The sequence below is a fragment of the Glaciibacter kafniensis genome, from assembly GCF_039538945.1.
GTDB classification, from domain to species: Bacteria; Actinomycetota; Actinomycetes; order Actinomycetales; family Microbacteriaceae; genus Cryobacterium; species Cryobacterium kafniensis.
The window spans coordinates 732,210-847,552 of sequence record NZ_BAABCN010000002.1; the positions used below are offsets into that span (position 1 = coordinate 732,210).

General features: G+C 64.4%; 103 protein-coding genes and 1 tRNA gene (1 of these 104 only partly in view). 77 read left to right on the plus strand and 27 right to left on the minus strand.

The window, feature by feature from the left end:
• Nucleotides 1-165 precede the first annotated feature (165 nt).
• Entirely contained in the window at nucleotides 166-693 is a 528-nt protein-coding gene (locus ABD791_RS03915; RefSeq protein ID WP_345062472.1) for a SixA phosphatase family protein, read from the minus strand.
• A 128-nt stretch (nucleotides 694-821) separates the two neighbouring features.
• Here ABD791_RS03915 and pyrR point away from each other — a divergent pair, with 128 nt between their 5' ends.
• The 30 genes from pyrR to ABD791_RS04065 all read left to right on the plus strand — a co-directional run bounded on the left by pyrR (nucleotide 822) and on the right by ABD791_RS04065 (nucleotide 37,333).
• Nucleotides 822-1,448: a bifunctional pyr operon transcriptional regulator/uracil phosphoribosyltransferase PyrR gene (gene pyrR, locus ABD791_RS03920; RefSeq protein WP_345062474.1), complete on the plus strand. Its 627-nt coding sequence runs from the start codon at nucleotides 822-824 to the stop codon at nucleotides 1,446-1,448.
• A complete protein-coding gene (locus ABD791_RS03925) occupies nucleotides 1,445-2,395 on the plus strand; it encodes an aspartate carbamoyltransferase catalytic subunit (protein ID WP_345062476.1) in 951 nt (316 codons plus the stop codon). The genes pyrR and ABD791_RS03925 overlap by 4 nt, the downstream gene beginning before the upstream one ends.
• Entirely contained in the window at nucleotides 2,396-3,748 is a 1,353-nt protein-coding gene (locus tag ABD791_RS03930; RefSeq protein WP_345062477.1) for a dihydroorotase, read from the plus strand.
• Nucleotides 3,741-4,352, plus strand: coding sequence for a PH-like domain-containing protein (locus ABD791_RS03935; RefSeq protein ID WP_345062479.1), 612 nt, complete (start codon nucleotides 3,741-3,743; stop codon nucleotides 4,350-4,352). Before ABD791_RS03930 ends, ABD791_RS03935 begins: the two co-directional genes overlap by 8 nt.
• Nucleotide 4,353: 1 nt before the next feature.
• Nucleotides 4,354-5,541, plus strand: coding sequence for a glutamine-hydrolyzing carbamoyl-phosphate synthase small subunit (gene carA, locus ABD791_RS03940; RefSeq protein WP_345062481.1), 1,188 nt, complete (start codon nucleotides 4,354-4,356; stop codon nucleotides 5,539-5,541).
• The gene (carB, locus tag ABD791_RS03945; protein ID WP_345062483.1) at nucleotides 5,541-8,828 is read left to right on the plus strand and encodes a carbamoyl-phosphate synthase large subunit; all 3,288 of its coding nucleotides are present in this window, start codon (nucleotides 5,541-5,543) and stop codon (nucleotides 8,826-8,828) included. The genes carA and carB overlap by 1 nt, the downstream gene beginning before the upstream one ends.
• 26 nt (nucleotides 8,829-8,854) lie before the next feature.
• Nucleotides 8,855-9,724 carry an orotidine-5'-phosphate decarboxylase gene (pyrF, locus tag ABD791_RS03950; protein ID WP_345064481.1) on the plus strand — a complete coding sequence of 290 codons (870 nt, stop codon included), beginning with the start codon at nucleotides 8,855-8,857 and terminating at the stop codon, nucleotides 9,722-9,724.
• On the plus strand, nucleotides 9,717-10,694 hold the full coding sequence (gmk, locus tag ABD791_RS03955; RefSeq protein ID WP_345062485.1) for a guanylate kinase: 978 nt from the start codon (nucleotides 9,717-9,719) through the stop codon (nucleotides 10,692-10,694). Before pyrF ends, gmk begins: the two co-directional genes overlap by 8 nt.
• Nucleotides 10,695-10,786: 92 nt before the next feature.
• On the plus strand, nucleotides 10,787-11,044 hold the full coding sequence (rpoZ, locus tag ABD791_RS03960) for a DNA-directed RNA polymerase subunit omega (RefSeq protein ID WP_345062487.1): 258 nt from the start codon (nucleotides 10,787-10,789) through the stop codon (nucleotides 11,042-11,044).
• Between the two features lie 39 nt (nucleotides 11,045-11,083).
• Nucleotides 11,084-12,325: a bifunctional phosphopantothenoylcysteine decarboxylase/phosphopantothenate--cysteine ligase CoaBC gene (gene coaBC / locus ABD791_RS03965; RefSeq protein ID WP_345062489.1), complete on the plus strand. Its 1,242-nt coding sequence runs from the start codon at nucleotides 11,084-11,086 to the stop codon at nucleotides 12,323-12,325.
• Between the two features lie 108 nt (nucleotides 12,326-12,433).
• Nucleotides 12,434-13,627 carry a methionine adenosyltransferase gene (gene metK, locus ABD791_RS03970; RefSeq protein ID WP_345062491.1) on the plus strand — a complete coding sequence of 398 codons (1,194 nt, stop codon included), beginning with the start codon at nucleotides 12,434-12,436 and terminating at the stop codon, nucleotides 13,625-13,627.
• Between the two features lie 19 nt (nucleotides 13,628-13,646).
• Nucleotides 13,647-15,776 (plus strand): primosomal protein N' family DNA-binding protein, encoded by a 2,130-nt coding sequence (locus ABD791_RS03975; RefSeq protein WP_345062493.1) that lies wholly within the window; start codon nucleotides 13,647-13,649, stop codon nucleotides 15,774-15,776.
• A 446-nt stretch (nucleotides 15,777-16,222) separates the two neighbouring features.
• Nucleotides 16,223-17,155, plus strand: coding sequence for a methionyl-tRNA formyltransferase (gene fmt, locus ABD791_RS03980; RefSeq protein WP_345062494.1), 933 nt, complete (start codon nucleotides 16,223-16,225; stop codon nucleotides 17,153-17,155).
• Nucleotides 17,152-18,636, plus strand: a complete 1,485-nt coding sequence (locus ABD791_RS03985; RefSeq protein WP_345062496.1) for an RsmB/NOP family class I SAM-dependent RNA methyltransferase — start codon at nucleotides 17,152-17,154, stop codon at nucleotides 18,634-18,636. The genes fmt and ABD791_RS03985 overlap by 4 nt, the downstream gene beginning before the upstream one ends.
• 9 nt (nucleotides 18,637-18,645) lie before the next feature.
• Nucleotides 18,646-19,311, plus strand: a complete 666-nt coding sequence (gene rpe, locus ABD791_RS03990) for a ribulose-phosphate 3-epimerase (RefSeq protein WP_345062498.1) — start codon at nucleotides 18,646-18,648, stop codon at nucleotides 19,309-19,311.
• A gap of 12 nt (nucleotides 19,312-19,323) precedes the next feature.
• Nucleotides 19,324-19,587 (plus strand): phosphoribosyl-ATP diphosphatase, encoded by a 264-nt coding sequence (locus tag ABD791_RS03995; RefSeq protein ID WP_345062500.1) that lies wholly within the window; start codon nucleotides 19,324-19,326, stop codon nucleotides 19,585-19,587.
• Between the two features lie 94 nt (nucleotides 19,588-19,681).
• Nucleotides 19,682-20,521: an ATP phosphoribosyltransferase gene (gene hisG / locus ABD791_RS04000; protein ID WP_345062502.1), complete on the plus strand. Its 840-nt coding sequence runs from the start codon at nucleotides 19,682-19,684 to the stop codon at nucleotides 20,519-20,521.
• Nucleotides 20,522-20,590: 69 nt separating this feature from the next.
• The gene (gene hisF, locus ABD791_RS04005) at nucleotides 20,591-21,352 is read left to right on the plus strand and encodes an imidazole glycerol phosphate synthase subunit HisF (RefSeq protein ID WP_345062504.1); all 762 of its coding nucleotides are present in this window, start codon (nucleotides 20,591-20,593) and stop codon (nucleotides 21,350-21,352) included.
• Nucleotides 21,352-21,780: a phosphoribosyl-AMP cyclohydrolase gene (gene hisI / locus ABD791_RS04010; RefSeq protein WP_345062506.1), complete on the plus strand. Its 429-nt coding sequence runs from the start codon at nucleotides 21,352-21,354 to the stop codon at nucleotides 21,778-21,780. The genes hisF and hisI overlap by 1 nt, the downstream gene beginning before the upstream one ends.
• Nucleotides 21,781-21,793: 13 nt before the next feature.
• Entirely contained in the window at nucleotides 21,794-23,326 is a 1,533-nt protein-coding gene (locus ABD791_RS04015) for an anthranilate synthase component I (protein ID WP_345062508.1), read from the plus strand.
• On the plus strand, nucleotides 23,326-24,060 hold the full coding sequence (locus tag ABD791_RS04020; RefSeq protein ID WP_345062510.1) for a Trp biosynthesis-associated membrane protein: 735 nt from the start codon (nucleotides 23,326-23,328) through the stop codon (nucleotides 24,058-24,060). The genes ABD791_RS04015 and ABD791_RS04020 overlap by 1 nt, the downstream gene beginning before the upstream one ends.
• Nucleotides 24,061-24,094: 34 nt before the next feature.
• A complete protein-coding gene (locus ABD791_RS04025; RefSeq protein WP_345062512.1) occupies nucleotides 24,095-24,319 on the plus strand; it encodes a DUF6704 family protein in 225 nt (74 codons plus the stop codon).
• Nucleotides 24,320-24,335: 16 nt separating this feature from the next.
• Nucleotides 24,336-25,106 carry an indole-3-glycerol phosphate synthase TrpC gene (gene trpC, locus ABD791_RS04030; protein ID WP_345064484.1) on the plus strand — a complete coding sequence of 257 codons (771 nt, stop codon included), beginning with the start codon at nucleotides 24,336-24,338 and terminating at the stop codon, nucleotides 25,104-25,106.
• 1 nt (nucleotide 25,107) lies between these two features.
• On the plus strand, nucleotides 25,108-26,319 hold the full coding sequence (trpB, locus tag ABD791_RS04035; RefSeq protein ID WP_345062514.1) for a tryptophan synthase subunit beta: 1,212 nt from the start codon (nucleotides 25,108-25,110) through the stop codon (nucleotides 26,317-26,319).
• A gap of 77 nt (nucleotides 26,320-26,396) precedes the next feature.
• Nucleotides 26,397-27,161: a tryptophan synthase subunit alpha gene (gene trpA / locus ABD791_RS04040; RefSeq protein ID WP_345064487.1), complete on the plus strand. Its 765-nt coding sequence runs from the start codon at nucleotides 26,397-26,399 to the stop codon at nucleotides 27,159-27,161.
• A 127-nt stretch (nucleotides 27,162-27,288) separates the two neighbouring features.
• Nucleotides 27,289-28,257, plus strand: a complete 969-nt coding sequence (lgt, locus tag ABD791_RS04045; RefSeq protein WP_345062516.1) for a prolipoprotein diacylglyceryl transferase — start codon at nucleotides 27,289-27,291, stop codon at nucleotides 28,255-28,257.
• Between the two features lie 123 nt (nucleotides 28,258-28,380).
• Nucleotides 28,381-32,958, plus strand: a complete 4,578-nt coding sequence (gene gltB, locus ABD791_RS04050) for a glutamate synthase large subunit (RefSeq protein WP_345062518.1) — start codon at nucleotides 28,381-28,383, stop codon at nucleotides 32,956-32,958.
• Nucleotides 32,951-34,408, plus strand: coding sequence for a glutamate synthase subunit beta (locus ABD791_RS04055; protein WP_345062520.1), 1,458 nt, complete (start codon nucleotides 32,951-32,953; stop codon nucleotides 34,406-34,408). The genes gltB and ABD791_RS04055 overlap by 8 nt, the downstream gene beginning before the upstream one ends.
• A gap of 61 nt (nucleotides 34,409-34,469) precedes the next feature.
• Nucleotides 34,470-35,912 (plus strand): pyruvate kinase, encoded by a 1,443-nt coding sequence (pyk, locus tag ABD791_RS04060; RefSeq protein WP_345062522.1) that lies wholly within the window; start codon nucleotides 34,470-34,472, stop codon nucleotides 35,910-35,912.
• Between the two features lie 215 nt (nucleotides 35,913-36,127).
• Nucleotides 36,128-37,333, plus strand: coding sequence for a low temperature requirement protein A (locus ABD791_RS04065; RefSeq protein WP_345062524.1), 1,206 nt, complete (start codon nucleotides 36,128-36,130; stop codon nucleotides 37,331-37,333).
• 30 nt (nucleotides 37,334-37,363) lie between these two features.
• On the opposite strand, the gene ABD791_RS04070 is transcribed toward ABD791_RS04065, so the two are convergent.
• On the minus strand, nucleotides 37,364-38,230 hold the full coding sequence (locus ABD791_RS04070; RefSeq protein ID WP_345062526.1) for an EamA family transporter: 867 nt from the start codon (nucleotides 38,228-38,230) through the stop codon (nucleotides 37,364-37,366).
• Between the two features lie 266 nt (nucleotides 38,231-38,496).
• Between ABD791_RS04070 and ABD791_RS04075 the strand changes: the two genes are divergently transcribed.
• Entirely contained in the window at nucleotides 38,497-39,234 is a 738-nt protein-coding gene (locus ABD791_RS04075; RefSeq protein WP_345062527.1) for an avidin-fold protein, read from the plus strand.
• Between the two features lie 22 nt (nucleotides 39,235-39,256).
• Here ABD791_RS04075 and ABD791_RS04080 read toward each other — a convergent pair whose 3' ends face one another.
• Nucleotides 39,257-39,844 (minus strand): Lrp/AsnC family transcriptional regulator, encoded by a 588-nt coding sequence (locus ABD791_RS04080; protein ID WP_345062528.1) that lies wholly within the window; start codon nucleotides 39,842-39,844, stop codon nucleotides 39,257-39,259.
• Nucleotides 39,845-40,048: 204 nt separating this feature from the next.
• On the opposite strand from ABD791_RS04080, the gene ABD791_RS04085 reads away from it, so the two are divergent.
• The 5 genes from ABD791_RS04085 to ABD791_RS04105 are packed head-to-tail and all read left to right on the plus strand — an operon-like array spanning nucleotide 40,049 to nucleotide 45,258.
• The gene (locus ABD791_RS04085) at nucleotides 40,049-41,623 is read left to right on the plus strand and encodes an ABC transporter substrate-binding protein (RefSeq protein ID WP_345062529.1); all 1,575 of its coding nucleotides are present in this window, start codon (nucleotides 40,049-40,051) and stop codon (nucleotides 41,621-41,623) included.
• Nucleotides 41,624-41,637: 14 nt separating this feature from the next.
• On the plus strand, nucleotides 41,638-42,699 hold the full coding sequence (locus ABD791_RS04090) for an ABC transporter permease (protein ID WP_345062530.1): 1,062 nt from the start codon (nucleotides 41,638-41,640) through the stop codon (nucleotides 42,697-42,699).
• Complete coding sequence (locus tag ABD791_RS04095) at nucleotides 42,696-43,544, plus strand: ABC transporter permease (RefSeq protein WP_345062531.1); 849 nt, start codon at nucleotides 42,696-42,698, stop codon at nucleotides 43,542-43,544. Before ABD791_RS04090 ends, ABD791_RS04095 begins: the two co-directional genes overlap by 4 nt.
• 2 nt (nucleotides 43,545-43,546) lie before the next feature.
• Nucleotides 43,547-44,419 (plus strand): ABC transporter ATP-binding protein, encoded by an 873-nt coding sequence (locus tag ABD791_RS04100; RefSeq protein ID WP_345062533.1) that lies wholly within the window; start codon nucleotides 43,547-43,549, stop codon nucleotides 44,417-44,419.
• Nucleotides 44,416-45,258, plus strand: coding sequence for an ABC transporter ATP-binding protein (locus ABD791_RS04105; protein WP_345062534.1), 843 nt, complete (start codon nucleotides 44,416-44,418; stop codon nucleotides 45,256-45,258). The genes ABD791_RS04100 and ABD791_RS04105 overlap by 4 nt, the downstream gene beginning before the upstream one ends.
• A 193-nt stretch (nucleotides 45,259-45,451) precedes the next feature.
• Here ABD791_RS04105 and ABD791_RS04110 read toward each other — a convergent pair.
• A tRNA-Leu gene (locus ABD791_RS04110) sits at nucleotides 45,452-45,537 on the minus strand.
• A 38-nt stretch (nucleotides 45,538-45,575) separates the two neighbouring features.
• Between ABD791_RS04110 and ABD791_RS04115 the strand changes: the two genes are divergently transcribed.
• Complete coding sequence (locus ABD791_RS04115) at nucleotides 45,576-46,181, plus strand: ANTAR domain-containing response regulator (RefSeq protein ID WP_345062536.1); 606 nt, start codon at nucleotides 45,576-45,578, stop codon at nucleotides 46,179-46,181.
• A gap of 87 nt (nucleotides 46,182-46,268) precedes the next feature.
• Here the strand turns inward: ABD791_RS04115 and ABD791_RS04120 are convergent, their stop codons facing one another.
• Nucleotides 46,269-46,697, minus strand: coding sequence for a hotdog fold thioesterase (locus ABD791_RS04120; RefSeq protein ID WP_345062538.1), 429 nt, complete (start codon nucleotides 46,695-46,697; stop codon nucleotides 46,269-46,271).
• A gap of 56 nt (nucleotides 46,698-46,753) precedes the next feature.
• On the opposite strand from ABD791_RS04120, the gene polA reads away from it, so the two are divergent.
• The 6 genes from polA (at nucleotide 46,754) to ABD791_RS21230 (ending at nucleotide 55,486) form a co-directional block, all read left to right on the plus strand.
• Nucleotides 46,754-49,435: a DNA polymerase I gene (gene polA / locus ABD791_RS04125; protein WP_345062540.1), complete on the plus strand. Its 2,682-nt coding sequence runs from the start codon at nucleotides 46,754-46,756 to the stop codon at nucleotides 49,433-49,435.
• Between the two features lie 145 nt (nucleotides 49,436-49,580).
• Nucleotides 49,581-51,257: a DUF885 domain-containing protein gene (locus ABD791_RS04130; protein WP_345062542.1), complete on the plus strand. Its 1,677-nt coding sequence runs from the start codon at nucleotides 49,581-49,583 to the stop codon at nucleotides 51,255-51,257.
• 11 nt (nucleotides 51,258-51,268) lie between these two features.
• On the plus strand, nucleotides 51,269-51,982 hold the full coding sequence (locus ABD791_RS04135) for a DUF4166 domain-containing protein (protein ID WP_345062544.1): 714 nt from the start codon (nucleotides 51,269-51,271) through the stop codon (nucleotides 51,980-51,982).
• Nucleotides 51,979-52,977, plus strand: coding sequence for an epimerase (locus tag ABD791_RS04140; RefSeq protein WP_345062546.1), 999 nt, complete (start codon nucleotides 51,979-51,981; stop codon nucleotides 52,975-52,977). Before ABD791_RS04135 ends, ABD791_RS04140 begins: the two co-directional genes overlap by 4 nt.
• 119 nt (nucleotides 52,978-53,096) lie before the next feature.
• A complete protein-coding gene (gene rpsA / locus ABD791_RS04145; protein ID WP_345062548.1) occupies nucleotides 53,097-54,554 on the plus strand; it encodes a 30S ribosomal protein S1 in 1,458 nt (485 codons plus the stop codon).
• Between the two features lie 731 nt (nucleotides 54,555-55,285).
• Nucleotides 55,286-55,486: a pentapeptide repeat-containing protein gene (locus ABD791_RS21230; RefSeq protein WP_425562216.1), complete on the plus strand. Its 201-nt coding sequence runs from the start codon at nucleotides 55,286-55,288 to the stop codon at nucleotides 55,484-55,486.
• A gap of 94 nt (nucleotides 55,487-55,580) precedes the next feature.
• On the opposite strand, the gene ABD791_RS04155 is transcribed toward ABD791_RS21230, so the two are convergent.
• Both ABD791_RS04155 and ABD791_RS04160 read right to left on the minus strand, forming a co-directional pair.
• Nucleotides 55,581-56,402 carry an alpha/beta fold hydrolase gene (locus ABD791_RS04155; protein WP_345062550.1) on the minus strand — a complete coding sequence of 274 codons (822 nt, stop codon included), beginning with the start codon at nucleotides 56,400-56,402 and terminating at the stop codon, nucleotides 55,581-55,583.
• A gap of 38 nt (nucleotides 56,403-56,440) precedes the next feature.
• Nucleotides 56,441-57,154: an alpha/beta fold hydrolase gene (locus tag ABD791_RS04160; RefSeq protein WP_345062552.1), complete on the minus strand. Its 714-nt coding sequence runs from the start codon at nucleotides 57,152-57,154 to the stop codon at nucleotides 56,441-56,443.
• Nucleotides 57,155-57,294: 140 nt separating this feature from the next.
• Between ABD791_RS04160 and ABD791_RS04165 the strand changes: the two genes are divergently transcribed.
• The 6 genes from ABD791_RS04165 to ABD791_RS04190 all read left to right on the plus strand — a co-directional run bounded on the left by ABD791_RS04165 (nucleotide 57,295) and on the right by ABD791_RS04190 (nucleotide 63,887).
• Nucleotides 57,295-58,173, plus strand: coding sequence for a helix-turn-helix domain-containing protein (locus ABD791_RS04165; protein WP_345062554.1), 879 nt, complete (start codon nucleotides 57,295-57,297; stop codon nucleotides 58,171-58,173).
• Between the two features lie 29 nt (nucleotides 58,174-58,202).
• Nucleotides 58,203-59,417, plus strand: coding sequence for a low temperature requirement protein A (locus tag ABD791_RS04170; protein ID WP_345062556.1), 1,215 nt, complete (start codon nucleotides 58,203-58,205; stop codon nucleotides 59,415-59,417).
• A 9-nt stretch (nucleotides 59,418-59,426) separates the two neighbouring features.
• Nucleotides 59,427-60,188 carry a class I SAM-dependent methyltransferase gene (locus ABD791_RS04175; protein ID WP_345062558.1) on the plus strand — a complete coding sequence of 254 codons (762 nt, stop codon included), beginning with the start codon at nucleotides 59,427-59,429 and terminating at the stop codon, nucleotides 60,186-60,188.
• Between the two features lie 10 nt (nucleotides 60,189-60,198).
• Nucleotides 60,199-60,822 (plus strand): dephospho-CoA kinase, encoded by a 624-nt coding sequence (gene coaE / locus ABD791_RS04180; protein WP_345062560.1) that lies wholly within the window; start codon nucleotides 60,199-60,201, stop codon nucleotides 60,820-60,822.
• A gap of 120 nt (nucleotides 60,823-60,942) precedes the next feature.
• Complete coding sequence (gene cls / locus ABD791_RS04185) at nucleotides 60,943-62,415, plus strand: cardiolipin synthase (protein WP_345062562.1); 1,473 nt, start codon at nucleotides 60,943-60,945, stop codon at nucleotides 62,413-62,415.
• Nucleotides 62,416-62,426: 11 nt separating this feature from the next.
• Nucleotides 62,427-63,887 (plus strand): ATP-binding protein, encoded by a 1,461-nt coding sequence (locus ABD791_RS04190; protein WP_345062564.1) that lies wholly within the window; start codon nucleotides 62,427-62,429, stop codon nucleotides 63,885-63,887.
• Nucleotides 63,888-63,944: 57 nt separating this feature from the next.
• On the opposite strand, the gene ABD791_RS04195 is transcribed toward ABD791_RS04190, so the two are convergent.
• Nucleotides 63,945-64,925: an aldo/keto reductase gene (locus ABD791_RS04195; protein WP_345062566.1), complete on the minus strand. Its 981-nt coding sequence runs from the start codon at nucleotides 64,923-64,925 to the stop codon at nucleotides 63,945-63,947.
• A 158-nt stretch (nucleotides 64,926-65,083) separates the two neighbouring features.
• Here ABD791_RS04195 and ABD791_RS04200 point away from each other — a divergent pair, with 158 nt between their 5' ends.
• The 12 genes from ABD791_RS04200 (at nucleotide 65,084) to ABD791_RS04255 (ending at nucleotide 80,173) form a co-directional block, all read left to right on the plus strand.
• The gene (locus ABD791_RS04200; RefSeq protein WP_345062568.1) at nucleotides 65,084-65,989 is read left to right on the plus strand and encodes a helix-turn-helix domain-containing protein; all 906 of its coding nucleotides are present in this window, start codon (nucleotides 65,084-65,086) and stop codon (nucleotides 65,987-65,989) included.
• Between the two features lie 63 nt (nucleotides 65,990-66,052).
• On the plus strand, nucleotides 66,053-68,119 hold the full coding sequence (uvrB, locus tag ABD791_RS04205) for an excinuclease ABC subunit UvrB (protein WP_345062570.1): 2,067 nt from the start codon (nucleotides 66,053-66,055) through the stop codon (nucleotides 68,117-68,119).
• A gap of 581 nt (nucleotides 68,120-68,700) precedes the next feature.
• Nucleotides 68,701-71,565, plus strand: a complete 2,865-nt coding sequence (gene uvrA, locus ABD791_RS04210; protein WP_345062572.1) for an excinuclease ABC subunit UvrA — start codon at nucleotides 68,701-68,703, stop codon at nucleotides 71,563-71,565.
• Nucleotides 71,566-71,580: 15 nt separating this feature from the next.
• Entirely contained in the window at nucleotides 71,581-73,467 is a 1,887-nt protein-coding gene (gene uvrC / locus ABD791_RS04215; RefSeq protein WP_345062574.1) for an excinuclease ABC subunit UvrC, read from the plus strand.
• Between the two features lie 62 nt (nucleotides 73,468-73,529).
• Nucleotides 73,530-74,405 (plus strand): RNase adapter RapZ, encoded by an 876-nt coding sequence (rapZ, locus tag ABD791_RS04220; RefSeq protein WP_345062575.1) that lies wholly within the window; start codon nucleotides 73,530-73,532, stop codon nucleotides 74,403-74,405.
• A 54-nt stretch (nucleotides 74,406-74,459) separates the two neighbouring features.
• A complete protein-coding gene (gene whiA / locus ABD791_RS04225; RefSeq protein WP_345064490.1) occupies nucleotides 74,460-75,440 on the plus strand; it encodes a DNA-binding protein WhiA in 981 nt (326 codons plus the stop codon).
• A gap of 148 nt (nucleotides 75,441-75,588) precedes the next feature.
• Entirely contained in the window at nucleotides 75,589-76,215 is a 627-nt protein-coding gene (locus ABD791_RS04230) for a superoxide dismutase (RefSeq protein WP_345062577.1), read from the plus strand.
• 97 nt (nucleotides 76,216-76,312) lie between these two features.
• Nucleotides 76,313-77,320, plus strand: coding sequence for a type I glyceraldehyde-3-phosphate dehydrogenase (gap, locus tag ABD791_RS04235; RefSeq protein ID WP_345062579.1), 1,008 nt, complete (start codon nucleotides 76,313-76,315; stop codon nucleotides 77,318-77,320).
• Between the two features lie 10 nt (nucleotides 77,321-77,330).
• Complete coding sequence (locus ABD791_RS04240) at nucleotides 77,331-78,545, plus strand: phosphoglycerate kinase (RefSeq protein WP_345062580.1); 1,215 nt, start codon at nucleotides 77,331-77,333, stop codon at nucleotides 78,543-78,545.
• Nucleotides 78,536-79,336 (plus strand): triose-phosphate isomerase, encoded by an 801-nt coding sequence (tpiA, locus tag ABD791_RS04245; RefSeq protein WP_345062582.1) that lies wholly within the window; start codon nucleotides 78,536-78,538, stop codon nucleotides 79,334-79,336. Before ABD791_RS04240 ends, tpiA begins: the two co-directional genes overlap by 10 nt.
• A gap of 178 nt (nucleotides 79,337-79,514) precedes the next feature.
• Nucleotides 79,515-79,766 carry a preprotein translocase subunit SecG gene (gene secG, locus ABD791_RS04250; protein WP_345062583.1) on the plus strand — a complete coding sequence of 84 codons (252 nt, stop codon included), beginning with the start codon at nucleotides 79,515-79,517 and terminating at the stop codon, nucleotides 79,764-79,766.
• Nucleotides 79,767-79,804: 38 nt separating this feature from the next.
• The gene (locus ABD791_RS04255) at nucleotides 79,805-80,173 is read left to right on the plus strand and encodes an RNA polymerase-binding protein RbpA (protein ID WP_345062584.1); all 369 of its coding nucleotides are present in this window, start codon (nucleotides 79,805-79,807) and stop codon (nucleotides 80,171-80,173) included.
• 83 nt (nucleotides 80,174-80,256) lie between these two features.
• On the opposite strand, the gene pgl is transcribed toward ABD791_RS04255, so the two are convergent.
• From pgl to tkt, 6 genes are read right to left on the minus strand one after another with little or no spacing between them, the layout of a single operon-like run.
• Nucleotides 80,257-81,027 carry a 6-phosphogluconolactonase gene (gene pgl, locus ABD791_RS04260; RefSeq protein ID WP_345064492.1) on the minus strand — a complete coding sequence of 257 codons (771 nt, stop codon included), beginning with the start codon at nucleotides 81,025-81,027 and terminating at the stop codon, nucleotides 80,257-80,259.
• Nucleotides 81,028-81,029: 2 nt separating this feature from the next.
• Entirely contained in the window at nucleotides 81,030-81,992 is a 963-nt protein-coding gene (locus ABD791_RS04265) for a glucose-6-phosphate dehydrogenase assembly protein OpcA (protein ID WP_345062586.1), read from the minus strand.
• Nucleotides 81,989-83,530, minus strand: a complete 1,542-nt coding sequence (gene zwf / locus ABD791_RS04270; protein ID WP_345062588.1) for a glucose-6-phosphate dehydrogenase — start codon at nucleotides 83,528-83,530, stop codon at nucleotides 81,989-81,991. The genes ABD791_RS04265 and zwf overlap by 4 nt, the downstream gene beginning before the upstream one ends.
• A gap of 40 nt (nucleotides 83,531-83,570) precedes the next feature.
• A complete protein-coding gene (locus ABD791_RS04275) occupies nucleotides 83,571-85,178 on the minus strand; it encodes a glucose-6-phosphate isomerase (RefSeq protein ID WP_345062590.1) in 1,608 nt (535 codons plus the stop codon).
• Nucleotides 85,179-85,180: 2 nt separating this feature from the next.
• Nucleotides 85,181-86,302, minus strand: coding sequence for a transaldolase (gene tal / locus ABD791_RS04280; RefSeq protein ID WP_345062592.1), 1,122 nt, complete (start codon nucleotides 86,300-86,302; stop codon nucleotides 85,181-85,183).
• 56 nt (nucleotides 86,303-86,358) lie between these two features.
• Entirely contained in the window at nucleotides 86,359-88,452 is a 2,094-nt protein-coding gene (gene tkt, locus ABD791_RS04285) for a transketolase (RefSeq protein WP_345062594.1), read from the minus strand.
• Nucleotides 88,453-88,727: 275 nt separating this feature from the next.
• Here tkt and ABD791_RS04290 point away from each other — a divergent pair, with 275 nt between their 5' ends.
• On the plus strand, nucleotides 88,728-89,648 hold the full coding sequence (locus ABD791_RS04290) for a heme o synthase (RefSeq protein WP_345062596.1): 921 nt from the start codon (nucleotides 88,728-88,730) through the stop codon (nucleotides 89,646-89,648).
• Between the two features lie 72 nt (nucleotides 89,649-89,720).
• Here the strand turns inward: ABD791_RS04290 and ABD791_RS04295 are convergent, their stop codons facing one another.
• Complete coding sequence (locus ABD791_RS04295) at nucleotides 89,721-90,347, minus strand: hypothetical protein (protein ID WP_345062598.1); 627 nt, start codon at nucleotides 90,345-90,347, stop codon at nucleotides 89,721-89,723.
• Between the two features lie 114 nt (nucleotides 90,348-90,461).
• The gene (locus tag ABD791_RS04300) at nucleotides 90,462-91,475 is read right to left on the minus strand and encodes a COX15/CtaA family protein (RefSeq protein WP_345062600.1); all 1,014 of its coding nucleotides are present in this window, start codon (nucleotides 91,473-91,475) and stop codon (nucleotides 90,462-90,464) included.
• A 274-nt stretch (nucleotides 91,476-91,749) separates the two neighbouring features.
• Between ABD791_RS04300 and sufB the strand changes: the two genes are divergently transcribed.
• The 7 genes from sufB to abc-f all read left to right on the plus strand — a co-directional run bounded on the left by sufB (nucleotide 91,750) and on the right by abc-f (nucleotide 98,500).
• On the plus strand, nucleotides 91,750-93,168 hold the full coding sequence (gene sufB / locus ABD791_RS04305; RefSeq protein WP_345062602.1) for a Fe-S cluster assembly protein SufB: 1,419 nt from the start codon (nucleotides 91,750-91,752) through the stop codon (nucleotides 93,166-93,168).
• Nucleotides 93,169-93,210: 42 nt separating this feature from the next.
• Nucleotides 93,211-94,410, plus strand: a complete 1,200-nt coding sequence (sufD, locus tag ABD791_RS04310; protein WP_345062604.1) for a Fe-S cluster assembly protein SufD — start codon at nucleotides 93,211-93,213, stop codon at nucleotides 94,408-94,410.
• 2 nt (nucleotides 94,411-94,412) lie between these two features.
• A complete protein-coding gene (locus ABD791_RS04315) occupies nucleotides 94,413-94,739 on the plus strand; it encodes a non-heme iron oxygenase ferredoxin subunit (protein ID WP_345062606.1) in 327 nt (108 codons plus the stop codon).
• Nucleotides 94,740-94,823: 84 nt separating this feature from the next.
• Nucleotides 94,824-95,588: a Fe-S cluster assembly ATPase SufC gene (gene sufC / locus ABD791_RS04320; RefSeq protein WP_345062608.1), complete on the plus strand. Its 765-nt coding sequence runs from the start codon at nucleotides 94,824-94,826 to the stop codon at nucleotides 95,586-95,588.
• Nucleotides 95,589-95,592: 4 nt separating this feature from the next.
• A complete protein-coding gene (locus ABD791_RS04325; protein WP_345062610.1) occupies nucleotides 95,593-95,922 on the plus strand; it encodes a metal-sulfur cluster assembly factor in 330 nt (109 codons plus the stop codon).
• A gap of 243 nt (nucleotides 95,923-96,165) precedes the next feature.
• Nucleotides 96,166-96,795 carry a TetR/AcrR family transcriptional regulator gene (locus ABD791_RS04330; protein WP_345062612.1) on the plus strand — a complete coding sequence of 210 codons (630 nt, stop codon included), beginning with the start codon at nucleotides 96,166-96,168 and terminating at the stop codon, nucleotides 96,793-96,795.
• Nucleotides 96,796-96,901: 106 nt separating this feature from the next.
• Nucleotides 96,902-98,500 (plus strand): ribosomal protection-like ABC-F family protein, encoded by a 1,599-nt coding sequence (gene abc-f, locus ABD791_RS04335; protein ID WP_345062614.1) that lies wholly within the window; start codon nucleotides 96,902-96,904, stop codon nucleotides 98,498-98,500.
• An 88-nt stretch (nucleotides 98,501-98,588) separates the two neighbouring features.
• Here abc-f and ABD791_RS04340 read toward each other — a convergent pair whose 3' ends face one another.
• Genes ABD791_RS04340 through ABD791_RS04350 form a run of 3 tightly spaced genes read right to left on the minus strand, consistent with a single transcriptional unit; the run spans nucleotide 98,589 to nucleotide 100,323 of the window.
• Nucleotides 98,589-99,434: an SURF1 family cytochrome oxidase biogenesis protein gene (locus ABD791_RS04340; RefSeq protein WP_345062616.1), complete on the minus strand. Its 846-nt coding sequence runs from the start codon at nucleotides 99,432-99,434 to the stop codon at nucleotides 98,589-98,591.
• Nucleotides 99,431-99,943: a hypothetical protein gene (locus ABD791_RS21235; protein WP_425562217.1), complete on the minus strand. Its 513-nt coding sequence runs from the start codon at nucleotides 99,941-99,943 to the stop codon at nucleotides 99,431-99,433. Before ABD791_RS21235 ends, ABD791_RS04340 begins: the two co-directional genes overlap by 4 nt.
• Nucleotides 99,940-100,323, minus strand: coding sequence for a DUF3099 domain-containing protein (locus ABD791_RS04350; protein WP_345062618.1), 384 nt, complete (start codon nucleotides 100,321-100,323; stop codon nucleotides 99,940-99,942). Before ABD791_RS04350 ends, ABD791_RS21235 begins: the two co-directional genes overlap by 4 nt.
• A 138-nt stretch (nucleotides 100,324-100,461) precedes the next feature.
• Between ABD791_RS04350 and fabG the strand changes: the two genes are divergently transcribed.
• Complete coding sequence (gene fabG / locus ABD791_RS04355; protein WP_345062620.1) at nucleotides 100,462-101,172, plus strand: 3-oxoacyl-ACP reductase FabG; 711 nt, start codon at nucleotides 100,462-100,464, stop codon at nucleotides 101,170-101,172.
• Between the two features lie 154 nt (nucleotides 101,173-101,326).
• Here the strand turns inward: fabG and serB are convergent, their stop codons facing one another.
• Both serB and ABD791_RS04365 read right to left on the minus strand, forming a co-directional pair.
• Entirely contained in the window at nucleotides 101,327-101,974 is a 648-nt protein-coding gene (gene serB / locus ABD791_RS04360) for a phosphoserine phosphatase SerB (protein ID WP_345062622.1), read from the minus strand.
• On the minus strand, nucleotides 101,971-103,215 hold the full coding sequence (locus ABD791_RS04365) for a glucose-1-phosphate adenylyltransferase (RefSeq protein ID WP_345062624.1): 1,245 nt from the start codon (nucleotides 103,213-103,215) through the stop codon (nucleotides 101,971-101,973). The genes serB and ABD791_RS04365 overlap by 4 nt, the downstream gene beginning before the upstream one ends.
• An 80-nt stretch (nucleotides 103,216-103,295) precedes the next feature.
• Between ABD791_RS04365 and glgA the strand changes: the two genes are divergently transcribed.
• From glgA to ABD791_RS04385, 4 genes are all read left to right on the plus strand, one after another.
• A complete protein-coding gene (glgA, locus tag ABD791_RS04370; protein ID WP_345062626.1) occupies nucleotides 103,296-104,477 on the plus strand; it encodes a glycogen synthase in 1,182 nt (393 codons plus the stop codon).
• Between the two features lie 95 nt (nucleotides 104,478-104,572).
• On the plus strand, nucleotides 104,573-105,355 hold the full coding sequence (locus ABD791_RS04375) for an ABC transporter ATP-binding protein (protein WP_345062628.1): 783 nt from the start codon (nucleotides 104,573-104,575) through the stop codon (nucleotides 105,353-105,355).
• 210 nt (nucleotides 105,356-105,565) lie between these two features.
• Nucleotides 105,566-105,817 carry a type B 50S ribosomal protein L31 gene (locus tag ABD791_RS04380; protein ID WP_179578121.1) on the plus strand — a complete coding sequence of 84 codons (252 nt, stop codon included), beginning with the start codon at nucleotides 105,566-105,568 and terminating at the stop codon, nucleotides 105,815-105,817.
• Between the two features lie 550 nt (nucleotides 105,818-106,367).
• A complete protein-coding gene (locus ABD791_RS04385; protein WP_345062632.1) occupies nucleotides 106,368-106,541 on the plus strand; it encodes a hypothetical protein in 174 nt (57 codons plus the stop codon).
• A 300-nt stretch (nucleotides 106,542-106,841) separates the two neighbouring features.
• On the opposite strand, the gene ABD791_RS04390 is transcribed toward ABD791_RS04385, so the two are convergent.
• Both ABD791_RS04390 and treS read right to left on the minus strand, forming a co-directional pair.
• Complete coding sequence (locus ABD791_RS04390; RefSeq protein WP_345062633.1) at nucleotides 106,842-107,528, minus strand: exonuclease domain-containing protein; 687 nt, start codon at nucleotides 107,526-107,528, stop codon at nucleotides 106,842-106,844.
• Nucleotides 107,529-107,706: 178 nt separating this feature from the next.
• On the minus strand, nucleotides 107,707-109,404 hold the full coding sequence (gene treS / locus ABD791_RS04395) for a maltose alpha-D-glucosyltransferase (RefSeq protein WP_345062635.1): 1,698 nt from the start codon (nucleotides 109,402-109,404) through the stop codon (nucleotides 107,707-107,709).
• 120 nt (nucleotides 109,405-109,524) lie between these two features.
• Here treS and ABD791_RS04400 point away from each other — a divergent pair, with 120 nt between their 5' ends.
• Together ABD791_RS04400 and ABD791_RS04405 are read left to right on the plus strand one after the other, a co-directional pair.
• Entirely contained in the window at nucleotides 109,525-110,424 is a 900-nt protein-coding gene (locus tag ABD791_RS04400) for an alpha/beta fold hydrolase (RefSeq protein WP_345062637.1), read from the plus strand.
• Nucleotides 110,421-111,521, plus strand: a complete 1,101-nt coding sequence (locus ABD791_RS04405; protein ID WP_345062639.1) for a glycosyltransferase family 4 protein — start codon at nucleotides 110,421-110,423, stop codon at nucleotides 111,519-111,521. Before ABD791_RS04400 ends, ABD791_RS04405 begins: the two co-directional genes overlap by 4 nt.
• 4 nt (nucleotides 111,522-111,525) lie before the next feature.
• Here ABD791_RS04405 and ABD791_RS04410 read toward each other — a convergent pair whose 3' ends face one another.
• The 4 genes from ABD791_RS04410 to ABD791_RS04425 all read right to left on the minus strand — a co-directional run bounded on the left by ABD791_RS04410 (nucleotide 111,526) and on the right by ABD791_RS04425 (nucleotide 114,597).
• The gene (locus ABD791_RS04410; protein WP_345062641.1) at nucleotides 111,526-111,912 is read right to left on the minus strand and encodes a GntR family transcriptional regulator; all 387 of its coding nucleotides are present in this window, start codon (nucleotides 111,910-111,912) and stop codon (nucleotides 111,526-111,528) included.
• A gap of 2 nt (nucleotides 111,913-111,914) precedes the next feature.
• Nucleotides 111,915-112,979, minus strand: a complete 1,065-nt coding sequence (locus tag ABD791_RS04415) for a hypothetical protein (RefSeq protein WP_345062643.1) — start codon at nucleotides 112,977-112,979, stop codon at nucleotides 111,915-111,917.
• A 104-nt stretch (nucleotides 112,980-113,083) separates the two neighbouring features.
• Nucleotides 113,084-113,683 carry a histidine phosphatase family protein gene (locus ABD791_RS04420; RefSeq protein ID WP_345062645.1) on the minus strand — a complete coding sequence of 200 codons (600 nt, stop codon included), beginning with the start codon at nucleotides 113,681-113,683 and terminating at the stop codon, nucleotides 113,084-113,086.
• 50 nt (nucleotides 113,684-113,733) lie between these two features.
• On the minus strand, nucleotides 113,734-114,597 hold the full coding sequence (locus tag ABD791_RS04425) for a Sir2 family NAD-dependent protein deacetylase (protein ID WP_345062647.1): 864 nt from the start codon (nucleotides 114,595-114,597) through the stop codon (nucleotides 113,734-113,736).
• A 153-nt stretch (nucleotides 114,598-114,750) separates the two neighbouring features.
• On the opposite strand from ABD791_RS04425, the gene ABD791_RS04430 reads away from it, so the two are divergent.
• Nucleotides 114,751-115,343, plus strand: the 5' portion of a protein-coding gene (locus tag ABD791_RS04430; RefSeq protein ID WP_345062649.1) for a TrmH family RNA methyltransferase. The gene runs 211 nt beyond the window's last position; the window shows 593 of its 804 coding nt (coding positions 1-593); it begins with the start codon at nucleotides 114,751-114,753; its stop codon lies beyond the right edge, outside the window.

The window sequence follows — 115,343 nt, forward strand, 5'->3', positions numbered from 1 at the left end:
CGGGCTGGCGGGCGGGGACAAACGGCAACGGGCCGTGAGGCAGTTTCGGCAATATATTTCCGGAAATGGGGAAATCGGTTCCGTTGAGTGGGGCGTCAGCCTCACATCGGCACGAATCGGCAGGATCCTGCCGGTCTACGTTGGTTCAGGACGGTTCGGCTGTGCTCAGCGAGCGCGCGGCACGACGAACTGCATGACGCGGGCATCCTGGCCGTCTAGCTCTGCCCACGGCTTCAGTGGTTCGAGCACCGTGAATGCACTCGTCGGATAGCGCGAGGTGGCTTCGTCGAGTGCGTCGTCATCGGAGTCTGCGGAGGCGAGATGGTCGACGAGTTCCTGAACGCCGGGCATGTGGGCGATGACCAGCACGCAGCCCGCGGAATCTGGCGCATGGTTGATCACGGCAAGCATGCGGAGCGGGGACGCCGCATAGAGCGCGTCGTGCAACTCGGCCTCTGGCGCATCGTCGCCCAACTCGGAGAGCACCCCTGCACAGGTCTGCTGAGTGCGTGTCGCCGAGGAGCAGAGGATGACGTCGGGCACGAGGTCATGTTTGCGAAGCCAGGTGCCGGCCAGGGCTGCTTCGCCGTGCCCGCGGGGGAGAAGGGGGCGGTCGAAATCGGCAACGCCGGCCGGCCAGTCGGACTTCGCGTGCCGCATGATGATCAGTCGCTTCGGGGAGTGCTCGCTCATGGCGATAGCCTAGGCCGACACGGCTCGGCTGTGCTCCGGCCACCGCAACGACCACCGGCTTCGCCCTGATATGCTGAACAGGTTGACAACCTTTAAGAGCCGTCCTGTGAGACGGGGAAGGGAGTCGGTTGATGGCGCGTACCGTGCTGCAGCAGGCTGATATTGCCCGAGCGTTGACTCGGATCTCCCATGAGATCCTGGAGTCCAATCGTGGCCCAGACAATCTCGTGATTCTCGGCATCCCGACCCGCGGCGTTCTTCTCGCTCAGCGGATCGCCGAAACCATCGCCCGGATCGAACCGAGCGCCACCGACGTGCAAGTCGGCTCGCTCGACGTCACGATGTACCGTGACGACCTCGCGCACTCGCTGACCCGCACCCCGGCGCCCACCTCGGTTCCCGGCAGCATCGACGGCAAGACCGTCGTGCTGGTCGACGACGTGCTCTTCTCCGGCCGCACCATCCGGGCCGCCCTCGACGCCCTGGGCGATCACGGTCGCCCGCGCGCCGTGCGCCTCGCCGTGCTCGTCGACCGCGGTCACCGTGAACTCCCGATCCGCGCAGACTTCGTCGGCAAGAACCTGCCGAGTTCCACCGACGAGCGCATTAACGTGCACCTGGCGGAGGTCGACGGCGACGAGTTCGTGAGCATCGAATCCACGCGCGGCGAATCACCCACCGTAAAATCACACACCGTCGAATCACACACCGCCGAGTCCGCCTCGGCCACCACGAAGGGGCGTGACGACGCATGAGGCACCTGCTCTCCACCAAGGGCATCGACCGTGCCGAAGCGATCGGCCTGCTCGACATCGCAGAAGACATGGCGGATGTCGCCAACCGCGAAGTCAAGAAGCTCCCGACCCTGCGCGGCAAGACCGTCGTCAACCTCTTCTTCGAAGACTCGACGCGCACCCGCATCTCATTCGAGGCAGCAGCCAAACGACTCTCGGCCGACGTGATCAACTTCAGCGCCAAGGGTTCGAGCGTCTCCAAAGGTGAAAGCCTCAAGGACACGGCGCAGACTCTCGCCGCGATGGGTGCAGACGGCGTCGTCATCCGTCACCAGGCCTCCGGCGCACCCCAGGTGCTGGCAGAGAGCGGCTGGATCGACGCGGGAATCATCAATGCCGGCGACGGCACCCACGAACACCCGACCCAGGCATTTCTCGACGCATTCACCATCCGTCGCCGCCTGCACGGAGCGGCATCCCGCGGCAAAGACCTCGACGGCGTGAGCGTCACCATCGTCGGTGACATCTTGCACTCCCGGGTCGCCCGCTCGAATCTCTGGCTGCTCACGACCCTCGGCGCCGAGGTCACCTTCGTCGCGCCGCCCACGCTCGTGCCGGCCGATCACTCGTCTTGGCCGGCCACCGTCGGTTTCGACCTCGACGCCGCCGTCGACGCCGGACCAGACGTGATCATGATGTTGCGCATTCAAGCTGAACGGATGAACGCCGCGTTTTTCCCGAACAGCCGGGAGTATTCCCGCAGCTGGGGTCTGGACGACGCGCGTTTCTCGCGGCTGCGTGCGGATAGCATTGTCATGCACCCCGGTCCAATGAATCGCGGCTTGGAAATCTCGTCGAAAGCGGCGGATTCCGCCCAGTCGAGTGTGCTTGAGCAGGTAACCAATGGTGTGTCGGTTCGGATGGCGGCACTGTACTTGCTGCTTTCCGGCGATCGGGAGGATTCATAGATGTCGACTGAGCAAAGCGAACGCTACCTGATTCGTGGGGCGCGCCTGCCCGACGGCACCAGGTCTGACCTGGTGCTCGGCGACACGCGCATCCTCGAGATGGGCACCGCCCTCTCCGCTGCCGGCGCCACAGTCATCGATGCCGACGGTCTCGTGGCACTGCCCGGCCTCGTCGACCTGCACACGCACCTGCGCGAACCCGGCTACGAGCAGAGCGAAACCGTGCTCACCGGCAGCCAGGCTGCAGCGGTTGGCGGCTTCACGAGCGTCTTCGCCATGGCCAACACCTCCCCGGTGCAAGACACCGCTGGGGTGGTCGAGCAGGTTCTCGCCCTCGGCGAGCGGGCCGGCTACGTCACCGTGCAACCCATCGGCGCCGTCACCGTGGGACTCGCCGGCAAGAACCTCGCCGAGATCGGTGCCATGGCCGCCAGCCGCGCCCAGGTGCGGGTCTTCTCCGATGACGGCTTCTGCGTCTCAGACCCGCTGCTCATGCGCCGCGCGCTCGAATACGTCAAGGCATTCGGCGGTGTCATCGCCCAGCATGCCCAGGAACCCCGCCTCACCGAGGGCGCCCAGATGAACGAGGGCGTCGTCTCGGCCGAACTCGGCCTGACCGGCTGGCCGGCCGTCGCCGAAGAGTCGATCATCGCCAGGGATGTCTTGCTCGCCGAGCACGTCGGCTCGCGTCTGCACGTCTGCCACGTCTCGACCGCCGGTTCCGTCGACGTGATCCGCTGGGCCAAGGCCCGCGGCATCCAGGTCACCGCCGAGGTCACCCCGCACCACCTGCTGCTGACCGAAGAACTGATCACCGGCTACGACGCCCGCTACAAGGTCAACCCGCCGCTGCGTCGCAGGGAAGACACCGAAGCATTGCGAGCGGCCCTGGCCGACGGCACCATCGACATCGTGGCCACCGATCACGCCCCGCACCCGGTCGAGTCGAAGGACTGCGAATGGGATGCCGCGGCCAACGGCATGGTCGGCCTCGAGTCGGCGCTGTCAGTGGTGCACGCCTCTGTGGTGGCCAACGGGCTGCTCGGCTGGGCTGACGTGGCCCGAGTACTCTCGGCCACGCCAGCCCGTATCGGTGGCCTCTCCAGTCAGGGGCAGGCGCTCGAAGTCGGTGCCCCTGCCGAGCTGACGCTCTACGACCCCGCTGCCAGCCGCGTCTTCGGCACCTCAGACCTCGCCGGCAAGGGCGTCAACTCGCCCTACCTGCAGATGACCCTGCCTGGGCAGGTGCGCGCGACGTTCCACCGCGGCTGTGCCACGGTGCTGGATGGCGCGCTGCGCGAGGCCGCAGAGATCTCGGCCCTCGCCGGAGGAATGGAGTTCAGCCGTGGATAGGGTTCTCCCCACCGTCATCGTCGTCATTGTGCTCCTCGGAGTACTGCTGCTCATGCTGCGAAGCTGGCGACGACGAACCCGCCGTGACGCCGGCCTCGCCGCCGGATACCCGGCACCCGCCGAGAGTGCGCCGCTCGAGTCGGCCGGGGTTCTTTATGTCGCCACGACCCCGCGTGACGCACCACTCGAACGCCTGGCCATTCCCGGCCTCGCTTTCCGTGCTCGCGCGACACTGACGGTGACGGATGCCGGTGCGATCGTCGCTCCGAACGGCGAAAACTCGGTGTTCATCCCGGTTTCAGCGATCGAGCGTGTGACCGAAGCCACCTGGGCTATCGACCGCGCCGTCGAAACCGGCGGGCTCCTGCTGATCGGCTGGATGTTGAACACGGCGCCCGCTGCATCCACATCTGCTGCATCCACATCTGCTGCAGCGGCATCCGCTTCATTTGCACCCGCCGCGACATCCGCTTCCGCGACCACCAGCGTCGACAGCTACTTCCGCATCACCGACCCGGCAGACCGGGTTCGGATTGTTGCCGCCCTTCGTTCCATCGCTCCCGAGGCCACCGGCCCGGATCTCTCCACCGAAAGTGAGGCGTAGCGTGAGCTACTCAGCCAGCAACCGAACCATTACTGACCGCGCGGCTCCGGCCGTGCTCGTGCTGGAAGACGGCAAGCGATTCGTCGGAAAGGCGTACGGCGCACTCGGCCAGACCCTCGGCGAGCTCGTCTTCGCCACCGGCATGACCGGCTACCAGGAGACGCTGACCGACCCGTCATACGCCGGCCAGATCGTCTTGATGACGGCGCCGCACATCGGCAACACGGGCGCCAACGACGAAGACATGGAATCGCGCCGCATCTGGGTCTCCGGTTTCGTTGTGCGTGAGCCCGCCCGCGTCGTCTCGAACTTCCGGTCCCAGCGCAGCCTGGACTCCGACCTCGAGACCGGGGGAGTCGTCGGCATCAGCGGCATCGACACCCGCGCGATCACGCGTCACATTCGCTCGGCAGGTTCGATGCGCTCCGGCATTTTCTCGGGTGCCGACTTCGACCTTTCCGAAGGCGAGCAGCTTGAACTCGTGCGCAACGCGGCGAACATGGCCGGCCGCAACCTCTCCGACGAGGTGTCGACCGTCGACCCGTTCTCGCTGCCCGCCCAGGGCGAGCGCATCGGTACCGTCGCCGTGCTCGACCTCGGTGTGAAAACCTCGACGCTCAATTTTCTCGCCGAGCGCGGCTTCGAAGTGCTCGTGCTTCCGCAGACCGTCACCGCTGAGCACGTCCTGTCGCTCAAGCCCGACGCGCTGTTCTTCTCGAACGGTCCAGGCGACCCCGCCGCCTCCGACGCCCACGTCGCACTGCTGCAGGAATGCCTCCGCGCCGGCCTGCCCTACTTCGGCATCTGCTTCGGCAACCAGCTGCTCGGCCGGGCCCTCGGTTTCCGCACCTACAAGCTGCCGTTCGGGCACCGCGGCATCAACCAGCCGGTGCTCGACAAGTCGACCGGCCGCGTCGAGATCACCTCGCAGAACCACGGCTTCGCCGTTGACATGCCCATCGAGGGCGTGCACGAGTCGCGCACGGGCTTCGGCAATGTCGAAGTGAGCCACTACAGCCTCAACGACAACGTGGTCGAAGGCATCCGCTGCCTCGACATCCCCGCGTTCAGCGTGCAGTACCACCCCGAGTCTGCGGCCGGCCCGCACGACGCCAACTACCTTTTTGATCGATTCAGGGAGATGGTGCTTGCCCAGACGGCAACCACCGGAGCAGGAGACGCCAAGTAATGCCCAAGCGCGACGATATCAACAGCGTCCTTGTCATCGGCTCCGGCCCGATCGTCATCGGTCAGGCCTGTGAGTTCGACTACTCAGGCACCCAGGCGTGCCGTGTGCTGCGCGAAGAGGGGGTGCGCGTCATCCTCGTCAACTCCAACCCGGCCACGATCATGACCGACCCCGACTTCGCCGACGCCACCTACATTGAGCCGATCACCGCGGAGATCCTCGAGACGATCATCGCCAAGGAGCGTCCAGACGCAATCCTGCCGACCCTCGGCGGCCAGACGGCGCTGAACGCCGCCATGGAACTGCACTCGCTCGGAATTCTCGAGAAGTACAACGTCGAGCTCATCGGCGCCAAGTTCGAGGCCATTCAAAAGGGCGAAGACCGTCAGATCTTCAAGGAGCTCGTGCTCGCGGCCGGCGCCGATGTGGCCCGCTCGCACATCGCGCACACCGTCGAAGAAGCGGTCGGTTTCGCCGACGACCTCGGTTACCCGCTCGTCGTGCGCCCGTCGTTCACCATGGGCGGTCTCGGGTCCGGCTTCGCCTACAACGAAGCAGAACTGCGTCGCATCGTCGGCGACGGCCTGCACCAGAGCCCGACCACCGAGGTGCTGCTCGAAGAGTCGATCCTCGGTTGGAAAGAGTACGAACTCGAAATGATGCGCGACACAGCGGATAACACCGTTGTCGTCTGCTCGATCGAAAACGTCGACCCGGTCGGCGTGCACACGGGCGACTCGATCACCGTGGCCCCCGCGTTGACTCTGACCGACCGTGAGTACCAGAAGCTGCGCGACATCTCGATCGACATCATCCGTGCGGTGGGCGTCGACACCGGTGGCTGCAACATCCAGTTCGCGATCGACCCGTCGAACGGTCGCATCATCGTCATCGAAATGAACCCGCGCGTCTCGCGTTCCTCGGCACTGGCCAGCAAGGCAACCGGCTTTCCGATCGCCAAGATCGCTGCGAAGCTCGCCCTCGGCTACCGTCTCGACGAGATCCCCAACGACATCACCAAGGTCACGCCGGCCAGCTTCGAGCCCACGCTCGACTACGTGGTCGTCAAGGTTCCGCGCTTCGCGTTCGAGAAGTTCCCGGCCGCCGACGCCCGCCTGACCACCACCATGAAGTCGGTCGGTGAGGCCATGGCCATCGGCCGCAACTACGCCTCCGCCCTGCAGAAGGCACTGCGTTCACTCGAGAAGCGCGGCTCCTCGTTCCACTGGGGAACCGAAGACCGCACGCTCGACGAGCTGCTGATCGCCGCCGAAATCCCCACCGACGGCCGCATCGTCACGGTGCAGCAGGCGTTCCGCAAGGGCGCCACCATCGAGCAGCTTTTCGAAGCCACCAAGATCGACCCGTGGTTCCTCGACCAGATCGTGCTGATCAACGAGGTCGCCGACGCCGTCGCCGCCTCGGCGACGCTCGACACCGACATCCTGCGCCTGGCCAAGGACCACGGTTTCTCCGACGCTCAGATCGGCGAACTCCGCGGCTTCGGCGAAGCGGATGTGCGCAAGGTGCGTCACATCCTCGGCGTGCGCCCGGTCTTCAAGACCGTCGACACCTGTGCCGGCGAGTTCCCCGCCGAGACGCCGTACCACTACTCGAGCTACGACCAGGAGACCGAGGTCACCCCGAGCGATCGCAAGAAGGTCGTCATCCTTGGTTCCGGTCCGAACCGCATCGGTCAGGGCGTCGAGTTCGACTACTCCTGCGTGCACGCCTCGTTCGCCCTCTCCGATGCCGGCTACGAGACGATCATGATCAACTGCAACCCGGAGACCGTCTCCACCGACTACGACACGAGCGACCGTCTCTACTTCGAGCCGCTCACGCTCGAAGACGTGCTGGAGATCATCCACGCCGAAAGCCAGAGCGGCGAGCTCGTCGGCGTCGTTGTGCAGCTCGGCGGCCAGACCGCACTCGGCCTGGCCAAGGGTCTCAAGGCCGCCGGCATCCCGATTCTCGGCACCACGCCCGAAGCAATCGACCTGGCCGAAGAGCGCGGAGAGTTCTCGCGTATCCTCGACGAGGCCGGCCTGCTGGCCCCGCGCAACGGCACGGCCACCGACTACACCGGTGCCGTCGTCGTGGCAGAGGAGATCGGTTACCCCGTACTCGTGCGCCCCAGCTACGTGCTCGGCGGACGCGGGATGGAGATCATCTACGACAGCCCCTCGCTGGCTGACTACTTCACCCGCATGGCCGGTCAGGGCATCATCGGTCCGTCGCACCCGCTGCTGGTCGACCGCTTTCTCGACGACGCCATCGAAATCGATGTCGACGCCATCTACGACGGTCACGAGCTGTACATCGGCGGCGTGATGGAGCACATCGAAGAAGCCGGCATTCACTCAGGTGACTCCAGCTGCACCCTTCCCCCGGTCACCCTCGGCCGCGCCGAGATCGACCGCGTGCGCGACGCCACTCTCGCCATCGCCCAGGGCATCGGTGTGCGCGGTCTGCTCAACGTGCAGTTCGCCATCGGCGCCGGCGTGCTCTACGTGCTCGAAGCCAACCCGCGTGCCTCGCGTACCGTGCCGTTCGTCGCCAAGGCGCTCGGTATCACGCTGGCGAAGGCCGCCTCGCTCATCATGGTCGGCCGCACCATCGCCGAGCTCAAGGCCGAGGGCAAGCTGCCCCTCATCGACGGCTCCCGCGTGCCGCTCGACGCCCCCGTCGCCGTCAAGGAGGCCGTGCTGCCGTTCAAGCGGTTCCGCACCCCGGCCGGCGACGTCGTCGACTCCGTGCTCGGCCCGGAGATGCGTTCCACCGGTGAGGTCATGGGCATCGACCGCGACTTCCCGCGTGCGTTCGCGAAGAGCCAGATGGCGGCCTACGGCGGAATGCCGCTGGAGGGCACCGTGTTCGTCTCGGTGTCCGACCGCGACAAGCGCGCCATCATCCTGCCGGTGCTGCGTTTGAAGCAGCTCGGCTACGAGATCATGGCGACGGAGGGCACCGCTCTCGTCTTGAAGCGCAACGGCATCGACGCGCAGGTGGTGCGCAAGTTCAGCGAGAAGCAGGTCGACGGCGAATTGTCGATCGTCGACCTCATCCGTCGCGAAGAAGTCGACGTCGTCATCAACACGCCCGGTGGTCGCACCGCTCGGGCCGACGGCTACGAGATCCGCGCCGCCGCTGTCGCCGGTGACCTTCCGCTGTTCACGACGATCGCCGAACTCGCCGCCGCCGTGGCCTCGATCGACGCCATCCGTGAGGGCTTCGAGGTCACGTCGCTGCAGGAGTACGCGATCACCCGCGAGGCCGCCCTGTGACCGACGCCGTATCGAGTGTCCCGGTGATGAACGAAGTGACCTCGTTCGGCGACCGTCTGTCGCAGACGTTCGCGCGCTTCGGTCAGCTCTGTGTCGGCATCGACCCGCATTCCTGGTTGCTGGCGGACTGGAACCTGCCGGACACCGCTGATGGTGCCGAATCGTTCGGGCGCACGGTTGTTGCCGCTGCGGCCGGACAGGCCGGCATCGTCAAGCCACAGGTCGCGTTCTACGAACGCTTCGGTTCGGCGGGTTTCATCGCCCTCGAACGCGTGCTGGCCGATGCCAGGGCAGCCGGACTTCTCGTGATCGGCGACGCCAAACGCGGCGACCTCGGCACCAGTGTCGAGGCCTACGCCGAGGCCTGGCTGACTCCCGGGTCACCGCTTGAGGTCGATGCGCTCACCGTCAGCGGGTACATGGGCGTTGGCTCGCTCGATTCAGCGATCGCCATTGCCCGGCGTGCCGGCAAGGGACTGTTTCTGCTCGGCGCCACCTCCAATCCAGAGGGTGCCGCGCTTCAGCGTGCAACCGTGGGGGAGGGCGCGTACGCCGGCGCCACCGTCGCCCGTGCCATTCTCGATGACATCGCCGAACGCAATGCGCAGAGCGACTCCGGTGCGCTCGGCTCGCTGGGCGTTGTGCTCGGCGCCACCGTCGACCTCGCCGGATTCGGCATCGACGTTCACGCTGCACCCACCAGCGCGCTCACCCCCGTGCTCGCACCGGGGTTCGGACATCAGGGCGCACAACTCGCCGCGGTGAACACGATTTTCGGCGGGTATGCGCCAGGCGTTATCCTGAGTGAATCGCGCAGCATCCTCTCCGCCGGACCCGACCGGATCACGAAGGCGATCCAGCACAAAGTAGAAGAAGCAGGTTCTGCCCGTGGCTGACAAGCACTCCACCCCACCCGACGTCGACCGGGTCGCCGCGTCACGCGCCGCTGTGGCGGCACGCCGCGCTCGGGCCGCAGTGAAAGCTGCGGTCGCCGCACGCGAACGCACCCCACTCGAGGTGTTGGCTGCGGCCACCGCCGAACCGAACGGCGTCGAAGGGCGCCTGCGCGTGACTGAGCTGCTCACCAGCATCCCCGCCATCGGTGTCACCAAGATGCAGCGGATCATGCAACAGCAGGGCATCTCGCCGTCGAAGCGACTCGGCGGCCTGGGCTCGCACCAGCGTGTCAGGCTGCACGACTTTCTCGCCGGTCTCGAGTCATCGCGCCGTTCGACAACGGCGCAGCGCTCCGCGTCGAAGTCGGCTTCGGCAACGGATGCGAAGGAGGCTGCCGCCGAATCGGGCTTGATCGTTCTGGCCGGCCCGACCGCGGTCGGTAAGGGAACGGTGGCCGGGTACATCCGCGAGAACTATCCCGATGTGCTCTTGTCGGTCTCCGCGACCACGCGCACCCCTCGCCCCGGCGAGGTCGAAGGAGTGAGCTACTTCTTCGTCGACGACGCCGAGTTCGACCGGATGGTCGAAGCGGGCGAGTTGCTGGAGTGGGCGACGGTTCACAACGCCTTCCGCTATGGCACCCCGCGCAAACCCGTCGAAGAGGCCATCGCCGCCGGCAACAGTGTGCTCCTGGAGATTGATTTGCAGGGCGCTCGGTCGGTTCGATCGGCAATGCCGGAGGCGAAACTCGTCTTTCTGCTTCCTCCCAGCTGGGAAGAACTTGTGCGTCGACTGATCGGTCGCGGCACCGAGGATTCCGCGGAACAGACCCGTCGACTCGACACTGCGCGGCGTGAATTGGCTGCTCAGAACGAGTTCGATTACCGTGTCGTGAACCACACCGTGGCCGACGCAGCTCGCGAGGTCGTAGACTTGATGCAGATTCCTACGGATTCCGCGCGCCCTTAAGCGCGTCGGCGTTTGTATCCGCGTCGCACTCGACGCCTGATCCACCTGAAATTGCGCATCTGCGCGACCTGCTCTGAAGGAGTGAGACACCAATGGCCACCAAGCCCGCTGGCATCATTGACCCGCCCATCGACGACCTGCTCTCCAAGGTTGACTCGAAGTACGCCCTGGTGATCTTCGCCTCGAAGCGTGCTCGTCAGATCAACGACTACTACGCAGACCTTCACGAAGGCAGCCTGTTCGACAACGTCGGCCCGCTCGTCGACTCGACGGTCGACGACAAGCCGTTGTCTGTCGCACTGCGCGAGATCAACGAGGACAAGCTCACCTCGAAGCCGATCGTCGAGTAGTCGCTTTCGACTGCTAGTTTCACCACCGAGGCGCGCATAATGTCGTCAGCTCCCAGGATTGTCGTCGGTATCACCGGCGGCATCGCTGCGTATAAGGCTGTCAACGTTGTGCGCGCCTTTGTGCTGCGCGGATTCGACGTGCACGTCGTCGCCACCGAGGCGGCACTCCGCTTCGTCGGCACGCCGACCCTCGAGGCGATTTCGCGTAACCCGGTCTACACCGGGCTGTACGACGGCGTGTCAGAGGTGCGCCACGTGGCAATCGGCCAGTCGGCTGACTTGATCGTGATCGCACCCGCCACCGCCAACTCCATCGCCAAGCTCGCCGCCGGCCTCGCCGACGACCTGCTCGGCAACACGATTCTTGCCAGCACCGCCCCGCTCGTGATCGCGCCGGCCATGCACACCGAGATGTGGAACAACGCCGCCACCGTCGCGAATGTGGCGACGCTGCGCTCCCGTGGCGTGACCATCATCGGCCCGGGCGTCGGTGCGCTGACCGGCACGGATGTCGGCCCCGGCCGGATGGAAGAGCCAGAGACGATCGTCGAGGTGGCGCTGGCCACCCTCGCGCACGCCTCCGGACACCGATTTCTCGCTGAGCTGTCGGCATCCGCTGATCTGGTGGGCACCCGTATCGTGATCAGCGCCGGCGGAACCCGCGAGCCGCTTGACCCGGTGCGCTACCTCGGCAACCGCTCGAGCGGCAAACAGGGAGTCGCGTTGGCGCAGGCTGCCGCTTCCCGCGGCGCACAGGTGACCTTGATCGCCGCGCACCTAGAAGTCGACGCGCCAGCCAACATCGATGTCGTGCGGGTGTCGAGCGCCCTCGACCTTGATGCAGCGATGCGCGAGCAAGCCCCGACCGCCGATGTCGTGATCATGGCCGCCGCCGTGGCCGATTACCGCCCGGTGACGGTGGCACCGGGAAAGATCAAGAAGGAGGTTGCCGGGGACACGCTCACCCTCGACCTCGTCAAGAACCCCGACATTCTCGCAGCGCTCTCTGCCGCGAAGGCCCCCGGCCAGATCGTGATCGGATTCGCCGCCGAGACCGAGCCGGACACCGATGCCCTCGTGGCGCTCGGTCGCGCGAAGATCGCCCGCAAGGGTTGCGATTACCTGGTTGTGAACAGGGTCGGTTGGACCGAAGGCTTTGCGTCAGATGACAACGTCGTGATCGTGCTCGATGCGACCGGAGCTATAGTGAATGAGGCTTCCGGAAGCAAGATTTCGGTGGCCAATCGCATCCTCGACGTCATCGCCCACAGCCCCGTCTAGCAGCAGTTCACTGTAGGCACGGCCCGGCCTGACGGCGGCTGCGACTCTCTATTTTCACTTTCAGCTTCACCGTGAGCTGCACCATTGGCTTCTACCGAGACGGACCAGATGAGCGATCTTCGCCTCTTCACCTCAGAATCAGTCACCGAAGGACACCCCGACAAGATCTGTGACCAGATCTCCGACAGCATCCTCGACGCACTCCTGACCGAAGACCCGCAGAGCCGGGTCGCTGTCGAGACCCTCGTCACCACCGGGCTCGTGCATGTCGCCGGCGAAGTGACCACAGAAGCGTATGTCGAGATTCCGTCGATCGTGCGCAAATGCATCACCGACATCGGCTACAACTCCAGCGATGTCTGGTTCGACGGCCGTTCCTGCGGCGTCTCGATTTCGATCGGCGGCCAGTCTCCCGACATCGCCCAGGGCGTCGACAACGCATTCGAGTCACGCGTCGAGTCGAGCACCGATGACTTCGACAAGCAGGGTGCCGGCGATCAGGGCATCATGTTCGGTTACGCGACCCGCGAGACCCCCGAGCTGATGCCGATCCCGATCTGGATCGCCCACCGTCTCGCCGAGCGTCTCGCGGCCGTGCGCAAGACCGGCCAGCTCGACTATCTGCGCCCGGACGGCAAGACGCAGGTCACGATCGGTTACGACGGAATCATTCCGCGCACCGTCGAGACCGTTGTCGTGTCGACACAGCACGCGCCGTCAGTGTCGAACGAGCAGCTGCGCGCCGAGGTCAACGAGCTCGTGATCCGCCCGGTTCTCGAACGGATCGACCTCGACGCCTCCGGGCTCACCACCCTGATCAACCCGACGGGCCGATTCGAAATCGGCGGCCCACAGGGGGATGCCGGTCTGACCGGCCGCAAGATCATCATCGACACCTACGGCGGCGCGAGCCGGCACGGCGGCGGTGCGTTCAGCGGCAAGGACCCGTCGAAGGTAGACCGCTCTGCCGCCTACGCGATGCGCTGGGTGGCGAAGAACGCCGTGGCTGCCGGCTTGGCCGACCGCCTCGAGGTTCAGATCGCCTACGCGATCGGCAAGGCCGCGCCCGTCGGTTTCTATGTCGAGACCTTCGGTACCGGTGTGATGAGCGACACAGAGATCACGCGCGCCCTGCAGGAGGTGTTCGATCTGCGTCCGGCGGCGATCATCCACGATCTCGACCTGCTGCGCCCGATCTACGCGCAGACGGCGGCCTATGGCCACTTCGGCCGGGAGCTACCCGATTTCACGTGGGAGCGCCTCGACCGCGTCGACGATCTGCAGAGCGCAGCCGGCCTCTAGCCATGACGGGCCTGTAGTCATGACCGGGTCCGGCCTCGTTGCGCGGGTGCTCGTCGATTCGCCGCTCCCGCAGCTCGACCATCTCTTTGACTATCGCATTCCAGAGGAGCTCGCCGATCAGGCGATCCCAGGGGTGCGGGTCACGGTGCCGTGGCGTTCGGCCGGCCGCACGATCGACGGCTATCTGATCGAGGTGTTCGACCCGACCGCGGCGACTGACGGGAACGAGGAGTTCCACGGAACTCTGAGCCCGATTGAGTCGGTCGTCTCGACGGTTTCGGTGCTGACACCCCCGATCTACCGCTTGGCGCGCCGTTTGGCCGACCGTGCGGCCGGAAACGCCAACGACATCATCCGTCTCGCCGTTCCCGGGCGGCAGGTGCGCGTTGAGAAGGCCTGGGTGGCGGCGCGCGTGCAGGCGGAAGGTGCAACGGCAGAGTCGGCGACCGATGCTGCGCGAGTGCCGGCCTCCACAGCGGCCGTCTCCGTTGGTGCGGCTGTCTCTGCTGGTGCGGCTGTCGCTGCTGGTGGCGCTGTCTCTGCCGGCGACCCTATCGACGATGTCCCAACAACTGAGCTGCCCGCACACTGGCGCTTCGTCGACTATCCGGCAGGTTCACTCGACACCGCCCTGGCCGAACGAGGCCGCCGCGCCGTCTCGGCGGTGCCGCGCCTCGTGCGCCTGGCTGACGGTCGCACCGTCGGACACTGGGCGCTCACCCTCGCCGAACTGGCTGTGCACACCCACGCGCTCGGTCGCACCGCGATCCTCGTGGTGCCTGACTTTCGCGACCAGGATCAGGTGCAGGCCGCCCTCGACCAGCTGGCGCCGTCGGGATCGGTCAGCCGCGTCGACGCCCGGCAGAGCAATCCCGACCGCTATCGCGCCTTCTTGGCCTGCCTCGGCGACGCGCCACGCATCATCCTGGGCAACCGGTCTGCGGTGTATGCCCCGGCCGACGATCTCGGACTCATCGCGCTCTGGGACGACGGCGACCCGCTGCACGGCGAGCCCCTCAGTCCCTATGTGCATGCCCGCGATGCGGCATTGGTGCGTCAGGAGCAGTCCGGCTCCGCCCTCGTCTTTCTCAGCCACGCCCGCAGCGTCGAGGTGCAGCGGCTCGTCGGCCTCGGTTGGCTCGGCGAAGTGCACCCCACCAAGAACATTCACCCGCGCGTGATCCCGACCGACTACCAGGGCGAACCCGACCCGCAAGCGCGGGCGGCCCGCATCCCGACCGCTGCCTGGCAGGCGGCGAAAGCGGCAATCGCGACGGGGCCGGTGCTCGTGCAGGTGTCGACACCGGGATACGCGCCGATGCTGGCCTGCCAGAGCTGCAAGAAGGCGGCACGCTGCACCCACTGTCAGGGGCCGCTCGCCTTGGCGTCGGCTCAGGCCACGCCGGCGTGCCGCTGGTGCGGAGCATTGGCCGCCGAGTGGCGTTGTGTGCACTGCGAAGGCCACACCCTGCGCGTCATGTCGGTCGGCTCCGGCCGCACCGCCGAGGAGCTCGGGCGCGCGTTCCCCGGGTCGCGCGTCATTCTGGCCGACGGCGAACATCTGGTGCAGCACCTCGGCGCTGAGCCAGCCCTCGTCATCGCGACGCGCGGCGCCGAACCCCTGCCGAGTGGCGGCTATCACGCCATCCTGCTGCTCGACGGCGAACGGATGCTGGCCCGCGAGTCGCTGCGCGTCGGTGAAGATCTGCTGCGGTCCTGGTCGAACACCGCTGCCCTCGCTGCTCCCGGTGCGTCAGTCGTACTGGTCGGTGTCGGGGGAGAAATCGCCCGCGCGCTCAACATCTGGCGTGCCGACGCCTTCGCCCAATCAGAACTCGACGACCGTCGCCTGCTGCGCTTTCCGCCGGCCGTGCGGGTGGCCTCGGTCACCGGCACCACCGACGACGTCAACCGCGCGCTCGTCGAGGTGGAGTCGGTGGCCGGTGTCGACGTGCTCGGACCGGTCACCACCGAGGCGCCGCTGGTGCGCGCCATTGTGCGCTTCGCCTACGCGGGCGGCGACGAGGTGGCGCGGGTGCTGAAGGCGCACATCGTGCAGAACGCCACGAAGCGTCGTGCTCCGAAGGGCGGGTCGTTTCGTCCGGCCCCGACCCTGAAGGTTCGGTTCGACGATCCGGAACTGATCTAGCGCGCCGCACCACCGCGCCTCGACCGGTGACCCACACCGTTCCGGTCCGACGCCTGCCGCCTGCCGCCTGTCGCGCCCCCATTCGACGGAGATTGTTCCGAAATCAGCCCAAATTGGGCTGAAAGAGGTCGTTTGGTTCAAAATCTCCGTCGAATGGGAGAGACAACCGCCGCTTTTGACCGCGCTCGAGAACGGATCGCACTGCGGCAGTTTCGCGACGGGCTTTGCTCGGCGCTCCACCGTCAATTTCGCGGCATCCTGCCGGGTGCCGGAGAATAGAAAGATGCGCCGCTTCGACGAGTGGCGCAGAGAGCAAAATGGCGCGCGATGCGTCGCCCAAGAACATTCTGGCCCGCAGCACTCAGGCCAAAGAACAGTCAGGACTGTGACGTAGTGATGACATTCCGCAAGATCACGAAGGCCATCGACGTTCCGGAGCTGATTCGATGAGACTCGTCTTCGCCGGAACCCCCGCCGTCGCGATCCCCAGCCTCGACGCACTCGCAGACTCCGGGCATGAGATCGCGGCCGTCATCACGCGAGCGGATGCCCCGCTCGGCCGCAAACGCGTGCTCACCCCCTCACCGGTCGCCGAGGCCGCTGCCGCGCGCGGCATCCCCGTCATCAAAGCCAACCGTCTCGACGAGACGGCGACCGCCGAGATCGCCGCTCTGCAGCCCGACCTCGGCGTCATCGTCGCGTACGGGGGACTGGTGAGGGAGCCCCTGCTCTCCACGCCCCGGCTCGGCTGGATCAACCTGCACTTCTCGCTGCTCCCGCGTTGGCGCGGCGCCTCACCCGTGCAACGCGCCGTGATCGCCGGCGACGCCGACACCGGTGCGGCCGTCTTTCAGCTGGTCGCCGAGCTCGACGCCGGCGCCGTGTTCGGCAGCTTCAGCACGCCGATTCCCCCGGATGCGACGAGCGGCAGCCTGCTCGACGCCCTCAGCCACAGCGGAGCAGAACTGCTGCTGCGCGTGGTCGATGAACTCGCGGCGGGCACGGCCACGTCCATCGAACAGAGCGGCGACGTCACCCTCGCGCCGAAGCTCGTCATCGACGACGCCCGCATCGACTGGAACGCCGGCGCCACCGAGGTCTACAACCGCCTCCGCGGAGTCACTCCGGAACCCGGAGCGTTCACCGTCATCGGCGACGCGCGCTTTAAACTTCTCGAAGTCTCACCCGTCGACGAACAGCTGACCCTCGAGCTCCCGAACCTTCCCGCGGGCACTATCCGCGCACACGACAAGAAAGTGCTGATTGGCACCGCGACGGAGCCGCTCGAGCTCCTGCGCGTTCAACCGGCTGGAAAGAACCCCATGAATGCAATCGACTGGTGGCGTGGCGTAGCAACGACAGAGGTGGTCGCCTCATGAGCGGCGAACGCGGCGAACGCAGCGACCGCAGCGACCGCGGCCAGCGCCCCTCGCGTCCCACTCGCGCGGAGCGCAACCCGCGCCCGCCGCGCTCGAATCAGTCAGACGTCGACTACGTGCAGCCCGCCCGTCGGGTGGCCTACGAGGTCATTGCCGCCGTGCGCGCCGACGACGCCTACGCGAACCTGCTGCTGCCCACGAAGATCCAGCGCGCAGCGCTGAACACCGCGGATGCCGCCCTTGCGACCGAACTCACCTACGGCACCCTGCGCATGCAGGGCTACTACGACCGAGTGATTGCGATCGCAGCCAATCGTGCGGTCACGGCCATCGACCCGGCCATTCTCGACGTGCTGCGCCTCGGCGCCCACCAACTGCTGGCCACCCGCATCGCCACCCACGCAGCGGTCAACGAATCGGTGTCGCTGGCCAAGCAGGTCGGCTCCCGCTCGGCAACGGGCTTCACCAATGGCGTCATGCGCGCCATCTCTCGGGTCAGCGCCGACGAGTGGCGCGAGCAGGTCGTTGCCGAGGCGACGAGTCCCGATGACAAGCTGGCCGCGCTCTACTCGCACCCGGTGTGGGTCGTGCGTGCCTTCCGTCAGTCGCTGCTGGCCGAAGGTCGTCAGGACGAGCTCGAAGAGCTCCTCGCCGCAGACAACGAAGCGGCCAAGGTCAACATGGTCGCCCTTCCCGGTCTCACCGAGCCGGGCCTGCGCGCTTCGCTCGGCGAGCTCGACGCGTTCTCGCCGACCGGTTTCGTGCTCGGCGGGGGAGACCCGTTCCACCTGATGAAGGAGCACGACGGCACCATTCGGGTGCAAGATGAAGGCTCGCAGCTTGCCGCGCTCACCCTGACCCGCGCGCGTCCGGTGAAGAAAGACGAGCGCTGGCTTGACCTCTGCGCCGGCCCCGGCGGAAAGGCGGCCTTGCTCGCCGCCGAAGCGCTGGCCGGCGGCGCCTTCCTCGTCGCCAATGAGGTGGTTCCGGCCCGCGCCGCGTTGGTGCGCAACGCCCTCGCCCCGGTTCCTCTTGATGTGCCGGTGTGGGAGACCGACGGCACGACCATCGCCGAACGACACGCCGACACCTTCGACCGCATCCTGCTCGACGCCCCGTGCACCGGCCTCGGCGCCCTGCGTCGCCGGCCGGAGGCACGCTGGCGCAAGCAGCCCAAGGATGTCGCCGAGCTGTCGGGTCTGCAATCGAACCTCATCGACGCGGCCCTGTCTGCCCTCGCTCCCGGCGGCATCCTGGCCTACGTCACCTGCTCGCCGCACATTGCGGAGACCCGCGGAATCGTGACCACAGCGCTCAAGAAATGGGGCGACTCCGTGAAGCAGCTCGACACCGCCTCCGTCGTGCAGTCGTTGTCTGAGACCGAGCTGGACCTCGCCGGTGACCCGACGGTGGTGCAGCTCTGGCCGCACCGCCACGGCACCGACGCCATGTTCATCACCCTGATCGAACGTACGAAGTAGGCTCGCAGAATGTCGACACGAATCAACCCCAGCATCCTGGCCGCCGACTTCGCGAACTTCGAACGGGAGCTCGGGCGCATCAGCACCGCAGACCTGGCGCACGTCGACGTGATGGACAACCATTTCGTTCCCAACCTCACCTTCGGCCTGCCCATGGTCGAACGGCTGCAGCAGGTGTCGCCCATTCCCCTCGACGTTCACCTGATGATCGACGATCCTGACCGCTGGGCACCCGGCTACGCGGAGACCGGCGCATTCTCGGTGACTTTCCACGCCGAAGCGGCGGCTGACCCCGTTGCGCTGGCTCGCACCCTGCGCTCGATCGGCGCCCGCGCCGGCCTCGCAGTGAAGCCAGGCACCGACGTCGCCGACTACCTTCCGATCCTCGCCGAGTTCGACCAGATTCTCGTGATGACCGTCGAACCCGGCTTCGGCGGGCAGAGCTTCGACCAGTCGACGATGCCGAAACTGCAGCTGCTCTCTGAAGCGGTGAAGAAGTCGGGTCTCGACATCTGGCTGCAGGTCGACGGCGGAATCACCGCAGAGACGATCCAGATCGCAGCAGCAGCGGGCGCCGACACCTTCGTCGCCGGCTCCAGCGTTTTTCGGGGTGAGCCGGCCGAGCAGATCGCCCTGCTCCGTGCCGCGGCGAACGAACACCGCCACGCGCACTAGTAACCTGTAGACGTGAAGAATTTTGACGCACTTTTCGCCGAGCTGAGCGAAAAAGCACTGACCAGGCCGGAAGGCTCTGGAACAGTCCGTGAGCTCGACGCCGGCGTACACGCGATTGGCAAGAAGATCGTCGAGGAAGCCGCCGAAGTCTGGATGGCCGCCGAGTACCAGAGCGACACCGAGACGGCCGAGGAGATCTCGCAGCTGCTCTACCACCTGCAGGTTCTCATGCTCGCCAAGGGATTGACCCCGACGGACATCTACCGACATCTGTGATCAGCGTGGCCTCTGCCACCTGCGAGCTGTGTCGACCGGCAGCGCAACGCGCTGTCGAACATCCGTCAATCCCTGATCCACACGAGAGTCAATCATGCTGAGAATTGCCGTTCCCAATAAGGGTTCCCTGTCAGAAACCGCCGCCCAGATGCTGTTCGAGGCCGGCTACACCGGTCGCCGCGACCCGCGCGACCTGGTCGTCGCCGACCCGGCCAACGACGTCGAGTTCTTCTACCTCCGCCCGCGCGACATCGCCACCTATGTCGGAAGCGGCGCCCTCGACGTGGGAATCACCGGTCGCGACCTGCTGCTGGACTCCCACTCGCCCGCGAAAGAAATCGCGAACCTCAACTTCGGCGACTCGACCTTCAGATTCGCCGGCCCGGCCGGTCGATTTGAGACCCTCGCCGATCTGGCCGGTCTCCGTGTCGCCACCAGCTACCCGGGACTCGTTGAACGCTTTCTTGCCACCCACGACGTGAAGGTGCAGCTCGTCACGCTCGACGGCGCCGTCGAATCGGCCGTTCAGCTCGGTGTCGCGGATGCCGTCGCCGACGTCGTGTCGACCGGGTCGACACTGCGCAAGGCCGGCCTTGAAATCTTCGGCCCGGTCATTCTCGAATCGACAGCCGTTCTGATCGATTCCGGCAACGAGAAGCCGGGCATTGCCACGCTGCTCCGCCGCCTGCAGGGTGTTCTCGTCGCACGCCAGTACGTGCTGATGGACTACGACATCCCCGTCGCGCAGCTGGACGCCGCCTGCCAATTGGCTCCCGGCATCGAATCGCCCACCGTCTCGTCGCTGCACGATCCCGAGTGGGTCGCCGTGCGGGTGATGATTCCGCGCAAGGAGATGAACTCGGTGATGGACGACCTCTACGAGCTCGGTGCCCGCGCCATCCTCGTCACGACAATTCACAACGCGCGTCTCTAAACTTGTGATGATGACGGCTCTGAACATGAGTGATCTGATGCGCTGCACTACGGCAAAGGAGTACCGGTCATGACTCTTGCGGTGCGCGTGATTCCCTGCCTCGACGTCGCGAACGGTCGTGTCGTCAAGGGTGTCAATTTTGAGAACCTGCGCGACGCGGGCGATCCGGTCGAACTGGCCAGACGCTACTACGAGCAGGGTGCAGACGAGTTGACGTTTCTCGACGTCACCGCCACCGTCGACAACCGGGCGACGACGTATGACGTGGTGCGCGCGACCGCAGAACAGGTGTTCATCCCGTTGACCGTCGGTGGCGGCATCCGCAGCGTCGAAGACGTGGCCAAGCTTCAGGGCAATGGCGCAGACAAGATCGGTCTGAACAGCGCGGCAATTGCGCGCCCTGCCCTGATCGGTGAGATTGCCGACCGCTACGGTTCGCAGGTGCTCGTGCTCTCGCTCGACGTCAAGCGCAGCAATCGCACCGAATCTGGCTTCGTCGTGACCACCCACGGTGGCCGCACGGAGACCGACCTCGACGCCCTCGCCTGGGCGACGACCGCGATCGAACTCGGTGCGGGGGAGTTGCTGGTCAACTCGATCGACGCCGACGGCACCAAGGCCGGGTTCGACACCGAGCTGATCGCTCTGATGCACGCACTCAGCACGGTTCCGGTGATCGCCTCCGGCGGCGCCGGAAGGGTGTCCGACTTTCCGCCGGCCATTCGTGCCGGTGCCGATGCGGTACTCGCCGCCTCGGTCTTTCACAGCGGTGAACTCACCATCGGCGACGTCAAACGCGAGCTGGCCGGCGCGGGAATGCTGGTGCGCTGATGACGACCGACACTTTCAACACGGCCGACAACACGGCCGGCAGACCACGTGGCCTGGACGCTGCGCTGAACGCAGCGGTGTTCAACTCCGACGGGCTGCTTCCTGCCGTCATCCAGCAGCACGACACCCAGGAGGTGCTCATGCTCGGTTGGATGGACCGCGAGGCGATGCGCCGCACCCTCACGGAAGGCCGCGTCACCTTTTGGTCGCGTAGCCGCCAGGAGTATTGGCGCAAGGGGGACACCTCAGGCCACGCGCAGTATGTGCACTCCGCCGCGTTGGACTGTGACAATGACACCCTTCTGGTGCAGGTCGACCAGGTCGGTGTGGCCTGCCACACCGGCACGCGCACCTGCTTCACCGATCGCGACCTCGACGTGACCACCGGCCGCCGACCCGACGCCGCCCCACTGACCTCGCACGAGTAAAGGATCTCTCCGCATGATCGCCGCGACAGCCGGAACCACGAGTCACGAGCAGTTCACCGAGCTGGTCGCCGAGCACCGGGTGATCCCGGTGATCCGCGAGCTCTTCGCCGACGGAGAGACCCCGGTCGGGATCTACCGCAAGCTCGCCGCCGGTGCCCCCGGCAGCTTCTTGCTTGAATCGGCGGAGCAGGGCGGCATCTGGTCGCGCTTCTCGTTCGTCGGGGTTTCCTCATTCGGCGTGCTCACGCAGAACGGCGACACCTCCGAATGGCTCGACTACGGGATCCCCGCCGAACGTGCACTCGGTGACGCGATTGAGCTCGGACCGCTGGCGGCACTGGCCCGCCTCTATGAGGCATGGCAGACGCCGCGGCTGCCCGAACATCCGCCGCTCACCGGTGGTCTCGTCGGATTCATCGGCTGGGAAGCCATCCGTCAGATTGAACACCTGCCCGACCAGCCACCGGCCGATTACGACGTGCCAGGGCAGGCATTCAGTTTCGTGGCAGACCTCGTTGTGCTCGACCACAAATTCGGCACAGTGCAGCTGATCGCCAACGTTCTGAACGACGGCGTTGACGCGGCGGATGTGCTCTGGGGCGACGCGCAGGCACGTCTCGACAGCTTGCAGTCGCGTTTGGCCGCTCCGTCTGAGGCCTGGGTGTCAACGATCGACCTGTCGACCCTGCCCCAACCGACCAACCGCACTGAACGTGCTGATTTTCTCGCCTCGGTTGACACGGCGAAACAGCACATCGTCGACGGCGACATTTTTCAGGTCGTGATTTCGCAGCGCTTCGACCAGGAGTGCACCGCGCATCCGATCGATGTCTACCGGGTGCTGCGCAGCCTCAATCCGAGCCCGTACATGTACCTTCTCAGCCTGGAATCACCCGCCGGTGAACCGTACTGGATCGTCGGTTCCTCGCCGGAGGCGCTCGTCAAGGTGCAGAACAACCGGGTGTTCACTCACCCCATCGCCGGTTCCAAGCCGCGCGGCACGACTCCAGAAGCCGATGCCGATTTCGAAGTCGAGCTGACGGGCGACGCCAAGGAAAAGGCCGAACACCTGATGCTCGTCGACCTGGCCCGCAACGACCTGCTCAAGGTCTGCGCGGCGGGGTCGGTCGAGGTCACCGAGTTCATGCGCGTCGAACGCTTCAGCCACATCATGCATCTGGTGTCGTCGGTGGAGGGCAACCTGCTCCCCGACAAGAGCGCCATCGACGTCTTTCGGGCGACGTTCCCGGCCGGCACACTCTCCGGGGCGCCGAAGCCTCGGGCCCTGGAGATCATCGACGCCCTCGAGCCGGCCCAACGTGGCGTCTATGGGGGAGTCGTCGGATACTTCGGCTTCGCCGGCGACGCCGACCTGGCCATCGCGATCCGCACCGCCACGATCATGAACGGCGTCGCACGCGTGCAGGCCGGGGGTGGGCTGGTCGCCGACTCCGACCCGGCCTCCGAGTATCAGGAATCACAGAACAAAGCGGCCGCACCCCTTCGAGCGGTCGCCGTGGCGAACCAGATGGCGCGGGTCTTCTAATGGCGGGCACACGGGCATCCGCCGGACGCATCAAACTCCTGGTCGTTGTCGCAGTTCTGCTCGGCAGCGGTCTCGCTCTTCTGGCGTGGACCCAGACCTGGATCTCCACCACCATTTTCAGTCATTCCGGCGGTGCCCAGCAGCTGGAGATCGACGGTGCAACAGCCGCGCCGGCGCTGACCGCCTTGGCCCTGGCCGGACTCGCCCTCGGCGGAGCACTCACCATCGCCGGTCCGATCATTCGCCACATTCTGGGCGCGCTCGAGGTGCTCCTCGGAGTGTCGGTGGGCATTGCTGCGTATGGGGCGGTGAGCGATCCGACGACCGCGAGCTCTGCGGCAGTGACGGCGGCCACCGGAGTGGCCGGAAAGAACGCGGGCGATGGCGTCGTGTCCACCAGCCTGACGATCTGGCCCTACCTCGCCCTGGTCGCTGCGGTCATCATGGTCGCTGCCGGCATCGCAGTGCTGGTCACCTCGTCGCGCTGGCCTGGACCGACAAGTCGCTTCCAGACGGCTCGTTTGGAGCCGGTCGCCGGCTCCGACGGCATGGGCGACGCACGCGCTGACGAAGCGACGACCGGTGACGCCGCAGGCAGCACCGCGGGTGCCGAGAGCACCCCAGGGTCAGCCTCCGGCGCCCGCCCCGACACGAAAATCGATCCGAGCACCAGCTCCGGCGACTCGGTCGGCGACTGGGATGACCTGAGTCGTGGCGAAGACCCAACCCGCTAGACTTGGCAAGAACACCAACACTTCAAGGAGCAGTATGAGCATCGAGTCCATCGACCCCGGTCACGGCCATTCGCCGGCAGCATGGACCGCCGTCATCATCATGCTCGTGGCCTTCACCATTGGAACCGTCGCGTTCTTCTTTGAGGCTGCGTGGCTTGTGTGGGCGTCGGCTGGTCTCCTCGTCGTCGGCTTGATCGTCGGCTACGTCATGTCCAAGGTCGGCTACGGCGTCGCAGACTCTGCCCCGGCGAACCACTAGTCTCGTGGCGACCGACCTGCTGACCGACCTTCTGGCCGGCTCACTCGCCGACGCCGAAGCACGTGAGGCGGTGAGTTCGCTTGCTGTCGTCGAGCGGGCCGCTTTGGCCCGTGTTCCCGCGCTCGACGCGTTGGCTGCTCTCGCTCCGGCCGAGCGGGTGAAGATCATTGCCGAAGTGAAGCGGGCAAGCCCGTCGCGCGGCGCCCTGGCCGCCATCGTCGATCCCGCCGCCCTCGCCCTGAGCTATCAGACGGGCGGAGCCAGCGCGATCAGTGTGCTCACAGAAGCACGCAAGTTCAAGGGTTCGCTCGACGACCTTGAACAGGTGAAGGCAGCAGTGCGCATCCCCGTGCTGCGCAAGGACTTCATCGGCAACGCCTATCAGGTCTTCGAGGCACGCGCCGCCGGCGCCGACCTCGTCTTGTTGATCGTTGCGGCGCTCGATCAGAGCACGCTTCTGTCACTGCACGGTCTCATCAACGAGCTCGGGATGACCGCGCTCGTTGAGGCTCACAGCGCCGACGAGGTCAGTCGCGCGCTGGACATCGATGCTCGGCTCGTCGGCATCAATGCCCGCGACCTCGCGACCTTCGAGCTCGACACGGAACTCTTCGGTCGTCTCTCCGGGTCCATCCCTTCCGGGGTGGTGCGGGTCGCTGAATCTGCAGTCAAGACTGCAGCGGATGTCGCCCACTATCGGGCGGCCGGGGCCGACGTCGTGCTGGTCGGCGAAGCACTGGTGACCAGCGATCCCCTCCGTACCCTCTCCGAGTTTTTGGCGGTTTAACATGTCCCTACGTACTGAATCCGGCCCGTACTTCGGGGAGTTCGGCGGGCAGTGGGTGCCGGAATCCCTCGTCGCCGCGCTCGACGAGCTCACCGCCGAATACGAGCTGGCCAAGCAAGACCCCGCCTTCGCCGCCGAGCTGATGGAACTGCACAAGACCTACACCGGTCGCCCGTCGATCATCACGGAGGTGCCGCGGTTCGCCGCACACGCCGGTGGGGCACGCATCATCCTCAAGCGCGAAGACCTCAACCACACCGGTTCGCACAAAATCAACAACGTGCTCGGTCAAGCCCTGCTCACCAAGCGCATCGGCAAGACCCGGGTCATCGCCGAGACCGGGGCCGGACAGCACGGAGTCGCCACCGCGACGGCCGCTGCACTGTTCGGACTCGACTGCGTCGTCTACATGGGCGAGGTCGACACCGAGCGTCAGGCCCTCAACGTGGCACGGATGCGTCTGCTCGGCGCCGAAGTGATCCCCGTCACGGCAGGCTCCCGCACCCTCAAAGATGCGATCAACGAAGCGATGCGCGACTGGGTCACCAACGTGGAGACCACCAACTACATCTTCGGCACCGTCGCCGGCCCGCACCCCTTTCCCGCGATGGTGCGTGACTTTCAGAAGATCATCGGTGAAGAGGCGCGCCAACAGGTGCTCGACCTGACCGGCCGCCTTCCCGACGCCGTCACCGCCTGTGTCGGCGGCGGCTCGAACGCCATGGGCATCTTTCACGCCTTCCTCGACGATTCAGAGGTCGCCCTCTACGGGTTCGAGGCAGCCGGCGAAGGCGCGGAGACGCCGCGTCACGCGGCAACCATCACCAAGGGAAGCCCCGGTGTGCTTCACGGCGCGCGCAGCCTGATGCTGCAAGACGCCGACGGTCAGACGCTCGAATCGCATTCGATCTCCGCCGGTCTCGACTACCCGGGCGTTGGCCCTGAGCACGCCTGGTTGGCCAGCATCGGCCGGGCCACGTACCTTCCGGTCACCGACGATGAGGCGATGAGCGCGCTGCGCCTGCTGAGTCGTACAGAGGGCATTATTCCCGCCATCGAATCAGCGCATGCCCTCGCCGGCACGCTTGACCTCGGCAAGCGCCTCGGTGCGGATGCCACCATCCTGGTGAACTTGAGCGGGCGTGGCGACAAAGACATGGAGACCGCGGGTCGATACTTCGATCTGCTCGACGAAGGTGCGGAACAGTCGTGACCGAGAACAAGCAGAGCGCCGGTTCGACCAGCACCGGGGTCACCAGCACCGGGGTCACCAGCACCGTCGAGCGAGCCATCGCAGCGCGGCGTGAGGCGGGCTCCGGCGCGCTGATCGGTTACCTGCCCGTTGGCTTCCCGAGCCTCGGGGAGAGCATCGACGCTGCCGTCGCCCTCGTCGAGAACGGCGTCGACGTCATCGAACTCGGCGTGCCATACTCTGACCCCGTCATGGACGGCCCGGTCATCCAGGTCGCCACCCAGCGTGCGCTGGCCGACGGCTTCCGCCTGCACCACGCGTTCGAAGCGGTGTCGGCGATCACCGCGCAGGTGTCAGCACCGATTCTCTTGATGACCTACTGGAACCCCGTTCTGCAGTACGGCGTCGACCGGTTCGCCGACGACCTGGCCGCTGCAGGGGGAGCCGGGCTGATCACGCCCGACTTGATTCCCGACGAAGCGGCTGCCTGGATCGCTGCCAGTGAGCGCACCGGTCTTGACCGCGTCTTCCTGGCCGCACCCTCGTCATCCGATGCCCGCCTCAAGCAGGCCGTTGAGGCGAGCCGTGGTTTTGTCTACGCGGTATCGACAATGGGCATCACCGGTGCACGCGCCGACGTTGACGCCGCTGCACGCATCCTCGTCGATCGGCTGCGTCTGGCCGGCTCCACGAGCGCCTGCGTCGGTATTGGAGTGTCGACTCCCGACCAGGTGCGCGAGATCTTGGGCTACGCCGACGGCGCCATCGTCGGCTCAGCCCTGGTGAAGGCACTCACCGATGGGGGAATCGACGCGCTCGGCACCCTCGCGGCCCAGCTCTCCGCCGGTACCCGCGCGCTCTGACCCAGCGCACTGACCCTGCGCGCACGCCGTCACGGCCACTAGAACCGAAAAATTAAGATAAGTTGACCGAGGCGCTCGACTGAGTGCCGGCAGTGACTCGCGTCACGATGTGAAAGGTAGTACCGAGGTGTCTTTTCCCCTGAGCATCCCCAGCCCCGACTGGAGCTATTTCGACCTCGGACCGTTCAGGATTCACGCCTACGCGTTGTGCATTCTCGCCGGCATCATCGTCGCCACGGTGATGACCTCACGTCGCCTGACCAAACGCGGCGCCGAGCCGGGCATTGTGCTCGACATCATTCTCTGGGCTGTGCCGCTCGGAATTGTGGGCGCCCGTTTCTACCACGTCTTCACCCACCCCGGTGATTACTTCTACGCCGGCGCCGATCTCTGGCGCGTTCTGTTCATCTGGGAGGGTGGCAACGCCATCTTCGGAGCCCTGATCGGTGGCGCCGTCGGCGCCTTCATCGGCTGCAGGCTGACCGGTGTGAGGTTCTGGTCGTTCGCCGACGCTCTCGCGCCCGGCATGCTCGTCGCCCAGGCGATGGGTCGCCTCGGCAACTGGTTCAACCACGAGCTCTTCGGCCAGCCGACCACCCTGCCCTGGGGCCTGGAGATCGAGTCGACGAACCCCGCGTTCCCCATCGGCCTTCCGGCCGGCACACTGTTCACGCCCACCTTCCTTTACGAAATTATCTGGAATCTTCTCGGCGTGGCAGTGATTCTCTATCTGGAGCGCAAGTTCACCCTGCGTTGGGGCAAGGCGTTCGGCGTCTACCTCATCTGGTATGGACTGGGTCGCACCTATTTTGAGTCGATTCGCCTCGACCCGAGCGAGATTTTCTTCGGAATCCGCACCAACGTGTGGGCTGCGCTGCTGGCGATTCTCATCGGCTTGCTCATCATCATCATTCAGCAGCGCGAACACACCGGGGTCGAAATCAGCCCCTACGTGCCGGGTCGTGAATGGAGCGCCCCTGATGCTGATGTAGAATCTGACGACACCGAGTCCGAAGTAGATGGCGGAGGCAATGACGCCTCCGGTTCCACCGGGTCGGCGGAGAACGCAGCCACAAGCACCAGCGTCTCGAACTGAGAGCTCTCAATACCTCCACACCCTGACCACGGCCCGTTACCCGGCCGTTCTGGAGGTCATCTCTCTTCCCCCTAGCGGGCCAGCGTCGTCCCTCGCTATCACTTTGCATGTGAGGACGGTTTCATGGCAGTCAAGCCTCCCTTCTCGCGGTTCAGCCTCACGCCTGAACCGCAGGGACTCTACGATCCAGCTGAAGAGCGGGATGCCTGCGGGCTCGCGATGGTCGCCACGTTGCGTGGCACCGCCGGGCACGACATCATCACGCTGGCTCTCGATGCCTTGCGCAACCTGGAGCACCGCGGTGCGGTCGGTTCGGATGCGGGCACCGGCGACGGCGCAGGTATCGTCACCCAGATTCCCGACGCGTTTCTTCGCGAGGTTGTCGAGTTCACGCTTCCCGCACCGGGACGCTACGCCGTCGGCAACGTCTTCTTGCCGACCGACCCGACGGCGCGCAGCGCCATCAAACGGTCGATCGCCACGATCGCCGGCGACGAGAACCTGACGGTTCTCGGCTGGCGTGAGGTTCCGGTTCGTCCGAACGAGGTCGGAAACCTGGCGCGGGCCGCGATGCCGGCCATCCAGCAGCTGTACGTGCAGAGCGCACTGCTCACCGAAGACGGCTCGCTCGTCGGCGGGATTGCGCTCGACCGACAGGCGTTGCGCCTGCGCAAGCGCGCCGAACGTGAACTCGAGGTCTACTTCGCCTCGCTGTCGTGTCGCACCATGGTCTACAAGGGCATGGTCACGACACTGCAGCTTGAGCCGTTCTACCCTGACCTCTCCGACGAGCGGTTTGCGTCGAAGCTGGCGCTCGTGCACTCGCGCTACTCCACCAACACCTTCCCGTCGTGGCCGCTCGCCCAGCCATTTCGGATGATCGCCCACAACGGTGAGATCAACACGGTGCAGGGCAACCGCAACTGGATGCGTGCCCGCCAGTCGCAGCTCGAATCCGAGCTGCTCGGCGATCTCGCCCCGCTGCTGCCCATCGTCACCCCTGGCGCCAGCGACTCGGCCTCCTTCGATGAGGTCGTCGAACTGCTCAGCCTCTCCGGTCGCTCGCTGCCGCACGCGGTGATGATGATGGTGCCGGAGGCCTGGGAGAACCAGCCAGACCTTGAGGCCGAGCGTCGCGCGTTCTACGAGTACCACTCGATGCTGATGGAGCCGTGGGACGGCCCCGCTGCCATCGTCTTCACCGACGGATCGCTGGTCGGTGCGACCCTCGACCGCAACGGCCTGCGTCCAGGGCGCTACCTGATCACCGATGACGGCCTCGTCGTGCTTGCCAGCGAAATCGGCGTTCTCGACATCGACCCGAGCCGTGTCGTGCGCAAGGGACGCCTGCGTCCGGGCAAGATGTTCCTCGTCGACACTGTTGCCGGTCGTCTGATCGAAGACGAAGAGATCAAGGCCGAGCTCTCGGCCAGCGAGCCGTGGGGCGAATGGTTGGATGCCGGCCGCATCAACCTGAAGGACCTGCCGGAACGCGAGCACATCGTGCACCCGCCGGCATCCGTCGTTCGACGTCAGCGCACCTTCGGTTACACCGAAGAAGAGGTGCACCGGCTGCTTGCCCCGATGGCCCGCACGGGTGCAGAGCCTCTCGGCGCCATGGGCACCGACACGCCGATCGCCGTGCTCGCCGAGCGCCCCCGTCTGCTGTTCGACTACTTCACCCAGCAGTTCGCGCAGGTCACGAACCCGCCGCTCGACTCAATCCGTGAAGAGGTCGTCACCTCGCTCAAGCTCGCGCTCGGCCCGGAGCGCAACCTGCTCTCCGCCGGTGCAGAGCACGCCCGTCAGGTGGTGCTTGACTTCCCGGTGATCGACAACGATGAGCTTGCGAAGATCCAGCACATCGACCCGCGCCCTGGCAGCCGCCTGACCTCCACCATCCGCGGTCTCTACCGTTTCGATGAGGGTGCAGACGCGCTGGAGAACCGCATCACCGCGATCTGTGCCGAGGTCGATGAGGCCATCGACGCCGGAGCGCACTTTCTCGTTCTCTCCGACCGTGACTCCAACAAGGACCTCGCTCCTGTTCCGTCACTGCTGCTCATTTCTGCAGTGCACCACCACCTGATTCGCACCGAGAACCGCATGAAGGTCGGAATTGTCGTCGAAGCCGGCGATGTGCGCGAAGTGCACCATGTTGCGCTGCTGATCGGCTACGGCGCCTCAGCGGTCAACCCGTATCTCGCGATGGAAACCTGCGAGAACCTCGTGCGGAGCGGCGCTATCACGACCGTGACGCCGGAGAAAGCCGTCGCGAACGTCATCAAGGCGCTCGGCAAGGGTGTTCTCAAGATCATGTCGAAGATGGGCATCTCCACGGTGTCGTCGTACGCCGGCGCGCAGGCATTTGAGGCCATCGGCCTCGACCAGGAGTTCGTGGCCCGCTACTTCACCGGTACCACCAGCAAGCTCGGCGGTGTCGGCATCGATGTGATCGCGGCCGAGAACCTCGACCGCCACACGTCCGCCTACCCGGAGGACAACGCGGTGCTCGCCCACGAACGGCTGAACACCGGCGGCGAGTACCAGTGGCGTCGCGGGGGACCGCCCCACCTGTTCAACCCGGACACCATCTTCCGGCTGCAGCACTCGACGCGCACGCGCCGCTACGATATCTTCCGCGAGTACACGAAGCTCGTTGACGACCAGGCGGCCGAACTGATGACGCTGCGCGGACTGTTCGGGCTGAACCCCGGCGCCCGCAAGCCGGTTCCGCTCGACGATGTCGAGTCCGTCGCTTCGATTGTCAAGCGATTCTCGACCGGCGCGATGAGCTACGGCTCCATCTCGCAGGAGGCTCACGAGACGCTCGCCATCGCGATGAACCGTCTCGGCGGCAAGTCGAACACCGGTGAGGGTGGCGAAGACCTTGAGCGTCTGCTCGACCCGGAGCGCCGCAGTGCGGTCAAGCAGGTCGCCTCAGGTCGATTTGGCGTCACAAGCATGTACCTGACCCACGCCGACGACATCCAGATCAAACTCGCCCAGGGTGCCAAGCCCGGCGAGGGCGGTCAGCTGCCGCCGACCAAGGTGTACCCCTGGGTGGCTCGCACCCGGCACGCGACGGCCGGTGTCGGCCTGATTTCGCCGCCCCCACACCATGACATCTACTCGATCGAAGACCTCAAGCAGCTCATCTTCGACCTCAAGCGCGCCAACCCCAAGGCGCGCATCCACACCAAGCTGGTCAGCCAGTCGGGGATCGGCGCTGTCGCGGCGGGTGTCGCCAAGGCGCTCTCCGACGTGATCCTGGTGTCGGGACACGACGGTGGAACCGGGGCCAGCCCGGTCAACTCGCTCAAGCACGCCGGTACTCCGTGGGAGCTCGGCCTGGCCGAGACGCAGCAGACCCTGATGCTGAACGGCATGCGTGACCGCGTTGTCGTGCAGGTCGATGGCCAGCTGAAGACCGGTCGCGACGTCATCATCGGCGCCCTGCTCGGCGCCGAAGAGTTCGGTTTCGCCACGGCGCCGCTGATCGTCGAAGGCTGCATCATGATGCGGGTCTGTCACCTCGACACCTGCCCGGTCGGCGTCGCCACCCAGAACCCCGAGTTGCGCAAGCGCTTCTCCGGTCAGGCCGATCACGTGGTGAACTTCTTCGAGTTCATCGCCCAGGAGGTGCGCGAGTACCTCGCCGAACTCGGGTTCACGAGCCTGGAACAGGCCATCGGTCACCGCGAGATGCTGAATATGAACGGCGCGATCGACCACTGGAAGGCGTCGGGTCTTGACCTGTCGCCCATCCTGATCGGTCCAGACTTTTCAGACTCTGAGCCGCGTCAGTTCTCGCGTCCGCAGGACCACGAGCTCGAGGCTCACTTCGACAATGAGCTGATCCGCCAGAGCGCCAGCGTGCTCGAACACGGCGGCCAGATCAACATTGCGCTGCCGATCCGCAACACGGAGCGCGCAGTGGGCACCATGCTCGGCCACGAGGTCACCCTCCGTCACGGCGAGAACGGTCTCCCGGCCGACTCGATCAGCGTCACCCTGACCGGCAGCGCCGGCCAGTCGTTCGGTGCGTTCCTGCCGAGCGGCATCACGCTGCACCTCGAGGGTGACTCGAACGACTACGTCGGCAAGGGGCTTTCCGGTGGCTCGATCACCGTGCGCCCCGACCGCAACAGTGTCTTCCCGGCCGAACGCAACGTCATCGCCGGAAACGTCATCGGCTACGGCGCCACGCAGGGCAGCATGTTCATCCGCGGCATCGTCGGTGAACGCTTTCTGGTGCGCAACTCCGGGGCGACGGCCGTCGTCGAAGGCGTCGGAGATCACGCGCTTGAGTACATGACCGGTGGTCTCGCCCTGATCCTCGGCGGAACCGGCCGCAACCTCGGCGCCGGCATGTCAGGTGGCACCGCGTATGTCTACGGGCTGCGGGCCGAGAACGTCAACCGTCAGTCGCTCGACTCCGGTGAGCTCGAATTGCAGGAACTCGGTAGCGCTGATCGTGAGATCGTGCGCGACCTGCTCGAACGACACCGCGACCAGACAGAATCCGCGCTTGCCGCGCGCCTGCTGGCCGACCTCGACACAACCATGTCGACCTTCGTCAAGGTGCTGCCGCGTGACTACGCCGCCGTGCTGTCGACGCGCCAGCAGGCGCTCGACGAAGGCCTCGACCCCGATGGCGACATCGTCTGGAACCGCATCTTGGAGGTAACCAATGGCTGATCCGAAGGGATTCCTGAAGACGACGGAGCGTGAGCTTCCCGCCCGTCGCCCCGTGTCCGTGCGCTTGATGGACTGGAAAGAGGTCTACGAGCAGGGCGACGCCGCTGTTCTGAAGCGTCAAGCCGGCCGGTGCATGGACTGCGGCGTTCCGTTCTGCCACCAGGGCTGCCCGCTCGGCAACCTGATTCCCGAGTGGAACGACCTCACTTGGCGTGATGAGGGAGCCCAGGCGATTGAGCGTCTGCACGCCACGAACAACTTTCCTGAGTTCACCGGGCGGCTCTGCCCGGCTCCGTGTGAGTCGTCGTGCGTGCTCGGCATCAACCAGCCGGCCGTCACGATCAAGCAGGTCGAGGTGTCGATCATCGATCAGGCGTTCGCCAACGGATGGGTCACCCCCCAGCCGCCCGGACGTCTGAGCGGCAAGACGGTCGCCGTCGTCGGTTCCGGCCCGGCCGGTCTCGCGGCGGCCCAGCAGCTGACGCGGGCCGGTCACACGGTCGCCGTGTTCGAACGCGACGACCGGATCGGCGGACTGCTGCGCTACGGCATCCCCGATTTCAAGATGGAGAAGAAGCACCTCGAGTCGCGTCTCGCCCAGATGTCCGCCGAAGGAACCCGGTTCCGTGCCGGAGTGAACATCGGCGTCGACATCACCTGGGACGACCTGCGGGCCCGCTATGACGCAGTGGTCGTCGCCACCGGCGCACTGGTTCCGCGCGACCTGCCGATTCCCGGCCGTGACCTGGCCGGTGTGCACTTCGCGATGGAGTACCTCGTTCAGCAGAACAAGGTCGGCGCCGGCGACACCGTCAACGCGCAGATCACCGCTGAAGGCAAGCACGTCGTGGTTCTCGGCGGTGGCGACACCGGAGCCGACTGCATCGGAACTGCGCACCGTCAGCTCGCCGCATCCGTCACCAACCTCGCGATCGGAACCCAGCCGGGCCACGAGCGTCCCAGCCACCAGCCGTGGCCGATGGCGCCCACCCTGTTCGAGGTGCAGAGCGCGCATGAGGAGGGCGGAACTCGTCAGTTCCTCGCATCGACCGTGGAGTTCTTGGCCAATGAGGTCGGAGAAGTGCGCGCGATCCGTGTCGCAGAAACTGAATACCTCGATGGCCGTCGCGTGCCGAAGGCGGGCACAGAACGTGAGATTCCCGCGGATCTGGTGCTTCTCGCACTCGGCTTCACCGGGCCAGAATCCGATGAGCTGAGCGCTCAGCTGCAGATTCCGTTCGACCAGCGGGGTAATGTCGAACGTGCCGGTGATTATCAAACCAGCCGCGAAGGCGTTTTCGTGGCCGGCGATGCCGGACGTGGCCAGTCACTGATCGTCTGGGCCATTGCTGAAGGCCGCGCCGCAGCGGCAGCCGTCGACGAGTACCTCGTCGGCAGCACTCGACTTCCGTCCCCGGTCAAGCCGACCGACCGACCGATTTCGGTCTAACACACTTTCACTACCCGCAAAAAATGCGCCGATAGGGCGCGGAAACCGGAGATTTACCAGAATGAGACGCGCGAAAATCGTTGCCACCCTCGGGCCGGCAGCATCGAGCTACGAGCAGATTCGGGCGATCATTGATGCCGGCGTCGACGTATGCCGCATGAACCTCAGCCACGGCACCTATGCCGTGCACGAGGGTGTCTATGCCAACGTGCGCAAGGCAGCAAACGACTCCGGTCGCGCCATCGCCGTGATGGTCGACCTGCAGGGTCCGAAGATTCGCCTGGGCAAGTTCGAAGGCGGACCTTACGACCTCGCCGTCGACGACATCTTCAAGATCACCACCGAAGACATCCTGGGCAACCAGCAGATCTGCGGCACCACGTTCAAGGGCCTGCCCCAGGACGTGAACCCCGGTGACTTCCTGCTGATCGATGACGGCAAGGTCAAGGTTCAGGTCGTTGAAACGGATGGCGTCGTCGTCACCACCAAGGTGATCGTCGCCGGCCCGGTCTCGAACAACAAGGGCATCAATCTGCCCGGCGTTGCCGTCAACGTTCCCGCTTTGTCTGAGAAGGACGAAGACGACCTGCGTTGGGGCATGCGCCTCGGCGCCGACCTGATCGCACTGTCGTTCGTGCGTGATGCCGCTGACATCAAGCGTGTTCACGAGATCATGGACGAAGAAGGCCGTCGTGTGCCGGTCATCGCCAAGATCGAGAAGCCGCAGGCCGTCGACAACCTCGAAGAGATCATCGACGCTTTCGACGCCATCATGGTCGCCCGTGGCGACCTGGGTGTCGAGCTTCCGCTCGAAGCAGTGCCGATCGTTCAGAAGCGTGCCGTCGAGATCGCTCGCCGCATGGCGAAGCCGGTCATCGTGGCCACGCAGATGCTCGAATCAATGATTCACAGCCCGGTGCCGACGCGCGCCGAGACCTCCGACGTGGCGAACGCCGTGCTCGATGGTGCCGACGCCGTCATGCTGAGCGGTGAGACGAGCGTGGGCGAGTACCCGGTCGTCACCGTGCAGACCATGGCGCGCATTGTGGACTCGACTGAGATCCACGGCCTGGAGCGCATCCTGCCGCTGACCGTCAAGCCGCGCACGCAGGGTGGCGCGATCACTCTCGCCGCGAGCGACGTGGCTCACTTCGTCGACGCGAAGTACGTCTGTATCTTCACCGAGTCTGGCGACTCCGCTCGTCGGATGGCGCGCATCCGCTCGCAGATCCCGATGATCGCCTTCACGCCGGAACCCGGCATCCGCCGTCGCCTGGCGCTGACCTGGGGCGTGCAGACGTACCTGGTCGACCGCGTCACGCACACCGACGCGATGTTCGCGCAGGTTGACTCTGTGCTGCTCGGCGAAGGACTGGCCGAGGTCGGCGACAAGGTTGTGGTGATCTCCGGATCCCCTCCCGGAATCGTCGGCTCGACCAACGACATCCGGGTCTACCGGGTCGGCGACGCTCACAACGAGGTCGCACCCGCCTACAAGAAGTAGGCAGAGCACGTTCGAAGCCCCGCCGCGCGTCGTCACAGACGCGCAGGCGGGGCTTTTCTCGTGGGGCCGACCCGCCGAGCTTGACACTTGCGGTCGAGACACCCTGGTGCGCCGGGGAATCTCGACCGGAACGGTCAAACTCGGCGCGGAACGACGGTTCGATGCCGTCAGCGCGGCATGCAGCGCGACGGGAGAGCACGGGCTACGCTGGCGCCGTGGCCACAGCAGAGGAGCCCAACGCACACTCGACACACTCGGATGCCGGTGGTCCGGAACCCGGCACGCGAGCGAACACGCCTCGCCGGGCGAATTGGCTTGAACTGTTCTTCGATCTGGTGATGGTGGCCTTTGTCGGCCAGCTTGCCCTCGGGGTGCACGGCGATCCCCATCCTGCCCAGTTTCTGACCTTTGCCGTGTTGTTCTTTCCGGCCTGGTGGGCGTGGGTCAACGTGATGCTCACGCTCAATCTGTTCGGCGAGCGGGTGACCGGCAGAATTTGGCTGATGGTCAGCGTTGCCATGTTCGCGGTGGGCATGATGGCGGCGGCAAGCATCGATGGGCTCGGCGAGCGTGCGTGGGCGTATGCCCTCGGAAACGCGATCCTCCGGCTGGTGCTCTTCATCGCCTGGTGGTCACAGGGGCGTCGAAACGGCGTCCCGTGGTATCGCCCGGTGCTCTACTGCGGGGTGACGGCCGTGTTGTGGACGGTGTCGGCATTCGTGCCGCCGCCGGGGCGCTACGTGCTCTGGGCGGTCGCCATTGGCATCGAGGTGCTGCTGCTCGCGTTTCTCGGCAGGGAGTCGTCGTGGTTGCGCCAGGCGTTGAACATCGAGCACGTCACCGAGCGGGTGGGACTCTTCGTCGTGATCGTCTTCGGAGAATCGGTGCTCGCGGTCTTCGCCGAGTGGAGTGCCAGTTGGAGCATCGCCTCCGGGCTCACCGCGATTCTCGCGTTTGCCGCCATCGCCTTGCTGGCGTGGTCATTTTTCACCTACAGCACCGATATCGCCGAGCGCGGCTGGCGACGCCTGCACGCCTCCGGAAACCTCGGTGCCCTCCGCGACACTGTGATGTATCTGCCGTTCTTTTTGGTCAGCTCGATCGTGTTGTTGGCTGCGGGCCTCGGCACGGCCGTCGCCGACCCGACAGAACCGTTGTCGCCGGGGGCATCCGTCGCCGTTGCCGGCGGTATTGCCGTCTTCTACGGCACGAATGCGCTGATCCTCCTGCGCTACCGCGAACGGCTGCGTGCGGTGTTGCGCTGGGCCGTTGTCGGCGTGATGCTGCCGCTGGCGTTGCTGCTGTTTGCGCCGTTCGTGACGGCCGCAGGGCTGGTGGCGGGAGCGCTCATCGTGATCGGCGTGATGGTGCTGCAGGCGGAGTGGCATCGTCGGAGCGCTCTCGTGCCCCTCGCGCAGTGAGCGGGCAGCAAAGCCCCGTTCCGGCGCGGTCTATCCCGGTGGGCGCGGGGTAGAACGCGCGCCGGCGGGGATAGACCGCGCCTGGAGCGGCCGCGGCGGCGCCATGCCGGCAAGCCAGATGACAACGCCGCCGGAGACCACCACGAGCAGGATGCCGACGATCACCGATGCGGTGAGCACCTGACCGAGCACCACGGCACCGATCACCGCGCCCATCACCGGGTCGATCGAGAACAGGGTACCGACCAGGCGCGGCGAGGTGAGCCGCACAGCGATGAAATCGAGGCTGAAGGCCAACGCCACACCGATCAGGCCCGACGCGGCGAGAATCAGCCAGGCGTGACCGTCGGCACGGGGGAGAGCCTCAACCGAGAACGGAGCCAAGACGACGGCCCCGACGGCGACGGAGAGGGTGAGCCCATCGAGGCCGGCAGAGCTTTCACCGACGCGGCCGGCGAGAACCGTGTAGCCGCCGAAAGCGACAGCAGCACCCAGACCGAAAGCGAGACCGATCCAGGTCATGCCACCGGTCGGATTGCTGACAAGCGCCACCCCGATCAGCGTCACGACGGGCAACAGTGCTTCCCACCGGAGCCGGGTGGCAAACACGGCGACGGCCAGCGGGCCGAGAAACTCAAGAGTGACGGCGATGCCCAGGGGCAGATGGGCCAGTGCGTTGTAGAACAACACGTTCATCGCGGCCATCGTGACGCCGTAGAGCACGATGCCGATCCACGCCGTCGTGCTCCGACCACGCAGACGCGGCCGGAAGATGGCGAGGAGCACAGCCGCGGCGATCGCCATCCGCAGCCCGCTGACGCCCAGCGTCCCCACCGTGGCGAACAACCCGGCAGCGAGGGCGGCCGACAGCTGGATGCTCAGTGAGCCGCCGAGCACGAGCGCTGCGGCGGTCAGGGGGGCGAGATGTGGGCGGGTGATGAGCGGGGCCTTTCTGGGGGTGTCGTGTCGGCAACATTACCGGCGTTCGCGACCGGCGTTGCGGTCAAAACTCGAGGCCGGGTTGTAACGGCCTCGGAGACGTTTTGCGTGCACAGCGGATAGCCAGTGGGCAAAAGTCGTAGATTCTCTTCGTTTTACAGGATCAACTGGACTGATTTCGCCGAGTTTCTGTACAGAACGTGCTCTGGGTCATACTCGACAGCGTGACTGCTGAACTGACTTCCACCGCACTCCCGGCCTCCATCGACGGACTCGAATTCGTCATGATCTCCTCGACCGCCAGCGCCGTCGACACCGAGGCGCCCACTCGCTTTCGCTATCAGCAAGACGGGCAGATGATCTGGGGCGTCTACATCGGCGACACCGTGAGCGTCGGTCGATTCGTCGGGCGTCGCGACGGAGACACGGTCACGATCTGCTTCGCCCACCGTCCCCTGGACGGCAGCGAAATCGTGCTCGGCACCGCCTCGAGCGAGCTGCAGCGGGCGGAGGACGGCACGCTCCGCCTCTTCGAGACCTTCGAGAAGAATGGAGCGACCCAGACGAGCGTGTGCATCCAAGTTCCGGCCAGCACCGACTGGAACCTCCTCGACATCGCAAGCGAAGGCATTCCGGCGATCGATGGCGCTGCTTTCGTGCTCGAGACGACCACGGCAAGTGTGGTGGGTGAGAATCCGACCCGCTTCGAGTTTCGTGAGGCAGGCGGCATCGCCTGGGGCACCTACAGCGGTGACACGGTCACCACCGGTCACTGTGTCGGTCGCTACCGCGATGGCGTGCTGGATGAGTTTTTCGTGCACCACGTCGTGGCCAGCGATGCCACTTTGCTGGGCGACAGCAGCACGCGTGTGCAGACGCGAACGGACGGTCGCCTCGAACTGGTCGAGGACTTCGTGCTCGACGGCGTCGTGGGCTACAGCGTCTGCGTGCAGGCGTCCTGAGCGCTCCGGCTGTGCGCTCCGACTAGCGCCCGAGACCCTGTCGGCTCGGATCGACTCTGGTGAATCGGGTCAGCCCCATCTGTGTCGTGGCGGGTTCGCGCGGCGGAAGGTCGCTCGGCAGAAGAAACGGCCGATCGAAGATCTCATCGAGCACGAGAACTGTCTCGACGGATTTGACCTCCGGCAGCGCCGCCAGCACGCCGATCACGAAGTCGTGCACTGCCCCGACCTCATTGGCGCGCACCAGAAGCATGACGTCATGCTCGCCCGTCGTGATCCGGCAGGATTCGACGGCCGTCATCTGCTCGATGCGGCTGCGGAACGATCCCCACATCTGCGGATGCACGGAGAGAAATACGAGCGCGCAGATCCCGAGTCCGGCCTTGGCCGGATTGACCTGTGCGGTGAAGCCGGTGATGACGCCGTCGTCAATCAGCTGCTCGACCCGGGTGTAGACGTTCGCACGCGAGACGTTGACCCGTTCCGCCAGCGCGGCCATTGAGATTCGACCGTTTTCTCGCAGTTCAGCAAGTATTTTCAGATTGATCTCGTCGAGCGGATGCGGCGATTGTCCAGACACCGGAGAACCTCCGCTTGCTTTGCTAGACATAATGGCGAGTTTCTCCTTTGGACAAGACACTACTTCTGTCGAACAGGGCTTTGATTGGACAGACTAGCGGTAACTGTGCAAATCTCGACCCAAGCCGTCCAGAGGCATATTCATCGGACGGCAGCGTGGAGCATCCTTCAGCCTGGCTTTTCGCGGCAACGATGCTCGATGCACAACCCCTGAGTTCACAGAAGGAGTTCCCCCTTGCGCAAGAACACCCGATATGTCACAACGGCCCTCGGTCTGACCGTGGCGTTGGCCCTGACCGGCTGTGCCGCAGGCGCGCCGAGCGGCGACGCAGCGGCACCGAGCAGCGTCGTCATCGACACCGCCTTCACCCTCGAAACGGGCGACCCGGGTCGCAACTACGTTCCGACCGGCTACATGGTCTCCAAGGCGGTCTACGAAACCCTCCTCGACTTCAAGGGCTCCGACGAGAGCACGCCGATCCCCGGCCTGGCCACCTACACAGCGAACGACGACGCCACCGAGTTCACCTTCGTGCTCGACGCCGATCGCGTGTTCTCCGACGGCACCCCGATCACGGCTGACGACGTCGTCTTCTCCCTCAACCGGGTGAAGGGCATGACCGAGAGCAAGGCCAACTTCCTGATGGAGGGCATCGAGCTGGCCAAGGTCGACGATCACACCGTCACCCTGACCACTGCCACGCCGTCGCTGAAGCTGCCGGCCCTGATGACGAACCCGTCGCTCGCGATCGTGAACTCCAAGGTCGTCATCGAAAACGGCGGAACCACCGACAATACGGATGCCGCCGAGAAATTCCTCAACGGCGCCTCGGCCGGGTCCGGCCCGTACATCATCGACTCCATCGACTTCGAGTCGCAGGTCGTGCTCACCGAAAACGAGAAGTACAACGGCGAAGAGCACCCCGACTTCTCGCGGGTCGTCATCCGCAGCGTCTCTGAGAGCGCAACTCAGAAGATGAACCTCGAAGGTGGCGACTCTCAGGTCGCGATCGACCTGAGCGGCGACCAGGTTGCCGGCCTCGGCAAGGGCGTCACCGTCACGTCGACCCCGTCTGCTCAGACGATCTTCCTGCTGCTGAACCAGAACCCGGCAGTCAGCCCGGTCACGTCCAACCCGGAGTTCGTCTCCGCTGTGCGCTACGCGCTTGACTACGACGCGCTCCTCGAACTCGCCGGAGCCGGCTCAGAGCAGGCGACCGGCGTCATCCCGCCGTCGTTCCTCGGTGCGCTGACCGACGGCGTGAAGCAGGACCTCGCCGCCTCCAAGAAGGCACTTGCTGCGTCTGGTTACGCCGGCGAGACCGTCACGCTGGAGTACCCGAACGACTACCCGGTCGGCGGCGTGAGCTTCACCCCGCTCGCCGAGCGTGTTCAGTCGCAGCTTGCCGAAGCGGGCATCACCATCGAGCTCGCCCCCGCACCGTTCACCACCCAGATCGACGAATACGTCAACGGACGCGAAGGCTTCAGCATCTGGTTCTGGGGCCCCGACTACGCCGACTCGGCCAACTTCCTGCCGTTCGCCGCTGGTGCAAAGGTCGGCCTGCGTGCCGGCTGGACCGCGGAGCAGAACCCGTCGGTCGTCGAGCTTGCCGCTGCAGCCGAGAACGCGACGAGCATGGACGAGCGCGCCGGAGCATTCAGCGCCTTCGCGACGGCTCTGCAGGAGCAGGGCCCGTTCGTCCCGCTCATCGTCCCCGGCTCGAACATCGCGACGGCTGACTTCATCTCGGGTGTCTCGTACAACTCGACGTGGACGATGGACATCGCCGAGCTGCGCGCTAAGTAGAAGGAACCATCAGCGTGGGAAAAACCACCCGCGCGACCCGCACGTCCCCGGCCAGGTCCGCCCTGGCCGGGTACGTGCTTCGTCGCCTCGGAATGTCTGTACTGCTGTTGTTCGGCGTCACGCTCGTGACGTTCAGCCTCGCGAACCTCGTTCCGGGCAACCCGGTCGTCGCTGCCCTCGGTGAGGGTGCCGCGAGCAATCCCGCCACCGTCGCCGCGTATATCGCCAAGCACGGCCTCGACCAGCCACTGCCTGTGCAGTACTTCACGTACCTCGCCAACCTGTTCCAGGGCAATATGGGCGTCTCGCTCCGCACCGGACAGCCGGTCGCCACCGACCTGCAGAAGGCAATGCCCGCGACATTCGAGGTGGCAATCGGTGCGATCATCGTCAGCCTCGCCCTCGGCGTGACGCTCGGCTCGATCGCCGCTTACCGCAGAGGCAAGATCAGCGACCAGCTCGTGCGTGTGCTCTCCCTGATCGGTCTGAGCATCCCCACGTTCTGGATGGCGCTGGTCAGCTTCAATTTCTTCTTTCTCCAACTCCGCATCGCGCCCGGCTCCGGCCGACTGTCGCCGATCCTCAGCCCGCCGCCGACGGTGACAGGGCTCTACACCGTCGATGCGCTCCTGGCCGGCCAGTGGACGACCTTCATGGACGCCCTGGCTCACCTCATGCTCCCGGTCTTCGTGCTCTCGCTGTTCACCATCGGGCTGCTGACCCGGTTCGTGCGCACCTCGGTGCTCGAGGTGCTCGACGCCGACTACATCAGGGCCGGTCGCGCCAAGGGACTGAGCGGACCACGGATGCTCTTCGGCTACGTGCTGCGCGGCGCCTCGCTGCCGATCCTGACGATCGTCGGGCTGGCATTCGGCTCACTGCTCTCCGGCACCGTTCTGGTCGAGGCAGTGTTCGCCTGGCCGGGCCTCGGAACCTACGCCTTCAACTCGGCAACCAGCCTCGACCTGCCCGGTGTCATGGGCGTCGGACTCGTCGTCGGCTTCATCTACCTGGCCATCAACTTCGCCGTCGACCTGCTCTACGGCGTGCTCGACCCGAGAGTGAGACTCGCATGAGGCGCCGTTGGTACCGCGTTCCCAAGAACTGGGTGACGCCGCTCGGCGTCATCGGACTGGTCGTCGGACTGTTCTGGGTGGTCGTCGCTTTCACGGCTCCACTCTGGGTTCCGTTTGACCCACTCGCGCAGAAGCTCCCACGCCTGCAGGCGCCGGGCATCGACACGCTCATGGGCACGGATGCCCTCGGTCGCGACATCTTCTCCCGTCTGATGACGGGAGCAAGCGTCACGATCCCGCTCGCCCTGCTGCTCGTCGTGCTCTCGATGGTCGTCGGCACGCTGGTCGGGGCGATCGCCGGCTATTTCGGGGGGTGGATCGACGAGGTGCTCATGCGCATCACCGACCTGGTGATGGCATTCCCCACCGTCATCCTCGCCATGGTCGTTGCGGCCGCCCTCGGCCCGTCATTGTTCAATGCCGTGATTGCCGCATTTGTCGTCTCCTGGCCGCAATACGCCCGCATGACACGCAGCATCGTGCTCGGCCTCCGCGGCCAGAACTACGTGATGGCCGGGCGCCTGCTCGGTTTCTCGCCCGGCAAAACGCTCAGGGTCGACATCGCCCCGAACGTCGTCGGTCCGATCCTCGTGCTCGCGAGCCTCGACATCGGAACGGCGATCTTGCTGCTCTCCGGGTTGTCCTTCCTCGGCCTCGGTGCACAGCCGCCGACGCCGGAGTGGGGATCGATGATCTCAGCGGCGATGGCGAACTTCGACAGCTGGTGGATCGGCGTGTTCCCCGGCCTGGCCATCCTCACCGTCGTGATGGCGTTCAACTTCATCGGCGACTCCCTGCGTGACATCTTCGACCCGACGTCGCAGCTCAGCCGGACAGGAGCCTGATCATGACCGCAACACTGACAGCTGAGAACACAGCGCCGGTACCCGTTCTGCGGGTTCGCGACCTCACCATCGCGATCGGGGCGAAGAAGAACCCGAAGAAGATCGTCACCGGAATCAGCTTCGATCTGATTCCCGGACGCATCCAGGGCCTGGCCGGTGAATCCGGCTCCGGAAAGACCGTGTCCTCCCTGGCGATTCTCGGCCTGTTGCCGGCGAACGCCTCAGTGGGTGGATCGATTGAACTCGATGGCACCCAAATCATCGGGATGGGCCGCCGGGCGTTGAACGACATCCGCGGCCGCCGCATCGCGATGATCTTTCAGGACCCGTCGTCGAGTCTGCACCCGCAGATCATGGTCGGGTCTCAGCTCACCGACCATGTGCGCAGGCACCTCGGGTTGAATGCGACGGATGCCAAGGCGCGGGCAGTCGAGTTGCTGACGCGCGTGCGGGTGCCGAATCCTGAGGAGGCACTGCGGCGCTACCCGCACCAGTTCTCGGGCGGGCAACGGCAGCGCATTGCGATTGCGATCGCGCTGGCCTGCGACCCGGTTGTGCTGCTGGCCGACGAGCCGACCACCGCCCTCGACGTGACGGTGCAAGCCGGCATTCTTCACCTGCTCAAAGATCTGGCCATCGAACGCAATCTGGCGGTGCTGCTCGTCACTCACGACCTGGGCGTGATGAGCGCAATCGCCGATGACGTCGCCGTCATGCGTCACGGCGCAATCGTCGAGGCGGGTCTGCGGGAACAGATCTTCGGAGCCCCGCAACACGCTTACACGCGCGAACTCCTGGACTCCCTGCCCGGGGCACAGAACGCCCCATCAGCCCACGGCCTCGCCGTGGCCGCACTGGAAGATGATGCCCGATGAGCGCACTGCTGAACGTCTCTGATCTGGTGATCGAATATCACGGCACACAGGTCGTGCGGGCCGTCGACGAAGTGTCACTCTCGATTGAACCCGGCGAAGTTCTCGCCCTGGTTGGGGAGAGCGGCTGTGGCAAGTCGAGTCTGGCCCGCGCGGTCGTCGGCATGGAAAAGCCGCGCTCCGGCAGCGTGACGTACCGGGGAGCCACGGTTCCCTTGCTCGGTGTGCGTCGCCGCGACAAGCAGTTCACCTCGATCCAGATGGTGTTTCAAGACCCGAACTCCTCCTTGAACCCGCGCGTGCGCGTCGGGCAGCAGATCAGCGAGGGCATCACCACCGCTCTGGCGCGGGGCGAGGCCGGCTCGGTGCCAGAGGAATGGCTGGAGCGAGTGGGCCTGTCCACCACGATGGTCGGGCGATACCCGTATGAGCTCTCCGGTGGGCAACGCCAGCGCGTCGCCATCGCACGCGCCCTCGCGGCGCGCCCGGACCTGCTTGTGGCCGACGAACCCATTTCGGCGCTCGACGCGTCGAGCCAGGCGTCGGTCGCGGACATGATGAGACGGCTCGCGCTCGACGCCGGAGCCGGGCTGCTCTTCATCTCCCACGACTTGGCCATCGTGCGTCTGATCGCCGACCGCACCGTCGTGATGTATCGCGGAAAAATCGTCGAGTCGGGCGTGTCGGAGCGCATCTGGAATGACCCGGTGCATCCGTACACCCAAGCTCTGCTCTCGGCGATTCCGGAGCCTGACGGCAAGGGAATCCTGCCCGCCGCACCGGCGGCCGAGGCTCCCGTCGAATGGCGAAGTGAGCTTCGGAGCGCTCTCGACCGCACGTAGTAAAAGAGCAACGCGTAGATGAGCAACGCGTAAATGAGCAGCGCGTGAATGAGCAGCGCGTGAAATGAGTGTCGAGTGAATTGGCAGGGAGCCGGGGGATACCTTCACCCGGCTCCCGGCCTGCCACTCTGCCCAACGAAAAGAAGACCCCCGTCCTTGCCTGATTCACAGGGAAGTACGGGGGTCTTCGTGATGGTGCCGGTGGTGGGACTTGAACCCACACGTCCTTTCGAACAAAGCATTTTGAGTGCTCCGCGTCTGCCATTCCGCCACACCGGCTCACAACACCTCGATCAGAATACCGTAAGGTTTTAGGTGTGACCGACCAAGACACTACCCCCGCTCCTCCCCGCCGCGTTGTCGTCGCGGAGGATGAGTCCCTTATTCGCCTCGATATCGTCGAGATTCTCCGTGACAACGGCTTCGAAGTGGTCGGCGAAGCTGGCGACGGCGAAACCGCTGTTGCCCTGGCGCGCGAACTTCGCCCCGACCTCGTCATCATGGACGTCAAGATGCCACAGCTTGATGGCATCAGCGCCGCAGAGCGCCTCTCCAAGGAGCACATCGCTCCCGTGGTGCTGCTCACGGCCTTCAGCCAGAAGGAGCTCGTCGAGCGCGCCAGCGAAGCCGGCGCCCTCGCCTATGTGGTGAAGCCGTTCACCCCGAACGACCTGCTTCCGGCCATCGAGATCGCCCTCTCGCGCTACAGCCAGATCATCACGCTCGAAGCGGAGGTCGCTGACCTCGTCGAGCGTTTCGAGACCCGCAAGCTCGTCGACCGGGCCAAGGGCCTGCTCAACGAGAAGATGGGCCTGTCAGAGCCCGAAGCCTTCCGCTGGATTCAGAAGGCATCGATGGACCGCCGCCTGACCATGCACGATGTCTCCCAGGCGATCATCGAGCAACTCTCCGCTAAGAAGTAGCGCGAGCCAAGAAGTAGATTTCTACACACAGACTGAAAAAGCCCGGCCGAATTCGGCCGGGCTTTTCTGATTCTCAGAGACAGAAATTCAGGACGCCGCGCCCGGCATGTCCTTGATCAGGTTGGTGATGCGAATGGTCGAGCAGCGTCGGCCCAATTCGTCGGAGATTGCAATTTCGTGCGTGGTCAGCGTGCGCCCGAGGTGGATCGGAGTGCAGACGCCCGTGACATGACCGGATGTCGCCGAACGGGTATGCGTCGCATTGATCTCGATTCCGACGGCGAGTTTTCCCTCCCCGGCATAGAGGTTTGCGGCCATCGAACCGAGCGACTCGCCGAGCACGACAAACGCGCCGCCGTGCAGCAGCATCGCCGGCTGCGTGTTGCCATCCACGGGCATCCGCGCCACCGAGCGGTCAACCGAGAACTCAAGAAACTCGATGCCCATTTTCTCGGCCAGAGCGCCAATTCCTCGCTGCTGCAGCCAGGCAAGGGAAGTCTCAGTCTGATTGATCATGGTCACCTTTGCTGGGTCTGCCCGCTCGCTCAAGGCGACGCTTGTAGGCTGGGTCTGTGTCGGACTCAAAAAAGCCTACCCTGATGATCATCGACGGCCATTCTCTGGCATTTCGGGCCTTCTACGCCCTGCCAGTCGACAGCTTCCAAACCCGCGACGGGCAACACACGAACGCCATCCACGGCTTTCTGTCGATGCTGCTCAGCCTGCTTCGCAACGAGAAACCCACGCACCTCGCCGTGGCGTTCGACATTTCTCGTTTCTCGTTCCGCACTCGGGAGTACCCCGACTACAAGGGAACCCGTGGGGAGACGCCGTCGGAGTTCAAGGGTCAAATTCCGCTGCTGCAGGATGCCCTCGCGGCGATGAACATCCGCACCCTCACCAAAGAGGACTACGAGGCCGACGACATCCTGGCCACCCTCTCGGTGCGCGGAACAGAGGCCGGCTACGACGTGCTCGTCGTCTCTGGCGACCGCGACACGATCCAGCTGGTGAACGAGAACGTCACCCTGCTCTACCCGGCGAGCCAGGGCGTATCGGCGCTGAAGCGCTACGACCCGGCCGCCGTGCGCGAAAAATACGGCATTGAGCCGCACCAGTATCCGGATGTCGCGGCGCTCGTCGGCGAGACCAGCGACAACCTGATCGGCATCTCCAAGGTGGGGGAGAAGACCGCCGTCAAGTGGCTGGGCCTCTACGGCAGCCTCGACGGAATCCTCGAGCACGCTGATGAGATCAAGGGCGTCGTCGGCAACAATCTGCGTGAGCAGAAAGAGAACGCGATCCGCAATCGCCGTCTCAACCGTCTGTTGACCGACCTCGAGCTGCCCGTCGAGGTGCCAGAACTTGAGCGCACCTCGATCGACGAGCAAGCCGTGCGAAACATCTTCGAACGTCTCGAGTTCAAGAGCCTGCTCGACCGGGTGCTCAAGCTCGAGGGCGGCGAGAACGGCGCAGTTGCATTCACGGCTGCCGGTGCGGAGGCCGAGCCTGCCGCGCCGGAGATTCCCACCGCCCCGAAGGCACAAGACCTCCTCGATGAGGAACTCGAGCTCTGGCTGTCCCGCAACGCGGCGGCGGCCCCGACAGGTCTCGGGCTGACCGTCGAGATGCTCGACGGACAGGTGATCGGCTTCGGCCTTTCCAGCGCGACCGAGAGCCTCAACCTGCCCTGGCAGGCAGGTCGCACCGACTACGCCCCCCTCGAGGCCTGGCTCGCCGGCCCCGCGCCGAAGGTCATGCACGACGCCAAGCCGCAGCTGAAGGCGCTCAAGCGCAGTGAACTCGCGTTCGACGGACTCGCCACCGACACCTTGGTCGCCGGGTGGCTCCTGCGCCCGGGCGGGCCGGACAAGACCCTGTCAGACCTCGTCACGCGGTATCTCGACGAGACACTGCCCATTCACGATCCCAATCAGCTCGTTCCCGACGACTCTGCCGGCGTTCCGACCCAGGCCTGGTACACGCTGCGGGTCGCTCCGGCCATCCTCGATGCGCTCGACGCCGGCTCACGCACGGTGCTCACCGACATCGAGATTCCCACCCTGCTTGCCCTCGTCGACATGGAGCTCGCCGGCGTCGCCGTCTCCCACGACGAGCTCGCCGAGCTGTCGACTCAGTTGGGTGAGAGCGTCGCCAACCTGGCCGCATCCGCTTTCGCGGAGATCGGCCGTGAGGTCAACCTGGGCTCGCCGAAGCAACTCCAAGAGGTGCTCTTCGACCAGCTGGCGATGCCCAAAACCCGTGCCAACAAGACCGGGTTCACCACGGATGCCGGCGCCCTCGCCGACCTGCAGGCCAGCAACCCGCATCCGTTCCTGGGTCTGCTGTTGCAGCACCGTGACGCGACGAAACTGCGCCAGATCGTCGAAACCCTCGACAAGGCGATCGATGAGACCGGGCGTATCCACACCAACTACGTGCAGATCGGCACGGCGACCGGGCGCATTTCGTCGAACGATCCCAACCTGCAGAACATCCCGGTGCGCACAGAGGAAGGCCGTCGCATCCGTGCTGCCTTCCATGCCGGCGAGCAGGCCGAGTCGCTGCTGACCGCCGACTACTCGCAGATTGAGATGCGCATCATGGCGCACCTCTCCGAAGACGCAGGACTGATCGAGGCGTTCAACGAAGGAGAAGACCTCCACCGCTTCGTCGGCTCACGCATCTTCGGCGTGGCACCTGAAGACGTCTCGAATGAGATGCGCTCCAAGGTGAAGGCGATGTCCTACGGGCTGGCATACGGTCTCAGCGCATTCGGGCTGTCGAAGCAGCTCCGCATTGAGACCAAAGAAGCGAAGAAGTTGATGACCGACTACTTCGAACGTTTCGGTGCGGTGCGCGACTACCTGCGTCACGTCGTCGAGCAGGCGAAGGTCGACGGCTACACCGAGACCATCTTCGGCCGTCGCCGCCCCTTCCCCGAGCTGCACAGCCCGAACCGGGTGCTGCGCGACAATGCCGAGCGTGCCGCGCTGAACGCGCCGATTCAGGGTTCGGCGGCCGACATCATGAAGATCGCGATGAACCGCATCGCGGTCGACCTGCGTGAGAAGAACCTCGAGTCGCGAATGCTGCTGCAGGTTCATGACGAATTGATCTTCGACGTCGCACCAGGGGAGTGGGACGCGCTGAAAGACGTCGTCACGCACCGCATGCAGACCGCGGCCGATTTGCTCGTGCCGCTCGATGTGCAGGTCGGGCGCGGCAAGAACTGGGACGACGCCGCGCACTAGAAGTTCGTTGTCGATGGCACGGTGAGAAGTGCGGCACCACATCAGGCCGGGGAAACCGGTCAAACAAGCCGTCGTCGACCATCGCTGCCGTTGCGCAGGAGGCCACGTCCCGCACCGGGTGTGACGGCTGTCCTAGGCTGAACCCATGAGCAACGACATTCAGCGCACTCCCACCGCGATCGACCAGATCGCCGAAGACTGGGTCGACACCCTCGTCGAACTCGACCCCACCATCGGCACCTACATCGGGCGCACCGAGGTCAATAACCGTTTCGGCGATTACTCGCCGGCCGGTCACGCACGCACGGTTGAAGAGATCAGCCGAGTGATCGCGAAACTTGATGCCGCATCCGCCGTCGACGACGTTGACGTCGTCACCAAGACCGACCTGCGCAGCAGCCTCGCCCTCGAACTCGAGAGTGCAGAAGCCCAGCTGCAGCTGCGTGATCTCAACGTGATCGCGTCGCCGGCCCAGGGCATCCGCGATGCGTTCGATCTGATGCCCACCGACACGGAGAGTGACTGGGAGACGATCTCCCAGCGCCTCGCCGCACTGCCCGCCGCAGTGGACGGCTACATCGAGACGTTGCGGCTCGGCATCGAACGCGGTGTCACCCCGGCCAAGCGCCAGGTGCGCGAGGTCATCGAGCAGGCCAGGCGCACCGCCGCCGCCGACGGATTCTTCGGAACCTACGCCGCGACAGCCCGTCTCGAGTCGGGAGACATTCCGGCGTCGTTGGCCGCCGACCTCGAAGCCGGTGCGCGCGTGTCGGCCGAGGCCTATGACACCCTCGCTGCGTTCCTCAACGACGAGCTCGAGCCCGCCGCCACCGAGAAGGATGCCGTCGGCCGCGAGATCTACGAGCTTGCCTCCCGAAGCTTCCTCGGCGCAAAGATCGACCTTGACGAGACCTACGAGTGGGGGATCGAAGAGCTGGCCCGCATGGTCGAGGAGCAGGAGAGCATCGCCGACCAGATCAAGCCGGGCGCCAGCGTGCTCGAGGCCATCGCAGTGCTCGACGCCGACCCCGCGCGCAAGCTGTACGGCACCGACGCACTGCAGAAGTGGATGCAGGAGACCAGCGACAAGGCTGTCGCTGAGCTCTCGGCCACCCAGTTCGACATTCCCGAAGAGATCCGCCGTCTGGAATGCATGATTGCCCCCACTCAGGAGGGTGGCATCTACTACACCGGACCCACCGATGACTTCTCGCGAGCCGGACGCATGTGGTGGTCGGTGCCCGTCGGCGTCACCGAGTTCGACACCTGGCGCGAGCTCACCACGGTCTACCACGAGGGAGTTCCCGGCCACCATCTGCAGATCGGCCAGGCCGTGTACAACCGCGCCACGCTCAACACCTGGCGCCGCCAGCTCGCGGGCACCTCAGGTCACGCCGAAGGCTGGGCCCTCTACGCCGAGCGCCTGATGGAACAGCTCGGCTACCTCGACGACCCGGCTGACCGCCTGGGCATGCTCGACGGGCAGCGGATGCGCGCCGCCCGCGTCGTGCTTGATATCGGTGTGCACCTCGAGAAGCAGCTGCCAGACGGCTCAGGACCCTGGACCAGCGAGTACGCGTTCGACTTTCTCGGGCAGAACGTGAACATGAACGACGGCTTCGTGAAGTTCGAGGTGAACCGTTACCTCGGCTGGCCGGGCCAGGCACCCTCGTACAAGGTCGGCCAGCGCATCTGGGAGCAGCTGCGTGACGCCTGCCAGGAGAAGGAGGGCGCATCCTTCTCGATCAAGGACTTCCACAAACGCGCTCTTGACCTGGGCGGTGTCGGGCTCGACACCTTGCGGTCCACTCTGTTGAAGTAGCGGCGGCTGCCGTGTCGGGGGATCCGCAACAGCCAGGTCCGCAACAGCCACATCCGCAGCATCCGGGCCCGCAGCATCCGGTGCCGACCGAACGTCAGTCGCCATATGAGACGATCTGGCGCGGACTCCCCGACACCCTGCACCCGCGCCTGCGGGACTATTGCGGGGTCATCCCGCCCGGGCATCACGGCTCCGGGCACGGCAGTTTCGATCGCGTGGGCACCCCGCGCCGATGGCTCTGGCCCCTTCTGTGGCTGTTCGGCCGGCCGGATGTGCTGTTCCCCGGCTGGTATCAGGGTGTCCCGTTCACGGTGATCAACCGGCCGACGCGCTCTCCGCGTGGGGCTCCCGCCGTCGCGGCATCCCGCACCTTTCAGTTCACAACCGGTGACCGCACTATGATCGACGCGATCACCGCAGAGCCGGCTCCGATCGGACTTGTCGACTACCTCGGCGCGCGTCGCCGGCTGCGCGCAACGCTTCGCGCGAGAGTTGTCGATGGCGCGATGCACCTCGATTCAACCGCCGTTGCCCTGCGGATCGGCCGGCGTTGGCTGACGCTGCCGCATCGATTGTCACCGCGCGTCGCCCTGATCGAACGCTTCGATGATGCCGAAGCAGTGCAACGCGTGCCGCTCACCCTCACCGCTCCACTGATCGGTACGGTGTACGAGTATGCGGGGGCTTTCAGCTATGAGATCCGCGAGGGGGATGGCTCAGAATGACTCACCGTATCGGGACTCAGCGTGTCGTGATCGCGGGCGGTTCAGGCTTCATCGGGCAGTACCTGGCCGAGGCGTTTCGCGCCGACGGCGCGGAGGTCACGATGATCGGCCGTTCGGGACCCGACGCCCGCTGGGGCGACACCGCCACGATCACTCGACTGCTCGACGGTGCAGATCTGCTGGTCAACCTGGCCGGCAAGAGCGTGAACTGCCGGTACACCCCGAAGAACCGCGCCGAGATCATGCGGTCCCGCATCGAAACAACGCGCGAACTGGCCGCCGCCATCCGGGCCTGCGCGAGCCCGCCGCCCCTCTGGGTCAACTCGTCGACGGCCACCATTTACCGGCACGCCGAAGATCGTCCGATGACCGAGCAGGCGGGCGAGATCGGCACCGGTTTCTCGGTGGGCATCGCCACGGCGTGGGAGCAGGAACTCTTTGCCGGTGAGCTCCCCGGCACCCGCCGGGTCGCACTCCGCATGGCGATCGTGCTCGGCGATGGCAGCGCGCTGATTCCACTGATCCGCCTGGCTCAGGTCGGCCTCGGTGGCTCGCAGCTCGACGGGCACTGGCCATCAACGCAGGCACGACGGGCGGCCGGCACCTTCCATGAGCGACGCGCACTGGGCGGAAGCCAACGATTCAGCTGGATCCATATCGACGACGTGCTGGGCATCATCCGTCACCTCGTCGATCACGACGACATCGACGGCGTCATCAACGCCGCAGCTCCAGAACCTGAAGACAATAAGCGGATGATGGCGGCCGTTCGCCGCGCTGTCGGCGCACCGCTCGGCATTCCGACACCGCGTTGGATGCTGGAAACCGGGGCCGCGATGATTCGCACCGAAACTGAGTTGGTGTTGAAAAGTCGCTGGGTGATTCCGGAGCGAATCGTGAGCAGCGGCTATGAATTCTCGTACCCGAATTTGGAGCCGGCGCTCACCCAGATCGTGCACAATCGCGGCTTGCCGAAGGCGCGGCCAAACAGCTAAGCTTGAACGTCACGTTCGTGACGAACTATCCGCTGCTAGTGCGGAGCAAACCAGGCCGTTGAATTCGACGGTTCTGTCTGTGCTGGCCCGATATCTGTCCATACTGGAGCAACTACTACATGACAATCGCAACGACCGACAGGGCACCCAAGCAGGTCGCCATCAATGACATCGGATCTGCTGAAGACTTTCTTGCCGCGGTCGAAAAGACGCTGAAATTCTTCAACGATGGAGACCTCATCGAGGGTACCGTCGTGAAGATCGACCGCGACGAGGTTCTCCTCGACGTGGGATACAAGACCGAGGGCGTCATTCCCTCCCGCGAACTTTCCATCAAGCACGACGTTGACCCTTCCGAGGTTGTCAAGGTCGGCGACTTGGTCGAGGCTCTTGTTCTCCAGAAGGAAGACAAAGAAGGCCGCCTCATCCTGTCGAAGAAGCGTGCTCAGTACGAGCGTGCATGGGGCGACGTTGAGAAGATCAAGGATGAAGACGGTGTTGTCACCGGTTCCGTCATCGAGGTTGTCAAGGGTGGCCTCATCGTTGACATCGGTCTCCGTGGCTTCCTTCCCGCCTCGCTCATCGAGCTGCGTCGCGTTCGCGACCTGACCCCGTACCTGGGCCAGGAAATCGAAGCGAAGATCCTCGAGCTCGACAAGAACCGCAACAACGTCGTTCTGTCGCGTCGTGCGCTGCTCGAGCAGACCCAGTCTGAGAGCCGCACCACGTTCCTCAACAACCTCCAGAAGGGACAGGTCCGCAAGGGCATCGTCTCGTCGATCGTCAACTTCGGTGCGTTCGTCGACCTGGGTGGCGTTGACGGTCTGGTTCACGTTTCAGAACTCAGCTGGAAGCACATTGAGCACGCCAGCGAGGTCGTCGAGGTTGGCCAGGAAGTCACCGTCGAGATCCTCGAGGTCGACCTGGAGCGCGAGCGCGTCTCCCTGTCGCTCAAGGCAACGCAGGAAGACCCGTGGCAGGTATTTGCCCGCACCCACGCCATCGGCCAGGTTGCACCGGGTAAGGTCACCAAGCTCGTTCCGTTCGGCGCGTTCGTTCGCGTTGCCGAGGGAATCGAAGGCCTGGTTCACATCTCCGAGCTCTCCGGCAAGCACGTTGAGCTGGCCGAGCAGGTTGTCTCCGTCGGCGACGAGGTGTTCGTCAAGGTCATCGACATCGACCTCGAGCGTCGCCGCATCTCGCTGAGCCTCAAGCAGGCCAACGAGGGTGTCGACCCCGAAGGCACCGAGTTCGACCCGGCGCTCTACGGCATGCTCACCGAGTACGACGACCAGGGCAACTACAAGTACCCTGAAGGCTTCGACCCGGAGACCAACGAATGGCGTGAGGGCTTCGAGACCCAGCGCGAGAAGTGGGAGCAGGACTACGCTGCAGCCCAGGCTCGCTGGGAAGCTCACAAGAAGCAGGTTGCTTCGGCAAACGACGAGGTCATCGCTGTCGGCGACGTCGCGTCTGCTGCTGGCTCCACCTTCTCGAGCGAGACCGCCGGCGCCGGCACGCTTGCCGACGACGAGGCTCTCGCCGCACTGCGCGAGAAGCTCTCCGGTGGCAACTAACACCACGGCAACTAGCACCACGGCAATGAGTCAGTTGAACGCCTGCTCCACGGAGTAGCGTTCTTCGAACTACAGCGTCACTGAACAGATTGGCCGGGCCCTTCGGGGTCCGGCCAATCTGCGTCTAACGAGCGTATTGAGCGAGCAACCGTGTGCAACGCAGAATGGCGGTCGGCTAGTCTGACACCAGTGCCAATTCATATTTCTCTGTGACCCAGAGTCCTTCCCGTAGTTTCAGTTCGCTCCGAATCAGTGCGACTCGCACCGGAGCGGTGATTCAGTGCGCCTGTGCAGGGAACTCCATCGTGAGTTCCCCGACGCACCAGCCATCTCCTGAACTCACTACTGAAAGCGCACATTCACATGACATCGTCGAACCCGTCCGAGTCCATATCTTTTGCCGCCGGCCCGTCTCCCACTGGCCGACTCTTGCTTCGTCCTGACTGCGGCAACTGCTTCGCCCTGTGCTGCACAGCCTTCGGATTCTCGCGTTCTGCAGACTTTCCCGTCGACAAGCCAGCAGGCTCACCCTGCTCGAGCCTCGCCTCTGACTTCTCCTGCACGATCCACGACAGCTTGCGACCGCGGGGATTCCGCGGCTGCACGGTCTTTGACTGCTTTGGGGCGGGACAGCAGGTGTCGCAGATACTGTTCGCCGGCACGAGTTGGCTCGACAATCCGGACAGCAAAGACGAAATGTTTTCCGCGTTCGCTGCCGCGCGGCAACTGCGTTGGGTGCGGACCTTCTCGGCGCAGACCTGCGGGATGCGCGGCTCGCCGGAGCCGATCTCTCGAAAGCGCTGTACCTGACTCAGCCGCAGATGAATGCGGCGCGAGGCGATCAGCACACACGGCTGCCGTCTGATCTAGAGGCGCCTTCGCACTGGGGCGGTCGCCCCGTCGGCGGAATGGAGGATGCTTCCCTCGAGTGAAGGAGGCGACAGTACTACTCCGCCCGCGCGGTCATGGTCAATGACCGCGCGGGCGGAACGCTTCGGTGCCGATCGGCCCCGGTTTCGAACCGTGCTACTTCGCGATGAACGCGAGGATGTCCTGTCCGAGCTCCGCCTGGTACGCACCGTAGATGCCGTGCGGGGCGCCCGGGTACACCTTGAGCGTGCCGTCTGTGACGAGTTCAATTGACTTCAGCGCGGCGTCGCCCACAGGAACGATCTGGTCGTCATCGCCGTGAGCGATGAAAATCGGCACGTCGAGGGCGGCGAGGTCCGCGGTGAAGTCGGTCTCAGAGAAGGCCTCGATGCAGTCGTAGGCGGCCGCGAGATTGACGAGCATGCCCTGGCGCCAGAATTCGCGTTTCGCACCCTCGGAGACGGTGCTGCCATCACGGTTTGCGCCGAAGAACGCCTCGGTCAGATCGATGTAGAACTGCGACGCGTCTGCAAGCACCCCGGCACGGATGCCGTCGAACACCTCGATCGGGAGGCCGTCTGGATTGCTCTCAGTTTTCACCATCAGGGGCGGAACCGCGCCGGCGGTGATCACTTTGGCGACGCGGCCGACGCCGTGCTGAGCGGCGTAACGCACGACCTCCCCGCCACCGGTGGAGTGACCGATGACGACGAGGTTGGTGAGGTCGAGGTGCTCCACCAACTCGGCGAGGTCACGGGCGTAGGTGTCCATGTCGTTGCCGTTGTACGTCTTCGACGAACGGCCGTGGCCGCGGCGGTCGTGAGCGATGGCGCGGTAGCCGTGATCGGCGAGGAGTTTCACCTCCACCTGCCAGGCATCCGACGACAGTGGCCAGCCGTGGCTGAGAACGACGGGCTGACCCGCGCCCTGATCGGTGTAGTAAAGCTCGGTTCCGTCCGAAGTGGTGAAGTACGGCATGGTTTCTCCTTGAGAGTGAATGGAGCGGATGGTGTGGGTTAGGACAGGTGAGCGAGGGCTTCGACGATCACGTCGGCAACGGCTTGAGGGTTCGACACCATCACGGAGTGTGAGGCACCGTCGATTTCGACGGTTTTCAGCGAGCCGGCCCGCTCGGCCATGAACCGCAGGCCCTCGACGGGGATGTTCTTGTCGCCGGTACCGAATACGAACCAGGACGGCAGCGTCTTCCAGGCGGAGATCTCGGCAGGCTGAGGCTCGCCGAGGGCGAAGTCACGGATGGGGCGCTGTGTGGCCGCAGCGATCTTTGCCTCTGTGACCGGCACGTCGCCGGCGAACTGGTTCGGGAAGAGCGCCCGGTCGACGATGAGGTCGTGGGTGCCGTCGCCAAGCGGGTAGGGGCGAACAGTGTCGCCGAGTGTGCTGCCTGGGAACTGGCCGGTGAGGCCGAGCGAGGTCTCACCGTGTTCCGGCGCGAATGCGGCGACATAGACCAGGCCAGTGACGACTTCACTGCCGACGGCTGCCTCTGTGATGACGGCACCGCCGTAGGAGTGGCCGACCAGGAGCACCCGACCGCCGATTGATTCGACAGCACGCCGCACGTTTTCGGCATCCGTGGTGACACTGCGCAACGGGTTGGGGGTCGCAATGGCGGCGACGCCCTGGGATTCCAGCGCGGCGATGACGCCGGTCCAGCTTGACGATTCGGCGAATGCGCCGTGGACGAGGACGACGGTGGTGTCGGTCATGATGATCTCTTCTCAAATTGCGCGCTACGGTCGGTGGTGTCAATAATTCCGTTCGGCTTCGCTGCAGGGCTCGGGATTCGGAAATTGCGAAGAAACGGTTCGCCTGTGGTCAACTACAGACCAGGCAAAGGTGGTTAGAGATGTATCTCCCGCAGGCAACACGCGAACAGACCGGTTTCTCGTCGGCCGTCGCAACGGTCGTGAAAAGCAAAGCGCTCGGGCCAGTGCACCTGGTGCACACCAAGGCGCCCACTCCCGGCAGCGACCCATTTGCCGGGTACACGGATCCGGGCGATGCTCTGGTGTGGGCTTTCATCACGGATGGCGCGATCGTGTGCAAACGTGCGTACAACGATCTCGAGAACCATGCCGGCAACATGAACATGAACCATATGCCGCGGCTCAGCGGATTTCAGATGACGCCAGATTTTCGTGCGCTATCGATCCGGATGGATCGCCAAGCGATCGGGCTCAGTTCCGAAGACATCGACGCAATCGCTCGCACGGTCTTTCCGCTCACTGAGGGACTGCCCCTGATGATCGGGTCGATCGCGTCACAAGCCATGAAGATGAACACCGAACTCGGTCCCGCCTCCGGAGCCGCACTGGCTCATTCGATCCTCGAGCTCACGACCGCGTTCGTCGACGATTTTCTCGGCCGACACTCCGCGCCAGAGACCATCCGCCGCAACCTGGTGACTGAAGCGCGACACCACGTCGACCTCTACTCCAGAAGCCCCTCGCTGACCGCGGCATCCGTCGCGGATGCACTGCAAGTGTCGGCCAGAACACTCCAGAAGGCCTTCGAAGCCGAGGAGCACACCCTGACCCGCTCGATTCTCGAGAGCAGGCTGACGCGCGCCAGAACTCTCATGGAGCGTGACCTCATGCGTGCGCTTCCCGTGAGCGACATTGGAGTCCGAGCTGGATTCTCGTCTGCCTCGGCCTTCAGCCGGTCCTTCAGTGCCCGCTTCGGGCTCTCTCCCCGTGAGTGGCGGAACGCACAACCTGGCCAGTGAGACGTTCAACTGCTCCGTATGCTGTGTGGATGATGTCTGAAGCTGACCGGCCCCATCGTCGGTTGCGCGTGCGAATGAGAGCTCGTGCGACGGATGAGCCGAACCGCGCATCGAGCCAGCTTGAGCTTCTCTTCGACCTGACGTTTGTTGTCGCTGTCGCGAGCATCACCGCCCAACTGGCGCACGGAATCGCCATCGGACACGGCGTGCAGACGATCGTGCCGTTCTTGCAGGTGTTCTTCGCCATCTGGTGGGCATGGATGAACTTCACCTGGTTCGCCTCGTCATTCGACACCGACGACGTGCCGTATCGCCTGCTCACAATGCTGCAAATGGGTGGTGTGCTCCTTCTGGCAGCCGGCGTGCCCGCTGCATTCAATGACGGCGACTTTCTGGTCGTGACACTGGGTTATCTCGTCATGAGGATCGGCCTGATCGCCCAGTGGGTGCGTGCGGCCGTGGAAGACCCGAGCAGCCGTCGAACCGCGTCGCGCTACGCGATCGGGATCGCTGTCGTGCAGCTCGGATGGATTCTGCGACTGCTGTTGCAGGAGTCAGGTCTGCTGCCCGCGCAGTTCCAACTGGCCGCGTTCGTCGCCCTCGCCATTCTGGAACTTCTCGTTCCGATCTGGGCCGAACGTCACGGCCACACGAACTGGCACCCGCATCACATCGCAGAGCGCTACGGCCTCTTTGTGATCATTCTGCTCGGTGAGAGCGTTTTGGCAGCCTCGACGGGCGTGGCGGCGTCGTTGGATTCCGGGGGACTCAGCGGAGCTCTGATCACCATCTCGGTGGCCGGGCTGGTGATACTTTTTGCACTCTGGTGGATCTACTTTCTGGAACCCACCGGGGAGGGGCTGTCGACGAACCGGGAGAAATCGTACTTCTGGGGATACTCGCACTACGCCGTTTTCGCGTCGCTGGCCGCACTCGGCGCGGGACTCGAAGTCGCGGTTGAACAGACCGGCCACCATCTCGACGTCCCGGCACTGGCTGCAGCGTTCGGCGTCGCGATTCCGGCCGGCCTCTTCCTGCTGTTGTTCTGGGCGGTCCATCGGCCGATCGTTGCGCACCCCGTCGTTCGTCCGTCAGTGATTCTGCCCGCGGCGGGGGCGGTCCTGGCATTGCCACTGAGCGTGCACCTGATCGGGGTCGCCGGCGTCGTTGCAGTGATCGCCGTCGTTTGCACGCTGGTGGTAGCGGTGACGATCTGGAGGCGCGCAGGCGCACACAACTCGTAGGCTCGAGGCATGCAAGAAGGACGCCTCCACGCTCACGCCGATTCGTTCAAGGCCGGTGCCGACGGATACGACGCCCACCGACCGTCGTATCCGCGTGAGGCGGTCGCCTGGCTGGTGGGTCACGTCGGCGTTGCTCAGAACATTGACGTTGCAGACATCGGTGCGGGCACAGGCAAGCTCACCGGACTCCTCCTCGAACTCGGCGCACACGTCGTGGCGGTGGATCCGTCAGCGGACATGCTGCGGGTGCTGCATCAGCATTTTCCGGCAGTGCGCGCGGTCGAAGGGTCGGGGGAGCGCATCCCTCTTCCCGACTCATCGGTCGACCTGGTGACTTTCGCACAGGCCTGGCACTGGGTCGATATCGACGCAGCAAGCGCCGAGGTGCTGCGTGTGCTCCGTCCGGGCGGCCGACTGGCCCTGATCTGGAACAGCAGGGACGAATCGGTGCCCTGGGTGCGCGATCTCTCCCGCGCCATGAACTCGGGACAACACGCCGCCGGTGCTTTCAAACCGATAGTAGGTGCTGGGTTGGCGGTGCTCGACCAGCGCGTGGACCGGTGGGTGCAGGAGACGACGCGTGATGGCATCCGGAGCCTGGTGACGACGCGCAGCTACTACCTCGTGGCCAGCGTTGCGGAGAAGGAGACGCTGCGCCGACGCGTCGACGCGGTGCTCGACGCCCACCCCGAAACGCGGGAAGACCCGGTTCATTTGCCGTATCTCACCGAAATCTGGATCGCGGCGCCGACGAGCAGAGCCGACAGCTAGCATTGCAGGCGTGTATCTGATTGGACTCACCGGCGGGATCGCAGCAGGCAAAAGTACCGTCGCCACGCGGCTCGTCGAGCACGGTGCCGTGCACATCGACGCCGACAAACTCGCACGGGCAGTGGTCGAACCGGGCACTCCCGGGCTGGCCGCCGTCCGCGAGACTTTTGGTGACGGCGTGATCAGGGCCGACGGCAGCCTTGACCGCGCGGCGCTGGGCGCTCAGGTCTTCAGCAACCCCGCCGAGCTGGACAAGCTGAACGGCATCGTGCATCCGGCGGTGCGCGCGCTCTCCGACTCCCTCATCCGAGACGCAGCGGCCGACCAGGACGTCGTCGTCGTCTATGACGTTCCACTGCTCGTTGAGGCGAGCACGGCCCAGCCACATGCGCATCCCTTCGACCTCGTCGTCGTCGTGCACGCCAGCGAAGAGACTCGGTTGCGTCGCATGGTTGAGCTGCGGGGAATGAGCGAGACGGATGCCGCGAATCGCATTAATTCACAGGCCACCGATGCTGAGCGGCTGGCCGTCGCCGACGTCGTCATCGACACCGACGGCTCGCTCGATGACACGCTGGCCCAGGTGGACGCGCTCTGGACTCGGGTTCGCGCAGCGGTCGTCAGCGCCGGCTAGACCGAGAGATTCGGCTCCCCGAAAAGTTTTAAGTTCCGCGCGGGCCCAACTACTGGCATACTCCTGACAATCCTGCGCGCGGCGCTCAAGCCACACGTGGGCCGTGCAGAGGGGATACCCGTGATCAGTGACCCGACCGCGATCGTCGGCGGTATCCTCGTGCTCCTGGACCTGGCCATCCGCATTACAGCGCTCATCATCGTGCCGCGCGACCGTAAGCCCACGGCCGCAATGGCCTGGCTCCTCGCCATCTTTCTCATTCCGTTCATCGGCATCATCCTGTTTCTCCTGATCGGCAACGTCGCGCTTCCGAAGAAGCGTCGTGAGAAGCAGGCGGAGCTCAACCGACTGATCGCCCAGCGGGCCGATGGACTCGATCTGGCACCAGACCGCTCCACTTGGCCCGACTGGTTTGCGTCGTTGGTGCGTCAGAACGAAGCGGTGGGAGCTCTGCCGGCAGCGGGGGGCAACACCGCCCAGCTGTTTGGCGACTACCAGGGCTCGATCGACGCGATGGCCCTGGAGATCGATCAGGCGACTCGTTTCGTGAACGTGGAGTTTTACATCGTGTCGTTCGATGCGACGACGCGGGGGTTCTTCGCCGCGCTGGAGCGCGCGGTACAGCGTGGTGTGACGGTGCGCCTCCTCGCCGACTACGTGGCTTCCCGGCGGGTGGCCGGTCACGATGAGACCTTCGCCGAACTCGACCGAATCGGGGCGAAGTGGAGCTACATGCTGCCGGTGCGCCCGTTGAAGGGGGAGTACTCGCGCCCCGACCTGCGCAATCACCGCAAGCTCGTCATCGTCGACGGGCTTGTCGCATTTGTGGGATCGCAGAACCTCATCGACCGCAGCTACAACTCGCCGAAGAATATCGAGCGCGGGCTCAAATGGCAGGAACTCGTGGCACGTGTCACCGGCCCGATCGTGACGGCGACGAATGCTGTATTTCTGTCGGATTGGTATCTGGAGTCCGACGAGCTCCTCGGCGAGGAGGCGAATCTGCGGGCAGTCGATGTGCCGGCGGACCCTTCGGCGGATGCCCTGGTCTGCCAGGTCGTGCCGAGTGGACCTGGCTACGACGAAGAGAACAATCTGCGCCAGTTTCTCACGCTGGTCACCTCGGCACAGCGCAAGGTCATCATCACGAGCCCCTACTTCGTGCCGGATGAGGCAATGATGTACGCGATCACCTCAGCGTGTCAGCGTGGCCTGGATGTGCAGTTGTTCGTGTCGGAGATCGGCGATCAGGGGTCGGTCTGGCATGCCCAGCGCTCCTACTATCGGCCGCTGCTGCGTGCGGGAGTGACGATCTGGCTCTACCCGGCCCCGTTCATTCTGCACTCGAAGCATCTCTCGATCGACGACGATGTGGCGGTGATCGGGTCGAGCAACATGGACATCCGTTCGTTCGCCCTCAACTCGGAGGTGACCCTCCTCGTGCGTGGAGCCTCATTCGTGGCGCAGATGCGGGCCGTGGAGCAGGGCTATCGCGACGCCGGTCGCGTGTTGACCCTCGAGGAATGGGACAGGGAGCCGGCGAAGGCCACATTTCTCGACGGCGTTGCCCGACTCACCTCGGCCCTGCAATAACCGGCAGCCCCATGAATGCGTCGGAACCGACCCTGCTCGCGACAGCCGCCTCGCTCGACGGACGGCACTTTCAGTTCGTCGGCGTGGACGACGAATCAGCGAACCCCGGCGACTTCGTCACGGTTCACTCTGCCGGCACTCCGATCCGGGTCGGACAGATCGAAGACGTGACGTTGACCATGGGCTCGGCCCCGAGAGGCTCCGGCCGGGTGATCGGCGAAGTGAACGCCGAAGGTCGACTCGACACGCGCAGCACCCATGGTTTCTTCTCGGCCGAGCTGCGGCGGGCCGATCCGGGCACCATCGACCTCCTCTATCCTGACTCGGCCCCGACCGTGGGGATCGGCACGGTGCTGACGACCGGCGACGTCTCCGCCCGGCTGTTCGCGCGTCGGTTCAACCGGCACACCTTTTGGTGCGGGCAGAGCGGATCAGGCAAGACCTACGCGCTCGGCGTTGTGCTCGAACAGCTCCTCATTCACACTCGGCTGCCGATGGTCATTTTCGACCCGAATGCCGACTTCGTTCGGTTGCATGAGCTGAGTGACCGTGCGGTACCGGCGTCAACTGATGCCATGCGAATTGACGCCGAGCGAACGGATGCCGACGCCAGGTCGACCGGGCGCGCGGCGCTGGCCGCTCGCGACATCCGGGTGCTGCGGCCTTCCTCGGCCGACCCCGACTCACTGCGGGTGCGGTTCACCGACCTGCCACTCCGGGGCAGGGGAGCGGTTCTTCGCCTGGATCCGTTGGACGACCGGGCAGAGTTCAACGAGCTGGCCCGCCTGGAAGAAACCGTCGGCACGCTTGGCCCCGACAAGATCGTGCCAACCCTCCGAGCACAGGGCACGACGGCTGCCCATGCGTTGGCCGACCGGATCGAGAATTTGAGCATCACCGATTGGGGCGTCTGGGCGGGAGGATTTGAAGCGGTGACCGACGTCATCGACTCGCGTCCCGACGCGACGGTGCTTGACCTGGGCGGTTTCAGCTATCCGGACGAACCGCTCGTGGTGGCGATGGCGGTGCTCGACGACCTCTGGGCGAAACGCGAACAACGGCGTCCGGTGCTGATCGTCATCGACGAGGCACACAACCTCTGTTCGCCTGAGCAAGACAGTCCGTTGCACAACGCGGTACGTGACCGGATCATTCAGATTGCGGCCGAGGGCAGAAAGTTTGGGCTCTGGCTTCTGCTGTCGACGCAGCGACCGTCCCGTGTGCATCCGAGCATCATCTCGCAATGCGACAACCTCGTCGTGATGCGGATGAGCTCGCCCGTCGACCTCGACGAACTCGCCACGATCTTCGGTTTCGTACCCGCCGCCATGTTGGCCAGGTCGCCACGCTTTCAGCAAGGAGAGGGGCTGTTTGCCGGCGGGTTCGTGCCGACCCCCACCCTGGTCGCGATGGGGAATCGCCTCACCAGAGAGGGCGGCGCCGACGTCGACGTCCCTCTTCGGGCAGGGTAATCGTCGGTCACCACAGCCGACTGTCGGCGGCGATGGTGTGTTGAGTTCGCCCGGGAATCAGCGGTCGATCGAGGCCATGCTGGCCTCGTCGTGGCGTTCTCCTGAGGCGGGACGGAGCGAGTCCAGCCGCTTCAGCTGGTGCGCGGTGAGCTCAATGCCCTCGCTGGCAGTGTTCTCCTCGACTCGGGAGACCCGGCGGGTTCCGGGGATCGGGGCGATGTCATCGCCGCGGCTCAGCAACCACGCGAGCGCGGTCTGTGCCGGGGTCGCGCCGATCTCGGCACCGATGGACTTCACCTCGTCGACGATTGCGAGGTTGCGGCGAAAATTTTCGCCGATGAATCGCGGATTTGTCTTGCGCCAGTCGGTGTCAGCGAAATCGTCGACGGTGTGGATTTGCCCGGTGAGGAGTCCGTGGCCGAGCGGCGAGTAGGGCACGAAGCCGATGCCGAGCTCACGCAGCAGCGGCAGGATGTGCTCCTCCACGTCGCGAGTCCACAGCGAGTACTCCGTCTGCAGCGCGGAAACCGGCTGCACCGCATGTGCCCGACGGATGGTCTCCGGAGAAGCCTCTGACAAACCGAAATGCAGAACCTTGCCCTCGGTGATCAGGTCAGCGACGGCGCCGGCGGTCTCCTCGATCGGAGTGGTTCGGTCGAGCCGGTGCTGGTAGTACAGGTCGATACGGTCGGTGCCGAGGCGTGTGAGGGATCCTTCGACGGCGGCCCTCACGTTCGCCGCGCTGCTGTCGGTCACGCCGGGACCGCCTCCGGAATGCGAGACCAGGCCGAACTTGGTCGCGATCACGACGTCGTCCCGGCGGCCCTTGACCGCCTGGCCGACGATTTGTTCGCTCAGGAACGGGCCGTAGATCTCCGCGGTGTCGATGTGGGTGACCCCGAGTTCGAGCGCCCGGTGGATCGTGCGGATCGACTCCGCGTTATCCAAAGCGCCCTCAGTGGTGTACGTGCCGGCCATGGTCATTGTGCCGAGGCCGATGCGGGAGACCGTGAGGTCTCCGAGATGTGCGTTCTTCATTAAAATGGTTCCTCTTCTCGGCGGGATCCGATCCTGTGCTTGATCGAATCGTCGTATGAGATCCAGTCAACGGGTCTTCATGAATGCGAGGGAGTCCCTTCTTGTGGGGTTAATGCCAGTGCCTCCTTGGATCTGACCGCGTGACATAGGTTGGGGTCATGGATATCCGGAATGAACTCCGTGAGTTCCTGACCTCACGTCGGGCCAGACTCACCCCCGACCAAGTAGGTCTGCCCGACTTCGGCGGCCGACGACGTGTTCCCGGGCTTCGCCGCGAAGAAGTCGCCCTGATCGCGGGGATCAGCGTCGAATACTACGTGCGCTTGGAGCGCGGCACCTTCGCCGGCGTCTCCGAGGCCGTGCTCGGAGGCATCAGCAGGGCCCTCCAACTCAGCGACGCTGAGCGCTCACACCTTGACGATCTGGTGCGCGCCGCCAATCAGGACGTCCACCCGCAACGCGGTCGAGATCGCACCAAGGCGCAACAGGTTGCCCCCGGAGTCCAGCAGCTGCTCGATGCCATGGACAATGTGCCTGCATTCGTGCAGAACGGACGGCTCGACGTCATCGCCACCAACCGGCTCGGGCACGCCGTCTTCTCCGAAATGTACGTTCAGCCGCACAGACCGGTGAACTTTGGCCGATTCCTGTTCCTCGACCCCCGCTCCGAGGAGTTCTACCGCGAGTGGGATGACGCCGCTTATCAGACTGTCGCTCTGCTTCGGACTGAAACGGGCCGCACACCGCACGACCGCACTCTCAGCGACCTCGTCGGTGAGCTCTCCACCCGCAGCGAGCAGTTCCGCGCGCTCTGGGCATCCCACGACGTCCGCGAACATCGGACCGGAGTCAAAGCCATCACCCACCCGGTCGTCGGTGACCTCGATCTCAGCTTCGAGGCGATGGATCTCACCTCAGACCGGGGGCTTCTGCTCGTCGCGTACACCGCCGAACCCGGTTCGCCGTCGCATGACGCACTCAAGCTACTCAGCATCTGGGCGGCAACCAACGACCAGCTGGCCAACGCTCAAAACGTCGACAAGAACGGCGCAGAAAGCGGCTGAGCGCCGCGGCATCCGCGATGGCGACCACAGCTGACTGTCGGCGGCGGTTTGTAGACTGGGGCAATGGAACCAACGCGCTCCGTTCATCCGTTCGAGGTCATCAGCGAGTACACCCCAAGTGGTGACCAGCCCGGCGCAATCGCCGACCTTGCCGCCCGAATCAACGCCGGCGAAACCGATGTCGTGCTGCTCGGCGCGACAGGTACCGGCAAGTCGGCGACGACCGCCTGGCTGATCGAGCAGGTGCAACGCCCCACGCTGGTGCTGGCCCACAACAAGACTCTGGCGGCGCAGTTGGCCACCGAGTTTCGTGAACTGATGCCGAACAATGCCGTCGAGTACTTCGTCTCGTACTACGACTACTACCAGCCTGAGGCGTACGTTCCGCAGACCGACACCTTCATTGAAAAAGACTCCTCGGTCAACGCCGAAGTGGAGCGCCTGCGACACTCCACCACCAACTCGCTGCTCAGCCGCCGCGACGTCATCGTCGTGTCGACGGTGTCGTGCATCTACGGCCTCGGCACGCCGGAAGGCTACCTCGAGGCGATGATCGCCCTGCAGGTCGGCCAGCGCATCGACCGCGACTGGCTGATTCGCAAGTTCGTCTCCATGCAGTACCAGCGCAACGACGTCGACTTCTCCCGCGGCAACTTTCGGGTGCGCGGCGACACCATCGAGATCATCCCGATGTACGAAGAGCTCGCCATCCGCATCGAGATGTTCGGCGACGAGATTGAAGCGCTCTACAGCCTGCATCCGCTCACCGGTGACATTGTGAAGAAACTCGACGCCGTCTCGGTTTTTCCCGGTTCGCACTACGTCGCCAATAACGACGTGATGCAACGCGCGATCGTCACCATCAAAGAAGAGCTCGAAGAACGACTCGAGCAACTCGAACGCGAAGGCAAGTTGCTCGAAGCGCAGAGACTCCGCATGCGCACCACGTTTGACCTCGAAATGATGGAGCAGATCGGCTTCTGCTCTGGCATCGAAAACTACTCGCGGCACATCGACGCTCGCAACCCGGGGGAGGCCCCGCATTGCCTGCTCGACTATTTTCCCGACGACTTTCTCGTCGTCATCGATGAGTCTCACGTCACAGTGCCGCAAATCGGCGCGATGTACGAGGGCGACTCCTCGCGCAAACGCACCCTCGTCGACCACGGCTTCCGGCTGCCGAGCGCGCTCGACAACCGCCCGCTCAAGTTTGGCGAGTTCAAGAATCGCGTCGGCCAAACCGTCTACCTCTCGGCAACGCCCGGCAAATACGAGATGGGCATCGCCGATGGCATCGTCGAGCAGATCATTCGCCCAACCGGGCTGATCGACCCCGAAGTTGTGATCAAGCCCAGCGCCGGGCAAATCGACGACCTGCTCGAGGAGATCCGCCTCCGCACCGACCGCAACGAACGCGTGCTCGTGACAACTCTGACGAAGAAGATGGCTGAAGAACTCACCGACTTCTTCACGGAGGCCGGGGTGCGAGTGCGCTATCTGCACTCGGATGTCGACACGCTGCGCCGCGTCGAGCTTCTGTCGGAGTTGCGAGCCGGCATCTACGACGTGCTCGTCGGAATCAACCTGCTCAGAGAGGGCCTCGACTTGCCGGAGGTCTCCCTGGTCGCCATCCTCGACGCCGACAAAGAAGGCTTTCTGCGATCGTCGACCTCGCTCATCCAGACCATCGGTCGTGCGGCTCGAAACGTGTCGGGCGAGGTGCACATGTACGCCGACCGCATCACCCCGTCGATGGCGCATGCCATCGAAGAAACGAACAGGCGGCGCGAGAAGCAGGTCGCCTACAACACGCTTCACGGCATCGACCCGACGCCGCTGCGCAAGAAGATCGCCGACATCACCGACATCCTCGCGCGCGAAGAAGCCGACACGGCCGAGCTTCTGGCCGGGCGTGACAAGCGCAAGAAGAGCCCGACGCCGAACCTGCGCCGGCAGGGGCTGGCCGCAAACGGCGCCAACGATCTCGAATCGATCATCTTCGACCTCAACACGCAGATGCTCGAGGCCGCGGGGGAGCTGAAGTTCGAGCTCGCCGCACGGTTGCGCGATGAGGTCTCTGAACTCAAGCGGGAGCTGCGTCAAATGGAGAAGGCCGGGCACCTGAACTAACCGGCTTCAGCTCGCTGCCTCAGCGTGGAGTGAGACCGGCGTTGGCGCAGTTCAGCTGACACGACAACAGCTCGCGGCACGCGTCCGTGAAGCTGGCACGTTGTCTACCGAGTGCCCGCTTCGTAAACACGTGCCGTGAAGGGAAAGTCGGTACCGATCTCGACGCGAGGGCGACGCGAGGACGGCCGGTGCGCAGCCTGGGCGAGGTGTATCCCGGTGGGCGCGGGATGGAGCGCGCGCCAGCGGGGATAAACCTCGCCGGGATGGTTCAGGGCTATGAAAACGGCGCGCGCAGTTCGCGGCATGTGTTTGCGAAGCCGGCACGTGTCTCAACGTGTGCCCGCTTCCCATACATGTGCCGCGAGCCAGCCCGTCGGTCGAGCCTGTCGAGACCTGGTGGGCCGACCTCGAGACCGGCTCGCCGGATCTCGACAGGCTCGATCACCGAACAGGCTCGATCACCGGATGCGGCTCCACCACAGGGTGCGGCTCGATCACCGTCCGGAAAGATCGAACATATGTTCGCTCAGAGCGCGTGTCGGACCAGGCATTTCGGAGGCAGCACTGCATAGACTCGACGAGTGTCAATTTCGAAGGTAAACGGGTCCAAGCTCAGCGTGCGCGGCGCACGTGTGCATAATCTCCATAACGTCGACCTGGAGATTCCTCGTGACTCTCTCGTCGTCTTCACCGGGCTCTCGGGTTCTGGCAAGTCGTCGCTCGCCTTCGACACCATCTTCGCCGAAGGTCAGCGTCGCTATGTTGAGTCGCTGAGCGCCTACGCCCGGCAGTTTCTCGGCCAGGTCGACCGGCCAGACGTCGACTTCATCGAGGGCCTCAGCCCCGCGGTGTCGATCGACCAGAAGTCGACCAACCGCAACCCGCGCTCCACTGTCGGCACGATCACCGAGATCTACGACTACATGCGTCTGCTCTGGGCGCGCATCGGCGTGCCTCACTGTGCCATCTGCGGCGAGACGATTCAGTCGCAGACTGTGCAGCAGATCGCCGATCAGCTGATGGAACTCGAGACCGGCACCCGTTACCAAATCCTCAGCCCCGTCGTCTCGCAGAAGAAGGGCGAGTTCGTCGACCTCTTCAGCGAGCTGGCCGCCAGTGGATACTCCCGTGCGGTCGTCGACGGCACCCAGATTCAATTGAGCGAGCCGCCGACGCTGAAGAAGCAGCAAAAGCACGATATCTCGGTCACCGTCGACCGCCTCGTCGCCGGCCCCGAGTTGCTCGGGCGTCTGACCGACTCCCTCGAGACCGCCCTCAAACTCACCGATGGCCTGGTGCAGATCAACTTCATCGACCGCGAAGGTGATGAGGCCTGGCAGAGCTTCTCCGAGAAGCTCTCCTGCCCGAACAACCACCCGGTGCAGCTGACCGAGATCGAACCGCGCACCTTCTCGTTCAACGCGCCGTTCGGCGCCTGCCCCGAGTGCTCGGGGCTCGGCACCCGCATGTCCGTCGACCAGGACCTGCTGCTCGGCGATCCGGACCTCAGCATCGCCGAAGGCGTTGTGCTGCCCTGGACGACGCAGGGCAAGGGGCTCTTCCAGTACTACGAAAAACTTCTCGACGGTCTCGCCCGCGACCTGGACTTCTCGTTGAACACGCCGTGGAAAAAACTCAGCCCCGAGGTGCAGAACGCTGTGATGCGCGGCGACAACTTCGAAGTCAAGGTGAAGTGGAAAAACCGCTACGGCCGCGAGATGAGCTACACCTCCGGCTTCGAAGGCGTTGTTCCCTACATCGAACGCCAGTACCTCCAGGCCGAGACCGACACTCAGCGGCAGCGCTGGGCCGAATACCTCCGCGAGGTCAACTGCCCCGTCTGTGACGGCACGCGGCTGAAGCCAGAAGTGCTGGCCGTCACCGTCTACGACGCGAGCATCGCGGATGTCTGCGCGCTCAGCCTGAGCGACGCCCGTGAGTTCATGGACACGCTCACGCTCACCGATCGCGAGGCGGCCATCGCCGCGCAGGTGCTGCGCGAGATCAAGGCGCGCCTCGACTTCTTGATCAGGGTCGGCCTGAACTACCTCAACCTCGCTCGGGCAGCAGCCACGCTGTCGGGCGGCGAGGCGCAGCGCATCCGGTTGGCCACCCAGATCGGATCCGGTTTGACCGGAGTGCTTTACGTTCTCGACGAGCCGAGCATCGGCCTGCATCAGCGCGACAACCGCCGCCTGATTGAGACCCTCGTCGCGCTGCGCGACCTGGGCAACACCCTGATCGTCGTCGAGCACGACGAAGACACGATTCGCACGGCGGACTGGATTGTCGACATCGGGCCGGGCGCCGGCGTCAACGGCGGTCACGTGGTGCACTCCGGCTCCTACGATGACCTGCTCGGAAACACGAAGTCGCTCACCTCCGACTATCTGTCGGGGCGCAAGTCGATTGAGACCCCGAAGACACGTCGCCCGCTCGATCCCGAACGCGAGATCAAAGTGACAGGGGCTGCGGCGAACAACCTGCAGAAGGTGTCGGTCACCTTCCCCCTCGGCACATTCACCGCCGTCACCGGAGTCAGTGGTTCCGGCAAATCATCGCTGGTCAACGACATCCTCTATCGGGTGCTGGCCAACCAGCTGAACGGCGCCCGCAAGCTGCCGGGCAAGCACAGCCGGGTGACGGGGCTCGACCACCTCGACAAGGTTATTCACGTCGACCAGGCCCCGATCGGGCGCACGCCGCGCTCGAACCCGGCCACTTATACCGGTGTCTTCGACCGCATCCGCAACCTATTCTCCGAGACGATGGAGGCGAAGGCCCGCGGCTACCTGCCCGGCCGGTTCAGTTTCAACGTCAAGGGCGGGCGCTGTGAGGCCTGCTCTGGCGACGGCACCATCAAGATCGAGATGAACTTCCTTCCCGACGTCTACGTCGCCTGCGAGGTGTGCCAGGGTGCGCGGTACAACCGTGAGACGCTGACCATCCACTACAAGGGCAAGAACATCGCCGAAGTACTCGACATGCCGATCAGCGAGGCAGCCGAGTTCTTCGAACCGATCTCAGCCATCCACCGATACCTCAAGACGCTCGTCGAGGTCGGCCTCGGCTATGTGCGTCTGGGGCAGAGCGCCACGACGCTGTCGGGCGGCGAGGCACAGCGGGTGAAGCTGGCGACCGAACTGCAGCGACGCTCGAACGGGCGCAGCGTCTACGTGCTCGACGAGCCGACGACCGGTCTTCACTTCGAGGATGTGCGCAAGCTCCTGCTGGTTTTGAACAGCCTGGTCGACAAGGGAAACACCGTGATCGTGATCGAGCACAACCTCGACGTGATCAAGTCGGCCGACTGGGTGATCGACCTGGGTCCGGAGGGCGGCTCCGGGGGAGGGCGTGTGCTCGCCACCGGCACGCCAGAACACATCGCCACTGTCAAGAAAAGCCACACCGGCACCTTCCTCAAGGAGGTTCTCGCCGCGAACTAAGCGAGCGAGCGAACGATGTCAGATGCTCTGAGCTACCGGCCGAAGACCGGCGAGATTCCCACTACCCCGGGTGTTTATCGGTTTCGCGACGAAACCGGTCGCGTGCTGTACGTCGGTAAAGCGAAGAACCTGCGCGCCCGGCTCAGCAACTATTTTGCTCCGCTCACGAGCCTGCATGAGCGCACCCGGCGGATGGTGACGACGGCGAGCAGCGTCGAGTGGACCGTCGTCGGCACCGAGACAGAGGCGCTGCAGCTCGAATGGTTCTGGATCAACGAGTTCGATCCGCCGTTCAACGTGCAATTCAAAGACGACAAGAGCTACCCCTACCTGGCGGTGACGCTCGCCGATGAGGCACCACGGGCACTCGTCACCCGCACCACCGGCATCAAGGGAGCCCGCTATTTCGGGCCGTACCCGAAGGTCTGGGCGGTGCACGAAACCATCGACCTGATGCTCAAGGCGTTTCCGATCCGCACCTGCAACGCCGCCAATTACAAACGCGCGATGCAGAGCGGCAAGCCGTGTTTCGCCAGCCAGATCGGCCGCTGTTTCGGCCCCTGCTCGCAGAAGGTCACCTCTGAGGAGCATCGCGCCGTCGTCAACGACTTCGTCAGCTTCATGACCAGTCAAGACCGCAAACTGATCAATTCGTTGACCGCTGAGATGAAGCAGGCGGCAGCCGAGCAGAACTATGAACTCGCCGCGAAGCGCCGTGACCAGGCTCTCGCCCTTGAGGCGGTACTGGAGAAGAGCGCCGTGGTGCTGCGGGACAGCGTCGACATCGACCTGTTCGGTATCGAGCAGGACGAGCTCGCGGCGGCGGTTCAGCAGTTCATCGTGCGTGGCGGGCGCATCCGCGGTGTGCGTGGCTGGATGGTCGACAAAGAACTCGATGTCTCGACCGGCGAACTCATTGACTCGATCATGCAGACCGTGTACAACGCTGACAATCCACCTCCGCGCGAGATCGTCGTTCCTGAGCTGCCCGACGACGCCGAGGCGCTCGACGAATGGCTCGCCCAGATCTCGAATCGCAAGGTGAAGCTCGTCGCGGCCCAGCGCGGTGAGAAGGCCGCCTTGCTGGCGACGGCAACGCAGAACGCCAAGCAATCGCTGATCCTGTACAAGTCGCGTCGCAGCTCAGACTTCGTGGCCAGGTCGAAGGCCCTCGAGGATATCCAGGAGGCGCTGGGCATGACCGATGCCCCGCTGCGAATGGAATGCTACGACGTCTCCCACCTCGGCGGCACGAATATCGTCGCGTCGATGGTCGTCTTCGAAGATGGTCTTCCGCGCAAAGACGAGTACCGGCGGTTCACCATTCCGGAGTCGACCGACGACACCGACTCGCTCTACCGCACCCTGACGCGCCGGCTGGCGTATCTCTCGCCGGCAGCGGATGCAGCAGCAGCCGAGGCGGAAGGGACGCCTGGGGAGGAGTCTGCCGCGACGAAGCGCAAGAAGTTTCGCTACCGCCCCAATCTGCTCATCGTCGACGGCGGGCAGCCCCAGGTCGCTGCCGCCGCCCGCGCGCTCGAGGAATCGGGCGTCACCGGCATACAACTGTGCGGCATCGCGAAACGGCTCGAAGAAATCTGGCTTCCCGACTCGGACTATCCGGTGATTCTGCCGCGCAACAGCGACGCCCTGTTCCTGATCCAACGCATCAGAGACGAGGCCCACCGTTTCGCCATCACCCATCAACGCGCCAGACGCAAGCGCGACATTGGCTCCGTGCTCGGCGAGGTTCCGGGTCTGGGGCCGGCCAGAGTCAAGGTGTTGCTTCGGCACTTCGGGTCGGTTGCCAGACTGAAAGAAGCTTCGGTCGAGGAGATTTCCGACGTGCACGGGATCGGGCCGGCCCTGGCCGCGACGATTCACCAGCATTTACGCGCCTGATCAGGCAGGCGGTCGGTAGGCTGAGGGGACAGACTTCCCCTCGAACGAAGGCGTAATCCACGATGACAACGGAGAACGAACAGCAGGAGATGCTGATCGTCACTGGAATGTCCGGCGCAGGTCGTTCGACCGTCGCCAACGCGCTCGAAGATCTTGGCTGGTACGTCGTCGACAATCTGCCCCCGCAGATGCTGCGACCGCTGGTCGAGCTGGTGTCTCGGGCCGGCACGAATCTGCCGAAGATCGCAGCCGTCGTCGACATCCGTGGCCGTGATTTTTTCAGCGATTTTCAGGAGATTGTGCAGTCGCTGCGCAACAGCAGCCAAGTCAGGGTGATTTTTCTCGAAGCGCGCGACGACATTCTGGTTCGCCGGTTCGAATCGGTCAGGCGCCCCCACCCGTTGCAGGGCGAGGGCACGCTGCTCGACGGGATCGCCGCGGAACGCGCACGCCTGAAGGCGGTGCGCGAGTCGAGTGACAGTGTCATCGACACGTCGGATCTGAACATCCACCAGCTGGCCACGACCATCACCGAGCGCTTCGCTGATGAAAACACCGCCGGTGTGCAGGTTACAATTATGAGCTTCGGTTTCAAGTACGGGTTGCCAACGGATGTTGACCTTGTCGCCGATGCCCGCTTCCTTCCGAACCCGTTTTGGGTACCAGAGCTCCGTTCACACAATGGACTGGATGCGCAGGTGCGTGAATTCGTACTGGCTCAAACCGGTGCACGCGAATTCATCGACCTCTATGCGGCAGCACTGGAGCCGGTCTTGGCCGGCTATCAGCGCGAAAACAAGCGACATGCAACCATCTCGATCGGGTGCACGGGCGGAAAACACCGCTCGGTCGCGATTGCCATTGAAATCGCATCCTTGATTTCTCAGTTTCCCGGCGTTGCGGTCAGCATCAAGCACCGCGACCTGGGGCGCGAATAACTACGGCCGCTGTACACCACAGAAGTCGGCCAGAACAACAGAATGGAAATACGATTGGCACTCACCGCCGACGTTAAAGACGAACTCACCCGCGTCGAGGTTTCGAAGACCTCCGTGCGGGCCGCAGAGCTGGCGACGATTCTTCGTTTCGCCGGCGGGCTGCACCTGATCTCGGGTCGCATTGCAATTGAGTCCGAACTTGACACCCCGCTGCTTGCCCGTCGGGTGCGCAAAGACCTGGCCGAACTCTACGGCGTGCGCAGCACGGCCACCGTGATCCCCGCGTCCGGACTGCGTCGTACCAACCACTACCTCGTGCGTGTGCTCGAAGGCGGCGAAACTCTCGCCCGCCAGACCGGCCTGCTCGACGCCCGTCGTCGGCCGATTCGTGGTCTGCCGAACCGCCTGACCACCGGATCCAAAGAAGAAGTCGCGGCCATCTGGCGCGGCGCGTTCCTGGCTCAGGGCACCCTGACCGACCCCGGTCGTTCGGCAGCCCTCGAGATCACCTGCCCTGGCAACGAAGCGGCCATGGCCCTCGTCGGTGCGGCAGGACGCCTCGGTGTGGCCGCCAAGGCCCGTGAGGTGCGCGGCATCCACCGCGTCGTCATCCGCGACGGCGATGCGATCGGCGCCATGCTGATCCAGATGGGCGCGGCAAACACCGTGCTCAACTGGGAAGAACTGCGCCAGCGCCGCGAAGTGCGCGCCACGGCCAACCGTTTGGTCAACTTCGACGACGCCAACCTGCGCCGTTCGGCTCAGGCCGCTGTCGCTGCCTGTGCCCGCGTTGATCGCGCCATGGAGATCCTCGGCGACGACATCCCGAAGCACCTCAGGTATGCCGGTGAACTGCGTCTCAAGTTCCGCGACTCGAGCCTCGACGAGCTCGGCCACCACGCTGAGCCACCGATGACCAAGGATGCCGTCGCCGGACGCATCCGTCGTCTGCTTGCGATGGCTGACAAAAAGGCGGTCGACTTGAACATCCCGGGCACCGACGCCAACCTTCCTGCCGACCTCGACGACGTCTAAATCGTCAATCGAGGAATCGATTGAGTGTGTCCCCGGTTGACCCGAGTGACACTTTTCGATCTGACTAGACTGAAAATGTCGTTCACAACGCTGGTGAGCGCGCTCGATGACCGAGCCTGCCGACCGGCAACTCACAGAGGAGAAAAGAATGCCCGAATACACTCTGCCCGCCCTGCCCTATGACTACTCGGCGCTGGAACCGAGCATCAGCGGGGCCATCATGGAGCTGCACCACAGCAAGCACCACCAGGCGTATGTGACGGGTGCGAACACCGCCCTGGCACAGCTGGCCGAAGCCCGCGATTCCGGCAATCTCGCCAACGTCAACAAGCTGCAGAAAGACCTGGCATTCAACCTCGGCGGCCATGTCAATCACTCAATCTTCTGGACCAACATGTCCCCGAACGGTGGCGACAAGCCCACCGGTGAACTCGCCTCGGCAATTGACGACTTTTTCGGGTCATTCGACAAGTTCCAGGCTCACTTCGCGGCCACCGCGCTGGGCGTTCAGGGATCCGGCTGGGCAGTTCTCGCCTGGGACTCCATCGGGCAGCAGCTGATCGTTCAGCAGTTCTTCGACCAGCAGGCCAACTTCGCTGCCGGCACTGTTCCCGTGCTCATGCTCGACGTCTGGGAGCACGCCTACTACCTCGACTACCGCAACGTGCGTGCCGACTACGTCAAGGCGTTCTGGAACATCGTCGACTGGTCAAACGTGCAGCAGCGCTTCGAAACCGCGCGCGAGAAGACCAACGGCCTGCTGCTACTGTCATAGCGTGATGGTGTCCCGTGGACCCATCCACGGGACACCGGCGTCCGTTCTTGTTCACCACCCAACGCGCCTCAGGCGCCCTCAGTAACAGGAGTTATCTGTGTCTGTAAAGATCGGTATCAATGGATTCGGCCGCATCGGTCGTAATTTCTTCCGAGCAGCGCTTGCCAAGGGCAGCGAGCTCGAAATCGTCGCGGTCAATGACCTCACCGACCCGAAGACGCTTGCTCACCTCCTGAAGTACGACACGATCACCGGTCGTCTCGACGCAACGGTTGAGCTCGACGGTGACACCATCGTCGTCAACGGCCACCGCATCAAGGTGCTCGCCGACCGCGACCCCGCCAACCTCCCCTGGGGTGAGCTGGGCGTTGACATCGTCATCGAGTCGACTGGCTTCTTCACCAAGGCAGAACTGGCCCGCAAGCACATCGCTGCCGGCGCCAAGAAGGTTCTCGTCTCGGCTCCCGCCACCGGCGACAACGTTGCAACCATCGTCCTCGGTGTTAACGAGGATGTCTACGATGCAGCGATCCACGACGTCATCTCCAACGCTTCCTGCACCACGAACTGCCTGGCCCCTCTGGCCAAGGTCTTCATGGACAACTTCGGCATCGAGCGTGGCCTGATGACCACGGTTCACGCCTACACCGCAGACCAGAACCTGCAGGACGGCCCGCACAGCGACCTGCGCCGTGCCCGCGCTGCCGCCGCGAACATCATCCCCACCTCGACCGGTGCAGCCAAGGCCCTCGGCCTGGTCATCCCCGCGCTCATCGGCAAGCTTGACGGCTACGCCCTGCGCGTTCCGGTTCCGACCGGCTCGATCACCGACCTGACCGTCACGGCCTCGCGCCCGGTCACCGTCGAAGAGGTCAACGCGGCTTACAAGGCTGCAGCTGAGGGCCCCCTCAAGGGCATCCTCAAGTACACCGAAGACCCGATCGTGTCGAGCGATATCGTCGGCGACCCGCACTCCTCGATCTTCGACGCCGGCCTCACCAAGGTGATCGGCGACCAGGTCAAGGTTGCTTCGTGGTACGACAACGAGTGGGGCTACTCCAACCGTCTCGTCGACCTGACCGAGTTCGTCGCAGAGAGCCTGTAGGGGAAGAGCAGTGACGCTTCGCACCATTGAATCGCTCGGGTCGCTTCGCGGCAAGCGTGTCATCGTCCGCTGTGACCTGAATGTACCGTTGGACGATGGGCGGATTACCGACGACGGTCGTGTGCGGGCGTCACTGCCCACTCTCAGCGCGCTTCTCGCCGAGGGCGCCCGTGTGGTGGTTGTTTCCCACCTCGGGCGCCCCGACGGGGAGCCGAACCCGAAGTACAGCCTGGCCCCGGTTGCAGCACGCCTCGGCGAGCTCATCGGGCGCCCGGTTGCCTTCGCGACTGACACGGTCGGCGCATCCGCCACGGATGCCGTCGCAGCGTTGGCCGACGGAGAAATCGTCGTTCTCGAGAACCTGCGTTTCAACGCGGGGGAGACCAGCAAGGTCGACAGCGAGCGTGGCGCGTTCGCCGCGCAGCTGGCCGAGTTGGGCGACGCACTCGTCTCCGACGGCTTCGGCGTCGTTCACCGCAAACAGGCGAGCGTCTACGACCTCGCCCAGATTCTTCCGAGCGCTGCCGGTCTTCTGATCGCTGCAGAGCTCGATGTGCTCGATCGCCTCACCGCGAACCCGGAGGCGCCGTACACCGTTGTCTTGGGCGGCTCCAAAGTCTCCGACAAGCTCGGCGTGATCGGCCACCTGCTCCCGCGGGTGAATTCCCTGCTCATCGGCGGCGGAATGCTGTTCACCTTTCTCGCTGCACAGGGCCACAAGGTCGGTTCCAGCCTGCTCGAAGCCGACCAGCTCGACACCGTGCGCGGCTACCTGGCTGAGGCAGAACGTCTCGGTGTGAAGATCGTGCTGCCGACGGATGTCGTCGTGGCATCGAAGTTCGGTGCTGACGCCGAGATCGCCGTCACTGCCGCCGACTCCATCGAAGAGACCCCGTTCGGCGTGTCAGGACTCGGCCTCGACATCGGGCCAGACACTGCGCAGGCGTTCGCCGCAATCATTCGTGAGTCGAAGACGGTGTTCTGGAACGGCCCGATGGGCGTGTTCGAGCTGGCTCCGTTTGCAGAGGGCACACGTGCCGTCGCCGCGGCTCTCACCGAGGTCGACGGCCTCAGCGTTGTCGGCGGTGGCGATTCAGCCGCAGCCGTGCGTATTCTCGGTTTCAACGACGACCAATTCGGTCACATTTCAACAGGCGGTGGCGCCAGTCTCGAGTTCCTCGAGGGTAAGCGACTGCCAGGACTGGAGGTCCTCGGATGGGCGTAACCATCAACCCACGTCGCACCCCGCTGATGGCGGGCAACTGGAAGATGAACCTTGACCATCTTCAGGCGATCGCTTTCGTGCAGAAACTGGCCTGGAGCCTGAAAGACGCGAACCACGATTTCGCGACCGTCGAGGTTGCGGTTTTTCCGCCGTTCACCGACCTGCGTTCGGTGCAGACACTGATTTCAGCTGACAAGCTTCCGTTGACCTTCGGTGCACAGGATGTCTCGATGCATGAGTCAGGCGCCTACACCGGTGAGGTTTCAGCCGCGTTCCTGGCCCAGCTCGAATGCCAGTACGTGCTGATCGGCCACTCAGAACGTCGCACCCTGCACAACGAGACTGATGATGTTGTCTCCGCCAAGGTGACTGCGGCCCTCGGCCACAACCTGGTTCCGGTCATCTGCGTCGGCGAAACCGCCGAAGACCTCGCCGAGCACGGCCCGAGCGCTGTGCCGGTGGCCCAGTTGCGCGCGGCTCTAGCCGGTGTGTCCAACGCGGCAGATTTCGTTGTCGCCTACGAGCCGGTCTGGGCCATCGGCTCCGGACAGGCTGCCACCCCGGAACAGGCAGAGCAGGTCGCTGCGGCACTGCGCGCTCTGATTCAGGAACTGCTCGGCGACGACGTTGCCGGCAAGACCCGCATCCTCTACGGCGGTTCAGTGAAGGCGGCAAACATTGCCGGTTTCATGCGTGAGCCGAACGTTGATGGAGCACTCATCGGTGGCGCCAGCCTCGACATCCCCGAGTTCTCGAGCATCGTGCGTTACCAGAAGCACGTCGGTTTGTAGTAAAAAGGCCCGTGTCGGCCGGCGATTGCCGGCCCGCACGGGCCTTTCGGTGCCCGCCGACCAACGCTTTGTTCGACGAGTCCGTGCGGGTCGTTCCCGGTCGGGGACGACCGTCAGGCTATAATTGCCAGTGGCCCTGGTGGTGCCCCCATGCCCACCGCTTTGTGAAAGGTTTCGCGTGGAGATTCTCCAGGTTGTGTTGCAGGTTCTGCTCGGTATTACGAGCCTCCTGCTCACCATGCTTATTTTGTTGCACAAGGGCCGCGGTGGCGGCCTGTCAGACATGTTCGGAGGCGGCGTGACATCAGGCCTCGGTTCATCGGGAGTTGCCGAGCGCAACCTCAACCGTTTCACCGTTGTGTTGGGTCTGCTCTGGATCTCGACGATCGTCGTGCTTGGTCTGATCACCAAGTTCGACACCGGCGCCTGACGCCCAACACACACTTAGATTTCTAGCAGAGGAACACAATGGCATCTGGTGGTAGCGCAATTCGCGGCTCCCGTGTTGGAGCTGGCCCCATGGGCGAGCAGGACCGTGGCTTCCACGCGGACCGCATCAAGGTCTCCTACTGGGACGCCCTCGGCAACGAGACGGTCCGCTACTTCGCGGCGAACCTGCCCGATGAAGAGATCCCCGAGACGATCGACTGCCCGACCTCCGGCTTGCCGGCTGGTCGCGACAAGGAGAACCCTCCGTCGGTCGCCAAGCTTGAGCCTTACAAGACGCACCTCGCCTACGTGAAGGAGCGCCGCACTGAAGAAGAAGCCGAGTCGCTTCTCGAAGAGGCGCTCGTGCAGCTGCGCATCCGTCGCGGAAAGCTCACGGCAACGAACTAGAGTTGAAGAACTCAAAGTAAAAAACTGTGGCCCAGCTGATTTTCATCAGCTGGGCCACAGTTTTGTTAACCGTGCCGTTTTGACTAGTAGCTGGGTGCGATCAGGTTCGACGGAACCTCTGCCGCCGCGGCTCCATCGACAAAGAACACCGTGCGTCGGCGGCCCTTGATTCCGGCCACCGGAACCTCGTCGCGGCTCGCACCGGCCAAGGCCAGCCCGAGGGCTGACGCCTTGTCAGCGCCCGCCAACACCAGCCAGACGCGATCCGACGAGTTCAGCGCCGGACGGGTCAGGCTGAGGCGCTCCGGCGGAGGCTTGGGGGAGTTCGTGACCGCGACCACTGACAGTTCGGTCTCACGGATGCCGCTGAGGTGCGGGAACAGCGAGGCGATGTGTCCGTCAGCACCGACGCCGAGAAATGTGATGTCGAAACGCGGGAACGCAGCACCAGACGGTGCTGCCTCGACCAACTCAGCGGCGTAGGCGAGTGCGGCATCCTCCAACGTGATCCCGTCGTCTGATGCGGCGAAGGGATGTACGTTCTCAGCGGGAACGGCGATGTGGTCGAGCAACGCGGCGCGTGCCTGCAACTCATTCCGTTCGGAATCGTTGCGAGGAAGCCAGCGCTCGTCGCCCCACCAGAAGCTCACCTTTGACCAGTCGACGCTGTCGCGCGCCGAGGAGGCATTGATGGCCTCGAGCACGGCGATGCCGACCGAACCGCCGGTCAAGACAACGTGTGCCTCGCCGAGGTCATCGAGGATGTCAACGGTCTTCGTGATGAACCGTGCGGCGACAGAGCCGGCAAGCGCCAGCTTGTCCGAGTGCACCAATACACGTCGTTCGTTTGTCACAGTCATACTCCGGCCTGTTGTGCGACGGCGTCGGCGAGGTGCGGCAAACCGTGCGTGATGACTTCACCATACAGTTCATCGGGGTCGAGCCGGCGGAGTTCGTCGGAGAGACAGTCGCGAAGGCTCCGACGTTTGAGCGTCAGATCCTGAGTCGGCTGACCTGGCTGAGCGAGAGTGGCCACATCCGGAACCTCGCGCTGCAGAGAAATGACTCCCGATGCGCGGGTGAAGTGCACCCCGTGGATGCCGTTCGCCAGGGGGCCGGTGGTCAGCTCGTAGTCGACCGGAACCTTCAACTGCATCTGCAGCCAGGCGGCGAGCAGCGCGGTCGAGGGGGAGTCGGCCGCCCCGGTCACCTCGACGGCGGTGATTGATTCGTAGGGCGGCTGGTCGAGCACCGCGGCCAGCTGGGCGCGCCACAGCGTCAACCGGGTCCAGGCGAAGTCGGTGTCGCCCGGGCGGTAGGTAGTGCAGAGGCGGTGAAGCGCCGCCTGAGGGTCGGACTGCGCCGACGCATCAGTGATGCGGCGGTAGGCAATACGGCCGAGCGGTGACTCCGCCGGAATGATGGGTGCGTCGCCCGGCCACCAGGTGACAACGGGAGCGTCGGGGAGCAGCAGCCCGGTCACCAGGCTCTCCGGGTCGGCTCCTGCTTCGCCATAGACGCGCAGCACGATGACCTCACTGGCGCCGGCGTCGCCGCCGACGCGAATCTCAGCGTCGACCCGTGCTTCGGCATCCGGGTCCGGACGATCGACTGCAGCAGTCGAAACAACGATGACCCGCATCGGATGCTCACGGGATGCGTCGTTCGCCGCTTCAATCGCGACTTCTTCGTGTCCGTGCGTCGATGCGATGATCAGGGTCAACACGCGCCCGAGGGCGACAGCGCCACCCTCTTCACGAATACGGACCAGGGCCTTCGAGATCTTCGAGGTCGTGGTGTCAGGCAGATCGACGATCATGGACGCCTCCAGGTGCGGCCGTCGCGGGCCATCAGTTCATCAGCGGAATCGGGGCCCCAGGTGCCGGGGCGGTACTGCTCCGGCTGGCCTTGGTTCGCCCAGTACTCCTCGATCGGGTCGAGGATCTTCCACGAAAGTTCGACTTCTTCGTGGCGGGGGAACAGCGGCGGGTCGCCGAGGAGCACGTCGAGGATGAGTCGCTCGTAGGCTTCGGGGCTGGCCTCGGTGAATGCGTGGCCGTAGCCGAAGTCCATCGTCACATCGCGCACCTGCATGCCGACGCCCGGAACCTTCGAGCCGAACCTGATGGTGACTCCCTCGTCGGGCTGCACGCGGATGACGAGGGCGTTCTGACCGAGTTCGGCGGTCTGGCTCGCGGCGAAAAGGTACTGCGGTGCACGCTTGAACACGACGGCGATTTCGGTGACGCGGCGCCCCAGGCGCTTGCCGGCACGCAGGTAGAACGGCACACCCGACCAGCGACGAGTATCGATCTCGAGGCGGAGTGCTGCGTAGGTCTCGGTGAGAGACTCCGGGTTCATGCCGTCTTCCTCGAGGAAACCGAGCACTTTTTTGCCACCCTGCCAACCGCCGCCATACTGGCCGCGCGCGGTTCCGGTGCCCAGATCGTCGGGGAGACGCACCGAGGCGAGGATCTTTTCTTTCTCGGTGCGGAGATCTGCGGCGTCAAAGGAGATCGGCTCCTCCATGGCGGTGAGCGCCAAGAGCTGCAGCAGGTGGTTTTGGATGACGTCGCGTGCGGCGCCGATTCCGTCGTAGTAGCCGGCACGGCCGCCCACTCCGATGTCTTCGGCCATCGTGATCTGCACGTGGTCGACATGGTTGGCGTTCCACAGCGGTTCAAACATCTGGTTGGCAAAGCGCAACGCCAAGATGTTCTGCACCGTCTCTTTGCCGAGATAGTGGTCGATGCGAAAGACGGAGTCGGGCGGGAAGACCGATTCGACAACCGCGTTCAGCTCGCGAGCCGTTTTCAGGTCGCTGCCGAACGGCTTCTCAATGACGACGCGGCGCCACTGGCCTTCCTTCTGGTCGGCGAGCCCCGATCGACGGAGCTGTTCCGTCACCTGTGGGAACGCCTTCGGCGGGATCGAGAGGTAGAACGCATGGTTGCCCATGGTTCCACGCTCTCGATCCAGCTCGTCAATCGTCTCTTTGAGCCGTTCAAAGGCTGCATCGTCGTCGAATGTTCCCGACACGAATCTGATGCCCTCGGCCAGCTGCGCCCAGACATCCTCGTGGAAATCGGTGCGCGCGTGCTCCTTGACGGCGTCGTAGACAACCTTCATGAAGTCCTGGTCATCCCAGTCGCGCCGGGCAAACCCGACAAGCGCGAAGCCGGGAGGCAACAGGCCACGATTTGCGAGGTCGTAGACGGCGGGCATGAGTTTCTTACGCGAGAGGTCACCGGTCACGCCAAAGATGACGAGACTCGACGGTCCGGCTATCCGATTAAGGCGATAGTCAGACGGCGAACGCAGCGGGTTGAACTCCGGGGTGATTTCCACCGGGGACATGCAGCTCCTTTGAAAAGCTTTGAAGAGACGTGTTGTGCAGCTAGCGCAGCGCGTCGAACAGTGTGGTGAGGTTCGACGCCGGCTGGGTCAGCGTGAGGGTCAATACCGGACGACCATGCTCGGCGAGCACGCTCGCGTCACCACTGGCCTGGGCCTGGATGAGTTCACCGAAGGTGAACGGGCGGCCGGGAATGTCGAGATCTTCGGCCGGAGTTGCCAAGATCTGCAGGAACACACCGGTGGCGGGCCCACCCTTGTGGAACTGTCCGGTGGAGTGCAGGAATCGCGGTCCCCAGCCGAAGGTGACCGGGCGGTGGGAGAGCGAAGCCAACAGATCCCGCACCTGCACCAATTCAGGCAGTGCGAGTCGGTCGACGTACGCCTGTACCGCAACGTAGCCGTCTGGCCCGAGCTCTTCGAGCAGAGCGTCGACCGCTGAAGCCAGGTCGCTTGCCGCGCCGATGACGTGCGGGGTGCCCCGCACCTCGATGCCGTCAGAGATGAAGGCGGCGGGTTCGGGTTCCGGGCGGGAATCGAGAAGACCGCGTGTCGCGATCTTCGCCGACTCGACGTCTGGCTGGTCGAACGGGTTGATCTGAAGCAGACGACCCGCGACGACGGTCGCGTACTCCCAGACCAGGAACTGGGCTCCGAGAGTTCCGCTGACGCGAATCTCACCCGAGCTGTCGTGTGCGGGGAAGATCTCGAGCCCGGCGTCGTCGACAACACGCACGACCTGAACATCGGCCAAGTTCTCGGCGAGTTCGGGTGCATCGGTGTCGAGAACGACGGGGAGAATTCCGGTGCCCAGCTTGCCTGTCGATTCGGCAATGAGCTGCTCGACCCAGTCAGCGAACCCCACGATGTGGGTGCCGTCTGCGACGATTGCCAACTTGTCCCGGCGGGGCGAGGTGGCAGCGATTGCCGCACCGAGCACGAGGCCGGGGTTCTCGGCCGAATCGATGGCCAACGCCAGGGAGATCGACTCCGCCTCGTCAAGAAGCTCAGCGATGTCGACGCCGGCCAGACCGGACGGCACGAGACCGAAAGCGGTCAATGCCGAGTAGCGTCCGCCGACCGTCGGGTCGGCGTTGAAGACGCGGTAGCCGGCTTCGGTGGCGGATGCCTCGAGCGGCGAACCCGGATCGGTCACGACGATGATCCGTTCAGCCGGATCGATTCCTGCCGCGACGAAGGCACGCTCGAACACGCGACGCTGGCTGTCGGTTTCGACAGTTGAGCCCGACTTCGACGAGACCACGAGAGCCGTCGACTCAAGTCGGTCGCTCAGCGCGGCCAGAACCTGGCCGGGGTCGGTCGAATCCAGAACCGTCAATTCGACGCCTGCGGTGCGCGTGATGACCTCAGGAGCGAGTGAAGACCCACCCATGCCCGCGAGGGCGATGTGCGTCACGCCCTTCTCGAGGAGGCTCTCACGCAGTGCGAGAATCTCGGGTACGAGGGGGCGTGAGATTGCCACAGACTCGGTCCAGCCGAGTCGCTTGCTCGCTTCGTCTTCCGCCGCTGCACCCCAGAGAGCGGGGTCGAGCGCGGTGATGCTGGAGGCGACGAGATCGTCGACCAGCACGGGCACTGCGGTGCGGACAGCGTCAGCTGCCGCACCGCTTACCGAGATGCGAAAACTCAACGCTACGCCGAGACCTTGGCGGCTGCGAGAGCGTTGGTCACGGTCACCAGCAGTTCATCCCACGAAACGATGAACTTGGAGACGCCTTCTTCTTCAAGAACGCGGGTGACGTCGTCGTAGGAGACGCCGAGGGCTGCCAGCTCGTCGAGGACGGCATTCGCTGCCTCGTAGGAACCGGTCACCGAGTCGGCCGGGATGACGCCGTGGTCAAACGTCGCCTCCATGGTCTTCTCCGGCATGGTGTTGACTACCTCGGGAGCGACGAGGTTCGTCACGTAGAGGGTGTCGGGCAGCGACAGGTCCTTGACACCGGTCGACGCCCACAGCGGACGCTGCTTGTTGGCTCCGGCGGCGAGAAGGCCGGTGGCCCGCTCGCTGGCGAAAGCCTGCTCGTAGACCTGGTAGGCCAGCTGGGCGTTGGCAACGCCGGCCTTGCTCTTCAACGCGAGTGCGGCATCCGTGCCGATGACCTCGAGGCGGTTGTTGATCTCGGTGTCGACACGCGACACGAAGAACGAGGCAACCGAGTGGATGGTCGACAGGTCGATGCCTGCTGCCTTGGCCTTCTCGAGACCGGACAGGTAGGCGTTGATGACCTGACGGTGACGCTCCAGGCTGAAGATCAACGTGACGTTGACGCTGATGCCGAGCGCGATGGTCTCGGTGATCGCCTCGAGGCCGGCGATGGTCGCCGGAATCTTGATCATGGCGTTCACCTTGTCGACCTTGGCCCAGAGCTGCTGCGCCTGCGCGATGGTGCCGGCTGCGTCGTTGGCAAGACCGGGCTCGACCTCGATCGAGACACGGCCGTCAACGCCGTTGGAGCGATCGTAGACCGGGCGGAAGATGTCGCAGGCGGCTGCCACATCGTCGGTGGTGATCTCGAAGACTGCGTCGTGAACGCTGGTGCCGCTGGCGGCGAGTTCGGCGACCTGCTCGCTGTACGAGGTGCCGTTGGCGAGGGCGTTGGCGAAGATCGTCGGGTTGGTGGTGACACCGACGACGTTCTTCTCTTCGATCAGCTTCTGCAGGCCGCCCGAAACGATGCGGTCACGCGAGAGGTCGTCGAGCCAGATGCTGACGCCGGCAGCCGAGAGCTGGGCGAGGGGAGTGGTTTCAGTCATGATGTGTTTCTCCTTCAATTGCTGCGCCGTGTTCGAGCGCGAACGGTGAGCTGCGCTCAGTGGGCGGCGAGTGAGTCCTTGGCTGCGGCAACAACGGCCTCAGTCGTGATTCCGAATTCGCGGAACAGGGTCTTGTAGTCGGCCGACGCACCGAAGTGTTCGATCGAAACGCTGCGACCCTTGTCACCGACGTAGCTATTCCATGTCAACGCAATTCCGGCCTCAACCGATACCCGAGCGGTGATCGCTGCCGGCAGAACCGACTCGCGGTACTCGTCCGACTGCTCTTCGAACCACTCGAGGCTCGGGGCAGAGACGACGCGGGCGTTGATGCCGTCGGCCTTCAACGCCTCACGGGCGTCGACGGCGAGCTGAACCTCGGAGCCCGTCGCGATGAGGATGACGTCTGGAGTACCGTTTGCGGCCTCGGCGAGCACGTAGGCGCCCTTCGAGGTGTTCTGGGCGGAGGCGAAGACGTCGCCGACGGCGTCGCCCTCTCCACGCTCGAACACCGGAATGTTCTGACGCGTCAGAGCGATGCCGGCCGGGCCATTGCGTCGCTCGAGGATCGTCTTCCAGGCCCAGGCGGTCTCGTTGGCGTCGCCGGGGCGCACCACGTCGAGTCCGGGGATGGCGCGGAGCGTCGCAAGCTGTTCGATCGGCTGGTGGGTCGGTCCGTCTTCACCGAGGGCGACGGAGTCGTGGGTCCAGACGAAGATCGACGGCACCTTCATCAACGCGGCGAGACGCACTGCCGGGCGCATGTAGTCGCTGAAGATCAGGAAGGTTCCGCCGAAGGCACGCGTGTTGCCGTGCAGGGCAATTCCGTTCAGGATGGCGCCCATCGCGTGTTCGCGGATGCCGAAGTGGAGCACGCGGCCGTAAGGGTTGCCGGTCCACTCGTGAGTGGAGTGCTCGCTCGGAATGAACGACGCGCCACCGGCGATCGTGGTGTTGTTCGACTCGGCGAGGTCGGCTGAGCCGCCCCACAGCTCGGGGATGACCGGTCCGAGTGCGTTGAGCACCTTGCCGGACGCAGCACGGGTGGACACCTCAGTACCGCCGGCGAAGACCGGCAGGGCCTCATCGACACCATCGGGCAGTTCGCCAGAGAGAACGCGGTCGAGCAGAACCTTGCGGTCGGGGTTCGCCGTGGCCCACGCGTCAAACGCCACATTCCACTCGGCGTGCTCTGCGGCGCCGCGCTCGAGCGCGAGACGGGTGTGCGCGAGCACCTCGTCGGCCACCTCGAAGTTCTTCTCAGGGTCGAAGCCGAGAACTTCCTTGACCGCGGCGAGTTCATCTGCACCGAGCGCCGAACCGTGGATCTTGCCGGTGTTCTGCTTCTTCGGGCTCGGCCATCCGATGATGGTCTTCAGGATGATGAGCGACGGCTTGTCGGTCACGGCCTTGGCCGCTTCGATGGCGTCGTTGAGCTCGGCGACATCTTCGATGTACTCGCCGGTCTTCTTCCAGTCGACAACCTGCACGTGCCAGTTGTACGCCTCGTATCGGGCGTGCACGTCTTCGGTGAAAGCGATATTGGTGTCGTCTTCGATGGAGATCTGGTTGCTGTCGTAGATCGCGATCAGGTTGCCGAGCTGCTGGTGACCGGCGAGCGAGGATGCCTCGGCGGTGATGCCCTCCTGCAGGTCGCCATCGCCGGCGATGACGTACACAAAGTGGTCGAACGGGCTGGTGCCGGTTTCGGCCTCAGGGTCGAACAGTCCACGCTCGAAGCGGGAGGCGTATGCAAAGCCCACGGCGGAGGCGAGGCCCTGGCCGAGCGGTCCAGTGGTGATTTCAACACCCTTGGTGTGGCCGAACTCGGGGTGGCCGGGAGTCAAAGAGCCCCAGGTGCGCAGAGCCTTGATGTCGTCGAGCTCGAGGCCGTAGCCGCCGAAGTACAACTGCACGTACTGCGTGAGTGAGCTGTGGCCGACCGAGAGGATGAAGCGGTCGCGGCCGAGCCAGTCCATGTCGGACGGGTCGCGGCGCATGACCTTCTGGAACAGAAGATAGGCGGCGGGGGCGAGGCTCATGGCGGTGCCAGGATGCCCATTTCCAACCTTCTCAACGGCATCCGCTGCGAGAATTCGCGCCGTGTCTACTGCCTTGTCGTCAATGGAGTCCCACTGGAATGCTGCCACTTGATCTGACCCTTCTGAATGCAATGAGGGCAGGTTGACGTCAACCCGCTCCCTGAATAGAGGTGTGCGCGCCCGTTGCCGTCATTGGCGTCGCGGTGAGGCAACAGGGAGGCCGGGGCGGCTTCCAGTCGCGTGTTCACTGTGAGTTGGGGGAACTCTCTCAGTATAGAGAGGCAGGCGGCAACCGTGCAGTGAGCACGCTGCATCCTCTCTGGCAGTCCGACTCAAATGCCAATGGCCTAGAATTGGACGGATCGCAGAGCGTTAGAGGAGCAATGGACGTCGCCGTAAAGACTCGCACTGAGAGTGGACAGCGTAGCTTCCGCCGCACCCTGCAGGCGTACATCGCCCTGACCAAGCCGCGGGTGATTGAACTGCTTCTCGTGGTGACCGCTCCCACGATGATCCTGGCCGAGCGGGGCATCCCGAATCTGTGGCTCGTGCTGGCCACGCTGATCGGTGGTGCTTTGAGTGCCGGTTCCGCCGGGGCTTTCAACTGCTACATCGACCGCGACATGGACCGGGTGATGAAGCGCACCAAGGGGCGCCCCCTGGTCACCGGTGAACTCACCGACCGTCAGGCCCTCGTGTTCGCTTGGGTGCTCGGCGCTGCGTCGATCGCCTGGCTCGCAATTTTCACCAACTGGCTCGCCGCCGTACTCTCACTCGGCGCCATCTTGCTCTACGTCGTTTTCTACACTCTCATTCTGAAGCGCCGCACCGCCCAGAACATTGTCTGGGGCGGTGTTGCGGGCTGCATGCCCGTGCTGATCGGTTGGGCTGCCGTCACCGGCGACCTGTCGTGGCCGCCCTTCATCCTGTTCGCGATCATCTTCCTCTGGACACCGCCGCACTACTGGCCGCTGTCGATGAAGTACCGCGACGACTACCAGGCCGCCGGTGTGCCGATGCTCGCCGTGGTGCGCGGTCGCACCCAGGTCGGACTGCAGGTCATCCTCTACGCCTGGGCCACTGTCGCCTGCTCGCTGCTGCTCATCCCGATCGCCGACATGGGCCTGCTCTACACGTTCACGGCTCTGGTCGCGGGTGGCTGGTTTATCTACGAGACCCACCGTCTCTACAACTTCGCGATTCGCCACGAGCATGTCTCGCCGATGCGGGTCTTCCACGGCTCGATCGCGTACCTCACGCTGGTCTTTGTCGCGGTCGGCGTGGACCCCCTGTTGCCCTTCTAACGTCTCCCTGCGTCGAGTTTGACACTTCCGGTCGAGAAGCCCCGGCACAACAGGGGAGTTCGACCGCAAGTGTCAAACTCGACGGGTCAGACGGATGTCGATCGCGTCTCGGTCGGCGTGATGGATGACCATCGTTACGATTCGATCGTCGATGCGTGCGGCCATCGCAACGAAGGTCTCGGTGCTCACCGAGACCCCCGCGACGGCCAGGTTCTGTTCGGCAGGATCGACTGACGGCAGAGCCACGTGCAGGAGCGTGAGTGTTGCGGGCTCAACCGGGGCCGTTTCGATTGCGGTGCGTCGCGACCTGCCGTGATCGACCCATTGGGGTGTGCCGGGCTGGTAACGGGACTTCTGATGGTTACCGACCACGTAGTCGAGATGTTGAACCAGCGCGGCGTGCACCGGCTCATCCGGGCGACCGGTGGAGCCGATGGCATCTGTGAAGACGTAGCCGCGGAGCTCCGTGCCCAGCAGGCCTCCCGGCGACTCGCGGAACGCAAAGTCACCGCTCGGATCGGCGAGCCAATAGTGCGCCTGCGCTTCGCAGATCACCCCGTCGCGGGCGAACCAACTCCAGCCGCGTTCACGCAGGCGAGGTTGTGGCACGAATCCGAAAACGGGCGGCCCGAACTCCGCCAAGCGCGCTTCATCCTGCGGTGGTGCATCCTGGTTTGGGGCGTCGTCGCGCTGCCACATGCCCGCAGACTACTGCGATCATCCGTCTGACGCGTTGGTGCGGGGGACTCTGCGAGGACGGGCTAGGCGTTGACCGCGGTTTCGGCGGGAATCCTCGCAGCCAGTTGAGACTGACTAAGCGTTGACGCCGGCTTTGGCCGGAGCGTCGGCGGCTTCGGTAGAAACCGTCGCCGGCGCCTTGAGGTTCAGAATGACCGCGACCATCGCCGCAGCGAGGCAGCAGGCCAGCACCATGTGAATTCCGACCAGGAACGGTGGCAACCCGGTACGCGCCTGCCAGAGGCCGACACCCACCTGAATCAGCTCGACGGCCAGAAGTGCGACCGTCCAGGTGCGGAGCGATCCCAAGCGCAGCGTGATCGCGGCGATCACGAGCACCAGCGTCAACGCCAGCGTCAGATAGGCCGGCCAGCTGTGCACGTGCTGCAGGAATTCAGAGTTGAGGTTGTTGCGCGGGGCATCCGCGTCGCCGGCGTGTGGGCCGGAACCGGTGGTCAGGATGCCGACCAGAATCGTGATGGCGACGACAGCGCTGGTGAGGTGGCTGAGGGTCGCAAACCACTGTGGAGCCACTGCCACGCGCGGGCCGACCGGGGTGTACAGCCGGTACACAAACGTGGTGCAGAGCGCGACAAGCACCACAGAGACGATGAAGTGGAATCCGACGACATACGGGTTCAGCTGGGTGAGCACGCTGATGCCACCGATGACGGCCTGAGCCGGAATGCCCAGGCCGGCCAGCAGAGTGAGCTTGAACAGGTCGGGGCGCGCCGTGCGCACGCGCACCACGGCCAGGAAGGCGACGATGGCGAGAAGCCCCAACGCGACACCCAAGAGTCGGTTGCCGAACTCAATGACGCCGTGAATGCCCATCTCCGGCGTGTTCACCAGTGAGTCGGCCGTGCAACTCGGCCAGGTCGGGCAGCCGAGCCCCGAGCTGGTCAACCGAACGAGACCGCCGGTTCCGACGAGGAGGATCTGCGCGGCCAGGTACACCCAGGCGATCACCCGGGTTCTGCGCGAGAGGTGATCGGGGAGGAAGAACTCAAATACAGCGCGCGTTGCACGCACCAGCGAAGCCCCAACCCGGTTCACGAATGGCTGGGATACGGGGGTTCGATCGGTCACGTTCTGGAACTTCCTTCTGCACATGGAACTGTCAGCAAATGGGCAGTCTGGCGCTACATATCCGTGGATCAACCTGTAGAATTAGGTGTTTCGTGGATTCTTCGCGCGCTGGCCACATCCAATGGTACGCAGCAACGAGTGATCCTGAACAATCGTAGGTACGCAACGTAGCCGTCCACGCAACCCGTTCTCTGGCAGGGTCTCCGTCAAAGAGGCGTGTCTGGGAATGACCGGACTGATATCCGGGTTGTGTTGGATAGGAGAAGAGGTAAGTATGTCGGACGTTCTGCTTGACCGCCCCGAGCTCGAGAGCCTGGGGGTGTACGAGTTCGGCTGGTCCGACTCCGACGCCGCCGGAGCATCCGCTCGCAGAGGCATCTCACCCGAGGTCGTCACCGACATCTCGAATCTGAAGAGCGAACCAGAGTGGATGCTCAAGCGTCGCCTGAAGGCTCTCGAACTGTTCGAGCGCAAGCCGATGCCCACCTGGGGAGCTGACCTGTCGGAGATCGACTTCGACAACATCAAGTACTTCGTTCGGTCGACCGAACGCCAGGCTCAGACCTGGGAAGACCTGCCGGACGACATCAAGAACACCTACGAGAAGCTCGGCATCCCCGAAGCTGAGCGTTCGCGCCTCGTCTCGGGTGTCGCTGCCCAGTACGAGTCAGAAGTCGTCTACCACCAGATCAACGAAGACCTCGCGGCCCAGGGCGTCATCTTCATGGACACCGACACCGCGCTCAAGGAGCACCCGGAGTTCTTCACCGAGTACTTCGGCACCGTCATCCCCTCGGGCGACAACAAGTTCGCTGCGCTCAACACTGCCGTCTGGTCGGGTGGATCGTTCGTCTACGTGCCGCCCGGCGTGCACGTCGAGATTCCGCTGCAGGCCTACTTCCGCATCAACACCGAGAACATGGGTCAGTTCGAGCGCACCCTGATCATCGCCGATGAGGGAAGCTACGTTCACTACATCGAGGGCTGTACCGCTCCGATCTACAAGTCTGACTCTCTGCACTCCGCCGTGGTCGAGATCATCGTGAAGAAGAACGCCCGCGTTCGCTACACGACGATCCAGAACTGGTCGAACAACGTCTACAACCTGGTCACCAAGCGTGCGACGGCTGCCGAAGGCGCCACCATGGAGTGGATCGACGGCAACATCGGTTCCAAGGTGACCATGAAGTACCCGTCGATCTACCTGATGGGTGAGCACGCCAAGGGTGAGACCCTGTCCGTCGCGTTCGCCGGCCCCGGCCAGCACCAGGACGCCGGCGCCAAGATGATCCACATGGCTCCATACACGCAGTCCTCGATCGTGTCGAAGTCGATCGCCCGTGGCGGCGGTCGTGCCGGCTACCGCGGCGAGGTGCGCATGGATGCCGCGGCCCACCACTCGGCCAACACCGTGCGTTGTGACGCGCTGCTGGTCGACACGAAGTCTCGCTCCGATACTTACCCGGCCATCGACATCCGTGTCGACGATGTGCAGCTTGGCCACGAAGCGACAGTGTCGCGCGTGAGCGAAGAGCAGCTCTTCTACCTGATGAGCCGCGGCATGCCGGAAGACGAAGCCATGGCCATGATCGTGCGCGGCTTCATCGAACCCATCGCACGGGAGCTCCCCATGGAGTACGCCCTCGAACTCAACAAGCTCATCGAAATGGGCATGGAAGGATCCGTCGGTTAAATGTCCGTCGCCTCTGCATCTACGAACACTGCTTCAGAAGCAATGCCCACAGCCGAACAGCACGGAATCAAAGAGCACTCAGACGGTCGCTTCGGTTTTGTTCCGGTTCAGACCCGCTCTGCCCGGTTCAAGAGCGCCGATGTCTCCGACTTCGACGCCGTCACCGGACGCGAAGCCGTCTGGAAGCTTTCGCCGGTCGCCAAGTTCACCGACCTCACCGCCGGTGAACTCGACGGTTCGCCATATGAAATCAGCACGGCCGAGATCAGCTCGACCGACACCGCTGACGTCGATTCATCTGACATCACTGTCGGCTGGGTCGGCCGCGACGATGCCCGCATCGGCGTTGCCGGACTGCCGGAAGAACGCGCCTCCGCCAACGCGTGGACCTCGTTCGAGCAGGCTCTGGCCATCACGGTCAGCGGTGAAGACGCCAAGGAGATCACGGTCACCCGTGCCACCCTCGGTTCGGCTCCGCGTGCCGCCCACACCATCATCGAGGCCAAGCCGTTCAGCCGCGCCGTCGTCATCTTGCAGAACAACGGAGACGCCCGCCTGAGTGAGAACGTCGAGATCATCCTCGGCGAATCGGCCAACCTCACGGTTGTCACGCTGCAGGAGTGGAACGACGGTGCCGTGCACCTGTCCAACCACTTCGCCTCGGTCGGCCGTGACGCGCGCCTCAAGCACGTCGTCGTCTCGCTCGGTGGAAGTATCGTGCGGGTCAACCCGTCGGTGCACCTGGTCGGTTCCGGCTCGGACATCGAAGCGCTCGGCCTCTACTTCGCGGATGCCGGCCAGCACCTCGAGCAGCAGGTCTACGTCAACCACGACGCACCGCACAGCCGCAGCCGTGTCACCTACAAGGGTGCGCTGCAGGGCCAGGGCGCGCGCACAGTTTGGATCGGCGATGTGCTGATCGGCAACAAGGCAACCGGTACCGACAGCTACGAGCAGAACCGCAACCTGGTGCTGACCGAGGGCACGCGCGCCGACTCGGTGCCGAACCTCGAGATCGAGACCGGAGACATCCTGGGTGCCGGTCACGCCAGTGCCACCGGTCGTTTCGACGACGAGCAGCTGTTCTACCTGCAGTCACGTGGAATCAGTGAAGACGAGGCGCGTCGCCTGGTCGTGCGCGGCTTCCTGACCGAGATCGTGCAGCAGATCGGCTCTCCGCAGCTAGAAGAACGCCTGCAGATCACCATCGAGGCAGAGCTCACCGCAACGGAAGGCGAGTAACCATGGCGTCAGTCAAGATCTGTGGTTTCGACGAGCTCGAAGCCAACCAGGCCATCAAGGTCGACATCGACGGCGTTCCGATCGCCGTCGTGCGTGACTCGGCCGGCGAAGTTTTCGCCATCGGCGACACCTGCACGCACGGCGACATCTCGCTGTCTGAAGGCTTCGTTGAAGACGACACGCTCGAATGCTGGGCTCACGGCTCGAAGTTCTCGCTGCGCACCGGCAAGCCTCTCACCCTCCCGGCCTACGAGCCGGTGCCCGCTTACAAGGTCGAGCTGATCGACGGCGACGTGTACATCGACACCGCCGTCGTCTTGGCTGTCTGACCGACCGACACTGGCCGACACCGGGCCCACCTGCGTGACCGACGCCCGGCGCTGCGAAAATTTACGAAAGAGATAACGAAATTCATGTCTGTTCTTGAGATCAAAGACCTGCACGTCAGCGTCGAGACCGACCAGGGCACCAAGCAGATCCTGCGCGGTGTCGACCTGAGCATCCAGGAAGGCGAGATTCACGCCGTCATGGGTCCGAACGGTTCGGGCAAGTCAACGCTGGCCTACACGATCGCCGGACACCCGAAGTACCACGTCGAGAGCGGCTCCATTCTGCTCGACGGTGCCGAGGTGCTCACCATGAGCGTCGACGAGCGCGCCCGCGCCGGTCTGTTCCTCGCCATGCAGTACCCCGTTGAGATTCCCGGCGTCTCGGTCACGAACTTCCTGCGCACCGCGAAGACCGCGATCGAGGGCGAAGCCCCGCCCATCCGTGGCTGGATCAAGGAAGTGCGCGAGTCCATGGCGAACCTGCGCATGGACAAGAGCTTCGCTGAGCGCAACGTCAACGAGGGCTTCTCCGGTGGCGAGAAGAAGCGCAACGAGATTCTGCAGCTCGAGCTGCTCAAGCCGAAGTTCGCCGTGCTCGACGAGACCGACTCCGGTCTCGACGTCGACGCGCTGAAGATCGTCTCTGAGGGCGTCAACCGCGCCAAGGCCAACACTGGCCTCGGACTGCTGTTGATCACGCACTACACGCGCATTCTGCGCTACATCGAGCCCGACTTCGTGCACGTGTTCGTCAACGGACGCATTGCAGAGCAGGGTGGGCCCGAACTGGCCGACCGCCTCGAAGACGAAGGTTACGATCGCTTTCTGGCACTGCCGAACGTAGGCTAGGGCCATGGTTTCAACACTGAGTCCGGCGCGCTTCGATGAGATCGAAGAAGCACTGAAAGACGTGATGGATCCCGAGCTCGGCATCAATGTCGTCGACCTCGGACTCATCTATGACCTCGGCTGGGATGACGAGAACGACGCTCTCATCATCCACATGACCCTCACCTCTGCCGGCTGCCCGCTGACAGACGTCTTGGAAGAGCAGACTGCGGAGGCGCTGGATGGCGTCGTCGACCAGTTCCGCATCAACTGGGTCTGGATGCCGCCGTGGGGTCCCGACAAGATCACCGATGACGGTCGCGACATGATGCGCGCACTCGGCTTCTCGATCTAGTCCTGCAGTTCTGACGCCCGGCCCCTCTGACGAGGGGCCGGGCGTTTTTCGATCAACCACCTGGGAGTCGCGGAACCTCACGTGGGGTTTCCCTCCCATTCGACGGAGATTCTTCGCGGGGAACTACCGGCCGTCACTCATCCATTGACATGTGCAGCCGACACGAGGGAAATCTCCGTCGAATGGGGGCTGGCCCAAGGCAATAGAACTACGTTCTAGTGGCTGGAATGCTATTCTAATTGGGTGCCGAAAACAGAGACTCCTGCGGAACGGCGGCGAAGCGAGCGTGCCGGTGAGACCCGGAGCGATATCGTGCGAGCCGCCGGTCGCCTGATGCTGCACCGGGGGTATGTCGCCACGTCGATCAACTCCATCGCCACAGAAGCAGGCGTTGCAGTGCAGACGATTTACAACTCGGTGGGGAGCAAGGCCGAACTACTCTCGGCGGTGCTCGAGTTGGCAGCGGAAGGACCCGGCACTCAAGAACTTGTTCCTGCGGCACTGCGAAAGCGCGTACTGGCGGCATCCTCGGCTGTCGAGATTCTGCGGGTCGTGGCCGACTGGTTTCTCGCTGTCAACGAACGCACAGTGAACGTTGTTCTGATGATCAGCCAGGCTGCCGCCGTCGACGGTGACGTGGCCGCCGTTGAACGCCGGAGCACAGCGTCGCGTTTGCACACCTGTGGCGAAGTCGCGACATCACTGCGCGCTGTGCGCGGCCTGCGTGGGGGGATGAGCGATCCGGAAGCCGCTGCGGCCATCTGGGCCGTCGGGCATCCGCAGGTCTATCGAATGCTCGTCAGCGAGCTCGGCTGGTCGAGCGAGGCCTACCGCGACTGGCTCGAAAAGGCGCTACGCGGAGCTCTGTCGTAGGCCTGTCAGGCTCGAAGCGCACCCGAGAGTGCGCGCGGGCAAATATACTAGAGAGTTGGCCCGGTCGGGCCGTCTCTCTCCACTCCTTTTTGAACGGACTATTGCTGTGCTCAGTGTGCAAGATCTCGAAATCCGAGTGGGGGCACGCGTGCTCATGGAGGGCGTGAACTTCCGCGTCTCCAATGGCGACAAGATCGGCCTCGTCGGCCGAAACGGTGCCGGCAAGACCACGCTGACCAAGACCCTGGCCGGCGAGACGCTGCCGACCAAGGGCACGATCGAACGCATCGGGGAGATCGGCTACCTGCCCCAGGACCCCCGCTCCGGTGATCCGGAGATGCTCGCTCGCACCCGCATCCTCGATGCTCGTGGACTCGGCACCATCGCTCTGGGCATGCACGACTCCAGCCTGCTGATGGGCGATTCGGATGCCGCGATCAGCTCGGCTGCGATGCGCAAGTACTCCACGCTCACCGACCAGTTCAACGCACTCGGTGGCTATGCCGCCGAAGCGGAAGCCGCGTCGATCGCCAGCAACCTGAGCCTTCCCGACCACATTCTCGACCAGCAGCTGAAGACTCTCTCCGGTGGTCAGCGTCGTCGGATCGAGCTCGCGCGCATCTTGTTCTCTGCCGCCGAGACGATGATTCTCGATGAGCCCACGAACCACCTCGACGCCGACTCGGTCGTCTGGTTGCGCGAGCACATCAAGAGCTACCGCGGCGGATGCATCATCATCAGCCACGACATCGAACTCGTCGGCGAGTCGGTCAACCGGGTGTTCTACCTCGACGCGAACCGCACCATCATCGACGTCTACAACATGAATTGGAAGAACTACCTGCGCCAGCGTGCCTCCGACGAGGAACGTCGCCGCAAGGAACGCTCCAACGCGGAGAAGAAGGCATCCACGCTTCAGCTGCAGGCCGCCAAGTTTGGCGCAAAGGCCAGCAAGGCCGCTGCGGCCCACCAGATGGTCGCCCGCGCCGAGAAGCTGCTGGCCGGTCTCGATGACGTGCGCGCTGTCGACCGCGTGGCCAAGCTGCGGTTCCCCGAACCCGCACCCTGCGGCCGTACGCCGATCATGGCAACCAACCTGTCGAAGAGCTACGGTTCGCTTGAGATCTTCACCGCCGTCGACCTGGCGATCGACCGCGGCTCCAAGGTCGTCATCCTGGGCCTCAACGGTGCCGGAAAGACGACACTGCTGCGGATGCTCGCCGGCGTCGATAAGTCGGACACCGGTGAGATCATCCCCGGCCACGGACTACGCATCGGGTACTACGCCCAGGAGCACGAGACCATCGACGTGAAGCGTTCGGTGCTCGAGAACATGGTGTCCTCCTCGCCTAACATCACCGAGATGGAAGCCAGACGCGTGCTGGGATCGTTCCTGTTCACGGGTGACGACTCCACCAAGTTGGCCGGCGTGCTCTCCGGCGGTGAGAAGACTCGACTCGCTCTGGCGATGATCGTTGTTTCCGGCGCCAACGTGCTGCTGCTCGACGAACCGACGAACAACCTCGACCCGGCCAGCCGCGAAGAGATCCTCGACGCCCTGGCGAACTACGCCGGTGCCGTCGTGCTGGTCAGCCACGATGAGGGTGCCGTTGAGGCTCTGAACCCCGAGCGGGTGCTGATTCTGCCCGACGGCGTCGAGGACCACTGGAACAAGGACTACCTGGACCTGATCACGCTGGCTTAGCCACGCGAACGACGGATCAACGAAAGCGGCGGACCTGAGATTTCAGGTCCGCCGCTTTCGTTCGTCTCCGCTCTGGGCTCGGATCAGTTCAGGAGCGTGAGCTGTTGAGCAGCTCGTCTTCGATCTCGGCGTCGCTGCGCGGTTTCGCGGCGCGGCGTCGCTCCCGTTCTTCGGCGCGCTTCTGCTCTTCAGGGTCTTCGGAATTCACATTGCGGTACTCCTCGCGCACCGCCCAGGCGAGCCCGAGAAAGGCAAGCACCCCGAAGACGAACCACTGAAAGGCATACGAGAGGTGCGGACCTTCGTCGGCCGGCGGCCGAACCACCGCAGTAGGGCGCGTGTCCGGAGCAGGGTTCTCTGAGGCCATCAGGCCGTACGCTCCGGTGTAGGTGGGGGTGCCGAGGCGCTTTGCGATGTCGTTGAGGTTGATGGTGGCTACCTGATTGCCGCTCGCAGAGCGACCCACCAAGTTGGGCTCGCCCGCTTTCAAGCGGGCGACGACGGTCACTTGACCCGAAGGAGCATCGGGCACGAAGTCGGGGGCATCCTGTTTCGAACCAGGCGACACCCAGCCGCGGTCCACGATGAACACGGTGCCATCGGCGAGCTGCAGGGGAGTGAGCACTTCGAACCCGGGCATTCCGTTCAGCGGCCGGTTACGAGCGAGCATCTGCTCGTCGGCCAGATAGGTGCCGGTGAGGGTGACGGGGAGCCATTTCTGCGAGGCCGTGAACGCGTCGAGCGCGGGGAGCGCCTCGGTGACGGGGATGGGCGCAGAGTCCCAATTCGCAGTGACCTTCGCGATCTCGGCCAGGGCCTCATCGCGTCGGGCAACTTGCCACATGCCGAGGCCGGCGCAGGCCGCCGCGAAGAGAATCGCAATGGCGAGGTAGCCGGCCCAGCGGCGGCTGAACGCGAATTTCCAGCCGGTCATCGGACATCCGCCGCTGTGGTGGTCGGAGCATCCGTCGACGAGCCAGCCGCCGTGTCATGTCGGGGGGCATCCGCCGCGGAGACCGTCGGAGCATCCGTCGACGAGCCAGCCGCCGTGTCATGTCGGAGGGCATCCGCCGCGGAGACCGTCGGAGCATCCGCCGACGAGCCAGCCGCCGTGTCATGTCGGAGGGCATCCGCCGCCGGAATGATCGAACCAGCGAAGTATGTCGCAGGAAGAGAAACGGGAGAGGTCACTGAATCAGCTGTCTGCTCGGAGTGTGACTCGTCCGACGATTCGTCGACGAGAAGGGAAACGGTGAGGGGAAAGTCGCGGGTGGCGAGAAACTCGCGCAGGTAGTCGACGTGCTCGGCACAGGCGAGCCAGGTCTTGGTGCGATCTGCGGCATGGATGCGCGGGTTGCGCCAATCCAACCGCCAGAGTGCAGACTCGCGGCAGCCCGCCCGTGAGCAGGTCGGTGAGGCGAGCGGGGTGCTGAGCCCGATCATCGGGCTTCTTTCTGCTCGTCGGGCTGGTCAGGGTCAGAGGTGCTTCCGGGGGAGTCAGGGTTCGACGTGCTGCTCGGCTCCGCCGGAGTGCTGCCCGAGAAATCACCTGAAGAGAACGGCTCGGGACGGTACACCTGAACACCGCCGGGACGAACCACCTGAGAGCCGCGGGGGTCAGCGTGCACGTTCGCAATGACAACGGCGAAGTAGGGCAAAACGATGGCGCCGACCGCGCAGACCACGAGCCACCAACCCTGCACGAACAGCATGAGGATGATGCAGACCACACGGATGCCCATCGTGATCGAATACTTGATCATTCGATTGCGTCGTTCCGCCTCGGGGGAGAGCGGAAGTGAGGTGATCGCTTGCTGTTTCATGGTGGCTGTCGCTTCGGTGAGCCGGTGAGAGTCTTACTGAGTCAAGCCTACGTCTCGTGGGGCGCCGTGAACGACGCTCTAAGCTGGATTTCACGTATGCGCGGCTGTTCTCTGCCGGGCGAGAGATTGGATCAGTGAATGACGACGGCTCGTACAGTGCTTGTTACCGGTGGCAACCGTGGCATCGGATTCGCCATTGCCGAAGAGTTTCTGGCGCAGGGCCACCGTGTCGCTGTGACCGCGCGCAGTGGGGCCGGCCCAGAAGGAAGCCTCACCGTGCGTGCCGACGTGACGGATGTCGCATCCATCGATGCCGCATTCACCGAGATTGAGGCTGCCTACGGCCCGGTCGAGGTCGTCGTCGCCAACGCGGGAATCACCCGCGACATGCTCTTGATGCGCATGTCTGAGGATGACTTCACCTCGGTCATCGACACCAACCTCAGTGGAGCTTTCCGGGTCGTCAAGCGTGCGTCGAAGGGGATGCTGAAGGCTCGCTTCGGTCGCATCGTGCTGATCTCAAGCGTCGTCGGTCTCTACGGCTCGGCCGGGCAGGTCAACTACTCGGCGTCGAAGAGCGGACTGGTCGGGCTCGCCCGCTCCGTCACCCGTGAACTCGGCTCCCGTGGAATCACCGCGAACGTCGTCGCCCCCGGATTCATCGAAACCGATATGACCGCTGAGCTTCCCGAAGCGCAGCAGGCCGAGTACAAGCGCAACATCCCGGCCGGACGCTTCGCGAGCCCCCTTGAGGTCGCGCGCGTCGTCACCTGGCTCGCTGGCGATGACGCCGGCTACATCTCCGGTGCGGTCATCCCCGTCGATGGCGGTTTGGGGATGGGGCACTAACTTCGCGTCCCATTCGCGAGTATGCGCCGTCTCGGTGGTCGAGTCTGTCGAGACCGAGCGTCTCACTCCGAAAACCCGATGCGCGGGTTGGGCGCCGCCGCGCGCGTTGGCGCCAACTGGCGCAGCGGCGCCCAACCCGCGCGACGGTAAGGAGTCAGCCGCGGAAGCCCAGCAGCGGCAGCACCTGACTGAGATCGCAGACGTCGATAACGACGTCAGCATCTTCCTTCACACGCGGCTTGGCGTTGAACGCCACCGAGAGACCGGCCACTGCCATCATCTCCAGGTCGTTGGCACCATCGCCGACGGCGACGGTTTGACGGATGTCGACCTGGTCGGCCTCGGCCCACTCACGCAGCGCGTCGGCCTTCGCCGTAGCGTCGATAATCGGACCGACGAGCTCACCGGTGAGACGGCCGTCGACGACCTCGAGCCGATTGGCGCGCCAGTGGTCGAGTCCGAGCGTGTCCGCCAGGGGATCGAGCAGCTCATGGAATCCGCCGGAGACGACACCGACCCTGCTGCCGTGCGCGTGGATTCCGGCAATCAGCTCGTGCACACCCGGAGTCGGCCTGATGAGTCGCCCGACTTCGGCGAAGACGCTGGTTGGCAGGCCGGCCAAGGTCTTCACCCGCTCGCGGAGGCTGTCGGCGAAGTCGATCTCGCCGCGCATGGCGCGCTCGGTCACGTCAGCAACCAACTCCCGCGACCCTGCGGCATCCGCCAACAGTTCAATAACCTCGTCTTCGATCAAGGTGGAATCTGCGTCTAGAACAATCAAAAAACGATGTGAAACGGTCACGGTTGAACGTGCACTCCCTTGCCAACGACGGTAATACCTGTATCAGTCACACTAAATCCTCGAGCGAGGTCTCGATCACGGCTCACCCCGACGCTTGCCCCCGCCGCGACGACAACGTCCTTGTCGAGGATCGCTCGGCGAACGACCGCGCCCGGCTGCACGTGCACCCGTTCGAAGAGGATCGAGTCGACGACCTCGGCTCCGGACTCGACGGTGGCCCACGGGCCGAGCACGCTGCGCTCCAGGTGAGCGCCCGAAATGACGCTGCCCAGCGAGACGATCGAGTCGATAGTCGTGCCGATCGCCCCCGCGGCATCCCGAACGAACTTCGCCGGAGGAGAGTTCAGCTGTTGGCTGAAGATCGGCCAGTCGCGGTTGTAGAGGTTGAAGATCGGCAGAGTGGAAATCAAATCCTGGTGGGCCTCGAAGAACGACTCGATGGTTCCGACGTCGCGCCAGTAGTAGCGATCGCGGTCGGTCGACCCGGGAACGTCGTTGTTTTTGAGGTCGTAGACTCCCGCGGTTCCCCGAGAGACGAAATCGGGAATGATGTCGCCGCCCATGTCGTGGCTGGAGTCGGGACGGTCGCCGTCGCGCAGCACGGCATCGATGAGTGCGTCGGTGTTGAAGACGTAGTTTCCCATCGAGGCAAACACCTCGTGCGGAGCGTCAGTCAGGCCAACGGCGTCCTTGGGCTTCTCAGTGAACGTCGTGATCCGGTCGGGAGCATCGGCCGAAACACCGATCACTCCGAACTGGTCGGCCAGGCCGATCGGCTGCCGGATCGCGGCAACTGTCGCCTCCGCACCGGATGCGAGGTGAGCGTCGATCATCTGACTGAAGTCCATCCGATACACGTGATCGGCGCCGACCACGACGACGACGTCTGGCTTCTCGTCATGGATCAGGTTGAGGCTCTGCAGAATCGCATCGGCAGAACCGCTGAACCAGCGCTTGCCCAGACGCTGCTGGGCCGGCACCGACGCGATGTAGGAGTTGAAAAGACCTCCGGAGACATGCCACGTCTGCGAGACGTGGCGGTCGAGGCTGTGCGATTTGTACTGGGTCAGAACGACGACCTGCGTGACACCTGAATTGATCAGATTCGACAGAGCAAAGTCGATCAGCCGATAGTGCCCACCAAAGGGCACGGCGGGCTTGGCCCGGTCTTCAGTCAAAGGCATCAACCGCTTGCCTTCTCCACCAGCGAGAACGATTCCAAAGATCTTCGTGGCCTTCATGTCTTCACAGTAGGGCCATTCCGGTAAGCCAACCAGACTGTGAGCGCGTGTTACCGCCGTTGCTGCGCTAGCTTTGCTGCATGCGAGTGGATCTGATGACCAAGGAATACCCGCCGGAGGTCTACGGCGGCGCCGGAGTGCACGTCGCAGAGCTCGTTAGGGCTCTGCGCACCGACATCGATGTCACGGTGCGGTGTTTCGGTGAAACGCGGGAGGCGACGCAGACCGTGGCCTACCCGGTGCCCGCCGAGCTGACGGATGCGAACGCCTCGCTGGCGACGCTCGGCGTCGACCTGCAGATGGCCAACGACGCACACGACGCCGATCTCGTGCACTCGCACACCTGGTATGCGAACGGTGCCGGCCATCTCGCCAAGCTCCTGCACGGGATTCCCCACGTCGTCACCGCGCACAGCCTGGAGCCCCTCCGACCATGGAAAGCGGAGCAACTCGGCGGCGGCTACCGCGTGTCGAGCTGGATTGAGAAGACGGCCTTCGAGGCCGCCGACGCGGTCATCGCCGTCAGCGGGGGCATGCGCCGCGACATCCTGCGCAGCTACCCGGCGCTCGATTCGAGCAAAGTACACGTGGTCTACAACGGCATCGATGTTGACCGGTGGAAGCCGAATCCCGACCCCGAGCTGGTTCGCCGTCTCGGCATCGACCCAGACCGCCCGTCAGTGGTCTTCGTCGGTCGAATCACCCGGCAGAAGGGCCTGCCCTATTTGCTGCGCGCGGTGGCGCTCCTGCCCGAAGACGTTCAGATCGTGCTGTGCGCCGGCGCTCCCGACACCCCCGGCATCATGGCAGAGGTCACGGCGGGTGTTGAGGCGCTTCAACGCGAACGCGATGGCGTGATCTGGATCGACCGACTTCTGCCGCAACACGAGCTCTCGGCCGTGCTCACCGCCGGCACCTTGTTCGTCTGCCCGTCGATCTATGAACCCCTCGGTATCGTCAACCTCGAGGCGATGGCGTGCGGGCTTCCCGTGGTCGGCACCGCAACGGGCGGCATTCCGGAGGTCGTCGCAGACGGTGTGACCGGACGCCTCGTTCCGATCGAGCAGGTGGACGACGGAACGGGCACCCCCACCGATCCGCAACGTTTCGTGGCGGATCTCGCGCGCGTGATGGCTGAAGTTCTCGCCGATCCGGCCCGCGCTGCCGAGATGGGGCGGGCCGGCCGCGTGCGGGCCGAGCAGGAGTTCAGCTGGCATCACATCGCCGCGCGCACCCGGGAGATCTACGCAACCCTGCTCTGAGTGCTCCCGTGAGTGGTCGCCGCTGTGTGGTTGCCGCCGTCGGTGGTCGAACGGATGCGTGCCCCGAGCATCCGCACGCCAGATAACATGGCTACATGGTCAACGTTCTTCAATTCACCGACGTATCCGTCGTTCGGGGTGGCAACACCATTCTCGACTCTGTGAACTGGAGTGTCGACGACGACCAGCGCTGGGTCATCCTGGGGCCAAACGGTGCAGGCAAGACCACGACGCTGCAGATCGCCGCGGCCATCGCCCACCCGACGAAGGGCCATGCTGAGGTACTCGAGGAGCCCCTCGGCTCGACAGACGTCTTCGAGCTGCGCCCGCGCATCGGCTTCGCGTCGACGGCAATGGCTCGCAAGATCCCCGGCGCAGAGAAAGTGATCGACGTCGTCATGACCGCCGCTTACTCGGTGACGGGTCGCTGGAACGAAGAGTACGAAGAGATCGATGAGCGTCGCGCCCAGCGCGTACTCAGCGAATGGCGTCTCGAGCACCTGGCCGACCGCAAGTTCGGAACCCTGAGCGACGGCGAACAGAAGCGGGTTCAGATTGCAAGGGCAGTCTTCACCGATCCCGAGATCCTGCTTCTCGACGAGCCGGCCGCCAGCCTCGACCTCGGGGCCCGTGAAGAATTGCTCCAGCTGCTGGGTGGCTACGCGAGCGAGGCCAGCTCTCCGGCAATCATCATGGTCACCCACCACGTGGAAGAGATTCCCCGTGGATTCACCCACGTTCTGCTGCTGGCCGACGGCAAGATCGTCAAGGCCGGCCCCCTCGCCGAGGCCCTCACCGCCGAATCGTTGACCGAGACTTTTGGCCTGCAGATCGAACTCACCGAAACAGACGGCCGCTTTACCGCTCGCGCCGTCTAGTCTGATCTAGACGAAAACTGATTTGGTCGAAGCTCACTGCGCTGCCCCGTTTGCCTTGGCACTGGAATGCGTTGGTTTCTGCTAAACTTTATAGCTGGCCCTCAGGTCAACCAGTTTTATGCCGTATTCGGCTTCGCATCACTCGTTCATTGCGCAGTACTGCATCGTTTTATCGCGCTCCACCTATCGAATAGCAACAAGGAAGTCTTCATGAAGTCTGACATTCACCCCACGTACGCTCCCGTGGTTTTCCGCGACCTGGCGTCTGGCGCGACGTTCCTGACCCGTTCGACGGTCTCCAGCTCGAAGACGATCGAGTGGGAAGACGGCACCACCTACCCGGTGATCGACGTTGAAATCTCCTCGGAGTCGCACCCGTTCTACACCGGCAAGCAGCGCATCATGGACTCCGCGGGCCGCGTTGAGAAGTTCAACACGCGCTACAAGGGCTTCGGCGCGTAGTCACCGACGTTTTCGCCACCTCAGGTGGCACCCAGAAAGGGCGACCGGCTTCTGCCGGTCGCCCTTTCTGTTTCGTTCGTGGTCGAGCGTGTCGAGCTGTAGGGCGCGCTTCGCGCCCGGGTGGAATACGGATATGCAGATCAGAGCTATTTACGGCTGAAGGGCGATCTGCACATCCTGAGGAGACCAGGTCACTGATCTCGACCGGTTGTCGAGGCGGTCTCTGAGACCTCCGATGGCCCACTCGAACCCGCGCCACGGCATCCAATCCGCGTGACGCCGCGGGAATCCGTCTATTTCCGAGCGGCGCGGGTCGGGTGCCGCTACGCTAGCCGGCCCCAACGCGCGCAGCGGCGCCCGACCAGCGCCGCACGCTTTTCGGGGGATCGCTTCGTTCAACGCCGTATCGCGCAGTGGCCCAACGCCCGAGAGACTCTCTTTCATCTCATTCGACGGAGATTCGCCCAAGTAGGTGAGGTTTTCGGCGCAGAAGAGCCGAAATCAAGAAAATCTCCGTCGAATGGTTGAGACGAGTTGACTTGGTATCAGCGTGCGCACGGGCGGAGCGGATGTCCGCGGCTCGGTCGAGCACACCTGCTATTCGGCGTCGAAGGCTCGTCTCGGCATCCAACCGATGTCGCGGCATCCGACCGATGTCTCGGCATCCGACCGATGTCGCGGTATCCAACCCGCGCAGCGGCATCCGACCGGCGATGCGACGTAGGAATCCGTCTATTTCTGAGCTGCGCTGGTCGGGTGCCGCGGCGCTAGCCGGCCCCAACGCGCGCAGCGGCACCCGACTAGCGCGTCATCGAACGGGATGTCCGCACCCGGTTTTCGTGTGTCGACAGCCCGTCGAGCCGGTCGAGACAGGGCACCCGGTCGAAACAGGACACCCGATCGAGACAGCACTCCCGGTCGAAACAGGACACCCGGTCGAGACAGCACTCCCGGTCGAGACAGGAGAACAGGTCGAAACAGGACACCCGGTCGAAACAGAACAGCTGGTCGCGGCCCGGCGAGGTTAGCGCTCGGGCCAGCTGCCGTTCGCCACGAACTGCGGGTCACGCTCCCTGCGCATGTAGGACTGAAAGCTGTCCGCCTGTTCCTGGCTCCAGGTGACCTGCAGGTCGTGAAGCTCCGCGGCAGTCGGCGGCAGCGTTGCAGCGTGCACCCGTGCGATCGCCTGAGCCACATGTCCGGCTGCAATCGCATCGGCGCCCGAGTCGTGGGCCCCGTCAAGCACGACGTTGTAGAACGCGCTGGCGGCTTCGAGGGTGCGCTTGCCCTTGCGATAGCGGTCGACCGCCTTGTCGATAACGAGGGGGTCAATCACCGGCGTGGGGGAGACCAGCGGTGCGATGCCGTAGCGAAGCGCCTCACGGTTGAGCAGCGTCAGGTCGTAGGGGGCGTTGTACGCCACGAGAGGGATGCCCAGCTCCAGCGGCACCCGGAGCGCGGCAACGATCTCAGCGACGGCCTCAGCGGCGTTCCGACCGTTGTCGACGGCGTGCTGGGTGGTGATCTTGTGCACGGCTGTGGCCTGCTCTGGAATGTCGACGCCCGGGTTCACCAGCCAGTCGGTGCGTTCGGTGACGTGACCCATCGCATCCATGACGGCGACGGTCGCCGAGACGATGCGGCTGGTCTCCACGTCAATACCGGTGGTTTCTAGGTCGAAGACGGCGAGGGTATCGCTCCAATTGCTCATGCAAGCAGCCTACGGGCGACCACCGACGAAACCGGTGAGGACAGGGCGGCGCCGCCAATTCACCCGTGGTCTCTCGGTGAATTAGCGGCTCGTCGTCGATCGATCAGTCGTCGATCCAGCCAGTCGTCGATCGATCAGTCGTCGATCTAGCCAGTCGTCGGTTCAGCCAACCGTTGTTTCAACCGCAGTGCAGCCAGTAGAAGCTCTGCGCGCCGAGGGTGAGGGTGAGCGCGCCTTCCTCATCGAACTGTGGAAAGACGGCACCGCCAAAGATGTCGTACAGGCGCACGCCGGCCATCTCGGCGTCTTCGATTCGAAAGGCCACAGGGTTGTGGGCGAAGCTGAACACGCAGAGCATCGTTTCGGGCTGATCGCCGTGCTGCGTGCCAGACCCTGGATACTCGCGGATGAAGGCCAGCACCGACTCGTGGTTGGTCTGGAGCACCCGAATTGTGCCGAGCCCGAAGACCGGGTGTGCTTTGCGCACATGGATGACATTGCGCACCCAGTGCAGCAGCGATCCCGATTGGGCGAGATGCGCTTCGACGTTGGTTTGCGTGTAGTGGTAGACGAGCGACTGCACGACCGGCAGATACAGCTTGCCCGGGTCGGCATTCGAGAATCCCGCGTTGCGATCCGGGGTCCACTGCATCGGCGTTCGTGAACTGTCGCGGTCGGGCAACCAGATGTTGTCGCCCATGCCGATCTCGTCGCCGTAGTAGAGAAACGGGCTTCCGGGCAGGGCGAAGAGCAGCGCATGCGCCAACTCCAACTCGGCCCGCGAATTATCGAGAAGCGGGGCCAGCCGACGACGGATGCCGATGTTCGCGCGCATCCGCGGATCATAGGCGTACCAGCCATACATGGCTTGCCGATACTCCTCGCTGACCATCTCAAGGGTGAGTTCATCATGGTTGCGCAGAAAGACGCCCCAGCCGGCGCCTTCGGGGATGTCCGTGGTCTCGGAGAGCACCCGCACGAGTTCGTCGGCTTGCTGGGAACGCAGCGAGTAGAAGATGCGCGGCATGACCGGAAAGTCGAACGCCATGTGGCACTCTGGCTCCTCTTCGGTTCCGAAGAACGCCGCAACCTCGCGCGGCCACTGGTTCGCCTCGGCGATCATGACACGACCCGGGTAGTCCTTATCGACCATGGCGCGGAGCCTGCGCAAGAACTCGTGGGTCGGCGGTTCGCCTTCGCCGTTACCTTCCTCGGATTCGAAGAGGTAGGGAATCGCGTCGAGACGAAACCCGTCGACTCCCAGATCGAGCCAGAATCGCACGATCTCAAACATCGCGTCGTGCACGGCCGGGTTCTCAAAGTTCAGGTCGGGCTGGTGCGAGAAGAAACGGTGAAAGAAGAATTGTCGCCGAACCGGATCGAACGCCCAGTTCGAGTCCTCGGTATCAGTGAAGATGATCCGAATGTTCGGATACTTGTCGTCGGTGTCGTTCCAGACGTAGAAATCTCCGTAGGGCCCGGTGGGGTCTTCGCGCGAACGCTGAAACCACTCGTGCTGATCGGAGGTGTGGTTCAAGGGCAGGTCGATCACGATGCGCATATTGCGTTCGTGCGCCTTCGTCACCAGATCTTTGAACTCATCGAGCGTGCCGAACTCGGGCAGAACCGACCGGTAGTCGGCCACGTCGTAGCCGCCGTCTTGCAACGGAGATTTGAAGAACGGCGGAATCCACAACGCATCGACGCCGAGCCACTGCAAGTAGTCGAGTTTTGACACCAGCCCTGCCAGGTCGCCCGAGCCGTCGGCATTGCTATCGACGAAAGACCGCACCATCACTTCATAGAAGACGGAACGGCGATACCACTGCGGGTCGAGTGTCAAGCCGGGCAACTGGATGGGTGCGGTGAAGCTCACCGTTCTCCTTTCGGCCCCGGAACACGCAGGGCAGGTCACAGCAGTCTAGATTCACGAGTGTGATTTCTGTTCACACAATCAGGGCGAATTCACCGACTCCTGCGGCCTAAACTTGGTTCGATGATCGTTCCCTCGCCTTACGACGACCTGCTCGCTCCCATTCCCGTGCAGAAGCACACGGTTTCGGTGCTCGGCAGCGCCACCCGCTACTGGGAGTACGGCGACCCTCAGTCCCCGACGACCATCGTGGCGGTGCATGGCTTTCGTGGCGACCACCACGGTCTGGAGCCCGTGGTCGCCCAATTGTCGGGCTTTCGAATCATCTCTCCCGATCTCCCGGGTTTCGGCGAGTCGGAATCGCTGATCGGTGCCATCCACGACATCAGCGGCTACCGCCGCTGGCTCACTGAGTTCGTGACGGCCATCGCGCCGACCGGCCGTTTCGTGATTCTCGGTCACTCGTTCGGTTCGATTGTCGTGTCGGCCGCCATGGCCGGTGGACTGCGCGCCGACGACGTCGTATTGGTGAACCCGATCGCGGCTCCCGCCTTGTCCGGCCCCCGCGGCATCCTGACCCGGCTCGCCGTGTTCTATTACTGGGCAGGGGCGAAGCTTCCCGAACGACTTGGCTTCGCGTTGCTCCGCAGCCGTGTGATCGTGCGCGTGATGAGTCTGACCATGGTCAAGACGAAAGACCCGGAGCTGCGTCGCTGGATTCACAATCAGCACGACCGCTATTTCTCGGCGTTCTCTGATCGCCGCGTCGTCTTGGAGGCATTTCAGGCCTCGGTCGGCAATGATGTGAGCGAGTTCGCGGCGGCAATCCCCGAGCGCACGCTTCTGATCGCCGCCGAGAAAGACGACATCACCACAGTTGCCGCCCAACGCCGGCTGCAGAAGCTGTTTCCTGACGCCGAGTTGCAGGTCATCCCGGACGTCGGGCACCTCATTCACTACGAAATGCCCGCCACCGCGGCAGCCCATCTGCAGAGTTTTCTTGACGAGGAGAAGTCAGCGTGAGAATTGTTTTCGACTGCCGGTACACGCGTTTCGATCAACACGACGGCATCAGCCGCTACACCGCCGGTCTGATCACTGAGCTGGCGAAGCTGCATGCCGTGACGATGTTGATCAGCGACCACCGCCAGCTTGCGCTGCTGCCGGCAGTGCCGTGGCAGATCGTGAGCGCGCCCACCAGCATCCGTGAACCGTTTCTCGCCCTGACCGTCAACCGGCTGCGCCCCGATGTTGTGTACAGCCCCATGCAGACCATGGGGTCCTGGGGGCGTAAATACCGTCTCATTCTCACCGTGCATGACCTGATCTACTACCGCAATCGCACACCCCCGCGCGATCTTCCCGCACCGATCCGGGCGCTCTGGCGGCTGTACCACCTGTCCTGGTGGCCGCAGCGGATGTTGCTCAATCGGTCAGACGCAGTGGTTTCCGTGTCAGAGACGACGAAACAACTCATTGCCGAGCACCGTCTCACCGATCGCCCGGTCACCGTGATCTACAACGCGGCGGATGCCGTCGCGTCCGGCCCTGTGCAGCGGACAATGCCAGAGTCGACGCGGCTGGTCTACATGGGCTCCTATATGCCGTACAAGAACGTTGACACCCTGGTGCGCGCCGTCGCGGCGTTGCCCGGCTACGAGTTGCACCTGATGAGTCGGGTGAGCGACTCCGAGCGCGAGCGACTCACGCTGCTCGCGCCGCAGGCGAGTCTCGTCTTCCACAATGGGGTGTCCGATGAGGAGTACGTCGAGGTGCTGCGTTCGGCGACGGCCCTCGTGACGGCCTCACTCGACGAAGGGTTCGGCATCCCGCTGGTCGAAGCGATGGGCCTCGGAATTCCGGTCGTCGTCAGTGACATCCCGATCTTTCGTGAAATCGGCGGCGATGCCGCGTTGTTTTTCCCCGCCGAAGACCCGCAGGCTCTGGCCGCTGCCGTGCTCATGCTCGAAAAGCCGGGGGAGTGGAATGAACGCTCCCAGCGCTCAATCGTGCGGGCGAGTTCGTTCACCTGGAAAGCCTCGGCGGAGCGGCTCCTCAAGCTGCTGACGTCGGTCGGCGCCTCGACGTCTCCGACAGTGCAGGCCGAGGCGACCCGGTAGCTGGTCAGATCCCGGGACTCGCGGGCGCGTCCTGATCGTCCCTGGGCCAGGATGCCTGCAGCGCACCGACCGCCTCATCGTGGCTGAGGCCATAACGCTGCGCGACGTCAGCAAGCGCCCGGGCCGCACGCAAGACCTCAGTGGGGGTCGTGGTGACCCGTGCGCTGACGCGGGTGCCGCCGCCTGCCTGCGACGTGACGAGGCCGTCCTGCTCCAGGAGCTTGTACGCCTTGGCGACGGTGCCGGCCGCCACATTCAAGTCGCGCGCAAGTTGCCGAACCGACGGCAGTTTTTCGCCGGCAGCCAGCTGGCCCGCAGCGATCACGCTCCCGAGCTGGCGATGAATCTGGTCGGCGGGCAGGCCGTGACCCGACAGGGAGATGACGGGCATGGTCAGTGGCGCTCAGACGCGGTCAGGTCCATGTCCGCCGTCGGCCCGGCTGTCTCGGGGAGTGCGGCATTCGGGGTGCGATTGCCGGCAGGGACGGTCTCAACCGGCGCCGCACAGGTCAAGCGCGGGGTCTTCGACAGCAGGGGAAGCAGGATAAGTGCGTAGGCGAGTCCCTTCAACAGGTGGCCGGCGACACTCAATGGAACGGAGAGCGCCGCAATTGAGGTGCCGACTTTGATTCCGGTCGGTCCGTCTTGAATGGCGAGTTGGGCCGAATTGCCGATATCGGAACAGACATAGGCCAGAGTCAGAATCAGCGCACCGCAGCTCAGAGACAGCACGACGCGCGTACCGCGGTTGCGCAGCCAGACATCGAGCGCTCGTTCTCCGGCCGTTGTTGCGAGTGGGGGCCGGGCGATCAGCCATAACGCGATCAAAGTCGCCAGCGCCAGCGTGGTCGCTGCGGCAATGATTGGAATGCCGTAGTACCACCCCAGAAAATCAGTGAATGCTTGTCCCGCACCGAACGCGAAGGTCAGCTGGGTAAAGTCACCGTTCGCGTCGGGGCTTGACGCAAGTCCGGCTGCAATCACGCTAAGTACCAGGATCGTCAGGGCAGAAATCGTGCAGACGAACCACCAACGACGGCCAAACGTCCACACTGTGCGCTGATTGAGGTCGATTTGTTGACCGTGATCGTGCTGATCCGTCGTGGTACCCATCGGCCTGCGAGGCACCGGTCTCCACAGGAACACCACGATGAGCACGGTTACGGCGACGAGCGGCCCCAAGTAGGTGACCCACTTGGATTCGGCCACGTATATCGCGTTCTGCATGTAGATGAACGGCACTGCAAGAGCGAGTGCGCATCCGGTGGCCCACCGGCCCCGCCCGACCACCCGGCTAGCGCTGCGTTGCCAGAACGCTGCAGCATCCGGCGTGAGTCCACGTGCGACGGGTGGATGCCGATCAGCGGCTCGAGCGTAATGAAGCAGCACCCCGAGCGGAACGAGGATGGTCGTCGCCAAGTTGATGTAGCCGATGTAGTTGTACCAGAATCCGAGCACAGTTACCGCCCCCGCCGTCGAGCTGGGCAGGCAACGCCGCCTGCACAACTTGTATCAAACGAACGATACAGTTGCGCGGCTTCTATGTCGAGAGTTTGTGCTGATCAGGCGATCGGTTTGAACACGTCGTCGACATGACGCACCGTCGCATCAAAGTGGGTCAAGACGAGGTCGCCGCCTTGCCAGACGAAGTCATGAACTGAGCCGTTGGCGATCAGTTCGTCGTGGCGCGGTCGTTCGCCATCGGTCGCGTGTCGCAGGAGCGTTCCGATCACCCCGCCGTGGCTGATCACGAGCACTGATTTGCCCTGGTGCTGCTCGGCGATGCGGCCGAGCGCGGGCAGCACCCGATCGAGCACGTCTTGTCGACTCTCCAGACCCGGCACAGCGACGCCGTCGGGAAATTGGGCCTGACGCTCGTTGAAGGTCAGGCCCTCAATTTCACCGTGATGCCGCTCGGTAATGTCAGGGATCGTCACCGGTGCAGAGAGTCCGAGTTCTCCCGCGATAATGCGTGCCGTCTCTTCGGCCCTGGCGAGTGGGCTGGCAACGATGGCATCCCAGTCGCGCTCGCGCAGTCGAACCCCGGCTTCGGCTGCTTCCGCGCGCCCCGTGCGGTTGAGCGGAATATCGGTGCTGCCCTGAATGCGCTTGTGCAGGTTCCAATCGGTTTGACCGTGGCGCACTATCGAGATTCGTGTCATCGAGTTCTTCTTCCCTGCGTCAGTCTTTTCAGAGGCGGCGTGTGCGGCTGTCATGAGCGACGATCCAGGTCGGGATCGAGGTGACCCGCGAGTCGCTCAGCCAGCTCGGCGAGCACTTCGGAGGTGCCGGAATCAATCTTAACAACCGCCCGTCCGTCACCCTTTGTGGCGCCGCGGTTGATGACGACGATCGGTTTGCCCGCTCGCCGTGCCTGTTCAACCAGTCGGATGCCCGAATTCACCGTGAGAGAGGATCCGGCGACGATAAGGGCGTCGGCAGCACCAACGAGCGCTGATGCTTCGGCAAACGTTTCGGTGGGAACGAATTCTCCGAAGAAGACCACATTGGGTTTCAGCATCCCGCCGCAGACCGTGCAATCGGGAATGACGAAGTCGTCGATTTCTCCGACATCCGCATCGCCGTCTGGTGCGAGTCGGACCGACTCCGGCGTGGTCAAGATCGGATTTGCCGCTTCGAGTCGTTCGGCCACGCTCTCACGCCCGAACGCCTGCCCACAGGCGAGGCAGATCACGGTGTCCATTGCCCCATGCAGTTCAACGACCCGCCGCGACCCTGCCTCGGTGTGCAGGCCGTCGACGTTCTGAGTGATCACCCCGTTGATATGCCCGGTCTCTTCCAGGGCGACCAACGCCCGGTGACCCGCATTGGGCACCACCGAGTTGAACCGCTTCCACCCGAGGTGACTGCCTGCCCAATAGCGTTTGCGGGCGCGTTCGTCGCCGAGGAACATCTGGAACGTCATCGGCGTGCGGGGCTCTGATCCCTCGCCACGGTAATCGGGGATGCCCGAATCGGTGCTCAGCCCGGCGCCGGTCAGCACGGCCGCCTGTCGCCCGCGCAGCAACTCGACCACCTGGCGCACCGCATCGTCAACGTCGGTTCTGACCTTCATGCCACTCTCCACGGTCATCCGTCGTCCCTTCTGTCGAGTGGCGGCCGTTCGGCGTTCACTCGTGTTCTCCTGAGTCTAAACACCAGGGTTTCGCAGTTTGTTTCCTCACCTGTCAGGCTGGGACTTCCGATAACTTGAAAGAGGCCTCACTCCGTGCCGATTGTTCACATCGAAGACCTCGACCTTCCCGGTCTCTCCGACTACTCGCGACTGACGGATGTCGCCCTCCGACGGGTCTCGGAGCCCGCAGGCGGCCTGTACATCGCCGAGTCGGCCAAGGTCATCACCCGGGCGCTGAACGCCGGGCACCGCCCGCGGTCGGTGCTGCTGCAGGAGCAGTGGCTGGCCGACGTCGAACCGTTGCTTGCGGACTGGCCCGACGTTCCGATTTATGTCGGCGAGGCTCGTCTGCTGGAGAAACTCACCGGCTACAACCTGCACCGCGGCGCCCTGGCCGCCATGCACCGGCCCCCGCTGGCCCCGGTCGCCGACCTCATCGCCGATGCGCGCCGCATCGTCATCCTCGAAGACATCGTTGACCACACCAATGTCGGAGCCATCTTCAGAAGTGTGGCCGGACTCGGCGCCGATGCCGTGCTGATCACGCCCCGCTGTGCCGACCCGCTCTACCGCCGCAGCGTGCGCGTGAGCATGGGCACGGTTCTGCAGGTGCCGTGGACCCGGTTGCCCGAATGGGCAGAGGCCCGCCCGCTGCTGCACGACGCTGGATTCCACCTCGCCGCGCT

Bases quoted from the DNA above. Each gene is read 5' to 3' on its own strand.
- ABD791_RS03915 (WP_345062472.1), bottom strand. From the start codon at position 693: ATGAGCGAGCACTCCCCGAAGCGACTGATCATCATGCGGCACGCGAAG.
- ABD791_RS03925 (WP_345062476.1), top strand. From the start codon at position 1,445: ATGAGGCACCTGCTCTCCACCAAGGGCATCGACCGTGCCGAAGCGATC.
- ABD791_RS03930 (WP_345062477.1), top strand. From the start codon at position 2,396: ATGTCGACTGAGCAAAGCGAACGCTACCTGATTCGTGGGGCGCGCCTG.
- carB (WP_345062483.1), top strand. From the start codon at position 5,541: ATGCCCAAGCGCGACGATATCAACAGCGTCCTTGTCATCGGCTCCGGC.
- pyrF (WP_345064481.1), top strand. From the start codon at position 8,855: ATGAACGAAGTGACCTCGTTCGGCGACCGTCTGTCGCAGACGTTCGCG.
- rpoZ (WP_345062487.1), top strand. From the start codon at position 10,787: ATGGCCACCAAGCCCGCTGGCATCATTGACCCGCCCATCGACGACCTG.
- coaBC (WP_345062489.1), top strand. From the start codon at position 11,084: ATGTCGTCAGCTCCCAGGATTGTCGTCGGTATCACCGGCGGCATCGCT.
- metK (WP_345062491.1), top strand. From the start codon at position 12,434: ATGAGCGATCTTCGCCTCTTCACCTCAGAATCAGTCACCGAAGGACAC.
- ABD791_RS03975 (WP_345062493.1), top strand. From the start codon at position 13,647: ATGACCGGGTCCGGCCTCGTTGCGCGGGTGCTCGTCGATTCGCCGCTC.
- fmt (WP_345062494.1), top strand. From the start codon at position 16,223: ATGAGACTCGTCTTCGCCGGAACCCCCGCCGTCGCGATCCCCAGCCTC.
- ABD791_RS03985 (WP_345062496.1), top strand. From the start codon at position 17,152: ATGAGCGGCGAACGCGGCGAACGCAGCGACCGCAGCGACCGCGGCCAG.
- rpe (WP_345062498.1), top strand. From the start codon at position 18,646: ATGTCGACACGAATCAACCCCAGCATCCTGGCCGCCGACTTCGCGAAC.
- hisG (WP_345062502.1), top strand. From the start codon at position 19,682: ATGCTGAGAATTGCCGTTCCCAATAAGGGTTCCCTGTCAGAAACCGCC.
- hisF (WP_345062504.1), top strand. From the start codon at position 20,591: ATGACTCTTGCGGTGCGCGTGATTCCCTGCCTCGACGTCGCGAACGGT.
- hisI (WP_345062506.1), top strand. From the start codon at position 21,352: ATGACGACCGACACTTTCAACACGGCCGACAACACGGCCGGCAGACCA.
- ABD791_RS04015 (WP_345062508.1), top strand. From the start codon at position 21,794: ATGATCGCCGCGACAGCCGGAACCACGAGTCACGAGCAGTTCACCGAG.
- ABD791_RS04020 (WP_345062510.1), top strand. From the start codon at position 23,326: ATGGCGGGCACACGGGCATCCGCCGGACGCATCAAACTCCTGGTCGTT.
- ABD791_RS04025 (WP_345062512.1), top strand. From the start codon at position 24,095: ATGAGCATCGAGTCCATCGACCCCGGTCACGGCCATTCGCCGGCAGCA.
- trpB (WP_345062514.1), top strand. From the start codon at position 25,108: ATGTCCCTACGTACTGAATCCGGCCCGTACTTCGGGGAGTTCGGCGGG.
- gltB (WP_345062518.1), top strand. From the start codon at position 28,381: ATGGCAGTCAAGCCTCCCTTCTCGCGGTTCAGCCTCACGCCTGAACCG.
- ABD791_RS04055 (WP_345062520.1), top strand. From the start codon at position 32,951: ATGGCTGATCCGAAGGGATTCCTGAAGACGACGGAGCGTGAGCTTCCC.
- pyk (WP_345062522.1), top strand. From the start codon at position 34,470: ATGAGACGCGCGAAAATCGTTGCCACCCTCGGGCCGGCAGCATCGAGC.
- ABD791_RS04080 (WP_345062528.1), bottom strand. From the start codon at position 39,844: ATGTCTAGCAAAGCAAGCGGAGGTTCTCCGGTGTCTGGACAATCGCCG.
- ABD791_RS04095 (WP_345062531.1), top strand. From the start codon at position 42,696: ATGAGGCGCCGTTGGTACCGCGTTCCCAAGAACTGGGTGACGCCGCTC.
- ABD791_RS04100 (WP_345062533.1), top strand. From the start codon at position 43,547: ATGACCGCAACACTGACAGCTGAGAACACAGCGCCGGTACCCGTTCTG.
- ABD791_RS04105 (WP_345062534.1), top strand. From the start codon at position 44,416: ATGAGCGCACTGCTGAACGTCTCTGATCTGGTGATCGAATATCACGGC.
- ABD791_RS04120 (WP_345062538.1), bottom strand. From the start codon at position 46,697: ATGATCAATCAGACTGAGACTTCCCTTGCCTGGCTGCAGCAGCGAGGA.
- ABD791_RS04130 (WP_345062542.1), top strand. From the start codon at position 49,581: ATGAGCAACGACATTCAGCGCACTCCCACCGCGATCGACCAGATCGCC.
- ABD791_RS04140 (WP_345062546.1), top strand. From the start codon at position 51,979: ATGACTCACCGTATCGGGACTCAGCGTGTCGTGATCGCGGGCGGTTCA.
- rpsA (WP_345062548.1), top strand. From the start codon at position 53,097: ATGACAATCGCAACGACCGACAGGGCACCCAAGCAGGTCGCCATCAAT.
- ABD791_RS04155 (WP_345062550.1), bottom strand. From the start codon at position 56,402: ATGCCGTACTTCACCACTTCGGACGGAACCGAGCTTTACTACACCGAT.
- ABD791_RS04160 (WP_345062552.1), bottom strand. From the start codon at position 57,154: ATGACCGACACCACCGTCGTCCTCGTCCACGGCGCATTCGCCGAATCG.
- ABD791_RS04165 (WP_345062554.1), top strand. From the start codon at position 57,295: ATGTATCTCCCGCAGGCAACACGCGAACAGACCGGTTTCTCGTCGGCC.
- ABD791_RS04170 (WP_345062556.1), top strand. From the start codon at position 58,203: ATGATGTCTGAAGCTGACCGGCCCCATCGTCGGTTGCGCGTGCGAATG.
- ABD791_RS04175 (WP_345062558.1), top strand. From the start codon at position 59,427: ATGCAAGAAGGACGCCTCCACGCTCACGCCGATTCGTTCAAGGCCGGT.
- ABD791_RS04190 (WP_345062564.1), top strand. From the start codon at position 62,427: ATGAATGCGTCGGAACCGACCCTGCTCGCGACAGCCGCCTCGCTCGAC.
- ABD791_RS04195 (WP_345062566.1), bottom strand. From the start codon at position 64,925: ATGAAGAACGCACATCTCGGAGACCTCACGGTCTCCCGCATCGGCCTC.
- ABD791_RS04200 (WP_345062568.1), top strand. From the start codon at position 65,084: ATGGATATCCGGAATGAACTCCGTGAGTTCCTGACCTCACGTCGGGCC.
- uvrB (WP_345062570.1), top strand. From the start codon at position 66,053: ATGGAACCAACGCGCTCCGTTCATCCGTTCGAGGTCATCAGCGAGTAC.
- uvrC (WP_345062574.1), top strand. From the start codon at position 71,581: ATGTCAGATGCTCTGAGCTACCGGCCGAAGACCGGCGAGATTCCCACT.
- rapZ (WP_345062575.1), top strand. From the start codon at position 73,530: ATGACAACGGAGAACGAACAGCAGGAGATGCTGATCGTCACTGGAATG.
- ABD791_RS04230 (WP_345062577.1), top strand. From the start codon at position 75,589: ATGCCCGAATACACTCTGCCCGCCCTGCCCTATGACTACTCGGCGCTG.
- tpiA (WP_345062582.1), top strand. From the start codon at position 78,536: ATGGGCGTAACCATCAACCCACGTCGCACCCCGCTGATGGCGGGCAAC.
- ABD791_RS04255 (WP_345062584.1), top strand. From the start codon at position 79,805: ATGGCATCTGGTGGTAGCGCAATTCGCGGCTCCCGTGTTGGAGCTGGC.
- ABD791_RS04265 (WP_345062586.1), bottom strand. From the start codon at position 81,992: ATGATCGTCGATCTGCCTGACACCACGACCTCGAAGATCTCGAAGGCC.
- zwf (WP_345062588.1), bottom strand. From the start codon at position 83,530: ATGTCCCCGGTGGAAATCACCCCGGAGTTCAACCCGCTGCGTTCGCCG.
- tal (WP_345062592.1), bottom strand. From the start codon at position 86,302: ATGACTGAAACCACTCCCCTCGCCCAGCTCTCGGCTGCCGGCGTCAGC.
- ABD791_RS04290 (WP_345062596.1), top strand. From the start codon at position 88,728: ATGGACGTCGCCGTAAAGACTCGCACTGAGAGTGGACAGCGTAGCTTC.
- ABD791_RS04295 (WP_345062598.1), bottom strand. From the start codon at position 90,347: ATGTGGCAGCGCGACGACGCCCCAAACCAGGATGCACCACCGCAGGAT.
- sufB (WP_345062602.1), top strand. From the start codon at position 91,750: ATGTCGGACGTTCTGCTTGACCGCCCCGAGCTCGAGAGCCTGGGGGTG.
- sufD (WP_345062604.1), top strand. From the start codon at position 93,211: ATGCCCACAGCCGAACAGCACGGAATCAAAGAGCACTCAGACGGTCGC.
- ABD791_RS04315 (WP_345062606.1), top strand. From the start codon at position 94,413: ATGGCGTCAGTCAAGATCTGTGGTTTCGACGAGCTCGAAGCCAACCAG.
- sufC (WP_345062608.1), top strand. From the start codon at position 94,824: ATGTCTGTTCTTGAGATCAAAGACCTGCACGTCAGCGTCGAGACCGAC.
- ABD791_RS04325 (WP_345062610.1), top strand. From the start codon at position 95,593: ATGGTTTCAACACTGAGTCCGGCGCGCTTCGATGAGATCGAAGAAGCA.
- ABD791_RS04340 (WP_345062616.1), bottom strand. From the start codon at position 99,434: ATGACCGGCTGGAAATTCGCGTTCAGCCGCCGCTGGGCCGGCTACCTC.
- ABD791_RS21235 (WP_425562217.1), bottom strand. From the start codon at position 99,943: ATGATCGGGCTCAGCACCCCGCTCGCCTCACCGACCTGCTCACGGGCG.
- ABD791_RS04350 (WP_345062618.1), bottom strand. From the start codon at position 100,323: ATGAAACAGCAAGCGATCACCTCACTTCCGCTCTCCCCCGAGGCGGAA.
- fabG (WP_345062620.1), top strand. From the start codon at position 100,462: ATGACGACGGCTCGTACAGTGCTTGTTACCGGTGGCAACCGTGGCATC.
- ABD791_RS04365 (WP_345062624.1), bottom strand. From the start codon at position 103,215: ATGAAGGCCACGAAGATCTTTGGAATCGTTCTCGCTGGTGGAGAAGGC.
- glgA (WP_345062626.1), top strand. From the start codon at position 103,296: ATGCGAGTGGATCTGATGACCAAGGAATACCCGCCGGAGGTCTACGGC.
- ABD791_RS04375 (WP_345062628.1), top strand. From the start codon at position 104,573: ATGGTCAACGTTCTTCAATTCACCGACGTATCCGTCGTTCGGGGTGGC.
- ABD791_RS04380 (WP_179578121.1), top strand. From the start codon at position 105,566: ATGAAGTCTGACATTCACCCCACGTACGCTCCCGTGGTTTTCCGCGAC.
- ABD791_RS04390 (WP_345062633.1), bottom strand. From the start codon at position 107,528: ATGAGCAATTGGAGCGATACCCTCGCCGTCTTCGACCTAGAAACCACC.
- ABD791_RS04400 (WP_345062637.1), top strand. From the start codon at position 109,525: ATGATCGTTCCCTCGCCTTACGACGACCTGCTCGCTCCCATTCCCGTG.
- ABD791_RS04410 (WP_345062641.1), bottom strand. From the start codon at position 111,912: ATGCCCGTCATCTCCCTGTCGGGTCACGGCCTGCCCGCCGACCAGATT.
- ABD791_RS04420 (WP_345062645.1), bottom strand. From the start codon at position 113,683: ATGACACGAATCTCGATAGTGCGCCACGGTCAAACCGATTGGAACCTG.
- ABD791_RS04425 (WP_345062647.1), bottom strand. From the start codon at position 114,597: ATGAAGGTCAGAACCGACGTTGACGATGCGGTGCGCCAGGTGGTCGAG.